The 114,374-nt window shown below is 74.0% G+C and carries 110 protein-coding genes, 1 tRNA gene and 1 pseudogene (2 of these 112 only partly in view); 70 read left to right on the top strand and 42 right to left on the bottom strand.

Annotation, left to right across the window (positions count from 1 at the left end; all coding sequences use genetic code 11):
* Positions 1–1,264: the 3' portion of an ABC-ATPase domain-containing protein gene (locus OG774_RS12310; protein ID WP_328309783.1), read on the top strand. It extends 389 nt beyond the left edge of the window; only the last 1,264 of its 1,653 coding nucleotides appear in the window; its start codon lies off the left edge, out of view; the stop codon is at positions 1,262–1,264.
* 50 nt (positions 1,265–1,314) lie between these two features.
* Here OG774_RS12310 and OG774_RS12305 read toward each other — a convergent pair whose 3' ends face one another.
* Complete coding sequence (locus OG774_RS12305) at positions 1,315–1,833, bottom strand: L,D-transpeptidase (RefSeq protein WP_328309781.1); 519 nt, start codon at positions 1,831–1,833, stop codon at positions 1,315–1,317.
* Between the two features lie 231 nt (positions 1,834–2,064).
* On the opposite strand from OG774_RS12305, the gene ligD reads away from it, so the two are divergent.
* The gene (gene ligD, locus OG774_RS12300) at positions 2,065–3,054 is read left to right on the top strand and encodes a non-homologous end-joining DNA ligase (protein ID WP_328309779.1); all 990 of its coding nucleotides are present in this window, start codon (positions 2,065–2,067) and stop codon (positions 3,052–3,054) included.
* A 105-nt stretch (positions 3,055–3,159) separates the two neighbouring features.
* Here ligD and OG774_RS12295 read toward each other — a convergent pair whose 3' ends face one another.
* Both OG774_RS12295 and OG774_RS12290 read right to left on the bottom strand, forming a co-directional pair.
* Positions 3,160–3,906, bottom strand: a complete 747-nt coding sequence (locus OG774_RS12295; RefSeq protein WP_328309778.1) for a putative protein N(5)-glutamine methyltransferase — start codon at positions 3,904–3,906, stop codon at positions 3,160–3,162.
* Positions 3,903–4,775, bottom strand: a complete 873-nt coding sequence (locus OG774_RS12290) for a 3-keto-5-aminohexanoate cleavage protein (protein ID WP_328309776.1) — start codon at positions 4,773–4,775, stop codon at positions 3,903–3,905. The genes OG774_RS12295 and OG774_RS12290 overlap by 4 nt, the downstream gene beginning before the upstream one ends.
* Before the next feature lie 52 nt (positions 4,776–4,827).
* Between OG774_RS12290 and OG774_RS12285 the strand changes: the two genes are divergently transcribed.
* The 4 genes from OG774_RS12285 (at position 4,828) to OG774_RS12270 (ending at position 7,616) form a co-directional block, all read left to right on the top strand.
* Positions 4,828–5,514 (top strand): RraA family protein, encoded by a 687-nt coding sequence (locus OG774_RS12285; RefSeq protein ID WP_328309774.1) that lies wholly within the window; start codon positions 4,828–4,830, stop codon positions 5,512–5,514.
* A gap of 14 nt (positions 5,515–5,528) precedes the next feature.
* Positions 5,529–6,272: an SDR family oxidoreductase gene (locus OG774_RS12280; RefSeq protein ID WP_328310932.1), complete on the top strand. Its 744-nt coding sequence runs from the start codon at positions 5,529–5,531 to the stop codon at positions 6,270–6,272.
* A gap of 61 nt (positions 6,273–6,333) precedes the next feature.
* Complete coding sequence (locus OG774_RS12275) at positions 6,334–7,146, top strand: SGNH/GDSL hydrolase family protein (protein ID WP_328309772.1); 813 nt, start codon at positions 6,334–6,336, stop codon at positions 7,144–7,146.
* Between the two features lie 11 nt (positions 7,147–7,157).
* On the top strand, positions 7,158–7,616 hold the full coding sequence (locus OG774_RS12270; protein ID WP_328309770.1) for a GNAT family N-acetyltransferase: 459 nt from the start codon (positions 7,158–7,160) through the stop codon (positions 7,614–7,616).
* 11 nt (positions 7,617–7,627) lie between these two features.
* Here OG774_RS12270 and OG774_RS12265 read toward each other — a convergent pair whose 3' ends face one another.
* The 4 genes from OG774_RS12265 to OG774_RS12250 form a co-directional block, all read right to left on the bottom strand.
* Positions 7,628–8,050, bottom strand: a complete 423-nt coding sequence (locus OG774_RS12265) for an SRPBCC family protein (RefSeq protein WP_328309768.1) — start codon at positions 8,048–8,050, stop codon at positions 7,628–7,630.
* Positions 8,051–8,149: 99 nt separating this feature from the next.
* Positions 8,150–9,787, bottom strand: a complete 1,638-nt coding sequence (locus OG774_RS12260; RefSeq protein ID WP_328309766.1) for a metallophosphoesterase family protein — start codon at positions 9,785–9,787, stop codon at positions 8,150–8,152.
* A gap of 42 nt (positions 9,788–9,829) precedes the next feature.
* A complete protein-coding gene (gene bla / locus OG774_RS12255; protein ID WP_328309764.1) occupies positions 9,830–10,735 on the bottom strand; it encodes a class A beta-lactamase in 906 nt (301 codons plus the stop codon).
* On the bottom strand, positions 10,732–11,202 hold the full coding sequence (locus tag OG774_RS12250) for a pyridoxamine 5'-phosphate oxidase family protein (protein ID WP_328309763.1): 471 nt from the start codon (positions 11,200–11,202) through the stop codon (positions 10,732–10,734). The genes bla and OG774_RS12250 overlap by 4 nt, the downstream gene beginning before the upstream one ends.
* Positions 11,203–11,305: 103 nt before the next feature.
* Here OG774_RS12250 and OG774_RS12245 point away from each other — a divergent pair, with 103 nt between their 5' ends.
* Positions 11,306–11,857, top strand: a complete 552-nt coding sequence (locus OG774_RS12245) for an HdeD family acid-resistance protein (RefSeq protein ID WP_328309761.1) — start codon at positions 11,306–11,308, stop codon at positions 11,855–11,857.
* A gap of 10 nt (positions 11,858–11,867) precedes the next feature.
* On the opposite strand, the gene OG774_RS12240 is transcribed toward OG774_RS12245, so the two are convergent.
* Genes OG774_RS12240 through OG774_RS12210 form a run of 7 tightly spaced genes read right to left on the bottom strand, consistent with a single transcriptional unit; the run spans position 11,868 to position 17,285 of the window.
* The gene (locus OG774_RS12240; RefSeq protein WP_328309759.1) at positions 11,868–12,110 is read right to left on the bottom strand and encodes an MbtH family protein; all 243 of its coding nucleotides are present in this window, start codon (positions 12,108–12,110) and stop codon (positions 11,868–11,870) included.
* 4 nt (positions 12,111–12,114) lie between these two features.
* Positions 12,115–12,381, bottom strand: a complete 267-nt coding sequence (locus OG774_RS12235) for a phosphopantetheine-binding protein (protein ID WP_328309757.1) — start codon at positions 12,379–12,381, stop codon at positions 12,115–12,117.
* A gap of 41 nt (positions 12,382–12,422) precedes the next feature.
* Positions 12,423–13,244, bottom strand: coding sequence for an ABC transporter ATP-binding protein (locus OG774_RS12230; protein WP_328309755.1), 822 nt, complete (start codon positions 13,242–13,244; stop codon positions 12,423–12,425).
* Positions 13,245–13,248: 4 nt separating this feature from the next.
* Entirely contained in the window at positions 13,249–14,310 is a 1,062-nt protein-coding gene (locus OG774_RS12225) for a FecCD family ABC transporter permease (protein WP_328309754.1), read from the bottom strand.
* A complete protein-coding gene (locus OG774_RS12220) occupies positions 14,307–15,374 on the bottom strand; it encodes a FecCD family ABC transporter permease (protein WP_328309752.1) in 1,068 nt (355 codons plus the stop codon). The genes OG774_RS12225 and OG774_RS12220 overlap by 4 nt, the downstream gene beginning before the upstream one ends.
* Positions 15,371–16,309: a methionyl-tRNA formyltransferase gene (locus OG774_RS12215; RefSeq protein ID WP_328309750.1), complete on the bottom strand. Its 939-nt coding sequence runs from the start codon at positions 16,307–16,309 to the stop codon at positions 15,371–15,373. Before OG774_RS12215 ends, OG774_RS12220 begins: the two co-directional genes overlap by 4 nt.
* A 46-nt stretch (positions 16,310–16,355) precedes the next feature.
* Positions 16,356–17,285: an ABC transporter substrate-binding protein gene (locus OG774_RS12210; protein WP_328309748.1), complete on the bottom strand. Its 930-nt coding sequence runs from the start codon at positions 17,283–17,285 to the stop codon at positions 16,356–16,358.
* 425 nt (positions 17,286–17,710) lie between these two features.
* On the opposite strand from OG774_RS12210, the gene OG774_RS12205 reads away from it, so the two are divergent.
* Positions 17,711–24,910 (top strand): non-ribosomal peptide synthetase, encoded by a 7,200-nt coding sequence (locus OG774_RS12205; protein WP_328309746.1) that lies wholly within the window; start codon positions 17,711–17,713, stop codon positions 24,908–24,910.
* Here the strand turns inward: OG774_RS12205 and OG774_RS12200 are convergent.
* A complete protein-coding gene (locus OG774_RS12200; protein ID WP_328309744.1) occupies positions 24,907–25,818 on the bottom strand; it encodes a siderophore-interacting protein in 912 nt (303 codons plus the stop codon). The genes OG774_RS12205 and OG774_RS12200 overlap by 4 nt on opposite strands.
* A gap of 122 nt (positions 25,819–25,940) precedes the next feature.
* On the opposite strand from OG774_RS12200, the gene OG774_RS12195 reads away from it, so the two are divergent.
* A complete protein-coding gene (locus OG774_RS12195) occupies positions 25,941–27,386 on the top strand; it encodes an MDR family MFS transporter (protein WP_442873980.1) in 1,446 nt (481 codons plus the stop codon).
* 1 nt (position 27,387) lies between these two features.
* Here the strand turns inward: OG774_RS12195 and OG774_RS12190 are convergent, their stop codons facing one another.
* The 6 genes from OG774_RS12190 to OG774_RS12165 form a co-directional block, all read right to left on the bottom strand.
* Positions 27,388–27,540, bottom strand: a complete 153-nt coding sequence (locus OG774_RS12190; RefSeq protein WP_328309742.1) for a hypothetical protein — start codon at positions 27,538–27,540, stop codon at positions 27,388–27,390.
* Positions 27,541–27,654: 114 nt separating this feature from the next.
* The gene (locus OG774_RS12185) at positions 27,655–28,164 is read right to left on the bottom strand and encodes a GNAT family N-acetyltransferase (protein WP_328309740.1); all 510 of its coding nucleotides are present in this window, start codon (positions 28,162–28,164) and stop codon (positions 27,655–27,657) included.
* Between the two features lie 33 nt (positions 28,165–28,197).
* Positions 28,198–30,594: an excinuclease ABC subunit UvrA gene (locus OG774_RS12180; protein WP_328309738.1), complete on the bottom strand. Its 2,397-nt coding sequence runs from the start codon at positions 30,592–30,594 to the stop codon at positions 28,198–28,200.
* Between the two features lie 28 nt (positions 30,595–30,622).
* Positions 30,623–31,045 (bottom strand): VOC family protein, encoded by a 423-nt coding sequence (locus OG774_RS12175; RefSeq protein WP_328309736.1) that lies wholly within the window; start codon positions 31,043–31,045, stop codon positions 30,623–30,625.
* Positions 31,046–31,050: 5 nt separating this feature from the next.
* A complete protein-coding gene (locus tag OG774_RS12170; RefSeq protein WP_328309734.1) occupies positions 31,051–31,494 on the bottom strand; it encodes a helix-turn-helix transcriptional regulator in 444 nt (147 codons plus the stop codon).
* A 43-nt stretch (positions 31,495–31,537) separates the two neighbouring features.
* Complete coding sequence (locus tag OG774_RS12165; protein WP_328309732.1) at positions 31,538–32,251, bottom strand: hypothetical protein; 714 nt, start codon at positions 32,249–32,251, stop codon at positions 31,538–31,540.
* Between the two features lie 143 nt (positions 32,252–32,394).
* Between OG774_RS12165 and OG774_RS12160 the strand changes: the two genes are divergently transcribed.
* Both OG774_RS12160 and OG774_RS12155 read left to right on the top strand, forming a co-directional pair.
* The gene (locus OG774_RS12160) at positions 32,395–32,661 is read left to right on the top strand and encodes an Ada metal-binding domain-containing protein (RefSeq protein WP_328309731.1); all 267 of its coding nucleotides are present in this window, start codon (positions 32,395–32,397) and stop codon (positions 32,659–32,661) included.
* Positions 32,658–33,383: a 2OG-Fe(II) oxygenase gene (locus OG774_RS12155; RefSeq protein ID WP_328309730.1), complete on the top strand. Its 726-nt coding sequence runs from the start codon at positions 32,658–32,660 to the stop codon at positions 33,381–33,383. The genes OG774_RS12160 and OG774_RS12155 overlap by 4 nt, the downstream gene beginning before the upstream one ends.
* A gap of 57 nt (positions 33,384–33,440) precedes the next feature.
* Here OG774_RS12155 and OG774_RS12150 read toward each other — a convergent pair whose 3' ends face one another.
* A complete protein-coding gene (locus OG774_RS12150) occupies positions 33,441–34,181 on the bottom strand; it encodes a MerR family transcriptional regulator (RefSeq protein ID WP_328309729.1) in 741 nt (246 codons plus the stop codon).
* A 168-nt stretch (positions 34,182–34,349) separates the two neighbouring features.
* Between OG774_RS12150 and OG774_RS12145 the strand changes: the two genes are divergently transcribed.
* Positions 34,350–35,660, top strand: a complete 1,311-nt coding sequence (locus OG774_RS12145) for an aspartate aminotransferase family protein (protein ID WP_328309728.1) — start codon at positions 34,350–34,352, stop codon at positions 35,658–35,660.
* Here the strand turns inward: OG774_RS12145 and OG774_RS12140 are convergent, their stop codons facing one another.
* From OG774_RS12140 to OG774_RS12130, 3 genes are read right to left on the bottom strand one after another with little or no spacing between them, the layout of a single operon-like run.
* On the bottom strand, positions 35,661–35,948 hold the full coding sequence (locus tag OG774_RS12140) for an amphi-Trp domain-containing protein (RefSeq protein WP_328309727.1): 288 nt from the start codon (positions 35,946–35,948) through the stop codon (positions 35,661–35,663).
* Positions 35,949–35,989: 41 nt separating this feature from the next.
* Complete coding sequence (locus OG774_RS12135) at positions 35,990–36,271, bottom strand: amphi-Trp domain-containing protein (RefSeq protein ID WP_328309725.1); 282 nt, start codon at positions 36,269–36,271, stop codon at positions 35,990–35,992.
* A gap of 1 nt (position 36,272) precedes the next feature.
* A complete protein-coding gene (locus OG774_RS12130; RefSeq protein WP_328309723.1) occupies positions 36,273–36,707 on the bottom strand; it encodes a DUF488 domain-containing protein in 435 nt (144 codons plus the stop codon).
* Between the two features lie 261 nt (positions 36,708–36,968).
* Here OG774_RS12130 and OG774_RS12125 point away from each other — a divergent pair, with 261 nt between their 5' ends.
* Positions 36,969–37,487 (top strand): L,D-transpeptidase, encoded by a 519-nt coding sequence (locus OG774_RS12125; protein WP_328309721.1) that lies wholly within the window; start codon positions 36,969–36,971, stop codon positions 37,485–37,487.
* Between the two features lie 44 nt (positions 37,488–37,531).
* Here OG774_RS12125 and OG774_RS12120 read toward each other — a convergent pair whose 3' ends face one another.
* A complete protein-coding gene (locus tag OG774_RS12120; protein ID WP_328309718.1) occupies positions 37,532–38,101 on the bottom strand; it encodes a hypothetical protein in 570 nt (189 codons plus the stop codon).
* 135 nt (positions 38,102–38,236) lie between these two features.
* Here OG774_RS12120 and OG774_RS12115 point away from each other — a divergent pair, with 135 nt between their 5' ends.
* Positions 38,237–38,926 carry a TetR/AcrR family transcriptional regulator gene (locus OG774_RS12115; protein WP_328309716.1) on the top strand — a complete coding sequence of 230 codons (690 nt, stop codon included), beginning with the start codon at positions 38,237–38,239 and terminating at the stop codon, positions 38,924–38,926.
* 119 nt (positions 38,927–39,045) lie between these two features.
* Here OG774_RS12115 and OG774_RS12110 read toward each other — a convergent pair whose 3' ends face one another.
* A complete protein-coding gene (locus OG774_RS12110) occupies positions 39,046–39,525 on the bottom strand; it encodes a DoxX family protein (protein WP_328309714.1) in 480 nt (159 codons plus the stop codon).
* Between the two features lie 814 nt (positions 39,526–40,339).
* Between OG774_RS12110 and OG774_RS12105 the strand changes: the two genes are divergently transcribed.
* The 8 genes from OG774_RS12105 (at position 40,340) to OG774_RS12070 (ending at position 44,704) form a co-directional block, all read left to right on the top strand.
* Complete coding sequence (locus OG774_RS12105) at positions 40,340–40,948, top strand: RNA polymerase sigma factor (protein WP_328309713.1); 609 nt, start codon at positions 40,340–40,342, stop codon at positions 40,946–40,948.
* Positions 40,945–41,595 carry an Asp23/Gls24 family envelope stress response protein gene (locus OG774_RS12100; RefSeq protein ID WP_328309712.1) on the top strand — a complete coding sequence of 217 codons (651 nt, stop codon included), beginning with the start codon at positions 40,945–40,947 and terminating at the stop codon, positions 41,593–41,595. Before OG774_RS12105 ends, OG774_RS12100 begins: the two co-directional genes overlap by 4 nt.
* A 179-nt stretch (positions 41,596–41,774) precedes the next feature.
* A complete protein-coding gene (locus tag OG774_RS12095) occupies positions 41,775–42,293 on the top strand; it encodes an Asp23/Gls24 family envelope stress response protein (RefSeq protein WP_442873979.1) in 519 nt (172 codons plus the stop codon).
* Between the two features lie 44 nt (positions 42,294–42,337).
* Entirely contained in the window at positions 42,338–42,727 is a 390-nt protein-coding gene (locus OG774_RS12090; protein WP_328309709.1) for a hypothetical protein, read from the top strand.
* Between the two features lie 77 nt (positions 42,728–42,804).
* Entirely contained in the window at positions 42,805–42,993 is a 189-nt protein-coding gene (locus OG774_RS12085) for a hypothetical protein (RefSeq protein ID WP_328309707.1), read from the top strand.
* 9 nt (positions 42,994–43,002) lie between these two features.
* Positions 43,003–43,530 (top strand): Asp23/Gls24 family envelope stress response protein, encoded by a 528-nt coding sequence (locus OG774_RS12080; RefSeq protein WP_328309705.1) that lies wholly within the window; start codon positions 43,003–43,005, stop codon positions 43,528–43,530.
* Positions 43,527–44,075 carry a DUF6286 domain-containing protein gene (locus tag OG774_RS12075; protein WP_328309703.1) on the top strand — a complete coding sequence of 183 codons (549 nt, stop codon included), beginning with the start codon at positions 43,527–43,529 and terminating at the stop codon, positions 44,073–44,075. The genes OG774_RS12080 and OG774_RS12075 overlap by 4 nt, the downstream gene beginning before the upstream one ends.
* 41 nt (positions 44,076–44,116) lie before the next feature.
* Positions 44,117–44,704, top strand: a complete 588-nt coding sequence (locus OG774_RS12070) for an alkaline shock response membrane anchor protein AmaP (protein WP_328309701.1) — start codon at positions 44,117–44,119, stop codon at positions 44,702–44,704.
* 25 nt (positions 44,705–44,729) lie between these two features.
* Here the strand turns inward: OG774_RS12070 and OG774_RS12065 are convergent, their stop codons facing one another.
* Positions 44,730–47,081: an MMPL family transporter gene (locus OG774_RS12065; RefSeq protein WP_328309699.1), complete on the bottom strand. Its 2,352-nt coding sequence runs from the start codon at positions 47,079–47,081 to the stop codon at positions 44,730–44,732.
* An 84-nt stretch (positions 47,082–47,165) separates the two neighbouring features.
* Between OG774_RS12065 and OG774_RS12060 the strand changes: the two genes are divergently transcribed.
* Positions 47,166–47,606 (top strand): hypothetical protein, encoded by a 441-nt coding sequence (locus tag OG774_RS12060; RefSeq protein WP_328309697.1) that lies wholly within the window; start codon positions 47,166–47,168, stop codon positions 47,604–47,606.
* A 34-nt stretch (positions 47,607–47,640) separates the two neighbouring features.
* Here OG774_RS12060 and OG774_RS12055 read toward each other — a convergent pair whose 3' ends face one another.
* The 3 genes from OG774_RS12055 to OG774_RS12045 form a co-directional block, all read right to left on the bottom strand.
* The gene (locus OG774_RS12055; protein ID WP_328309695.1) at positions 47,641–47,919 is read right to left on the bottom strand and encodes a GlsB/YeaQ/YmgE family stress response membrane protein; all 279 of its coding nucleotides are present in this window, start codon (positions 47,917–47,919) and stop codon (positions 47,641–47,643) included.
* 200 nt (positions 47,920–48,119) lie between these two features.
* A complete protein-coding gene (locus OG774_RS12050; RefSeq protein ID WP_328309694.1) occupies positions 48,120–48,284 on the bottom strand; it encodes a hypothetical protein in 165 nt (54 codons plus the stop codon).
* A gap of 246 nt (positions 48,285–48,530) precedes the next feature.
* Positions 48,531–48,605, bottom strand: a tRNA-Arg gene (locus tag OG774_RS12045).
* Positions 48,606–48,656: 51 nt separating this feature from the next.
* On the opposite strand from OG774_RS12045, the gene OG774_RS12040 reads away from it, so the two are divergent.
* On the top strand, positions 48,657–49,655 hold the full coding sequence (locus tag OG774_RS12040; protein WP_328309693.1) for an NAD(P)-binding domain-containing protein: 999 nt from the start codon (positions 48,657–48,659) through the stop codon (positions 49,653–49,655).
* 26 nt (positions 49,656–49,681) lie between these two features.
* Here OG774_RS12040 and OG774_RS12035 read toward each other — a convergent pair whose 3' ends face one another.
* Together OG774_RS12035 and OG774_RS12030 are read right to left on the bottom strand one after the other, a co-directional pair.
* The gene (locus OG774_RS12035; RefSeq protein WP_328309692.1) at positions 49,682–50,464 is read right to left on the bottom strand and encodes a DUF305 domain-containing protein; all 783 of its coding nucleotides are present in this window, start codon (positions 50,462–50,464) and stop codon (positions 49,682–49,684) included.
* Positions 50,461–51,348, bottom strand: a complete 888-nt coding sequence (locus OG774_RS12030; protein WP_328309691.1) for a DUF3105 domain-containing protein — start codon at positions 51,346–51,348, stop codon at positions 50,461–50,463. Before OG774_RS12030 ends, OG774_RS12035 begins: the two co-directional genes overlap by 4 nt.
* 157 nt (positions 51,349–51,505) lie before the next feature.
* On the opposite strand from OG774_RS12030, the gene argS reads away from it, so the two are divergent.
* The 26 genes and pseudogenes from argS to OG774_RS11900 all read left to right on the top strand — a co-directional run bounded on the left by argS (position 51,506) and on the right by OG774_RS11900 (position 78,303).
* Positions 51,506–53,158, top strand: coding sequence for an arginine--tRNA ligase (gene argS, locus OG774_RS12025; protein ID WP_328309688.1), 1,653 nt, complete (start codon positions 51,506–51,508; stop codon positions 53,156–53,158).
* A 40-nt stretch (positions 53,159–53,198) separates the two neighbouring features.
* Positions 53,199–54,623 carry a diaminopimelate decarboxylase gene (gene lysA / locus OG774_RS12020; protein ID WP_328309686.1) on the top strand — a complete coding sequence of 475 codons (1,425 nt, stop codon included), beginning with the start codon at positions 53,199–53,201 and terminating at the stop codon, positions 54,621–54,623.
* Entirely contained in the window at positions 54,624–56,015 is a 1,392-nt protein-coding gene (locus OG774_RS12015) for a homoserine dehydrogenase (RefSeq protein ID WP_328309684.1), read from the top strand. It abuts the gene before it with no gap.
* A 95-nt stretch (positions 56,016–56,110) separates the two neighbouring features.
* Positions 56,111–57,127: a threonine synthase gene (thrC, locus tag OG774_RS12010; protein WP_328310930.1), complete on the top strand. Its 1,017-nt coding sequence runs from the start codon at positions 56,111–56,113 to the stop codon at positions 57,125–57,127.
* 32 nt (positions 57,128–57,159) lie between these two features.
* Entirely contained in the window at positions 57,160–58,053 is an 894-nt protein-coding gene (gene thrB / locus OG774_RS12005; protein ID WP_328309682.1) for a homoserine kinase, read from the top strand.
* 420 nt (positions 58,054–58,473) lie between these two features.
* A complete protein-coding gene (gene rho, locus OG774_RS12000) occupies positions 58,474–60,684 on the top strand; it encodes a transcription termination factor Rho (protein WP_328310928.1) in 2,211 nt (736 codons plus the stop codon).
* A gap of 102 nt (positions 60,685–60,786) precedes the next feature.
* Positions 60,787–61,227 carry an SRPBCC family protein gene (locus OG774_RS11995; protein WP_328309680.1) on the top strand — a complete coding sequence of 147 codons (441 nt, stop codon included), beginning with the start codon at positions 60,787–60,789 and terminating at the stop codon, positions 61,225–61,227.
* A 43-nt stretch (positions 61,228–61,270) separates the two neighbouring features.
* Positions 61,271–62,338, top strand: coding sequence for a hypothetical protein (locus OG774_RS11990; RefSeq protein WP_328309678.1), 1,068 nt, complete (start codon positions 61,271–61,273; stop codon positions 62,336–62,338).
* Entirely contained in the window at positions 62,338–63,879 is a 1,542-nt protein-coding gene (locus OG774_RS11985; protein WP_328309676.1) for a phenylacetate--CoA ligase family protein, read from the top strand. Before OG774_RS11990 ends, OG774_RS11985 begins: the two co-directional genes overlap by 1 nt.
* A 137-nt stretch (positions 63,880–64,016) precedes the next feature.
* Entirely contained in the window at positions 64,017–64,238 is a 222-nt protein-coding gene (gene rpmE / locus OG774_RS11980; RefSeq protein WP_328309674.1) for a 50S ribosomal protein L31, read from the top strand.
* Between the two features lie 120 nt (positions 64,239–64,358).
* Positions 64,359–65,468, top strand: a complete 1,110-nt coding sequence (prfA, locus tag OG774_RS11975; protein ID WP_328310926.1) for a peptide chain release factor 1 — start codon at positions 64,359–64,361, stop codon at positions 65,466–65,468.
* Positions 65,469–65,482: 14 nt separating this feature from the next.
* A complete protein-coding gene (gene prmC, locus OG774_RS11970; protein ID WP_328309672.1) occupies positions 65,483–66,322 on the top strand; it encodes a peptide chain release factor N(5)-glutamine methyltransferase in 840 nt (279 codons plus the stop codon).
* An 11-nt stretch (positions 66,323–66,333) separates the two neighbouring features.
* The gene (locus OG774_RS11965) at positions 66,334–66,978 is read left to right on the top strand and encodes an L-threonylcarbamoyladenylate synthase (RefSeq protein WP_328309670.1); all 645 of its coding nucleotides are present in this window, start codon (positions 66,334–66,336) and stop codon (positions 66,976–66,978) included.
* A gap of 103 nt (positions 66,979–67,081) precedes the next feature.
* Complete coding sequence (gene glyA / locus OG774_RS11960; protein ID WP_328309668.1) at positions 67,082–68,368, top strand: serine hydroxymethyltransferase; 1,287 nt, start codon at positions 67,082–67,084, stop codon at positions 68,366–68,368.
* Positions 68,369–68,422: 54 nt separating this feature from the next.
* Positions 68,423–69,556 (top strand): glycosyltransferase family 4 protein, encoded by a 1,134-nt coding sequence (locus tag OG774_RS11955; RefSeq protein WP_328310924.1) that lies wholly within the window; start codon positions 68,423–68,425, stop codon positions 69,554–69,556.
* 39 nt (positions 69,557–69,595) lie between these two features.
* Positions 69,596–70,111, top strand: coding sequence for a hypothetical protein (locus tag OG774_RS11950; RefSeq protein WP_328309666.1), 516 nt, complete (start codon positions 69,596–69,598; stop codon positions 70,109–70,111).
* 90 nt (positions 70,112–70,201) lie between these two features.
* Positions 70,202–70,507 (top strand): AtpZ/AtpI family protein, encoded by a 306-nt coding sequence (locus OG774_RS11945; RefSeq protein WP_274193181.1) that lies wholly within the window; start codon positions 70,202–70,204, stop codon positions 70,505–70,507.
* Between the two features lie 44 nt (positions 70,508–70,551).
* Positions 70,552–71,331: a F0F1 ATP synthase subunit A gene (gene atpB, locus OG774_RS11940; protein ID WP_328309664.1), complete on the top strand. Its 780-nt coding sequence runs from the start codon at positions 70,552–70,554 to the stop codon at positions 71,329–71,331.
* Between the two features lie 84 nt (positions 71,332–71,415).
* Complete coding sequence (gene atpE, locus OG774_RS11935) at positions 71,416–71,622, top strand: ATP synthase F0 subunit C (protein ID WP_328309662.1); 207 nt, start codon at positions 71,416–71,418, stop codon at positions 71,620–71,622.
* A gap of 42 nt (positions 71,623–71,664) precedes the next feature.
* Positions 71,665–72,279, top strand: coding sequence for a F0F1 ATP synthase subunit B (atpF, locus tag OG774_RS11930; RefSeq protein WP_328309660.1), 615 nt, complete (start codon positions 71,665–71,667; stop codon positions 72,277–72,279).
* Positions 72,276–73,124 carry a F0F1 ATP synthase subunit delta gene (locus OG774_RS11925; RefSeq protein WP_328309658.1) on the top strand — a complete coding sequence of 283 codons (849 nt, stop codon included), beginning with the start codon at positions 72,276–72,278 and terminating at the stop codon, positions 73,122–73,124. Before atpF ends, OG774_RS11925 begins: the two co-directional genes overlap by 4 nt.
* Positions 73,125–73,184: 60 nt before the next feature.
* A pseudogene (atpA, locus tag OG774_RS11920) lies at positions 73,185–74,733 on the top strand (F0F1 ATP synthase subunit alpha); the annotation flags it as partial.
* A 199-nt stretch (positions 74,734–74,932) separates the two neighbouring features.
* Positions 74,933–75,976, top strand: coding sequence for a F0F1 ATP synthase subunit gamma (locus OG774_RS11915; protein ID WP_328309656.1), 1,044 nt, complete (start codon positions 74,933–74,935; stop codon positions 75,974–75,976).
* An 11-nt stretch (positions 75,977–75,987) separates the two neighbouring features.
* Positions 75,988–77,442 carry a F0F1 ATP synthase subunit beta gene (gene atpD / locus OG774_RS11910; RefSeq protein WP_328309654.1) on the top strand — a complete coding sequence of 485 codons (1,455 nt, stop codon included), beginning with the start codon at positions 75,988–75,990 and terminating at the stop codon, positions 77,440–77,442.
* Positions 77,442–77,840 carry a F0F1 ATP synthase subunit epsilon gene (locus OG774_RS11905; RefSeq protein WP_274193187.1) on the top strand — a complete coding sequence of 133 codons (399 nt, stop codon included), beginning with the start codon at positions 77,442–77,444 and terminating at the stop codon, positions 77,838–77,840. The genes atpD and OG774_RS11905 overlap by 1 nt, the downstream gene beginning before the upstream one ends.
* 19 nt (positions 77,841–77,859) lie before the next feature.
* Positions 77,860–78,303, top strand: a complete 444-nt coding sequence (locus tag OG774_RS11900) for a DUF2550 domain-containing protein (RefSeq protein ID WP_328309651.1) — start codon at positions 77,860–77,862, stop codon at positions 78,301–78,303.
* A gap of 6 nt (positions 78,304–78,309) precedes the next feature.
* Here the strand turns inward: OG774_RS11900 and OG774_RS11895 are convergent, their stop codons facing one another.
* Complete coding sequence (locus tag OG774_RS11895; RefSeq protein ID WP_328309649.1) at positions 78,310–79,050, bottom strand: FadR/GntR family transcriptional regulator; 741 nt, start codon at positions 79,048–79,050, stop codon at positions 78,310–78,312.
* A 64-nt stretch (positions 79,051–79,114) separates the two neighbouring features.
* On the opposite strand from OG774_RS11895, the gene OG774_RS11890 reads away from it, so the two are divergent.
* The 8 genes from OG774_RS11890 to rutA are packed head-to-tail and all read left to right on the top strand — an operon-like array spanning position 79,115 to position 87,223.
* Entirely contained in the window at positions 79,115–79,648 is a 534-nt protein-coding gene (locus OG774_RS11890) for a MaoC family dehydratase (RefSeq protein WP_328309646.1), read from the top strand.
* Complete coding sequence (locus OG774_RS11885) at positions 79,645–80,874, top strand: CaiB/BaiF CoA transferase family protein (protein ID WP_328309644.1); 1,230 nt, start codon at positions 79,645–79,647, stop codon at positions 80,872–80,874. The genes OG774_RS11890 and OG774_RS11885 overlap by 4 nt, the downstream gene beginning before the upstream one ends.
* Entirely contained in the window at positions 80,874–82,037 is a 1,164-nt protein-coding gene (locus tag OG774_RS11880; RefSeq protein WP_328309642.1) for an acyl-CoA dehydrogenase family protein, read from the top strand. Before OG774_RS11885 ends, OG774_RS11880 begins: the two co-directional genes overlap by 1 nt.
* Before the next feature lie 11 nt (positions 82,038–82,048).
* Positions 82,049–82,243 carry a hypothetical protein gene (locus OG774_RS11875; protein WP_328309640.1) on the top strand — a complete coding sequence of 65 codons (195 nt, stop codon included), beginning with the start codon at positions 82,049–82,051 and terminating at the stop codon, positions 82,241–82,243.
* Entirely contained in the window at positions 82,240–83,628 is a 1,389-nt protein-coding gene (locus tag OG774_RS11870; protein WP_328309638.1) for an amidase, read from the top strand. Before OG774_RS11875 ends, OG774_RS11870 begins: the two co-directional genes overlap by 4 nt.
* A 54-nt stretch (positions 83,629–83,682) precedes the next feature.
* Positions 83,683–85,074, top strand: coding sequence for an MmgE/PrpD family protein (locus OG774_RS11865; RefSeq protein ID WP_328309636.1), 1,392 nt, complete (start codon positions 83,683–83,685; stop codon positions 85,072–85,074).
* Entirely contained in the window at positions 85,067–86,149 is a 1,083-nt protein-coding gene (locus tag OG774_RS11860) for an LLM class flavin-dependent oxidoreductase (protein WP_328309634.1), read from the top strand. The genes OG774_RS11865 and OG774_RS11860 overlap by 8 nt, the downstream gene beginning before the upstream one ends.
* Before the next feature lie 21 nt (positions 86,150–86,170).
* Positions 86,171–87,223, top strand: a complete 1,053-nt coding sequence (gene rutA / locus OG774_RS11855; protein ID WP_328309633.1) for a pyrimidine utilization protein A — start codon at positions 86,171–86,173, stop codon at positions 87,221–87,223.
* Positions 87,224–87,277: 54 nt separating this feature from the next.
* Here rutA and OG774_RS11850 read toward each other — a convergent pair whose 3' ends face one another.
* The gene (locus OG774_RS11850; protein ID WP_328309631.1) at positions 87,278–87,790 is read right to left on the bottom strand and encodes a hypothetical protein; all 513 of its coding nucleotides are present in this window, start codon (positions 87,788–87,790) and stop codon (positions 87,278–87,280) included.
* Positions 87,791–87,942: 152 nt separating this feature from the next.
* Between OG774_RS11850 and serA the strand changes: the two genes are divergently transcribed.
* Positions 87,943–89,142, top strand: a complete 1,200-nt coding sequence (serA, locus tag OG774_RS11845) for a phosphoglycerate dehydrogenase (RefSeq protein ID WP_328309629.1) — start codon at positions 87,943–87,945, stop codon at positions 89,140–89,142.
* A 76-nt stretch (positions 89,143–89,218) separates the two neighbouring features.
* On the opposite strand, the gene OG774_RS11840 is transcribed toward serA, so the two are convergent.
* On the bottom strand, positions 89,219–90,721 hold the full coding sequence (locus OG774_RS11840) for a heparan-alpha-glucosaminide N-acetyltransferase domain-containing protein (protein WP_328309627.1): 1,503 nt from the start codon (positions 90,719–90,721) through the stop codon (positions 89,219–89,221).
* 525 nt (positions 90,722–91,246) lie between these two features.
* Between OG774_RS11840 and OG774_RS11835 the strand changes: the two genes are divergently transcribed.
* Genes OG774_RS11835 through sbnB form a run of 3 tightly spaced genes read left to right on the top strand, consistent with a single transcriptional unit; the run spans position 91,247 to position 99,786 of the window.
* Positions 91,247–96,070: a Pls/PosA family non-ribosomal peptide synthetase gene (locus OG774_RS11835; RefSeq protein WP_328309625.1), complete on the top strand. Its 4,824-nt coding sequence runs from the start codon at positions 91,247–91,249 to the stop codon at positions 96,068–96,070.
* A 25-nt stretch (positions 96,071–96,095) separates the two neighbouring features.
* Positions 96,096–98,714 carry a non-ribosomal peptide synthetase gene (locus OG774_RS11830; protein WP_328309623.1) on the top strand — a complete coding sequence of 873 codons (2,619 nt, stop codon included), beginning with the start codon at positions 96,096–96,098 and terminating at the stop codon, positions 98,712–98,714.
* A gap of 43 nt (positions 98,715–98,757) precedes the next feature.
* Positions 98,758–99,786, top strand: coding sequence for a 2,3-diaminopropionate biosynthesis protein SbnB (gene sbnB, locus OG774_RS11825; RefSeq protein ID WP_328309621.1), 1,029 nt, complete (start codon positions 98,758–98,760; stop codon positions 99,784–99,786).
* A gap of 55 nt (positions 99,787–99,841) precedes the next feature.
* On the opposite strand, the gene OG774_RS11820 is transcribed toward sbnB, so the two are convergent.
* Positions 99,842–100,612 (bottom strand): SDR family NAD(P)-dependent oxidoreductase, encoded by a 771-nt coding sequence (locus tag OG774_RS11820; protein WP_328309619.1) that lies wholly within the window; start codon positions 100,610–100,612, stop codon positions 99,842–99,844.
* Positions 100,613–100,731: 119 nt separating this feature from the next.
* Here OG774_RS11820 and OG774_RS11815 point away from each other — a divergent pair, with 119 nt between their 5' ends.
* Positions 100,732–101,418: a TetR/AcrR family transcriptional regulator gene (locus tag OG774_RS11815; protein WP_328309617.1), complete on the top strand. Its 687-nt coding sequence runs from the start codon at positions 100,732–100,734 to the stop codon at positions 101,416–101,418.
* Between the two features lie 42 nt (positions 101,419–101,460).
* On the opposite strand, the gene OG774_RS11810 is transcribed toward OG774_RS11815, so the two are convergent.
* Positions 101,461–102,066, bottom strand: coding sequence for an FHA domain-containing protein (locus OG774_RS11810; RefSeq protein WP_328309615.1), 606 nt, complete (start codon positions 102,064–102,066; stop codon positions 101,461–101,463).
* 158 nt (positions 102,067–102,224) lie between these two features.
* Here OG774_RS11810 and OG774_RS11805 point away from each other — a divergent pair, with 158 nt between their 5' ends.
* The 3 genes from OG774_RS11805 to OG774_RS11795 all read left to right on the top strand — a co-directional run bounded on the left by OG774_RS11805 (position 102,225) and on the right by OG774_RS11795 (position 105,931).
* A complete protein-coding gene (locus OG774_RS11805; protein WP_328309613.1) occupies positions 102,225–103,706 on the top strand; it encodes a serine/threonine-protein kinase in 1,482 nt (493 codons plus the stop codon).
* Positions 103,707–103,881: 175 nt separating this feature from the next.
* Complete coding sequence (sbnA, locus tag OG774_RS11800) at positions 103,882–104,892, top strand: 2,3-diaminopropionate biosynthesis protein SbnA (protein WP_328309611.1); 1,011 nt, start codon at positions 103,882–103,884, stop codon at positions 104,890–104,892.
* 64 nt (positions 104,893–104,956) lie between these two features.
* Positions 104,957–105,931: a TauD/TfdA family dioxygenase gene (locus OG774_RS11795; RefSeq protein ID WP_328309609.1), complete on the top strand. Its 975-nt coding sequence runs from the start codon at positions 104,957–104,959 to the stop codon at positions 105,929–105,931.
* Between the two features lie 78 nt (positions 105,932–106,009).
* Here the strand turns inward: OG774_RS11795 and OG774_RS11790 are convergent, their stop codons facing one another.
* On the bottom strand, positions 106,010–107,314 hold the full coding sequence (locus OG774_RS11790; protein ID WP_328309607.1) for a D-arabinono-1,4-lactone oxidase: 1,305 nt from the start codon (positions 107,312–107,314) through the stop codon (positions 106,010–106,012).
* A gap of 23 nt (positions 107,315–107,337) precedes the next feature.
* Between OG774_RS11790 and OG774_RS11785 the strand changes: the two genes are divergently transcribed.
* A complete protein-coding gene (locus tag OG774_RS11785) occupies positions 107,338–108,507 on the top strand; it encodes an alanine racemase (RefSeq protein ID WP_328309605.1) in 1,170 nt (389 codons plus the stop codon).
* Here the strand turns inward: OG774_RS11785 and OG774_RS11780 are convergent.
* Genes OG774_RS11780 through OG774_RS11770 form a run of 3 tightly spaced genes read right to left on the bottom strand, consistent with a single transcriptional unit; the run spans position 108,504 to position 111,481 of the window.
* Positions 108,504–109,097 carry a cob(I)yrinic acid a,c-diamide adenosyltransferase gene (locus tag OG774_RS11780; protein WP_328309603.1) on the bottom strand — a complete coding sequence of 198 codons (594 nt, stop codon included), beginning with the start codon at positions 109,095–109,097 and terminating at the stop codon, positions 108,504–108,506. The two genes, OG774_RS11785 and OG774_RS11780, sit on opposite strands and share 4 nt — an antisense overlap.
* 4 nt (positions 109,098–109,101) lie before the next feature.
* On the bottom strand, positions 109,102–110,466 hold the full coding sequence (locus OG774_RS11775; RefSeq protein ID WP_328309601.1) for a M14 family zinc carboxypeptidase: 1,365 nt from the start codon (positions 110,464–110,466) through the stop codon (positions 109,102–109,104).
* 19 nt (positions 110,467–110,485) lie between these two features.
* A complete protein-coding gene (locus OG774_RS11770) occupies positions 110,486–111,481 on the bottom strand; it encodes an iron-siderophore ABC transporter substrate-binding protein (protein ID WP_328309599.1) in 996 nt (331 codons plus the stop codon).
* A 124-nt stretch (positions 111,482–111,605) separates the two neighbouring features.
* Between OG774_RS11770 and OG774_RS11765 the strand changes: the two genes are divergently transcribed.
* The 3 genes in view from OG774_RS11765 to OG774_RS11755 are tightly spaced (at most 19 nt apart) and all read left to right on the top strand, a layout consistent with a single transcriptional unit that may run on beyond the window.
* On the top strand, positions 111,606–112,652 hold the full coding sequence (locus OG774_RS11765; protein WP_328309597.1) for a FecCD family ABC transporter permease: 1,047 nt from the start codon (positions 111,606–111,608) through the stop codon (positions 112,650–112,652).
* A complete protein-coding gene (locus OG774_RS11760; protein ID WP_328309595.1) occupies positions 112,649–113,722 on the top strand; it encodes a FecCD family ABC transporter permease in 1,074 nt (357 codons plus the stop codon). The genes OG774_RS11765 and OG774_RS11760 overlap by 4 nt, the downstream gene beginning before the upstream one ends.
* A 19-nt stretch (positions 113,723–113,741) precedes the next feature.
* Positions 113,742–114,374, top strand: the 5' portion of a protein-coding gene (locus tag OG774_RS11755; RefSeq protein WP_328309593.1) for an ABC transporter ATP-binding protein. 219 nt of this gene lie beyond the right edge of the window; the window shows 633 of its 852 coding nt (coding positions 1–633); its start codon is at positions 113,742–113,744; its stop codon lies off the right edge, out of view.

The following is a 114,374-nucleotide window of genomic DNA, read 5'->3' as shown; positions in this document are numbered from 1 at the left end:
CCTCGGGCGCGAGGCGGCGACCCTGCTGGGGGAGACGCTCCCGACCGCGGTGCGCGAGGCGGTCCACTCGGCCGACCACGCGGCGGCGCGGGCGTTCGTCGAGACCGTCGAGGACGCCGTGGCGCTGCGGGCGGCGCTCGCCGGGCGCGGGCTCGTCGGGTTCGTGGCGGACGGGGCCGTGCTGCCGCGGCGCAGCGGCGTCGACGACCGGCCCCTCGACGGCGCGACGCCGTTCGGCGGGCCGTCCTCGTTGCGGGTGACGCTCACGGCACCGAACGCCGGGGAGGTGAGCGGCCTCGGGGTGCCCGAGGGCGTCACGCTGATCGTCGGCGGCGGCTACCACGGCAAGTCGACGCTGCTGCGCGCGCTGGAGGCCGGCGTCTACGACCACGTTCCGGGCGACGGCCGCGAGCAGGTGGTCACCCGGCCGGACGCGGTGAAGCTGCGCGCCGAGGACGGGCGCGCGGTGACCCACGACGACGTGTCCGCGTTCGTCGCGCACCTGCCCTCCGGCGAGCCGACCGACGACTTCTCCACCACGAACGCCTCCGGCTCGACGAGCCAGGCCGCGTCGACCGTCGAGGCGGTGGAGGCGGGCGCCGACGTGCTGCTGATCGACGAGGACACGTCGGCGACCAACATGATGATCCGCGACGCGCGGATGCAGCAGCTGATCGCGACCGAGCCGCTGGTGCCGTTCGTCGAGCGCGTCCGCCCCCTGCACGCCGAGCACGGGGTGTCGACGGTGCTGGTGATGGGCGGGTCCGGCGACTACCTCGGCGTCGCCGACACCGTGATCATGATGGACGCCTACCGCGCGTCGGACGTCACCGCGCAGGCCCACGAGATCGCCGCGTCCGGGCCGTCGCGCACCGTGGAGCACACCGGCTTCCCGGCGGTGACGCCGCGCGTCGTCGACCCGGCCTCGCTGGACCCGACGGCGAAGGGCAAGCGGCGGGTCACCGCGCGGGGGCGCGACCGGCTGAGCTTCGGCGAGGACGACATCGACCTCTCGGCGGTGGAGCAGATCGCCGACCGCTCGCAGGTCGCCGGCATCGGGCGCGCGCTCGCGCTGCTCGGCGACGGCGTGCTCGACGGGACGATCACGCTCGCCGAGGGCCTGGATCTGCTCGACGCCGAGCTCGACCGCCGCGGCACCGAGGCGCTGCTCGACGGCCGGTCCGAGGACGTCGCCCGCCCCCGCCGCCACGAGGTCGCGGCCGCCCTCAACCGCCTGCGTTCGATGCGCCTCCGGCGCACGTGAGTGATCTGGGTCGTCCCGACGACCCAGATCACTCACGTGGCCGCAGGCCCTCAGGGGACGATCTGGACCCGGTCGTAGACGTTCAGCCCGTTGAAGAAGGCCTGGGCGTCGGGGTCGGCCATGCGCACGCAGCCCGCGGACTGGCGGGCGGGGTCGCCGCCGTGGAACGCGCGGCCGTTGTTGTCGAAGAACACCGACCACGGCATGCGCGCGTTGTTGTACTCCTTGGAGAGGTGGACCTCCTCCTTGCGCTGCACGGCGAACATGCCGACCGGGGTCTCGCTGCCCGGGGCGCCGTGGTTCATCCGCACGGGGCCGCGCAGGATCGTCCCCTTGCCGTCGGAGAGCCACGCCTCGTTGGTGGACAGGCGCGCGCAGGCCTTGACGTTGTCCTCGCACGGCATGGCCGCGACCGGCACCGCCATCGCGACCGCCCCGACACCGCCGATGCCCGCGAGGGCGGTCAGTCCGAGTCCCAGGGCCGCGGCGCGTCTGCCGACCCGACGTCCGACCCGACGAGCGCCCTCACGCGCCTCGGTCCGGACGTCCATCCACGTGTGCCGACCCACCCTGCTCCTCTCGACGGGGCACCGCTGCGCGGCGCCTCCCTCTCAACGGCACCGGGGTCGACACGGACGAGTGGTCTGTCCGGGTGGTCCCTCGCGGTGACCGTCCGGTCGCTCTCCGTGCTGATCTCGGCTGCCGGGCGGAAACTCTCTCATCCGCGACGGCCTCCGCGGGGACCCCCCGCCCCGCGTGTGGCGCTTGCCCGGTGTGCCCCTGAGCAGGAAAGTGACGCCGTGGCCGCAACGGGATCCCGTGGGCGCGGGGCCGACAGCACGGGCGAGGAGCGCGACGGCGTCGCGCTCACGAACCTCGACCAGGAGCTGTTCGCCGGGGCGGGCGTGACCAAGCGCGAGCTCGTCGACTACCTCGACGTCATGGCGCCGCGGCTGCTGCCCGCGCTCGCAGGCCGGCCGCTGTCCGTGGTGCGGGCGCTGCGCGGGCAGAAGCCCTTCATGCAGAAGAACGTCCCCAAGTACGCGCCGGACTTCGTGCGCACGGTGTCGTTCTGGGCCGAGTCGTCGCACCGCGAGGTGGCCTACGCCCTGTGCGACGACCGTCCGACGCTGCTGTGGTTCGCCAACCAGCGGGCCATCGAGTACCACCCGACGCTCACCCGCGCCGACGCGATGGGCACGCCCGAGCACCTCGTCCTCGACCTCGACCCGCCCGAGGACGCCGGGTTCGACGCGGTCGTGGCCGCCGCGCACCTCGTGCGCCGTGCGCTCGACGACGTGGGGCTCGCCGGCGTCGTGAAGACCACCGGGTCGAAGGGCGTGCACATCCTCGTGCCGCTGGCGCCCGGGCCGACCCACGAGGACGTCGCGGGCGCCACCCGCGCGCTCGCGGTGCACACCGAGCGCCTCGACCCGACGGTCGCGACGACGGCCTTCATCCGCGCCGACCGCGACGGCAAGGTGTTCGTCGACCCCACCCGCGCCGGCGGCTCGACGATCGCCGCGGTCTACAGCCCGCGCGTGCGCCCGGGCCTGCCGGTGTCGTTCCCGGTGACCTGGGACGAGCTCGACACCGTGGTGCCCTCGGAGATCACCGTCCGCACGGCCCCGGACCGCCCCGATCCCTGGTCCGACGTCATGTCCCGCCCGGCGCCCCAGGCGCTGCCGGAGGAGCTCGTCGCCGAGGGCCGCACCATCCCCGTCGCCCGCGTCCAGGCCATGCACGAGGGCAAGCGCCGCAAGCGCGCCGCGGAGAAGAACCCCGAGTAGTCGGTTCCGCTCGAGATCCAGGTCAGCGGCGGACCGTCGCTGACATTGAACGTCCGTAACGCCACGCACTCGCCACGCACTCGGTCGCGCCTCGCTCACTCAGCGTCAGTCGAGCACGCCGGCGACGACCGTCGCGTCGCGGTCGTCGTCGCGCGTCACGGTCACCGTGATCCCCGCCACCGCGAGCGCCTCGCGGGCCGCGCCGGCCTGGTGCTCGGCGCACTCGACGAGCAGGTGACCGCCCGGCCGCAGCCACGCCGGCGCCCCGAGAGCGAGCCGGCGCACCACGTCGATCCCGTCACCGCCGCCGTCGAGGGCGGCGCGGGGCTCGTGGTCGCGGGCCTCGGGGGGCATGTCCGCGAGCGCGTCGGTGGGCACGTACGGGGTGCTCGCGACGATCACGTCGACCCGCCCGGCGAGCGAGGCCGGCAGGGCGTCCAGGAGGTCACCGACGTGCACGCCCGCGGCCCCGGGCAGGTTCTCCCGCGCGCAGGCCACGGCTGCCGGGTCGACGTCGGTGGCGTGCAGCACGAGCGACGGCCGCGCCGCCAGCAGCGCCGCCCCGATCGCCCCGCTGCCGCAGCAGGCGTCGACGACGACCTCTCCGGGCAGCGCCAGCGCCTGCGCCACCAGGAACTCGCTGCGCCGCCGGGGCACGAACACCCCGGGCGCGACCCGCACGCGCAGCCCCGCGAACTCCGCCCACCCGAGCACCTGCTCCAGCGGCTCGCCGGCGACCCGCCGGGCCACCAGCGCCTCGACGTCCCCGGCGGACGACTCCAGCAACGCCGCCTCCTCCTCGGCGAACACGCACCCGGCGGCCCGCAGGCGGGTCACCACGGAGTCGGTCACAGACCCAGGATCCCGCGCGTCTCGGCGATCGTCGCCGGCCGGTGCCCGAGGTCGGCGAGCAGGGCGACGGCGTCGTCGACGAGCTCGGTGTTCGTCGGGGTCGACGACCCCGCGAAGTCCTCCAGGCCCACCCGCACGTGCCCGCCCTGGCGCACCGCGGTCTCGGCGAGCCCGCACGCGACGACGTCGCCGCCCAGCACCGCCACCGACCACGGCAGCCCCGACGGCTCGAGCATCTCGAGGTAGGCCTCCAGCGCGGTGGTGGTCGGCGGCAGCCCGAACTCCAGCGCGCCCCCGAAGTACAGCTTCACGATCGCGCCGGGCGGGACGCGCCCGTGGCGGTGCAGCGTGAGCGCCACCCGCAGGAAGCTCGGGTCGAAGACCGAGATCGACGGGCCGGTCCCGTGCGCCGCGCAGCGGGCGAACATGTGCTCGGTGTCGGCCAGGCTGTTCTGGTACGGCCCCGGCGCGGCGGCCTCGGCGACGACGCCGTCGCTGGTCAGGCCCAGGTTCACCGACCCGGGGTCCACCAACGAGAGCCCGCCCATCCCGCGGCGGGCGAGCTCCTCGTGGTGCGCCCAGCGCCGCTCGATCGGGATGCCCCGTGCCCCGGCGGCCATCGTCGCGTAGAGCAGCAGGTCGGGGTGCTGCGCGAGCACCGGCGTCCACGCCTCGACGTAGGGCTCGACCGGGTGCACGCCGTCGGCGACGAACATCGCCTCGTGGTGGTCGTGGGCGATGCTCGCCCCGCGGGCCACGCACGCGAGCATCTCGTCGGCGACCTCGGCGGGGGTCAGCGGCACGTGCGGGTTCACCGAGCGGGGCGTCGCCCCGTTGACGGCGACCTCGAGGATCACGGGAGACGTCACGCCGCTGAAGGATCGTCGCCCCGCGGCGCCGCGTCGAGCATCATGGCCGCCCGTGGACCACCCCCAGATCCGGGACGAGCTCAGCGCCGAGGAGCTGGGCCGCGTGCGCGCGCTCGCGACCTCCTCGCTGTGCGACGCCGACAAGACCCTCGCCCTGCCCGACCCCGCGATCCGGGCGATGGTGCCCGGCGTGCGGATGGCCGGGCCCGCCGTCACCGTCGTGGCCCCCGACGACCACCTGCCGGTGCTCCTCGCGGCGGGTGAGGCGGCGCCGGGCTCTGTGCTGGTCGTCGCCAACCCCCGCGGCGCGCGGGCGATCGCGGGCGAGCTCGTCACCGCCGAGGCGCGCCGCCGCGGCCTGGCCGGGATCGTCATCGACGGTTTCTGCCGCGACGTCGCCGGCCTGCGGACCCTCGGGTTGCCGGTGTTCGCCCGCGGGTCGACGCCGGCGTCGGGCACCGCGCGCGACCCGCGCGGGTTCGACGAGGGCACCGTCGCCCTCGGCGGGGTCGCCGTGCGGCCGGGCGACGTCGTGCTGGGTGACGACGACGGGCTCGCCGTCGCGACCCCCGACCAGCTGCGCGCCGCCCTGGCGGGCGCCGAGGAGATCGAGCGCGCCGAGGCCGCGGTGCTCGCCGGGCTCGGGCAGGGCCGCTCGCTCGCGGACCAGACCACGATCGCCGAGCACCGCGCCGCCCGCGCCGCCGGACGGGAGTCGAGCCTCGGGTTCACGGTATGAGCGGTATGAGCCGCATGACCCCGGTCCTCCTCGTCACCGGCGGCAGCCGCGGCATCGGCGCCGCGGTGGTCGCGCGGGCCGCCGCCGCCGGGTGGGCGGTGTGCCTGACCTACCGCGGGGACGCCGAGGCGGCGCACGAGGTGGTCGCCGCAGCCCGCGAGCACGGCGTCGACGCGCAGGCGGTCCGGGCCGACGTCGCGGTCGAGGGCGACGTCGAGGCCGCGTTCGCCGCCGCGGACGCGATGGGCCCGCTCGCCGGCGTCGTGGTCAACGCCGGGGTGGTGGCCCCGAAGGCACGGGTCGACGCGATGTCCGCCGAGCGCGTCACCGCGATGCTCGCGGTCAACGTCGTCGGCGCGCTGGTCACCTGCCGCGAGGCCGTGCGCCGGCTCTCCACCGCGCACGGCGGCCCGGGTGGGTCGATCGTGCTCGTGTCCTCCGTCGCCGCCCGGTTGGGCGCGCCGGGGGAGTACGTCGACTACGCCGCGTCGAAGGCCGCCGTCGACACCGTGGGCACGGGGCTCGCCAAGGAGGTCGCGGGTGAGGGCGTGCGGGTCAACGTCGTGCGGCCCGGGATCATCGACACGGAGATCCACGCGTCGGGCGGGCAGCCCGACCGCGTGGCCCGCCTCGGACCCTCGGCGCCGGTCGGTCGCGCCGGCACGGCCGACGAGGTCGCCGCCGCCGTGACCTGGCTGCTCTCCGACGAGGCGTCCTACTGCACGGGCAGCGTCCTCGACGTCACGGGCGGCCGGTAGGAACCGGACATGATCGGGGCGGTGGCGCGCGTCGTCGGGCCCGCGGAGCAGAATCGCGCGGGTGACGAGGAACGAGGCGTCACTCGACGTGCCGGGCCGGCGGCCCGCGCGTGGGGCCTGGCGCAGCTACGTGGCACTCGGGGACAGCTTCACCGAGGGCGTCGGCGACCCCGATCCCGTGACGGGCGTCGAGCGCGGCTGGGCCGACCGCGTGGCCGCCGCCCTGGCCCGCGGGCGGCCGGACGTCGAGTACGCCAACCTCGCGATCCGGGGGCTCCTGCTCGACCGTGTGGTCGCCACCCAGGTCCCGCAGGCGGTGCGCCTGGCTCCCGACCTCGTGAGCATCTGCGCCGCCGGCAACGACCTGCTGCGCCCGTCGGCCGACCCGGACGCCCTGGCCGAGCGGCTCGAGGGCGCCGTCGCGACGCTGCGCGCGACGGGTGCGGACGTCCTGGTGTTCACGGGCTTCAACACCCGCGAGAGCCCGCTGCTCAACCTCATCGCCCGGCGGCTCGCCGCGATGAACCAGCACATCCGCGACATCGCCGCGCGGCAGGACGCCTACCTCGTCGACCTGTGGGCGATGGCGCCGCTGGCCGACGCCCGGGCCCGCACCGACGACCGGCTGCACCTCAACGCGGCCGGCCACGCGAAGGTCGCCGCCCGGGTCTGCGAGGTCCTCGGCCTCCCGCCGGAGCAGGACTGGCGCGAGCCCTGGCCACCCGAGGCGCCCACCACCTGGACCGCGCGCCGCAGCGAGGACGCCCGCTGGGCCCGCGAGCACCTGTGGCCGTGGGTCCAGCGGCGCGCCCAGGGTCGCAGCACGGGCGACCACCGCCCACCGAAGCGCCCGCAGCTCGCCCGCCTCCCGTGAGCGTGCGGATCGTGACCGACGACCTCACCGGCCCCGAGATCGCCGCCCTGCTCGACGAGCACCTCGAGGAGATGCGCGCGGTGTCGCCGCCGGAGAGCAAGCACGCCCTCGACCTGGAGGGCCTGCGCGCCCCGGACGTGACGTTCTGGACGGTCTGGGACGACACGGACGACGGCGCGCTCCTGGGCTGCGGCGCCCTGCGCGAGCTCGACCCGTCCCACGGCGAGATCAAGTCGATGCGCACGGCGTCGGCGCACCGGGGTCGCGGGACCGCGACGCGGCTCGTCGAGCACGTCGTCGCCGAGGCCCGCCGCCGCGGGTACGCGCGGCTGAGCCTGGAGACCGGCGCGGAGGAGTACTTCGCCCCGGCCCGTCGCCTCTACGCGCGCCACGGGTTCGTGCCCTGCGCCCCGTTCGCCGACTACCCCGAGGACCACCACAGCGTGCACCTCACGCTGGTCCTCACATAGGACGCCGGGCCTCACGTGGTACGCGTCGCCTCCGCCACGATCCCGGCGATCTCGGTGTCGACGTAGCGGCGGGTCAGCGGGCCCATCAGCGTCGCGACGACCCCGAGCGGCCCGGTCTGCCGGATGCCGAGCGTCACCCGGCTCCGTCCCGGACCGGTCGGCTCGACCGCGTGCCACGCGACGCTCTGCAGGCCGGGGGCGGGCGAGGCCCAGGTGTAGGACCGGCCGGGCTCCAGCTCGGTGACCTCCCACGTCGCGGTGGGCAGCCGCGGCTGCTCGACCCGGACGCGCGAGCCGACGCGCAGCTCCCCGCCGTCGAGGACGCGGACGCGCGTCATCGTCGACGTCCACGCGGGCATGCGCTCCACGTCGGCGATCACCGCCCACACCGTCCCGGAGTCGGCGTCCACATCCCGGCTGACCGTGTACTCCACGGGTGGAGTCCTACCGCGCGGTCGCCGCCGACGGGAGGCCCGTTCGCGCTCAGCCGATCCGGGGATGCCGATCCAGGGATGCCGACCTGGGATGACGGCTCAGGCGTTCAGCACGACCGGCTCGTCGACGAGGCGCACCGACACCGGCGTCGCGGGCTCCCACCGTGGCGCGTCGCCCGGGCGCCACCGCCACCGTCGCGGCACCCGGTCCACCCCGAGGGCGAACACCGTGAGCGCGCCGTCCGGGGCGATCCGCAGGCGCAGGAAGCCCTTGTGGTCCTCGATGCTCTGCGCGGCGAAGAGCTCGTTGCGGTTGGCCCCCCGCGCCGCGAGGAGCAGGAACACCGACATCACCAGGCTCGCGGCGAGCCCGGCGGCGAGGACGAGGAGCACGGTCGCGAGGGGGTCGTCCAGGTGGGCGGCCAGGGCGGTCGCGCCGATCGCGACCGCCAGCTCGGGGACGGCGAGCGCGAGACCGAGCAGGACCCGGCGCACGGGCCCGGCGCGCTGCGGGACCACGAACGCGAACGCCCCGGCCGCGACGGCCACCCCCGCGACCACCGACACGGCGGGCACGCGCAGCACCCACGGCACGATCACGAGGGCCTGCACGAGCACCAGCAGCGGCAGGAGCAGCCCGTTGCGCATCGGCAGCCGCCACAGCACCCGGCGGGCCTCGGCCCGCGACACCGCCTCGGTGGGGAACGTGTGCGGGCCGCGGACGTAGCGGTGGGTGCCGGTCGCGCGCACCTTCCCGGGCTCGGCGAGGTCGGTGGTGACGTCGAGCGTGGGCGGGAGGAAGTGCGTCGGCGAGGTGTACGCCCCGCCATGGCCGGCGGTGACGAGCACCTGCTCCTCGCCGTCGTCCGGACCGGGTCCGGGCGCGCCGGGGCGGCGCAGCGCATACCGGGCGTAGTGGTGGGTGTCGCCGGTGAGCACGAGGCGCACCGGCAGGTCGCGGTCGCCGAGGACGTCGCGCAGGAAGAAGGCGAGGCGGTCCATCGCCTCGTCGTCGCCGTCCTGCGCCGCGTACCAGGCCGGCGCCGCCGTGATCAGGATGATCCGGTCGCCCGCCGGGATGCCGGCGACGACCTCCCGGAACCACAGCAGCTGCGTCGCGTCGACGTAGGTGTCGAGCTGGATGTCGACGGCGAGCACCCACCACCCGCGGGGGAGGGCCAGCGCGAAGTACGACCGGCGCTGCGCGGTGCGCCAGCCGGCGAGGTCGCGGCCCTGGCAGAAGACGCGCAGGAACGCCGTCAGGCCGTCGTACCAGTCGTGGTTGCCGGGGATCGCGTACGCGGTCGGGGCGTCGCGGGTGGGGTCGGGGACGAACTGCGCGTCGAGCGGGCCCTCCAGGCGCTCTTCGTAGGCGCGGACGCCGGCCACCGGGTAGACCTCGTCGCCGCCCATCAGCAGCACGTCACCGCGGGGGAGCTCCTCGCCGTCGACCGTGAGCGCCGGCGCCCCGAGCAGGGTCGCGACCGTGGCCATGGCGCGGAAGCCGTCACCGGTGTCGTTGAGGACATCGATCCAGAAGTCGTCGTCGGGGTCCGCCTCGTGGGTCGCGACGCCCTGCGCGAACGTCGTCCCGGACATCACGTCGCGCTTGTCGGCGTACGCGGCCACGATGCTGCCCAGCGCCACGGTCACGCCGGTGCGCGCGAGCTCGGTGGGCGAGAGCCAGCGCACCGCCGGGTGCGTCGGCGGCTCGGCGTCGCTCGCTCCGGGCGCCATGCGGACAACGTAGTGGGGTACGTCGTGGGACGGCGTGCCCCACTACGTGTCCCAGAGCGCCCCGACCGCGATCCGCGTCGCCTCGCCGATGGTCTGTTTGCCGTTCGTGCTCGCCGGATCGGACGGGGTCGTGTAGACCGCGATCACCAGCGGCGCGCGTCCCGGTGGCCGGGCGACGGCGATGTCGTGGCTCTCGCCCTGCGCCCCGGAGCCGGTCTTGTCGCCGACGCGCCACTCGCCGGGCACGCCCGCGCGGATCTGCTGGGTGCCGGTGGTCGCGCCGTCCATCCAACCGGTGAGGAGATCGCGGCCAGGAGGGTCGAGGGCGTCTCCCAGTACGAGGGCCCGCAGGTCCGCGGCCATGGCGTCCGGGGTGCTGGTGTCGCGCTCGTCGCCGGGCCCGGTCTCGTTGAGCTCCGGCTCGAGGCGGTCCAGCCGCGTCACCGGATCACCGAGCGTCCGCACGAACGCCGTCGTCGCCGCGGGCCCGCCGAGCAGGCCGGTGAGCAGGTTCGCGGCGGTGTTGTCGCTGACGACGATCGCGGCCTCGCACAGCGCCGCCACGGTCATGCCGGTGCCGACGGAGCGCGTGGTCGTCGGCGCGTAGGAGAGCAGGTCGGCGCGGGTGTAGCGGACGGTGCGCTCGAGCAGGCCCGGGTCGTCGAGGCGCCGGCGCAGGATCGCCGCGACGATCAGCACCTTGGCCGTCGAGCACATCAGCACCCGGGTGTCCGCGCGGTGCCGCACCGCCCGCCCGGTGCCGGTGTCCAGCACGACGAGACCGATCCGCCGGCCGGACCGACGCTCCAGCTCGTCGAGGGCGGCCGGGTCGAGGACGGTGCGGCCCGAGGGAACCGCGGGGCCGGCCGGCGCGGCGCCCGCCGAGCACCCCGCGAGCACCGCCGCGACACCGCCGAGGAGCACCGCCCGGCGGGTCGGAGTGATCACCCGCGGGAGGGTAGCGACCGGTACTCGAGCCCGTTCGCCGTGCCGCGCCAGACCACGAGCCGGTCGAGGGTGACGACGATCGGCTGCGAGAACGTCATGAGCCAGGCGTCCAGGGGCTGGTCGCCGAGCATCGGGGCGTACTTGCGCCCGAAGGCGTCGAGGGCGTCCTCCACCCGCCCGAGCTCGGAGAGGACCGCGTCGCCACCGCCGGTCACGACGTCGCCGCCCTGGCCTGCGGTGTCGAGGGCGAGGCTGACGGCCCCGTGCGCCCGGAGGTGGCCGATCTTCGCGGTGTCCGGACGGCTGAAGATCGTCACGATCGGGTCGTCGAAGGCGAACCACACCGGCACCGTGTGCGGGCGCCCGCCCGGCGCCACCGTGCCCAGCCAGATCACGGGTTCCGAGGCCAGACGCTGCGCGGCGTGGGCGTCGACGGCGACGGCGGGGTCGAGCAAGGCTCCGCTCACATCGCTCATCGCAGCAGACCGGTCAAGCGCGCCCTCTCGACACGGAGTGTGAACAAGGCTTCGATGTGCCCCGAAGGATCTGTTCCCTGAGAGGAGAACGCTGATGACCAGCGCGGTGGGTGGACCGGGCGTGCGCCGGGCGTCGAGCGGATGGGGCTGGATCCTGGCGTCCGGGATCCTCGGCCTGGTGGTCGGAGTGATCGCGCTGATCAATCCCCTGGCGACGACCGTGGTCGCCGCCATCTTCCTCGGGATCGCTCTGATCGTGCAGGGCGCCCTGGAGATCGGGGTCGCCTGGCGCGCCGAGACCGGCTCGACGGGCCGCGGGTGGCTCGCCGCGTTCGGGGTGCTGGTCCTCGTGGCCGGCATCCTCGTGCTCTTCAACCCGGGCGGCGGGGTCGTCGCGCTGGTCTGGGGACTCATCCTGTGGTTCGTGATCGCCGGGGTCCACGATCTGCTCGTCGGGTTCTCCCAGGCCGAGCATCGCGGGTGGAACATCGTCCTCGGGGTGCTCAGCCTGATCGCCGCGTTCGTCCTGCTCGTGTCGCCGTTCACCGCCATCGTCTGGATCGGGATCCTGGTGGGGCTGGCCTTCATCTTCCGCGGCGCCGGCGACATCGGCCTCGCGCTGAGCATGCGGCGCGACGCCCGCTGACGCGGGCGCGTCAGCCCTCCGCCCGCTCCATCTGCTCGACGAGGCTGCGCGGGCGCATGTCGGTCCAGTGCTGCTCGACGTACTCGAGCGCGGCGGCCCGGTCGGCGCCCGGGGCGTCGCCGGGGGAGTCCTGACCGAACACGACCGTCCATCCCGCCGGGACGTCGGCGAAGACCGGCCAGAGGCTGTGCTGCCCCTCGTCGTTCACGAGGACGAGGAAGCGGCCGTCGGGGTCGTCGAAGGGGTTGGGCACGTCGTCACGCTCCGGTGAACAGGCGGCTCCAGGCCGCAACGGTGGGTTCCTCGGCGAGGTCGACGAAGCCGATCTCGGAGCCGGTCTCGCCCCGCCACTGCTCGACGAGGCTCATGAGCCGGATGGAGTCGAGGCCGAGGTCGAAGAGGTCGTCGTCGTCGCCGACGTCCTGGGGCTCCTCGCCGAGTGCGGCGGCGACGTCGGTCCGGATGCGGTCACGGTCGACGCTGCCCGTCGTCCCTGTCCCCGTTGTCGGAATCTGCTCTGCCATGGCGGTCCTCTCCCTGGTGCTGCCGTCGGGTGGCGGCAGCGTCACGTCACGGTGGGCTGCTGCTCGGGGGCGTCGAGGCGACGCCGTCGCCGCTTGGCCGGGACGCACATCGGGGTGTGCTCCTCGGGGTCCGGGACGACGCGGACGTCGAGGCCGAACACCGTGCGCACCATCTCCGCGTCGACGACCTCCGACGGCGGTCCCTGTGCGTGGATCCGGCCCTGGTGCATCGCGACGATGTGGTCGGCGTAGCGGCACGCCTGGTTGAGGTCGTGCAGGACCATGACGATCGTGCGGCCCTGCTCACGGTTGAGGTCGGCCAGCAGGTCGAGCACCTCCACCTGGTGGGCCATGTCGAGGAACGTCGTGGGCTCGTCGAGCAGCAGCGTCTCGGTGTCCTGCGCCAGGGCCATCGCGATCCAGGCCCGCTGGCGCTGACCCCCCGACAGCGCGTCGAGCGACCGGCGCCGCAGCGCAGCGGTGTCGGTGACCTCGAGGGCCCAGTCGATGTGGTGCTGGTCGTCGCGGGAGAACTGCTGCAGCCAGCTCTGGTGCGGGTAGCGGCCCCGGGCGACGAGGTCCTCGACGGTGAGCCCCTCGGGCGCGGACGGCGACTGCGGAAGGAGCCCGAGGCGCCGGGCGACCTCCCGGGTGCCGAGGCGGGCCAGCTCGGTGCCGTCGAGCAGCACCGCGCCGGAGCTCGGCGCCAGGAGCCGGATCAGGCCGCGCAGCAGGGTGGACTTGCCGCAGGCGTTGGCGCCGACGATCGCGGTGACGGCCCCGGGCGGCAGCTCGAGCGAGAGGTCGGCGACGACCGGGGTGCCGCCGTAGCCCAGGGTCAGTTCATGGGCGCGCAGGCTCATGGGGTCACCCTCCACGGACGGGTCGGTTGGCGCGGTAGAGGAGGTAGAGGAAGAAGGGCGCGCCCACGACGGCCGTGACGACCCCGACCGGCAGCTCGACCGGCGCGAGCACCAGGCGGGCGACGAGGTCGCAGACCATCACCAGCACCCCGCCGACCAGGGCGGTCGCGGGCAGTACCGTGGCGCCGGTGAGACCGGTCAGCCGGCGGGCGAGGTGCGGGGCGATGAAGGCGACGAACCCGATCGGTCCGGCGGCGGCCACCGCGAACGCGGCCAGCGCCGCGCCGACGACCACCAGACCGAGGCGCGAGCGCTGCACGCGCACCCCGAGCGCGGTGGCGGATTCCTCGCTGAGCGAGAGGGCGTCGAGGGCGCGCGCGAGGGCCGCGGTGGCCGGGAAGAGCAGCACCAGCCCCACGAGCAGGGGCCAGAACTCCGCCCACGTCACGCCGTTGAGGCTGCCGACGAGCCACACCGCGGCGCGCTGGACGTCGATGAGGTCGCCGATCACCAGCAGGTACTGCGTGCCCGCCACGGAGACCGCGGCGAGCGCGATGCCGATCAGCACCAGCCGGTACGGGGAGAGCCCGCCGCGCCAGGCCAGGGCGTAGACCAGCGTCGCCGACGCGACGGCGCCGGCGAACGCCCCGAGGGGCAGCAGGGCGGGCGGGGCGCCCAGGATGAGGATGGCGACGCCGGTCAGGCTCGCGCCCCCGGTGACGCCGATGATGTCCGGCGCGGCGAGGGGGTTGCGCACCAGCGTCTGGAAGATCAGCCCGGAGACGCCGAGCGCCATCCCGCAGCCGAGGCCGACGAGCGCCCGCGGCAGCCGCAGGCCGACGATGATGAACTCGTCGCTGAACGTCCCGGAGCCGACCAGGGTCGCGGCCACGTCGCCCAGCGGGATCGGGAACTCGCCGACGCTCACCGACAGGGCGATGGCGACGGCGCCGACGACGAGCGCGCCGGCGCACACCGCGAGCAGCCGCAGGTCGAGCAGCCGCGAGAACCCGCCGGCGCGGACCGGGACCCGGCGGGGGGCCGGTCGCGGGTCGGCGCGGGTCACAGCTGCACCAGCCGTCCGCGACGGATCAGCGCGATGAACACCGGGGCGCCGATCGCGGCCATGACGATGCCGACCTGCAGCTCGCCCGGCCGCACCAGCACCCGGCCGATGACGTCGGCGACGAGCAGCAGGATCGGGCCCATGAGCATCGAGTAGGGGAGCACCCAGCGGTAGTCCGGGCCGACCAGCGCGCGGGCCGCGTGGGGCACGGTGAGCCCGACGAACCCGATCGGCCCGGCGACCGACACCGCCCCGCCGGCGCAGCACACGATGCCGACCGCGGCGAGGCCCCGGGAGAGGGCCACCCGCTGGCCGAGCGCCCGCGCGACGTCCTCGCCGAGGGCCAGCGCGTTGAGCGCCCGGCCGGACAGGAGGGCGAGCACCACGCCGACCACCAGGAACGGCGCCGCCCCGGCCAGCATCTCCAGGTCGCGACCGGCGAGCGAGCCGACCACCCAGAACCGGAAGGCGTCGAGGGTGCCGGAGTCGAGCAGCGCCATCGCGGAGGTCAGCGCGGTGAGCAGCGCGGCCACCGCCGCCCCCGCGAGCGCCAGGGTCACCGGGCTCGCCGCCGCCCGGCCCGACGCCCCGAGGGTGTAGACGACCACCGCCGCCACCGCCGCCCCGAGCAGGGCGAACCACGCGTACCCGGACACGCTCGTGATGCCCAGGACGTAGATCGACGTGACCACGGCGAACGCCGCGCCGGCCTCGATGCCGAGGATGCCGGGATCGGCGAGCGGGTTGCGCGTCACACCCTGGATCACGGTGCCCGCGACGCCCAGCGCCGCGCCGACCGCGATGCCGACGAGCGTCCGCGGCAGCCGGAGCTCCCGCACGGCGACGTGGGCGTCGGTGCCCGCGAAGTCGGTGAACGCGGTGATCACCTGGGGCAGCGAGACGGGCAGCGCGCCCACCGCCAGCGACAGCAGGGTCGCGAGGACCAGCAGTCCCACCCCGACCAGCAGGCCCGCCGCGCGCGCCGCCCCGCCAGCGAGCGGGGGCGTCCCGCGCTCGTCGGCCCGCTCGTCGGTCCTGGGGGCGGTCGGCGGCGAGACGCTCATTCGAGGTAGTCCCCCATGCGCCGGAACCAGTCGCCGGCGACGTGCTCGACGCCCTCGTCGTCGCGGACCCGCTGCAGCACCAGCCCGTGCTGCCCGCCCCGCCACGCCTCCGGCCCGGCGACGACGATGACGCCGCGGCCCTCCCGGGCGAACACGCGCCCGAGGGTGCCGCCGGCCTTCTCCTTCGACACCGACGCCTCGAGCACCCGCAGCCGCCGGCCCTCGTGCAGGCACCAGGCGTTCGGGTACGGCCCGGTCTGGGCGCGCACGAGGTTGACGAGGTCGCGGGCCGGTCGCTCCCAGTGGATCTTGTTGTCCGGGTCGGCGCGCTTGTGGAAGAACGACGCGTGCTCGGGGTCCTGGCGCAGCCAGTCGTGCGGGCCGTGCTCGATCCGGTCGAAGGCGTCGAGCGAGAGCTCCCCGAACAGCCCGACGGTGCGGTGGAACAGGTCCTCGGTGGTGTCGGTGGGCGTCACCGGCACCGTGCGCTGGGTGATGATGTCGCCGCGGTCGAGGTCGGCGTCCATCCAGTGCGCGGTGATACCCACCTGGCTCTCACCGTTGATCAGTGCCCAGTTCAGCGGGGAGAAGCCCGCGTACTTCGGCAGCAGCGAGTCGTGGGTGTTGACCGTGCCGCGGGTGGGCGCGGAGAAGACCTCCGGGCTGATCCACGTGCGCCAGTTGCAGGCCAGCCCGATCTCCGCCCCGGACTCCTCGATCGCCGTCACGAGCTCGTCGTCGACCGCCTTCTCGCGATAGATCACGGGGATGTCGTGGGCGCGGGCGAGATCGCCCATCGACTCCTCGAAGATCGCGGGCGCCCACTCGCCCTCCTCGGGGTGGCTGACGGTGAGCACCACCTCGTGGCGGGACTCCAGCAGCGCGGCCAGCAGGCGCGCGCCCCACTTCTGGTAGCCGAACAGGACGACGCGCATCGATGGGCTCCTCGGGTTCTGGGCCGCTCGGGTTGTGGGCCGGCGGTCAGCGGAACTGGGCGGCGAAGGCGTCGAGCGTGCTCATCGCGCCCGCGTAGTCCGGGCGGAAGGCCGTGGAGGGCAGCTCGTAGGCCTGGCCGGTGCTGAACGCGGGCAGCCGCGCGTAGACCGGGTCCGCCTGGAGCTGGGAGAGGGGGCGCTGGCCGATCGGGAGCACGATCGCGGTCGGCGCGTCGGCAACCCGGGGGAGCAGCTCCGGGCTGGTCTCGAAGGAGTCGCCGGTGCCGAACAGCGGCGGGTTGTTCGCCTTGGTGAGGACGTCGTCGGGGACGAAGCCGAGGTCGCCCGCGATGCGCGGGAGCGCCGCGGTCGGGGTGATGACGTAGGGCTTGCCGTCGCGGGCCTGGTAGAGGAAGACCGTCGGCTGCGGGGGCAGGCGCAGGGCGCCCCGGACCTGGGCGGCCCGGTCCTGGTAGGCCTGCAGGAGCCCCGGCACGCGGTCCGAGCGCCCGACGACGTCGGCGATCCGCGTCAGCTGGTCCTGCCACTGCGTGAAGGCCGGCAGCAGCACCGTCGGCGCGATCTGCTGCAGCTGCGGGTAGGCGTTGGCGGCCTGCGCGGCGGTGAAGCCCTGGCCGCCACCGATGATCAGGTCGGGGCGGGCGGCGGCGATCTGCTCGATCGAGAGCCCGGCGCCCTCGCTCGCGAGCCGCTGCGTGCCCTGCGCCGTCGCCTGGGCCGACCAGCTGGGCGGGAAGCCGGTGGCGTCCGGCTGCACGCCGAGCACGCGGGGCTCCGCCACGGCGACCGGCGCCTCGAGGGTGAACAGGTCACCCGCGAGGCTTCCGGACAGCACGGCGATCCGTTGTGGCGTGGCCGGGACCTGCACCGGGCCGCGCTCGGAGTCGACGGTGCGCGTGGGCCCCGCCGGTGCCGCGCCGCCGCCGGACTCGCCGCCACCGCAGCCGGCCAGCACCAGGAGGGCCGCGAGCCCGGCGACCAGGAGGCGGACGCGCCCGCCTGAGGAGGACCGCCGAGTGCCCCTCGCGGGCTCCCGCCGGACCGCCGGGGCGTCCTTGCCTCTCGAGCCGCCGGTCGAGCCGCCTATCGAGCCCGCAGGGCCCACGGGTCACTCCTCTCGTCGTCCACCCACGGTCGTGCGCGACCCGGGTGTGCTCAGCGTGATGACGTCGACCGTGTCGGAGGCGAGGTTAGGACAGCCTTCCATCACCGCACCAGCCGGGTGATCGCCCGACGTGATGGGGCCGACACCGCCCGTGACCCGCACGACGGCCCGAGCCGCTTGCGCCGGAGGGACGCGAGATGGTGGGTTAGGCATGCCTAACCGACAGGGGTGTCCCGGGCTCGGAGCCTCGGCCGACCGGCGAGACGGAGGACGGGTTGAGTACTGCTGTCCGGACGCGGACCCCTGCGGACGCGCTGCTGGAGCTGACCGGCGCCCAGCTCGGGATCTGGAACGCGCAGTGGCTGGAGCCGGACTCCCCGCACTACCTCGTCGGCGACGTCGTGGAGATCGACGGGACGGAGCCGCTCGATCTCGCGTCCCTCGCGGAGGCGGTCCACGCCACGATCGACGAGGCCGAGACGCTGCACCTGCGCTTCCACGACACCCCGGACGGCCCGCGCCAGTCGCTGTCCGACGACCCCGCGCAGCCCCCCGAGATCGTCGATCTCCGCGCCGAGCCCGACCCCGTCGCGGCGGCCCACGCGGCCGTGGCGTCCATCCGGGCGCGGGCCGCCGAGGCGTGCCGCGGGCTGGTGGACCGCCGGCTGGACAGCCAGACGCTGCTGCGGCTCTCCGACCGCGCGGTGTGGTGGGTGCAGCTCTACCACCACGTGATCATCGACGGGTACTCCGCGGCGATGATGGCCCGGCGGGCGGCCGCGCACTACACGGCGCTGGTGCGGGGTACCGAGCGCCCGCCGCCCGAGTTCGGCGCGATCGCCGACCTCGTCGCGGCCGATCAGGAGTACCGGGCGGGCGAGCGCCACGAGAAGGACCGGGCCTACTGGCGCGACCGCCTCTCCCCGCTGCCCGACCCGACGAGTGCCGCGCGCACGGCGGCCGGGGCGCCGGAGCGCACCGTCGCGGCGTCGGTCGTGGTCGCGCCGGAGGTCCTCGCCCGGCTGCGCGCCGTCGGGGACGAGACCTCGACGACCTGGGCCGACGTCCTCATCGGCTGCTTCGCGGCGTTCCTGCACCGCGCCCACGGCGAGACCGACGTCGTCATCGGCATGCCGCTGATGTGCCGTGTCGGGAAGGCGGCGCTGCGCACCCCGTCGATGGCCGTCAACCTGCTGCCGCTGCGCGTCACCGTGCGCGGGGACGACCGCCTCGACGACCTCGCCCGCCGGGTCGCGGGCCTCATGAAGGAGATGCGCTCCCACCAGCGCTTCCGGGGTGCCGACCTCCCGCGGGAGCTCGGTGTGCCCGGGCTGGGCGCGATGCTGATCGGCGGCATCAACCTCAAGGCCTTCGACTACACGATCGACTTCGCCGGGTCGACCGGCGTCATGCGCAACGTCGCGGGCGGCCCGCCCCAGGATTTCGAGCTGACCGCCACCCCGACCGCGGACGGTGGTATCCGGCTCGGCTTCGAGGTGGACGACCGGCTCACCGACCAGGCCGGCGTCGAGTGGCGCGCGCACGCCCTGCTCCGGGTGATCGACGCGCTGACCTCGTCGGAGGCGCCGCCGGTCGGCCGCGTCGACCTCGTCCCGGCCGACGAGCAGGACCGGCTGGTGCGGGAGTGGACGGGGCCGGCGCCGGCCGACGCGCCCGACGACGTGCCGACGGCGCTCGACCGGCTGCGCGACGAGGCCGGCGATCGCACCGCCCTGGTCTGCGGCCCGGACCGGCTCACGGCCGTCGAGCTCGTCGACCGCGTGCACCGGACGGCGCGGGCCCTGCGGGCGCGCGGCATCGGCACCGACGACGTCGTCGCGCTCGCGCTCCCGCGCGGCGTGGACCTCGTCGTCACGCTCCTCGCCGTGATGGACGCGGGCGCCGCCTACCTGCCCCTGGACCTGGCCCACCCTCTGCGGCGCCGGCAGGAGCTGATCGAGGACGCCCGCCCGGCCCTGGTGCTGGGGAGCGACACGAACGTCGACGGGCTCGGCGCCCTGGACGTCGCCGACCTGCGTACGGAGGCCGACGCCCAGGAGGCGGGGCCGCTCGCTCGGGGGGACGAGTCCCCGGACCGGCTCGCCTACGTGATCTACACGTCCGGCTCGACCGGACGCCCCAAGGGCGTGCTCGGCCGCGCCGGGGGCCTCGCCGGCCTGCTGGCGCACCACCGGGCGACCGCCGCCGAGGTGGCCGACCGGGTGCCCGACGGCGTGCCCACGAACGTGCTCCGCGTGGCGCACACCTACTCGTTCGCGTTCGACGCCTCGATCGACCAGCTGCTCTGGCTGCTCGGCGGGCACGAGCTGCACCTCTACGACACCGAGCTGACCAAGGACGCCGAGGAGCTGCTCGCGGCGTACGCCCGCGACCGCATCGACGTCGTCGACACCACACCGTCGATGGCCGCGCAGCTCGTGGAGGCGGGTCTGCTCACCGGCGAGCACCCGCCGTCGTTGCTGATCCTCGGCGGCGAGGCCACCCCGCCCGCGCTGTGGCAGCGCGTCGCCGACTCCGGCGTGGCCGCCCGCAACATGTACGGCCCGACCGAGGCCGCGGTCGACGCCACCGTCGCTCCGGTCACGACGGGCGCTCCGACCATCGGCCACGCCCTGCCCGGCACGCGCGTCTACGTGCTCGACGTCGCTCTGCAGCCGGTGCCGCACGGTGCCGTCGGCGAGCTCTACCTGGCCGGGCCGCACCTGGCGCGGGGCTACCTGGGCCATCCCGGGACGACCGCCGAGCGGTTCGTCGCGGACCCCTTCGGCCCGGCCGGCGCGCGGATGTACCGCACCGGTGACCTCGCCCGCTGGGTCCCCGGGCGCGGGCTGGACTACCTCGGCCGCGGCGACGGCCAGGTGAAGATCCGGGGCTTCCGGGTGGAGATCGGCGAGGTCGAGGGGCAGCTGGGCGAGCTGCTCGGCGTGCGCGCGGCGGCCGCGGCGATCCGCACGGACACCGGCCGTCCCCAGCTGGTCGGCTACGTGGTGCCGGAGCCCGGCGGCGCGCCGTCGTCGGACGAGGTGCGACGCGCGCTCTCGACGCGCGTGCCCGAGCACATGGTCCCCTCGACCGTGGTGGTGCTCGACGCCCTGCCGACCACCACCAGCGGCAAGCTCGACCGACTCGCCCTCCCGGCGCCCCCGACGACCCGGACGGGACGGGCCCCGGGCACCGCGCAGGAGCGGGTCCTCTGCGAGGTCCTCGCCGACGTCCTCGGGCTCGACGGGGTCGGTGTCGACGACGACTTCGTCGGGATCGGCGGCGACAGCATCACCGCGATCTCCGTGTGCTCCCGTCTGCGGGCGCACGGCCTCGAGCTCCGTCCCCGCGAGCTGCTGGCGGCGCCGGACGTCGCGTCGCTGGCCGCGCTCGCGCGGCAGCCGAACGAGGGGGCGGACGACGAGGAGGAGGCGCCCGAGGTCCTCGTCGACCCGGCCGACGTCGACCCGCTGGAGGACGGGCTGCGCATCCGCGAGGCCCTCCCCGCCACCGACCTGCAGGCCGGGCTCGTCGTGCACAGCCTGGCCCGCGACGAGCGCGAGGCCGAGGTCTACCTCGTCCAGGGCGTGCACCACCTCGTCGGCGCCCTCGACCCGGGACGCCTGCGCGACGCCGCCGAGGAGCTGCTGGCCCGCAGCCCCGCGCTGCGCAGCGTCCTGACCACCGCGGCCACTGGGGCCGTCGTCCAGGTGGTGCCCGAGGACGTCGTCCTCGGCTGGCAGCACGTCGACGTGTCGTCCCGCCCGCGCGTCGAGCAGGAGCGGGAAGTGGCCGCGGCGGCCCGCGCCGAGCTGGACCGCCCCTGGCACCCCGCCCGGCCGCCCCTGATCCGGTTCGTGCTCGTCACGCTGGGCGCGACCGAGCACCGGCTGGTGGTCACCAACCACCACGCGCTGCTCGACGGCTGGTCCATGCCACTGGTCTGCCGCCAGCTCTTCGCGATCTACGACGAGATCGGCGGCGGCGCCCCCGCCCCGCGCACCGCGCCCGTCACCGACTTCCTGCGCTGGCTCGCCCGCCAGGACCGCAGCGCGTCGCTGGCGGCGTGGCGCGAGCTGCTCGCCGGGATCGACGAGGGCACCCGGCTGGCGCCCGCCGCGCGGGGTGCCGCCCTCGAGCGGCCCGAGCGGCTGCACACCGAGCTCGACGCCGAACTCAGCGAGGGCATCCGGGCCTTCGCGCGGGAGCACGGCCTCACGCTCGCGACGGTCGTGCAGACGGCGTGGGGCCTGCTCCTGGCGCGGCTCACCGGCCGGCACGACGTGGTGTTCGCGAGCCCGGTGTCGGGGCGCTCCGGCCAGGTCGACGGCATCGAGACGATGATCGGCCAGCTCGGCAACACCGTCGTCGTCCGGCTCGCCTACTCCGACCGGGACACCGCGCTGGAGGTCCTCGGCGCGATGCACGAGCAGTCGATGGTGATGACCGACCACCACCACGTCGGCCTGGCCGACGTGCAGCGCACGGTCGGCGTCGGCGACCTGTTCGACACGCTCATGGTCACCGAGAACCTGCCGATGTCGGCCCGCACGGGCGTGACGCTCGCGCCGGGGATCGAGCTGGCCGGGGTCGACACCGACGACGGCACCCAGTACCCGATGAACGTGGTGGTGCTTCCCGGAGACGGGGCGAGCGAAGCGACGGGGGACGAGGCCGGGCGGATCCTGATCCGCTTCGGCTACCAGCCGAGCGCCTTCGACGCCGCCACCGTCCGCGGGTACAGCGACCGCCTGCGCACGCTGCTGCGCGAGATGATCAGCCACCCGCACCGGGCGGTGTCGCGCCTGCGGCTGCTGGAGCCGGCCGAGGAGGCCCGGGTCCTCGCGGCGGGCACCGACCACGTCGCCGGGCACCGCGTCCGCGGGGGCTGCCTGGAGGAGTTCGCCGCCCAGGTGCGCCTGCGGCCCGACGAGACGGCCGTGGAGTGCCGGGACCGGGCGCTGACCTACGCGGAGCTCGACCGGCGGGCCAACCGCCTCGCCCACGCCCTGATCTCCCGCGGCGTCCGGCCCGAGCAGCCGGTGGCGGTGCTGCTCGAGCGCGACGTCGAGATGGTCGTGGCCGTCTTCGGCATCTTCAAGGCCGGCGCGGTCTACGTGCCGATGGACCCGAGCTACCCGCGGGACCGGCTCGAGTACATGGTCGGCGACGCCGCCGCCGTCGCGGCGGTGACCACCGGCGGGGTGCTGGACGACCTCGGGGGCCTGCCCTTCGCGGACGCGGTGAGCGTGCTGCGCCTCGACGACGCGTCGCTGGTCGGGGACGACCCGTCGGCGTGGGATGCGGACCCCGCCGACGCGCGCCGCGGCCTCACGCTCGACGCGCTCGCCTACGTCATCTACACCTCGGGCACGACGGGCCGTCCGAAGGGCGTCGCGGTGAGCCACACCGGGTTCGCCGGCCTGATCGCGCTGCAGGAGGACGTCGTCGGCGCCACCGACCGGGAGCGCTACCTGCACTTCGCCTCGACGAGCTTCGACGTCGCGGTCTGGCAGATGATGCTGCCGCTGCTCTCGGGCGGGACCTCGGTGATCGCGCCGGAGGAGGTCCGGCTGCCCGGTCACGAGCTGCTCGACTACGCCGCCGCGCACCGCGTCACCGGGATCAACCTGCTCCCGTCGTTCCTCGCGGCGATGCCCGACGACGCGCAGGTCGACCCGGACGTCTTCTTCGTCGTCGGCGCCGAGCGGCTGGACCCGGCGCTGGCGCGGCGGTGGGGCGACGGGCGGCGGGCGCTCTTCAACGCCTACGGCCCGACGGAGGTCACGATCAACGCGGTGACCTGGCGCTACGACCCCGCCGAGCTCCGGGGCACCGACGGGCCGGACGCCGAGGACGCCGCGCTGCCGATCGGTCGGCCCGATCCCGACGTCCGCGCGTACGTCCTCGACAGCGGGCTGCTGCCCGTCGGCGTCGGGATGGTGGGCGAGCTGTACCTCGCCGGGCCCGGCCTGGCGCGCGGCTACCTCGGGCTGCGCGGGCAGACCGCCCAGGCGTTCGTCGCCGACCCCTTCTGTGCGGACTCTTCCGGCCGGGCCGGCGAGCGGATGTACCGCACCGGCGACCGCGTGCGCTGGCGCGCCGACGGCCAGCTCATCTACCTCGGCCGCACCGACGACCAGGTGAAGGTCCGCGGGGTGCGCATCGAGCCGGCCGAGATCGAGGCCGCGCTCGCACGCCACCCCGACGTGCGGGCGGGCGTCGTCGAGGTCCGCGAGGACCGTCCTGGCGAACGGCGCCTCGTCGGCTACGTCGTCCCGGTCGACGGCGCGCGGATCGAGCCTGCCGCGCTCCGTGCGGACCTGGCGGCGGTCCTGCCGACCGCGATGGTGCCCACCGCGCTGGTGCCGCTCGACCGCCTGCCGCTGGGTCCGAGCGGGAAGCTCGACCGCGCCGCGCTGCCGGCTCCCGACCATGTGTCGACGCCGTCGCGCGCGCCGGCGACCCCGGCCGAGTCCGTGCTGCTCGGCGTGCTGCGCGAGGTCTTGGAGAACGACGCGATCGAGCTCGACGACGAGTTCATCGACGTCGGCGGGGACAGCATCGTCTCCCTCGCGCTCGTCTCGCGGGCCGGGCGCCAGGGAGTGGCCCTGTCCGTCCGCGACGTGCTCGAGGGCGGCACGATCGCCGGGATCGCGGCGCTCGCCACCGTCGGGCAGGACGTCGACGCCGGGGCGCCGGGGATCGACCTGCCGCGCGACCACGTCCTGACCCTGCGGGGTACCGACGGCGCCGGTCCGGCTCCGCTGTTCTGCGTCCACCCCGCCGGCGGCTTCGCGACCGTCTTCACCGGGCTGGTGCGCGAGCTCCCGTCCGACCGGCCGGTGATCGGGCTGCAGCTGCCGTTGCTGGAGGGATCCGCGGTGCCCGCGACGACCATCGACGAGCTCGCCACGAGCTACCTCGAGACGATCCGCGGGATCCAGCCGAAGGGCCCGTACCACCTGCTCGGGTACTCGTTCGGCGGCAACGTGGTGCACGCCCTCGCGGCCCTGCTCGCCGACGACGGCGAGGAGGTCGCCTTCACCGGGATGATCGACTCGGGGCCGCTGGCCGCCGAGCGGGCCGACGGGCGGGGGCCGTCCGCGGACGTCGTGGAGCGCGAGCTGCGCGCTGCGCTGCCCCCGGGCGCCGCCGAGGACGCGCCGGAGCTGCTCGCGGCGGTGCGGTCCGCGGTGGAACGGACCGTGGCCATCCGGACGAACTCCCACGCGCCGGTCTACGACGGCCGCCTGACGCTGTTCGCGGCAGCCGGCGCACCCGGCACGTCCGGCGCCGACGCCGAGCGTCTGGCCGACGCCTGGCGGGACCTCGTCGGCCCCGACCGCCTCGTCGCCCACCACGTCGAGGGCGACCACGCGGCGATGGTGGCGCCCCGCGGGTGGGCGGTGATCGGGCCGCTCGTCGCCGACGCCCTCGCCGACACCCCCTCCGATCCCGCCGTCCTCTAGACCGCGGCGGCCTCGTCGTGCTCGTGCTCATGACCGTGGCCGTGGCCGTGGTCCTCCCCGTCGCCCGGGTTGTGGTCCTCGTCGAACATCGCGAGGCCCACCTTCCAGTAGCCGGTGATGGAGCAGTCGGCGGCCGGGAGGCGGAGCTCGTCGCGCACCCAGCGCCGCAACGGCTTGATCGACCCCGCCTCGCCGGCGACCCACACGTACACCGACTCCCCGGCGGGGATCCCGACGCCGCGGACCGCGCCGGCCAGGACGTCGCTCCGCCCGGCCGCGACCCCGCCGCGGTGCAGCCAGGTGACGGTGACGCCCTCGGGTGCGGCGAGGTCGATCTCCTCGGTGGCGTCGGCGACCTCGACGAACACCCAGCCGCGGGCGGCCGAGGGCATGCCCTCGACCCAGCGCGCGATCGCGGGGAGCGCGGTGGTGTCGCCGGCGAGCAGGTAGCGGTCGTAGTGCTCCGGCACGGCCAGCCCGGCGGGCGGCCCGGCGACCCAGACCGGCTCGCCGGGGACCACGCGCGCCGCCCACTCCGAGGCGAGGCCGCCGGCGTGCAGCACGACGTCGAGGTCGAGCTCGCCGGCCGCGGGGTCGTAGCGGCGCACCGTGTAGTCGCGGGTCGGGGGCATCGGGTGGGGCCAGCGGACCATCGACCCGTTCGGCTCGGGGACGCGCAGCCCGCCGTCCGGGTCCGGGAAGACGATCTTGACGTGCTCGTCGACGACCGAGTGGCTCTCGAAGCCCACGAGGTCCCGGCCGCCGAGGGTCAGGCGCAGCATCGTCGGGCTGATCGTCCGCCGGCTGACGACCTCGAGACGGCGGATGCGGATGGGGTAGGGCACCTTCGCGCCCCCGGCGCCGAGTCGGGCCTCCGCGACGCGCTCGCGGGGTCGTTCGCGGTCCATGGGTCGGTCCCTCCTGGGTCGTCACGCCGGGCACCACTTGTTAGGGCACCCTATCCTTTGGCGGGCGCGGATCCGTGCCCGTCTCCCACTCCCGCTCCCACGCCCCGGAGGACCCCGACCCCGTGACCGCCGCCGGTTCCCCGCCCGAGGCCTCCGAGCCGCCCCCTGCGCCCACCGAGATCGACGGACGACTCGTGCGCACGGCGTTCGTCCTCGTCCTCGGCACCTTCATGGCGACGCTGGACGCGACGATCGTCAACGTCGGCATCGACACCCTGGCGCAGGAGTTCGAGGCGTCGGTGACCGAGATCCAGTGGGTCACGACGGCGTACCTGCTCGCGCTCCTGCTCGCCGTGCCCTCGTCCGGCTGGATCGTCGACCGGTTCGGGGGCCGCCGCACCTGGATCTCCGCGGTCGTCCTGTTCCTCGCGGGCTCGCTACTATGCGCGCTGGCGTGGTCGGTGGAGAGCCTGGTCGTGTTCCGGGTGATCCAGGGGCTCGGGGGCGGGCTCCTCCCGCCGGTCGGCCAGGCCCTGGTCGCCCGCGAGGCCGGACCGAAGCGCATCGGCCGCATCATCAGCATCGTCGGGGTCATCCCGCTGCTGTCCCCGGTGATCGGGCCGATCGTGGGGGGCACGATCCTCGGCGTCGCCGGCTGGCCGTGGCTGTTCTACGTCAACCTGCCGATCGGCCTCGTCGCCGTGCTGCTGGCCCTGCGCTTCGTCGCGCCCCACCCGCCCGCGGCCCAGGGCGCGCCGTTCGACGTCCTCGGTGCGGCCCTGCTCCCGCCGGGGGTGGCGGCGCTCGTGTTCGGGCTGACGGAGGTCGGCAACGGACGCGCCCTCGGCTCCCTGCCGGTGCTCCTCGGCCTGGTCGGCGGTGTCGTCCTGCTGACGGGTTACGTGGTGCACGCGTTGCGGATGCGCGGCGTCCCGCTCATCGACCTGAGGTTGTTCACGCGCCCGCCGTTCGGGGCCGCGGCGAGCGCGCTGATCATCCTGGGCGCCTCGGTCTACGGGGCCGTGTTCCTGCTGCCGCTGTACTTCCAGGTCGGGCGCGGCCTGACGCCGTTCGCGGCCGGTCTGCTCCTCGTTCCGCAGGGCCTCGGGGCGGCCGTCGGATCGGTGGTGGTGAACCGCACGATCGACAAGGTGGCCCCGCGCACCCTCGTGCTCACCGGGATCGGGCTGATCGCCGCCGGCACGGTGCTGTTCACCCAGCTCGGCAGCGTGCCATCCGACCCGCTCATCATCGCGTCCCTGCTCGTGCGCGGGATCGGCCTCGGCATGATCGGGGCGCCGGTGATGAACATCGTCTACTCGTCGATGCCGCACGCCCAGCTCCCGCGGGCCTCCGGCGCGCTCAACCTGCTCAACGTCCTCGGCGGCTCGATCGGCACGGCGGTCCTCGCCGTGGTCCTGCAGACCCGGCTCGAGGCGCGCGCACCCCTGGGGGAGCCGGGGGTGGCGCTGGCCTTCGCCGACACCTTCTGGTGGACGCTCGCCTTCTGCCTCGTCGCCGTCATCGGGGCGACGAGGCTGCCCCGCCGCTCCTCGGCGACGGAGTGAATCAGCGCTCGAGGGCCCGACGCGGTGCGGGCACGGTCCGCTCCTGCGCGCAGGCCCACCGGCACGCGAGGTGGTCCCAGTAGCAGGCGCGGGTGTGCTCGTGGCTGGGCCGGGACGGCGTGCGGACGGGCCGGGGCACGGTGCTCAGCGACACGAGGACCTCCTACGACGGTGCGATGTCACCCACGGTGACAGTGAGGCCGGGCAGTCGTCTGTACTTGTCACCCGATCGGCCCTGTACGTCGTCAAGGAGGACGAGTCGCCGTGGTCAGAGCTCGAGGTGGGCGATGGTCGTGTCACCGTCGCGTTCCATGTCGACCGGACCCGCGCGACGCATGAGCTCGAGCATCGCGCGGTTCTCGCTCAGCACGTCCGCGGTGAAGCAGGTGATGCCCTCCTCGCGCGCCCGTGCGGCGAGGGCGTCGAGGAGCCCGCGCCCGAGGCCGCGCCCCTGCCAGGCGTCGAGCACGGTCAGGGCCAGCTCGGCGTGCGTCGGGTCGTCGGTGTCACGGACGTACCGGGCGATCCCGAGGCCCTCACCCGTGTCCGGGAGGACGGCCCCGAGGGCCTCGTGGTCGTGGTGGTCGAGCTCGGTGAAGTACCGGAGCTGCGTCGGCGACAGCTCGGAGTACAGGGTGTGGAACCGGCTGTAGGCCGAGTGGGCGCTGAGCTGCTGGTAGCCGTCCGCGAGCGCCGCGGCGTCGTCGCTGCGGACAGGGCGCAGCTCGACCGTGGTCTCGTCGGCGAGGACCAGCGGCCAGGACCGTCCGACCGGCATGCGGCCCGAGGGTAGGGGCCGTGTCCGATTCCGTCAGCCCCCGTCTCGGCGCCCCACGTAGGCCGCCAGGTGCTCGCCGGTGAGGGTGGAACGGTCGGCGACGAGGTCGGCCGGCGTCCCCTCGAACACCACCCGGCCGCCGTCGTGCCCCGCCCCCGGTCCGAGGTCGATGATCCAGTCGGCGTGCGCCATGACCGCCTGGTGGTGCTCGATGACGATCACCGACTTGCCGGAGTCGACGAGGCGGTCCAGCAGGCCCAGCAGCTGCTCCACGTCGGCGAGGTGCAGGCCGGTGGTGGGCTCGTCGAGCACGTAGACGCCGCCCTGCTCGCCCATCTGCGTGGCCAGCTTGAGCCGCTGGCGCTCGCCGCCCGAGAGCGTCGTCAGCGGCTGGCCGAGCGTGAGGTAGCCGAGACCGACGTCGGAGAGCCGCACGAGGATCTTGTGGGCGGCGGGGGTCTTCGCGTCACCGGCCCCGAAGAACTCGACGGCCTCGGACACCGGCATCGCCAGCACCTCGGCGATGTCCCTCCCACCGAGGGTGTACTCGAGCACCGAGGCGTCGAAGCGCTTCCCCTCGCACACCTCGCACAGGGTGGAGATGCCCGCCATGATCCCGAGGTCGGTGTAGATGACACCGGCACCGTTGCAGTTCGGGCAGGCGCCCTCGGAGTTCGCGCTGAACAGGGCCGGCTTCACGCCGTTGGCCTTGGCGAACGCCTTGCGGATCGGCTCGAGCAGGCCGGTGTAGGTCGCCGGGTTGCTGCGTCGCGAGCCCTTGATCGCGGTCTGGTCGACGATCACCACACCGTCCCGCTTCGCCACCGAGCCGTGGATCAGCGAGGTCTTGCCCGAGCCGGCCACCCCGGTGACGGCCACGAGCACGCCCAGCGGGATGTCGACGTCGACCTTGCGCAGGTTGTGGGAGTCCGCGCCGCGCACCTCCATCGCGCCGTCCGGCGTGCGCACCGACGTCTTGAGCGTGGCGCGGTCGTCGAGGTGCCGGCCGGTCAGGGTGCCGCTGGCCCGCAGCCCGTCGAGGCTGCCCTGGTAGACGATCTCCCCGCCGGCGGTGCCGGCGCCCGGGCCGAGGTCGACGACCTGGTCGGCGATCGCGATCGTCTCCGGCTTGTGCTCGACGACGAGCACGGTGTTGCCCTTGTCGCGCAGGCGCAGCAGGAGCGTGTTCATCCGGTCGATGTCGTGCGGGTGCAGCCCGATGGTGGGCTCGTCGAAGACGTAGGTGACGTCGGTGAGCGCCGACCCGAGGTGGCGGATCATCTTGGTGCGCTGCGCCTCGCCGCCGGACAGCGTGCCCGCCGGGCGGTCGAGCGAGAGGTAGCCGAGCCCGATCTCGACGAACGAGTCCAGGGTCTCCGAGAGCGACGACAGGAGCGGCCCGACGGAGGGTTCGTCGAGGCCGTGGATCCAGTCGGCCACGTCGCTGATCTGCCACGCGCTGACCTCGCCGATGTGGACGCCCGCGATCTTCGACGAGCGCGCGGCCTCGGACAGGCGGGTGCCGCCGCACTCGGGGCACTCCGCGAAGACGACCGCCCGGTCCACGAAGGCGCGGACGTAGGGCTGCATCGCCTCCCGGTCCTTGGACAGGAACGACTTCTGGATCTGCGGGATCAGCCCGGTGTAGGTGAGGTTGATGCCCTCGATCTTGAGCTTCGTCGGCTCCTTGTAGAGCAGGTCGTCCAGCTCCCGCTTCGTGAACTGCGCGATCGGCTTGTCCGCCGGGAAGAAGCCGCAGCCGCGCAGGATCCGGCCGAACCAGCCGTCCATGCTCATGCCGGGGATCGTGATCGCGCCCTCGTCGATCGACTTGGAGTCGTCGTAGAGCGCGGTGAGGTCGAAGTCCGACGCCGTGCCCCGGCCCTCGCAGCGGGGGCACATGCCGCCGGTGATGCTGAACTCGCGGCGCTCCTTGATCTCCCGGCCGCCCTTCTCGAGGGTGACCGCCCCCGCCCCGCTGATCGACGCCACGTTGAACGAGAACGCCTGTGGCCCGCCGATGTGGGGCTGGCCGAGCCGGCTGAACAGGATGCGCAGCATCGCGCCGGTGTCGGTGGCGGTACCGACGGTGGAGCGGACGTCGCCGCCCATCCGCTCCTGGCCCACGACGATCGCGGTGGTCAGCCCGTCGAGGACGTCGACGTCCGGCCGGTTGAGGGTGGGCATCAGCCCCTGCAGGAACGCGCTGTACGTCTCGTTGATCATCCGCTGGGACTCGGCGGCGATCGTCGAGAACACCAGCGAGCTCTTGCCCGAGCCGGAGACGCCGGTGAAGACCGTGAGCCGGCGCTTGGGCAGCTCGACGCTCACATCGCGCAGGTTGTTCTCGCGCGCGCCGTGGACGCGGATCAGGTCGTGGCTGTCGGCCGCGGCCTGTGCCGGCGCGTCCGTGCTGGTGGCCGTGCTCATCGGGGGCTCCGTTCTACCGGCGGATGCGTCACTTCACCTCGAAGATCCGGATCATGCTGCCCGCAGGGTCGCGGAAGGCGGCGTCGCGGATGCCCCACGGCTGCTCGGTGGGCTCCTGCACGACCTCGGCGTCGCCGGACTGCAGGCGCTCGAAGGTGCCGTCGAGGTCGGTGGTGGCGAGGTTGATCGACGCGAAGGTGCCCTTGGCCATCATCTCGCTCACCGTGCGCCGCTCCTCCTCGGTCATCCCGGGCTGGGCCGCGGGCGGGAAGAGCACGATCGACGTCCCGGGCTGGCCGGCCGGTCCGACGGTGAGCCAGTGCAGCCCGTTCCACTCGACGTCGTTGCGCACCTCGAAGCCGAGGGTGTCGCGGTAGAAGGCGAGGGAGGCCTCGTTGTCGTGATGGGGGAGGAAGGTCTGGTGGATGGTGAGGTCGGTGGCGGTGCTCATGGCGGTCACGCTAGGGGCGCCCCGGAGACCCGTGCTTCTCGATTCCTGACCGGTCGTGTCACCTGCTTCGACACGCACGGCGGCATCCCCGGACCGGGGCCCGCCGCCTGCTTCCGGTAGGCGCTCGGCGACATCCCGACGAGCTCGGTGAAGCGGGTGCTGAAGGTGCCCAGCGACGAGCTGCCCACCGCGAAGCAGACCTCGGTGACGCTGAGGTCGCCCCGGCGCAGCAGGGCCATCGCGCGCTCGATGCGCCGCGTCATCAGGTAGCTGTAGGGCGATTCGCCGAAGACGCGCCGGAACTCGCGGCTCAGGTGCCCCGCCGACATGGCCGCGCCGCGCGCGAGCGCCTCGACGTCGAGCGGCTGCGCGTACTCCCGGTCGATCCGGTCGCGGACACGGCGCAGCCGCGCGAGGTCGCGCAGCCGGTGGGTGTCCGCAACGTCCACGGGGCCGATCCTTCCCCGCCCGGCTCCCCGTCGTCCATCACCATCACTGACGCTGGGTGAGCCCCGTCATGCACCACTCGCCGTCGGTCACGCCGAGCACCAGGTCGGCGGGCAGGGTCTGCGTCTGCCCCTGGGCGCTCAGCGTCAGGTCGATCGGCGCCCGGGCCTGGGTGTCGAGCATGAGCTGCGCCGGCCCGGCCGGGACCGCCGACTGGATCAGCGTGAGCGCGTCCGGCGTGAGCGGGTTCAGCGGCTGACCGTTCGGGGTGCGGCACGACGCCGCGTCGAGCGCCGCCCCGTCCTTCGTCGCGAGCGCGGTGGTGATCTGCGCGGCGCGGTCGTCGGGGGAGCCCGGGTTGACCAGGAAGCCGGGGTAGAGCAGCGCGGTCACCGCCAGCGCGACGACCGCGATCGCGGCGACGGCGCCGAGCGCGACGGCGAGGCCCAGCGGACGGTCCGCGGGCTCGTCGTCGTCCTCGTCGGTGAGGTCGCCCCCGTCATCGATGTCGTCGGTGTCGTCGGTGTCGTTCGCGGCAGCCGGCTCGGCGTCGGCCGTGGTGTCCGCCTCGGCCTCGGTCGTCGTGTCCGCCTCGGCCGCAGGGGTGTCGGCGTCCTCGTCGGGGGTGCTGCCGGTCGTGCTCTGGGCCGGGGTCGTGCTCTCCGTCGCGGTGGTGCTGTCGGTCCCGGTGCCGGCCTCGCCGTCGCCGGCCGGCGGATCGTCCGTCGCCACGGTCTCGTTGCGACTCGTGTCGGACATACGTCTGATTCCTCCCAGGACGCTTCGGCGGGCGCCGTTTCCGCAGCGGAATGCCTGTCCGCACGGTGCTTCATGAGCCACCGCGCTCCGACACCCGGGCCCGTGCGTGCCACGCCCGTGGCCCGATCGGGGTTCTCCCTGGTGTGACCCGGCGCTACCGACTCCTCGGGGCCGACGGCCGGTCCCGCGCGTCGGTGACGCCCGGCACCCTCGGCGGCCACCGCCGCCTGCGCATCTACGGCCGGCTCGACTGTCCGAGCGCCCTGCGGTGGCTCGCCCGCGGCCACTACGCGGTCCACCGGGTGTTCTTCGCCGACGAGACGGCCGCCCGCGCCGCGGGCTTCCGGCCCTGTGCGGTGTGTCTACCCCGCGAGTACGACCAGTGGACGACCCTCCAGGAGGACCGATGACGACGAGCCCCACCACGACCGACGACCTCCCCGCCCTCGACCGCGTCGACTGGGACGACGTCGCCGCCCGCCTCGACCGCGACGGGTTCGCGATGACCGCGCCGCTGCTGGACCCCGACCAGTGCCGGCAGATGATCGACGTCTTCGACGACCCGGACGCGTTCCGGTCCACCATCGACATGGCGCGCCTGTCGTTCGGCGAGGGCCGCTACCGCTACTTCGCCGACCCGCTCCCCTCGCTGGTGCAGACGTTGCGCACCCGGCTGTACCGGCCGCTCGCGCGGATCGCGAACCGCTGGGCCGGCCTGCTCGGTGAGGACACGTTCCCCGAGCACCACGACGGGCTCGTCGAGGCGTGCGCGGCGGCGGGCCAGCACAAGCCCACGCCGCTCGTGCTGCGCTACGGCCCCACCGGCTACAACTGCCTGCACCAGGACGTCTACGGCGACCTGACCTTCCCGCTGCAGGTGCTGGTCATGCTCAACACGCCCGACGTCGACTTCACCGGCGGGGAGAGCGTGTTCGTCGAGCAGCGGCCCCGGCAGCAGTCCCGCCCGATGGTGGCGCGCCCCGGCCTCGGACAGGCCGTGGTCTTCCCGGTGCGCCACCGGCCGAAGCAGGGCTCCCGCGGCCACCACCGCGTGCAGATGCGCCACGGCGTCCCGGCGGTGCACACCGGCGAGCGCCACGTGCTCGGCATCATCTTCCACAACGCCCGGTGAGGGCCGGCCGCCACCCGTTCCCCGTGGGACGGACGCTTCGGTTTCGAAGCGTCCGGATCAGGCCCCCTCGCCCGGCGCCTCGGCGTTGAGCCGGCCCACCCGCTTCAGGACGTCGAGCTGGGCCGGGGAGTAGAGCTCGATCATCGCCTGGCCCATGGTGCGGGCGGCGAACTTCGCGCCCTGCGGAGCGTCCTCGTCCGCAGTCCGCAGCTCGGGGTGCTCGGCCCGCAGGGCGCGGACGTGGGGGAGCATCCGTTCGGCCAGGTCCTGCCGGGTCTGCTCGTCGGCCTCGGGGGAGAGCTCGTCGAACTCGGTCATGAGGGGTTCGTGCTGGTAGTTCGTCATCATGTCCGCGTAGGCCTTGATGCCCTTCGGCCCGAGGACCCGGGAGAGGACGACCATGTAGGAGCGGTCGGCGTCCGAGAGATCCGCGCGGGCGGCGGCCGGGGCGATCTCGGGCGGCAGGTCGGTCGGCGCCGCCTGGCGCAGGATGAGGGCGAGCTCGGCGCGTACCCGCTGCAGCCGCTCGATGGTCGACGCGAGCTCCGCGTCCAGCTTCCGCAGCGCCGCCTCGGGGTGCTCGTCACCGTCGCCCATCTCGGCGATCTCGGAGAGCGAGAGCCCGAGATCGGTCAGGCGCTTGATCCGCAGCACGCGCACGAGGTGGGCGACGCCGTACTGCTTGTAGCCGTTGGCGCGCCGCTTCGGCTCCTCGAGCAGACCGACGTCGTGGTAGTGCCGGACCGTCCGCAGGGTGGTGCCGGTGAGCTCGGCGAGCTGCCGGGTGCTCCACGCCATGGGGCTGCTCCTCCTGTCGACGGGCCTCGGGACCGGTGTACCGACGACAGTCAAGACCGTGCCGCCGCGGCATGGTCAAGCGTCGCCGTCCCGTGACGGCCCTCTCCCGCGCCGGCACGGCGGCGAGGACCTGCCGGAGGCGACGTCCGGGCCGTAGCGTCGCCGACCATGCCGGAGTCCACGCCTCCCGACCGCGAGCGACACCTGATCCGGTACTCCGGCCGGGGCGGGTTCAGCCCCGGGATCGCGGACCGGGCCGGCGGCAGCACCGTGATCACCGAGGACGGGCGTGAGCTGCTGGACTTCACGTCCGGGCAGATGAGCGCGATCCTCGGGCACGGCCACCCGGAGATCGTGGCGACCGTCCGCGAGCAGGTCGGACGCCTCGACCACCTCTACAGCGGGATGCTGAGCCGCCCGGTCCTCGACCTCGCCCGGCGGCTGGCGGAGACCCTCCCGGCGCCGCTGGAGAAGGCGATGCTGCTGACCACCGGCGCCGAGTCCAACGAGGCGGCGCTGCGGATGGCCAAGCTCGTCACCGGCCGGTACGAGATCGTCTCGTTCGCCCGGTCCTGGCACGGCATGACCGGCGCGGCCGCGAACGCGACCTACGTCGCCGGACGCACCGGGTACGGCCCCACCGCGCCCGGCAACTTCGCCCTGCCGGTGCCCGACCGGTTCCGGCCCGACCTCGTCGACGCGGACGGCGACCTGGACTGGCGCCGCCAGCTCGACCTCGGGTTCGACCTGATCGACGCGCAGTCGGTCGGCAGTCTCGCGGCCTGCCTGGTGGAGCCGATCCTGAGCTCCGGCGGCGTCGTCGACCTCCCGCCCGGCTACCTCGCCGCGCTGCGGGACAAGTGCCACGAGCGCGGGATGCTGCTGATCGTCGACGAGGCGCAGACGGGCCTGTGCCGCACCGGGGACTGGTACGCGTTCGAGCGCGACCGAGTCGTCCCCGACATCCTGACGCTCTCGAAGACCCTCGGCGCCGGGCTGCCGCTGGCGGCGGTGCTGACCAGTGACGCGATCGAGCAGGAGGCCCACGACCGTGGGTTCCTGTTCTTCACCACCCACGTCAACGACCCGCTGCCCGCCGCCGTCGGCAACACCGTGCTGGACGTCCTGATCCGCGACCGCCTCGACGAGCGCGCCCGCGCCCTCGGCGACCGCCTGCAGGGCGGGCTGCTCGAGCTCGCCGAGCGGCACAAGGTGATCGGCGACGTCCGGGGACGCGGGCTGCTGGTGGGGCTCGAGCTGGTCGACGAGGGGCGGGGCGACGGGGGACCAGGAAACGCCGACGCGCTCGGCGGCGCCGTCACCCGGCGCTGCGCCGATCTCGGCCTGCACATGAACATCGTGCAGCTTCCGGGCATGGGCGGGATCTTCCGGATCGCCCCGCCGCTCACGGCCTCCGACGCCGAGATCGACCGCGGGGTCGCGATCCTCGACGAGGCGTTGACCGCCGAGACGAGCTGATCAGCGCAGGCCGTCGGCGGCCGCGACCCGCGAGCGCTTCTCCTCGGCCGCGGGCTCGGCGCCGGAGTTCGGCCACATGAGCTCGAACTCCAGCTCGATCTTGTCGCCGTAGGGCTCCAGCTCCAGCTCGACCTCGAACTCGTCGGGCAGGTTGAGCGCCACGCCCGGTCCGACCAGGGACACCTCCGTCGTGCCGCCGTTCTCGAGGGCGCTCGCGAGCGAGTGGAGCCACTTGGCGGCCTCCAGGCGCGACAGGATGACCCTCTGCTCGATCTTTCCACCCGCCATGGGGTGCTCCTCTCGTGGAACAGTCGATGGGGAACTCGATCTCAGTCCGGCCCGGCGAGAGTAGCGGCGACGGGGCCGTCCTGACGGGCTCGCGAGCGGGTCCTCGGCCACGTCAGCTCGATCTCCAGCTCCACCGTCTCGCCGTGCGGTTCGATCTCCAGCTCGCAGCGGAACTCCTCGGGCAGCTCCAGCGTCACGGGCGGGCCGGCCAGCGAGACCTGCATGGCGCCGCCGTCCTCGATCGCCTTCGCCAGATCCGCCAGCCACCGCGCGACCTCCTGGCGCGACAGGGTCGTCTTCTGCTCGATCTCGTCCTTCGACATCTCACGGCTCCTTCCTCGGAGGAACCGGCCATCCTCCTCCCCCGGGCCGCGCTCGACGAGGGTTCAGGGCCGTCGCGGCCCGGGCCGCGAGGATCTCGGCGAGGACGGTCGCGTGGCTCGTCGACACGCTCGTGGTGGCGGTGAGCAGCGTCAGGCCGCGTCCGTCCTGCCACGCGCGCAGGTCGTCGAGGGCCTGCGACCGCTCCGGCGCGGCGAGCTCGGCGCGGTAGCGGCGCGCGAACTCGTCGAAGCGATCGGGAGCGTGCCCGTACCAGGACCGCAGCTCGTTCGACGGCGCGACGTCCTTGGCCCACCGGTCGAGGTCGGCCGCGTCCTTGCGCAGGCCCCGGGGCCACAGCCGGTCCACCAGGACCCGGAGGCGGTCGGGCTGGCGCGGGTCGTAGACCCGGCCCACGTCGATGTCCGGTGACGGCACGCGCTCATCCTCGTCCCGAGCCCGACGCTCCTCTGACCGGCGGTGGCCGCCCGTCACCCGTTCGGAGGCTCGGGGGATGACCCGTCCGGGTCGATGGGGACGAGGAAGCGGCACGCGCAGGGCACCCGCCCCGCGATCTGGGGAGGTCCAGTCATCGGTATCGGAGCCACGTCGGGCAGCGGACGTCATCGGTGGGAGAGCACCCGGTCCCCGGGTCGCCGCCCACGCCGGGGCCTGACGATCGCGCTCGCGGGCGCCGCCGTGACCACGACCGTCGGTCTCCTCGCCGGCCCGGCGCTGGCCGACGCCGCGTCGGAGAGCCCCGAGACGAGCCAGGTGGCCCGCGAGACGCACGCCGAGGCGTTGGTGCCCGGCACCCCGTGCTCGGTCTCGGCGCGGGCGTGCGTCGATCTGGAGTCCCAGCGGGCATGGCTGATCCGCGACGGCAAGGTGACCCGGGGGCCGATGACGATCTCCTCCGGCGGCGAGGGACGGGCGACGCCGGTGGGCCACTCGTTCCGCGTCTACCGCAAGGACCGCGACCACGTCAGCGGGGAGTCGCGGACCGCTGAGGGCCGCCCCGCCCCGATGCCCTTCTCGACGTTCTTCGCCGACGGCGGGATCGCCTTCCACGGGGGCGACCCCTCGCGCTCGTCGGCCGGGTGCATCCGCATGAAGGCCGCCGACGCCGAGGCCGTGTTCGACGACCTGCAGAACGGCGACAAGGTGCAGGTCGTCAACGGCTCGCAGGAGCGCGCGGCGCGGGGCGAGGCGTCGTAGGACCGATCCACCGCGCTGCTCCGGGACGTCGAGCCCCGGTGGGGTCACCGGGGCGCGCGTCCGAGTCGTAGTGCCGAGACGAGGAAGAAGATGCCGCCCAGCAGGGCGTAGCCGGCGAGGCCTGCGAGCGACGCCCCGGCGGTGGAGGCCGTGAGGACGAAGGCGACCCCGGCCAGCACGGAGATCGACCCGCTCGCGATCATCGCTCCCCGTCCGCCCAGGGATCGACGACGGATCGCGACGACGAGCTGCACGATGCCGGCGACGACGGCCCACACACCCCAGACGCGCAGGACGGCCGGGACGCCCGAGGAGAGCGCGACGACCAGCCCGATCGCGGCGAAGGCACTGATGATCATGGTGGCCCGGAGGCCCACGGCGTTCCGGGTCTCCGGCGCCGCGGCTCGCGACGACCGCGCGTCGACGGCCGCTGCCGCCACGTCGACGAGCGGGTAGAGCACAAGCAGGACCGCGGTCAGCGGGCCGAGGTGCGACCCCACCACGAACAGCAGCAGGGCCCAGACGACGGCGAAGCCGAAGCGGGCGAGGTGGAGGCGACGCAGGGTGGACGGGTCGCCGGACGCGACGGGGACGGGCGTGGTGGCGGTGGTCATGACGGGGTTCCCCTCGTGCGGCGCGGGCGACCCACGACCGCTATGTAGAAAGACCGTTCTCTCTTGTGTTCCGCCAGCATGGACCCGTGTCGTCCGCGCACGCAAGACCGATCGTTCTTTCTGTTAGCGTGAGGCATGGCCGTCAGCCGCGAGACCGATCCGACGGGCCAGGTCAGCGCCCCGTCCGGCGGGGGAGACGCCGGGCGCTCGCCGGCTCGCGAGCGGTTGCTGTCCGTCGCCAGTGGGCTCTTCTACGGCGAAGGCATCCGCGCGGTCGGTGTCGAGCGGATCCTCGCCGAGGTCCCGACGACGCGGGCCACCTTCTACCGCCACTTCCCGTCCAAGGACGACCTCGTCGTGGCCTACCTGCGCGGCGTCGACGCCCAGACGCGCGCGGGGGTGCAGGCCGACATCGACGGCGCGGCCACACCGGCCGAGGCGCTACGGGCCATCGGCGACTCGGTCGCCGAGAGCCTGGCGGCGCCCGGCTTCCGTGGCTGTGCCTTCCTCAAGGCCGCCACCGAGTTCCCCGACCCCGACGACCCGATCCACCGGACCGTGCTCGAGCACCGGGCCTGGTACGCGGCCACGATCACGGAGCTGTTCGCCCGGATCTTCGACACCGACGTCGAGCGCCCCGACCCCCGCGAGGCCGCCCAGCACTTCATCGTCATGCGCGACGGCGCCATGGCGGGCGCCCAGATCGACGGTGCCGCCGACGTCGGGGTCGTCCTGCGCCGAGGCGTGGAAGGGCTGCTCCACGTCGTCCACCCGACGGAGTTCGACGGCCGGCCGATCGACCCCCGGCGCAGGGGTCGTCAGTAAGGGCATGCGGCGGGCGTGATCCTCGCGGGAGGTGGTCGGCGACTCACTGGACCCGTCGCGGCCGCTCGGAGTGGGACCGGGTGCTGCGGTCCGTGTGGTGGCCAGCGCTGCCTCATGCGCTACATGCGGCCGGAGGTCGGCGCGAACCGCGTCGCCAGTGCGCGGTCCAGCGCCGCTGCCCCGGACCCTGCCCAGAGCAGGTACACCATCGAGAACAGCAGCGCCGGTGCCACACCGAGGTGGAAGGGGCCACCCACCTGGACTCCGGCGGTCGCGATGGCGCCGGCCATGTTCAGGGCCAGCCCCAGCGCGGCCAACCGGGTGCCGATCCCGAGGATGAGCATCAGTCCGGCTCCGAGCTCGAGCGTGCCGACCAGGTAGACGATCACACTGGAGTCGGGGAGCCCGTAGCGGACGAACTCGGCGAGCTCGTACTCGTGAGCGAGGAACTTCGGCAGCGAGAACAGGACGAACACCAGGCCGGTCGCGATACGCAGCACCGCCGTGGCCACCGCGACCCCTCCGCGGACCCGGGTGCTGAAGAACCGCTGGGTCGGGCTGCGGTCAGAGTGGTGCTCGACATTCCCGCTACCGCCCATGGCCGTGCTCCTTCTGATCGAGCAGCCGCCCGCCGCGGTCAGCATCGTCCGAAGTCAACGGTGCCACTACCGAGGGTCGAGAACATTGCCGACGCGACGGTCGCCTGCTCGGTGGAGGACGCGGCAACGGTGCTTCTCCGGCGATGTGGGGCGACTGCCCCGCCCCTCAGAGGCACCAGCCCGGTCGAGCTTGCCCGCGGCCACGCCTCCGGGGGCGGCGGGGAGGTACTCCCGGCGCAGTCGCCGCAGGTGCCGCGGCTCCGGTTCCGGATGGTTCATGCCACGCATCGAGCGCGGGAACCTCGCTCCGGTTGCCGGTCGGTGCTACCGCGCGTGTCGATGCTGCTCGGCGAGAACCTGTACTCGGCAACCCCCGGTCCAGGACACGGGACGGCCGCGTGCAGTGAACCCACGACGCTTGCATCGATCATCGACCCCTCCTCGACCCGCGAGTGCTGTTCCCGCCGCCCGCTCCTCGAGCGGTGGTACGTCGGGGCCAGATCGGTAGGGCACGTCCGTTCGTTGGTCACTGTCGCTCGGTCCGCGCGCTTGGCACGAGAAGTTGGTCTGTCGGGGCTAGTGCTCAGGACCAACCGATGCGCTCCGTGCGAGGTTGCAGCGAGGTCAAGGCGCGTCTGGAGCCGCCCTCGCTCCAGTTCTGTGGTGGGCTACCGATCGTGTCTACACCGAGGCGCACCAGCGGTGGGACCCCGATGACGGGTCGATGGTCGGGGCTGCCGTGAGAGGGCGGTTCCCCGAGTCCAGCGAGGTACGCGGTCCCGTGTGCCCGACTCCGGAGGAGTCCGGTCCGTCGGTGGGTGCCTCTCGGCGAGTGGCTGGTGTCGGTCGGGTCGGCGGTGGTGCCGGTGCGGTCCGGGCGAACCGGGACGCCGAGGACGGATGGCTGGTCGGACGGGCCCGCGCGGGAGACGCCGAGGCGTTCGAGGTGCTGATCTCACGGCACCAGGATCGAATCTTCCGGATCGCGCTGCGGGTGCTCGGCAACCGTCAGGACGCCGAGGACGTCATGCAGGATGTACTGATCCAGCTGTGGACCGGATTGGCCGGGTTCGCGGGCACGAGTGCGTTCACGACCTGGTTGCACCGCGTTGTGGTCAACCGTTGTCTGAGCCGGGCCCGGAGCGCTCGACGCACCGACGTCGTTCCCGGACCGAGTGAGCCCGGCCATCCCCGGGCGCCGGCGGCCGCCGAGCAGGTGCAGTATCAGGTCCAGCTGGCGGCGGCAGGCGCGGCGGTCGTCGCGCTGCCGGAGGATCAGCGCAGCGTCTTCGTGCTGTGTCAGCTCGAGGGATTGAGCTATCGGGAGGTCGCGGTGATCCAGCGCCTGCCGGAGGCGACCGTGCGGGGCCGTCTGTCCCGGGCACGGGAGCGACTCGCACGGGCGATGGAGGCGTGGGCATGACCGACGATGCCCGGCGTCGAGCCGCCGATCCGAGACGGGCGGACCCGCTCCCGTGTGGAGTAGAGCCGACGAGCCTGTTGACGCAGGTGTGCGAGGGCCACGGCAGCGAGCTCACCGAACACCAGGTGGGCTGTCCGCACTGCCAGGCTGAGCTCGAGCGGAGCCGCGGGTTGTGGTCGCCGTTCGACGGGCTGGCCCGGGAGAAGGTCCGCGCACCGCAGGCAGTGGTGGCGCGCGCCCTGCAGTGGGTGCGGGAGATGGCCGGAGACCGACCGCAGGCGGCGAGGTTCCGGATGGAGAACCTCCCGGTCGGCCGCGCCGAGCCGGCAGGGGAGTCGTGGGTCTCGGCGCGGGTGGTGATCCGGTCGGTCCGTCTGGCGGCCGAGCAGGTCGACGGGGTCCGGGTGGCCCTGGGGCATCTCGTTGCCTCGACCTCGGAAGCGGCCACGCCCCGCCCGGGCCATGCGGCCGACGACATGTCGGTGGACGGGCGGACTGTGCTGGAGGTGGCGATCGCCGCAGACTACGGCCAGGACCTGCATGCGCTGGCCGAGCGCATCCGTGCCCGTGTCGCCGACGAAGTGCGCCGACTGACGGGCCGTCCACCGGCCGCGGTGGACGTGCTCGTCGACGACGTCCTCACATAGTCACCAGTCTCCCTCCCACTCCTCGATGTGACCTGAGACACGACTGTGAGCGTGTGACGAACCCCGATGGGCGGCGTCGAACGTTCTGAGACCCACCGAGCGCGCCCAGTCCTTGCGTGTTCGCAGCTCGATGCCGGGTCTTTGCTCGATCTTCCCTCTGCTTGTAGGAGACGTCTGTCATGACCACCCCCACTGCCGCTACCGCATCCACGGATTCCACCGGTTCCGCCACGGGCACCGGCTCGGCGATGTCTCCGACGTCGAGCCGGGGCGGTGGTCTGGACACCGAGTTCGGCAAGACCACCATTGCCGACGCGGTGGTGACCAAGGTCGCCGGCCTGGCCGCTCGCGAGATCTCCGGCGTCCATGGGTTCGGTGGCGGTGCCGCGCGCGCCTTCGGCGCGATCACCGAGCGCCTGCCCGGCGGGCGGACGTCCTCGACCCAGGGTGTGTCGGTCGAGGTCGGCGAGAAGCAGGCCGCGGTCGACCTGACCATCGTGGTGGAGTACGGCGTTCCGATCGCCGATCTGGCCCGCGCGATCCGCCGCAACGTGATCGGTGCGGTCGAGCAGATGACCGGTCTGCAGGTCGTCGAGGTCAACGTCAACGTCACCGACCTGCACCTGCCCAGCGACGATGACTCCGAGGACGACCAGCAGGACCAGGGCTCGGCGCGGCCGACCAACCGGGTCCAGTGACCGGTCCGCACGACCCGGGGCCGGCCTCCACCGGTCCCGGGCCGATGCCCGCCGGTCCGTCGGCTGTGCCGGGGACGGCGACCGCGGACAGCCCCCTTCGCTTCGATCCGGCCGGCTCGGTCGCGGCGCCGATCGCGCGGGACGTCGACGCGCTCGCCGAGCCCGTCGCGGCCGCGGTGCTGGCCTGTCCGAGCGTGGCGGGCCTGTCCGGTGGCCCGTTCGGGACCGTGGGCACCTACCTGCCCGGGCGACGGGTCACCGGCGTCCAGATCACCGACACCGAGGTCACGATCCGCATCGTGGCCCGGCTCGCGCCACTACGGCGCATCGAGGCCGAGGTTCGCGCCGCGGTCGCCCCCCTGGTGTCTGGTCTGCCGGTGCACCTGGGTGTCGACGACCTCGTCACCGGCGAGCCGGACCCCACCCCCGGCTGACCTCGTTCCCGGTGCTTGCCCCTGGCGCGGTGGGGCGGGCGCCACCCCTCTTGCTGAGCTCTTCATGGGAGTTTCTCGTGTCCAACACTGTTCTCGGCCTGCTGGTCGGCCTGACACTCGGCATCGCCGGCGCCTTCGGTGGCTTCGGCGCGTTCCTGCTCGTGCTGGTCCTGGGCCTGCTCGGGTTCCTGGTCGGGAGTTACCTCGACGGCGGGCTCGACGTCGACGGCCTGACCGGCCGCGGCCGGTCCTCGACCCGCGCGTAGGGGCCGGAGATGGGCACCCCAGACACCAGCGCGGGGCCTGAGCCGGGCGGGCACCCGCGGGCCGATGAGACCCCGACCGGCCAGATGCGCCTGGTCACCACGACCGTCGACCCCCGGTCGCCCTCCGCCGGACGCCACGCCGCCCCCGAGGGCCACGGCGACAGCACCACCGGCGATGCCGCCGAGCGCGGATCACTGACCATCGACGACGTCGTGGTGGAGAAGGTCGCCACCGCCGCAGCCGCACAGGTCGAGCACGTCGGGGGCGCCGCACGGCGTGTGCTGGGCGTCGCGACCGGCCGCGAGGACGGCGACGGTCGCCCGCGGGTCTCGGCGAAGGTCTCCGGCCAGGTCACCACGCTCGAGGTCCGCCTCGCCGTGGCCTACCCGGCCTCGGTCCGCGCCACGACCGAAGCCGTCCGGGCCCATGTCCGCGACCGGGTTCAGGCGCTGACCGCGCTCACCGTGACCCGGGTCGACATCACCGTCGCCGCCCTGACGGCCACGAGGACGAGCGGGAAGCGGGTGGTCGCGTGATCCGCCGCCCCCGCCGCAGCACCCCGGCCACGATCGTCGCGCTGGTCGTGCTCGCCGTCTGCGTGCTCGTGGTCCTCTGCTGCGTGCAGGCCCTGCTCGGGCAGACCCCGCTGATCAGCCTGTCTCAGCTGCTCGCGGTGAGCTCCGGACTCCGCTGGAACAGTGCCGCCACGATCGCCGTCGCGATCGTGCTCGCCGTGCTCGGGCTGGTGCTGCTGCTGGCCGCGATCCGTCCCGGCAAGCCCACGGTGGTGCCCCTGGTGCGGATGACCGACGCCGACGGCGCTCCGGGCGCCGACGCCGGCGTGCGCCGGAACAGCCTGGCGACCGACCTCACCAGCACCGCCGCAGCGGTCCCCGGCGTCGCGACGGCCGTCGTCAGTGCCCGCCGCGGCCGGGTCACCGTCACCATCACCGTTGCTGCCGCCGACCCCACCACCGTTCCGGACGCCGTCCGCGGACGCCTGCTGTACCGCCTGAGCGAGGTCGGTCCCGCCCCTCGCCCGAAGGTCCGTGTCAAGGCCCGTCGCGCGCGCACCGGCTGAGGAGCCGACCCCGTGAACCACATTCCAGACAGGACGTCGTGATGGCCAGTCCCAACCGGCCCGCCCGGCTCAACCGCACTCTGCTGCTGGTGGTGGCGATCGTGCTGCTCGCCGCGGCGGCGTTCACGCTGCTGCTCGGATTCGGGGTCCTCGCTGGCCTCGGGCTGACCAGCCCCGGCCGCGGCGCACCGCTCACGGCGGCCTCGCTGTCCCCGCCGACCTGGGTCGCCTACGTCGCGATCGTCGTCGCCGTCGTGATCGGGCTGCTCTGCGTGCGGTGGTTGATCGCCCAGATCATCCGCAAGCCCTCCTCGGGGACGTGGCGGCTCGAGAACGACCCCGCCACCGGCGCCACCCGGCTCGACGCGCAGGCCGCCGTCGATCCGCTCGTCGACGAGGTCGAGACCTACCAGGGTGTGCACCGCGCGTCGGCGCGTCTGTCCGGCACCGCGGCCCGCCCGGTGCTGCACCTGGTGATCGGCACCGAGGACGCCGCCGACATCACCGCACTGCGCCGCCGCATCGACACCCAGGCGATCCCACGCCTGCGCCAGGCCCTCGACCTGCCCACCCTGCCCGCCGACCTGCTCATCCGCCTCGACGACGCCCGCTCCGCCCGGGTGAGCTAGCGGGCGGCGAGATTTCGACGCTCCGTCACGTGGACGACGACGGCGCGCGGAGGCGCTGGCTCGGCCAGGCGCTGGCCGGGCCCACCCACCATATGAGCGCGGGCACCAGGAAGGCTCGTACCAGGAAGGTGTCCAGGAGCACCCCGACGGCCATCGCGAAGGCGAGCTCCTGGAAGGGGGCGAGCGGTACGAGGGCCACGAGGCCGAAGCTTGCCGCGAGGGTGACGCCGGCGGTGCCGATGGCCCGCGTGGAGCGGGGGACCGCGACGGCGAGCGCCTGGCCGAGCGGGCGGGTGCGGGCGGCCTGCCAGACGTCGCCCACCCCGAAGACGTTGTAGTCCGAGCCCAAGGAGGCGAGTAGGGCACCGACGGCGAAGGGGACGAAGAAGATCAGTCCCTCCTGGCCCAGCTCCCCGAAGACCAGCGATGTCAGTCCGAGCGCGGAGGCGACGACGAGCAGGCTGCAGCCGAGCAGGTAGAGCGGGGCGACGAGGCTGCGCAGGAACAGCACGAGGAGCAGCAGCTCGACGGCGGCGACGACCACGGCCACCCGGATGAGGTCGGCGCGGGCGCTGTCGACCAGCCCGAGGCCGAGGGCCGTGTCGCCGGCGTAGGCCGTGGACACTCCGTCCAGGCCCGCCACGGCAAGCAGCGCCGGGATGTCGCGCTGCAGTGTCCGCAGGGTCTCGACCGCCCGAGCGCCCAGCGGGTCGGCGTCGAGCACGAGGAGGAAGCGTGCGGCGTCGCCCTCGGGCCCGAGGAACAGCGCATAACGGTCGGGGACGGAACTCGGGAGCCGGCCCTGGGTGGGGCCGAGCACCCCGGCCACGCCGGGTCGGTCCTCCAGCTCCTGTTGAAGGCGGGCGAGGGAGTCTCGGCGGGCGGTGATCCCGGGCCCGGTCAGGAGGATCTCGGTGGGGGAGAGCACGCCGGGGGCGAAACCCGTCGCCGCGCTCTCCCACGCCACGCGGACCGGGTTGCCCGCGGGCAGCGAGTCCGTGGGTGACACCGACTCGCGCATCGAGGCCAGTGGCAGGGCGCACACGGCAAGCACGGCCAGTCCGACCACCGCTGCCGCCGGGGCCGCACCCTTCCGCGTGGTGATGAGCCGGATGAATCGGCTCCGACCCGGGTCGGGCTCGAACTGCTCGGCGTGCTCTCCGGCCGGTAGGCCGGGTCGCCGCGGCCACAGCACCGCCCGCCCGCACATCGTCATGAGCGGCGGAACGACCAGGACCGACACCACGAGCGAGGCCAGCACCGTCAGGGCCAGGCCCGGGCCGAAGGCCTGGAAGAGCTCCGTGCGGGCGACGCTGAGTGCGGCCACCCCGGCAGCGACGGTGAGTCCGGCGACGACCACGATCGTGAGGTAGTCCTCGACGGCTCCCCGGGCGGCGGCGCGGCCGTCCTGCCCGGCACGCAGGCGGCGTGCCATCCCAGAGAGGAAGAGGACCGCGTAGTCGGTGCTGAGGCCGAGTGCGAGGGCCACCAGCACCGGTTCGAGCTGACCGGGGGCACTGATGCCGGCGATCTCGGCGACCGCTCCGATGAGACGGTCGGCGACCAGGTAGGACGTCCCGGCGGCGATCAACGTGATCACGGGGGCGAGGGCCGAGCGGAAGGCGAGGGCGACGACGAGAGCGACCGCGATCACCGAGCTGACCTCGACGGCGGTCAGGTGCTCGGCCACGAGTCGGCCCTGCTCGGCCTGGAGCGGGATCGTGCCGCCCACCCCGGCGAGGTGATCGCCGGGCCGGTCGATGCGGGAGGCGTAGTCGTCGGCGACGCGCTCCTGCAGCCAGGTGGGGGCGCGGGGGTCGGTGAACAGGTAGGTCACGATCGTGGTCGTCGGACCGGCCGACGTCAGCGCATCGGAGGTCAGGGCATCTCGGGTCAGGGCGCCGGTAGCCGACCCCGGCGCGAGTCCCTCGGGCAGTCCACGCGGCACGCCGTCGAAGACCGGCACGGCGAGGAGAAGCGGTGGTGTCGGACGGCCGCGGTAGGCCGCCTCGTCGACCTCCGCCGCACGCAACGTCGCCCGGGCCTGCGCATAGGGGTCGAGACCCCTCGGGTCGTGCTGCACCACCGCCGTCCGGGTCAGCAGCGGCAGGCCGAAGATCTCGAACGCCCGGACCTGTGCCTGCACGGCGGGCGTGTCCTCGCCGAGGATCTCCGACAGTCCACCGCCCGCGGTGGCGAGCGGCGGGAGCAGGGTCATCGCCGCCCAGACACCGATGCCGGCGACGATGAGCACGGCCCACCAGGCACGGGTGAGGAGCGCGGCCGCGGCACGCACCGGGAGGGCGCGCTGCGGAGGCTTCGGCGGCGCCGCCCCGTCCGGCATCCCGGGCGTGGCCGTGTCGGATGCGGCGCCCACGGTGCTCGACGCTGCCACCTCGGCCTCATCGGGTCCAGCGGCGACGGTTCCTTCCCGGGTCGCGGCCTGCCACCCTCGGTCGACGTGGCCGAGGACCAGGCGAGCGTGGACCCGGGCGACCATCCGCGTCGCGTCGGGGACGGTGCCCGCGACGAGGATCCGGTGTCAGGCACGGGCGAGAGCGCGCCGGGCCGTGCGCGGCGACGGTCGCGGATCCTGCCGGTGCTGCTCGCGCTGGTGATCGGAGCCGGCGCCGGGTGGTCGGCGCGAGCCGTCGTGCTCCCGACCGCTGTCCCTGTTCCCGCGCCGCCGCCGCCGCTGACACCGATGCCCGCGCCGGGTGTCCCCTGTCCCGCCGCGGCGGACGCGGGAGCCGCGATCAGTGCCCAGCTCGACCGGGCCGTGGTCGCGCTGCGGGACTTCGACCCGCGCACGCTGCAGGGCGTGCTCGACGAGGTGCAGCGCCAGCAGGCCCGACTCGAGGCCGCGGTGGCCGCCTGCCGCACTGGTTCCGCACCGTCCTGAGGGTCCCGCGCCGACGATCACGGCGGCTGCGCGGTCACCGCCGGACCCCGCGTCGTCCCGCGACCCCGGCGACCGCAGCGACGACCACGAGAGCCACCACGAGCTGCACCAGCAACTCGAGCCAGTCGATTCCTCCCGTCACGGTAGCGATTCCGAGGGCACGAGCGAGGAAGGTGCCGATCAGGGCGGCGACGATTCCGGCGACGATGGTCATCCAGATGGGGATTCGTTGCTTGCCTGGGAGAATGGCCCGTGCGAGCACGCCGATCACCAGACCGATGACAATCGCGCTGATGATGCCGGTGATGGTCACGAATCGCCGCCTTCCCATTGGCAGGGTGAGGCTCCACGTTCGACGGTGTACACCTGGCTCGATGCTTCGCCGGGGTCCTGGGCGACGTGGGGCCAGCGCCTGGCGCCCTCGCGAGGGCGCCGGACCATGCGCTCAGGGTAGGCGCGGGAGGGCCCGTGCGAAAGGACGCTTCTCGCGCCATCGACGCCGAACGCGGCGCATCAAAGGCCGCGCCACTGACGCTCGAATTCCTCATCGATCTCGAGGGCGGCGTACCCGCGCGGACGGCCGGTCAGGGCGTCGGTACCGGCGTAGACGCGGACGTGGTACGCGCCGCGCGGCAGCTGCCCGATGTGGCCCCGCTGCCTCCGCTTCCGAGGTGGCATGCCACGGACGGTAGGAGCCACTTGCCACATCGGTGTCGGTCGCACGCACGCCGGAACCCACGTCCTGCTGCTCGCCCACGACCACCACGAGCGCGTCGTCCACGCCGCCACCGGCGAACTCCTGCGCGAACTCGACATCAACCTTGACCGCGACTACCAGCCACGACACCCACCGAGCCCGAAAGAACAAACGCCCGAACCCACACAACGTGGGTCCGGGCGTCCGGGATGTCCTGAGACACCACATGGTGCCCCCGGCAGGATTCGAACCTGCGCCACCGCCTCCGGAGGGCGGTGCTCTATCCCCTGAGCTACGGGGGCGGACCGATCGCGAGCCTAGCGCACGGGCCGCCGAGGACCGACGCTCGGGTGATGGCACACGCAGAGATCCATCGGGACCGTCGCATCGATGCGGGAGACCTCGCCGCCCTGTCCGGACGCACGATCGCGGTGATCGGTTTCGGCAACCAGGGCGCGGCGCAGGCGGCGAACCTGCGCGACTCGGGGTTCGCCCCGCTCGTCGGCAACCGGGACGACGAGTACGCGACGTCGGCCGCGGAGGAGGGCTTCGACCTTCGCCCCATCGCCGACGCGGCGGCCGCCGCCGACATCGCGCTGCTGCTGGTCCCCGACGAGGAGCAGCCCGAGCTCGTGCGCACCGAGGTCGCGCCCGGCCTGCGCGCGGGCGACACCCTCGTCCTCGCCAGCGGCTACAACTGGCACTTCGGCCTGCTCGAGGTGCCCGACGGCGTCGACGTCGTCATGGTCGCGCCGCGCATGATCGGCGCGGCGGTGCGCGACCGCTACGTCGACCGGCACGGGTTCCCCTGCTTCGTCTCCGTCGAGCGCGACGCGAGCGGCCGCGCGTGGGAGACGACGATGGCGATCGCCCGCGCCATCGGGGGCACGCTCGGCGGCGCGATCGTCTCGAGCGCCCGCGAGGAGGCGGCGCTGGACCTGTTCAGCGAGCAGGCGATCTGGCCCGCGATCCTCGATGTGGTGCGCACCGCCCACCGGGTCGCCGTGGAGGCGGGCTTCACCGAGGAGGCCGTGCTCAACGAGCTCTACCTGTCCGCCGAGCCGGCCGAGGTGTTCGCGCACATGGCCCGCGAGGGGCTGTTCGGCCAGCTCGGGCTGCACTCGCGGACGTCGCAGTACGGGCAGCTGCGGTCGCTGTCGGGGCTCGACGAGGGCGGCGAGCTGGCCGACCGCTTCCGGCGCGTGATGCACGACGACATCCTGTCCGGGGCCTTCGCGCGGGAGTGGAGCCGTCCCGAGGCGGGGGAGCGGCTGGACGTGATGCGCGACGAGGTCGGGGCCACGCGGCTCGCGACCGCCGAGGCCGAGGTCCGCGCCCGCCTGGACCCGTAGAAGCACTGGGACGGTGCTCAGCTAGGTCAGTTGGGCATCGTGTGCATGCCGGCGTGCATGTCCGCCGGGGCAGGCAGGGGAGCGGCGCCGCGCTCGGCGAGCATCTGCGTCATCACCGCCGCCTCGGAGGTCTGGGACGTCGCCATGCTCTGCGCGAGCGCCCGGACCGCCGGCACCGAGGCCTCGTCGGCGGCCGCCTGCATCATCGGCAGCCCGCCCTGGTGGTGGCGCAGCATGAGCTGGAGGAACACGACGTCGAGCGCGGGCCCGGTGGAGGCGCGCAACCGCGCGAGGTCCTCGGGCGACGCCATGCCCGGCATCGTCGCCGTCGGCATGCCCATCCAGCCCATGAACTGCCCGGACGGCGGGGTCAGCGGCTCACCCCACAGGGTCAGCCAGCCCTCCATGCGCCCGACCTGGGAGGTCTGGGTCGACTCGATGTCGAAGGCGATCTGGCGCACCGCGGGGTCGGCGGTGTTGTTCCGCGCCCACACGGCCATCTCCACCGCCTGGCTGTGGTGCACGAGCATGTCCTGCAGGAAGCCGACGTCGACCGAGCCCTCGGCCGGCCCGTAGGTCGTCGCGGTGGAGCGCCCCAGGGCGATGCCGCCGATGACGCCGGCGAGCACCAGCACCAGCGCGAGGCCGCCGGCGACGAACGCCTTGGCCCAGGTCGGGCTCGCCGACCACCAGCCGCCGCCGGAGCCGCCGTCGTCCGCACCGTCGCCGTCGACCGGGGGCGGCGGCGGGTCGGTGCGGTCGGTGTCGCTCACCGGGGTGTCGGTCATGTCGGTGGGGGTGGCGCTCATCCGCCGTTGCCCGCGGCCGCGCCGCGACCGTCCATCGTCACCGCGTCCGGTGGCGGGGGCGAGGGGGCGAACGGGGGCGGGTTGTCCGGGTCGAAGTAGCCCGGACCGAGGGCGTCGCAGCTCGCCCCGACCTCGGGGTACTGGTACTGGTTCTGGCGCAGCGACTGGATGAACTGGTCGATCCGCGGGTCGTTGGGGTCGTCGACCTTGAGCTCGTGACCCCACGACTGCAGCGCGATCGGCCGGTCGAGGCCGGGGTACGGCGACATCATCGTGTAGTCCTGGCCCTGCACCCGGCCGGCCAGCGCCTGCACCCCCGGCCCCTGCACGCGTTCCGGGTCGTAGGCGATCCACACCGCGCCGTGCTCGAGGGAGTGGACCATGTTCTCGGTGCGCACCGGGGTCGGGTAGACCACGCCGGTGCAGGCCGCCCAGTAGGCGTCGTGCGGGCCGCCGAACGGGGGCGAGCGGTCGTAGGCCACGCGCTGCTGGGCGGTGACGTGCTGCTGGCCCGCGTACTGGCCGGTGACGATGCCCGGGATCGCGAGCGACGGGTCGCGGTTGTCGTCGCCCGGGCGCCAGGCGCTGACCTCGCCCTCGCGCATCAGCGCGAAGCCGATGACGCCGACGGCGAGCAGCACGACGACCGTGATCGCGCCGATCAGCAGCCACGGCACCTGGCGGCGGGTCCCGGCGGCGGGGCGCTTGCCGCGGGTGACGGGGTTGGGTCCCCGCTTCGCGCCCGGGCGCTGGCCGTTCTTCGCGCCGCCCCTGGCGCCGCCCTGGCCGTTCTGTCTGCGCTGCCCGCCCGAGGACGACCGCCCCGAGGACGGCGTTCCCGACCCGGCCGACCCGGATCGACGACCGGATCCACCACTCGCCATGGCACCGAGTCTACGGAGCACGCGGTGACGCTCGAGGGACGGGTGCGCACCCGCGGTGATCACCGCTCGCGCTTCACGCGGCCATCACCGCAGCGTGTGACGCGTGCCCGGCCCGGGCCCGGAGGTCAGCCGCGCCCCGGTCCCTAGAATCAGCGGGGTGACCCCCGCTGCCCTGGCCGACCTGCTGCACGCCGTCGCCGTGGACGTGCTCACCGAGCGCGGCCTCGACACGGCGGTGCTGCCGGACACGGTCACGGTCGAGCGCCCGCGCAACCCCGAGCACGGCGACTACGCCACCAACCTCGCGCTGCGCTCGGCGAAGAAGGCCGGGGTGGCGCCCGCCGAGCTGGCGGGCTGGCTGGCGACGCGCCTCGAGGACACCGACGCGATCGCCACCGCCGAGGTCGCGGGCCCGGGCTTCCTCAACCTGCGCCTCGCCGCCGACGCCCAGGCCGGGATCGTCGACGCGGTGCTCACCGCGGGCGAGGCCTACGGCCACACCGACGCGCTGACCGGGCAGGCGATCAACCTCGAGTTCGTCTCGGCGAACCCCACCGGCCCCATCCACCTCGGGGGCACGCGCTGGGCCGCGGTCGGCGACGCGCTGGGCCGGGTCCTCGCGTCGCAGGGCGCTGCGGTCACCCGCGAGTACTACGTCAACGACGCGGGTGCGCAGATCGACCGGTTCGCCGAGTCGCTGCTCGCGGCGGCCGAGGGACGCCCGGTGCCGGAGAACGGCTACGGCGGGGCCTACGTCGCCGAGGTCGCGCAGAAGGTGCTGAAGGCCTCCGACGGCCTGCTCGACCAGCCCGAGGACGAGAAGCTCGCCGCGTTCAAGCGTCTCGGCGTCGAGGCGATGCTCGAGGAGATGCGGGCGAGCCTGGAGTCGTTCGGCACGCACTTCGACGTCTGGTCCTCCGAGCAGGCGCTGCACAGCTCGGGTGCGGTCGAGCGGTCGGTGCAGCAGCTCAAGGACGACGACGCCCTGTACTTCGCCGACGGCGCGTGGTGGCTGCGCTCCTCGGACCACGGCGACGACAAGGACCGCGTCGTCATCAAGAGCGACGGGCGTCCGGCCTACATCGCGGGCGACATCGCCTACTACCGCGACAAGCGCGCCCGCGGTGCCGACCTCGCGATCTACATGCTGGGCGCCGACCACCACGGCTACATCCACCGCCTCAAGGCCGTGGCCGCGGCGTTCGGCGACGACCCGGCGCGCGTCGAGGTGCTGATCGGGCAGCTCGTCAGCCTCGTGCGCGACGGCCAGCCGGTGAAGATGTCCAAGCGCGCCGGCACGATCATCACGCTGGAGGACCTCGTCGACGCCGTCGGCGTGGACGCGGCGCGCTACACGCTGGCGCGCTCGTCGGTCGACCAGGTGCTCGAGATCGACCTCGACCTGATCTCGAGCCGCACGAACGAGAACCCCGTGTTCTACGTGCAGTACGCCCACGCCCGGCTCGCGTCGCTGGCCCGCAACGCCGCCGACCTGGGCGTCTCCGCGCAGAGCCCGGACCTCGCGCTGCTGACCCACCCCCGCGAGGGCGACCTCATCCGCACGCTGGGGGAGTTCCCGCGCGTGCTGTCGTCGGCCGCGGCCCTGCGGGAGCCGCACCGCGTCGCGCGCTACCTCGAGGAGCTGGCCGGCGCCTACCACCGGTTCTACGACACCTGCCGCGTCCTGCCGCAGGGCGACGAGGAGCCGTACGCGATCCACACCGCCCGCCTCGCGCTCTGCTCCGCCGCGCGCCAGGTGCTCGCCAACGGCCTCGGCCTGCTCGGTGTGAGCGCGCCCGAGCGCATGTGACCCACCACCCGTCCACCCACCAGGTCTGGTTGAACCCACGATGACCCGCGCCCACCCTGCCGGGCCCCGCCACGCCGACGTGATCCCGCAGCACGAGGACGCCGGTGGCCCGCCGCCCGAGGCCGCCCTCGACGCCCTGCCGGCCGCCGTGTGGCCCCGCAACGCCGCCCGCGACGCCGACGGCGCCGTCCGCCTCGCCGGCGTCGACGTCACCACCCTCGCCCGCGAGCACGGCACCCCGCTGTTCGTCGTCGACGAGGCCGACTTCCGGTCCCGGTGCGCCGAGCACGCCGACGCCTACGGCGACCCCGCGCTCGTGCACTACGCGAGCAAGGCGTTCCTCACCACCGAGATCGCGCGCTGGGTGGCCGACGAGGGCCTCGGGCTCGACGTCTGCACCGAGGGCGAGCTGCTCACCGCGCTGCGCGCGGGCTTCCCGCCCGAGCGGATCACGGTGCACGGCAACAACAAGAGCCGTCATGAGCTCACCGTCGCGCTGGACGCCGGGGTCGGCGCGATCGTGCTCGACTCCTACGTCGAGATCGGCCGCCTCGACGAGATCGCCCGCGACCGCGACGTCCGCGCCCAGGTCATGGTGCGGGTGACGGTCGGCGTCGAGGCGCACACCCACGAGTTCATCGCCACCGCGCACGAGGACCAGAAGTTCGGGTTCTCGCTGGCCGCGGGCGACGCCGCCGAGGCCGTGCGCCGGGTGCTGAAGTCGCCGGGGCTGCACCTCGTCGGGCTCCACAGCCACATCGGCTCGCAGATCTTCGACGCCGACGGCTTCGAGCTCGCCGCCCGCCGGGTGATCGGGCTGCTCGCCGAGATGCGCGACGAGCACGGCGAGGCCGTCGCCGACGCGCTGACCACCGTCGACCTCGGCGGCGGCATGGGCATCGCGTACACGGTCGGCGACAAACCCCGCTCGCCCGCGTGGCTGGCCGGGGAGCTGCGGGCGATCGTCGAGCGCGAGTCCGCCCGGGTGGACCTCGTGCCCCCGCGGATCGCGGTCGAGCCCGGCCGCGCGATCGCCGGGCCGGGCACCGTGACGCTCTACGAGGTCGGCACCGTCAAGGACGTCGAGCTCGGCGGGGGAGCGCGGCGCCGCTACGTCAGCGTCGACGGCGGGATGAGCGACAACATCCGCACCGCGCTCTACGACGCCCACTACGACTGCCGGCTGGTCTCCCGGCACGCGACCGGGGCGCCGCCGGTGCGCTCGCGGGTGGTCGGCAAGCACTGCGAGTCCGGCGACGTCGTGGTGCGCGACTGCTGGCTGCCTGCGGACGTCGCGCCCGGCGACCTCGTGGCGGTCGCCGCGACCGGCGCCTACTGCTACGCGATGTCGAGCGCGTACAACAAGGTGCCGCGGCCGGCCGTCGTCGCGGTGGCGGACGGCACGTCGCGCACGCTGCTGCGGCGCGAGACCCTCGACGACCTGGCGCGACTGGAGGTGGGATGAATGGTCGGCAACGAGGGGCGAGCGATCAACGTCGCACTCCTGGGCTGTGGCGTCGTCGGGTCACAGGTGGTCCGCCTGCTCACCGAGCAGGCCGACGAGCTGGCCGCCCGTGTCGGGGCGCCGGTGCACCTCGTGGGCATCGCGGTCCGGCGACCCCAGCGGCACGCCGACGTGCCCGCGGACCTGCTGACCACCGACGCGGCCGGGCTGGTCGCCCGCGACGACGTCGACATCGTGGTCGAGCTGGTCGGCGGCATCGAGCCCGTGCGGGGGCTGCTGCTCACGGCGCTGAAGAACGGCAAGTCGGTGGTGTCGGCGAACAAGGCGCTGCTGGCCGAGGACGGCGCGGCGCTCGCGGCGGCCGCGGACGAGTCCGGCGCCGACCTCTACTACGAGGCCTCCGTCGCGGGCGCGATCCCGCTGCTGCGTCCCATCCAGCAGTCGCTGGCCGGCGACCGCATCCGGCGGATCGCCGGCATCGTCAACGGCACCACCAACTTCATCCTCTCGGCGATGGCGACCTCCGGCGCGAACTACACCGAGGCGCTCGAGGAGGCCGGCCGGCTGGGCTACGCCGAGGCCGACCCGACCGCCGACGTCGACGGCTACGACGCGGCGTCCAAGGCCGCGATCCTCGCCAGCCTCGCCTTCCACACCCGGGTGACCGCCGACGACGTCTACCGCGAGGGCATCCGCGACGTCTCCGCCGCCGACATCGCCGCGGCGAAGGCGCTGGGCTGCACGGTGAAGCTCCTCGCGATCTGCGAGCAGGTCGACGGTGGCCGGGGCGAGCGCAGCGACGGGAAGTCCTACGTGACGGCCCGCGTGCACCCGGCGATGATCCCGAGGTCGCACCCGCTGGCCTCGGTGTCCGGGGCCTACAACGCGGTGTTCATCGAGGCCGCCGCCGCGGGGCAGCTGATGTTCTACGGACAGGGCGCCGGCGGTCCGGAGACCGCGAGCGCCGTCCTGGGCGACCTCGTCGCGGCGGCGCGCAACCGCGTCATCGGCGGGCGGGGGCCGCGCGACTCCGCCCACGCCCACCTGCCCGTGCTGACCATGGGCGAGACCCGCACCCGCTACCACGTCGCGCTCGACGTCACCGACCGCGCGGGCGTCCTGGCCCAGGTCGCGGGCGTGTTCGCCGACCACGACGTGAGCATCGCGACCGTGCGCCAGGAGGGCCGGGGCCAGAACGGGGGTGACGCGGATGATGGCGTCCCGAACACCCGGGACGCCACACTGGTGATCGTGACCCACTCGGCGACGGACGCGGCCCTCGCGAGCACCGTCGAGGCGCTCACCGGCCTCGACGCCGTGCGCGGCGTCGCCGGCGTCCTGCGCGTCGAGGGATTGGGTCGTCCCGTGACCGAGCTGGGAGGTGCGTCGTGACCGGAGTGGTCGGTGGGGCCTTCGCGGGGGGGCCGGCGGTGGCGCTCGGCGCCCGTGTCGAGTGGCCCGGGATCATCCCCGCCTACCGCGACCGCATGCCCCGGGTCCAGGACGGCTGGGAGGTCGTGACGCTGCGCGAGGGCGGGACACCGCTGCTGCCCGCGCCGCACCTCTCCGAGCTGACCGGGTGCGAGGTGCACCTCAAGATCGAGGGCGCGAACCCCACGGGCTCGTTCAAGGACCGCGGCATGACCGTGGCCATGACCGAGGCCCTCGCGGGCGGCGCGAAGGCCGTGATCTGCGCGTCGACGGGCAACACCTCGGCGTCGGCGGCCGCCTACGCGACGCGCGCCGGCCTGACCTGCGCCGTCCTCGTGCCCCAGGGCAAGATCGCGCTCGGCAAGCTCGCCCAGGCGACGGTGCACGGTGCTCGGATCCTGCAGCTCGAGGGCAACTTCGACGCCTGCCTGGAGCTCGCCCGCCGGGCCGCCGAGCAGTACCCGATCGCGCTGGTCAACTCGGTGAACCCGGCGCGCATCGAGGGGCAGAAGACCGCGGCGTTCGAGATCTGCGACCAGATGGGCCGCGCGCCGGACATCCACGCGCTGCCCGTCGGCAACGCCGGCAACATCACGGCCTACTGGCGCGGCTACACCGAGTACGCCGGCGACGGCGTCGTGGCCGGCACCCCGCGCATGTTCGGCGTGCAGGCCGCGGGCGCCGCCCCGCTCGTGCACGGCGCGCCCGTGACCGACCCGGAGACCCTGGCCACCGCCATCCGCATCGGCTCGCCCGCGTCCTGGGACGGGGCGATCGCGGCGCGCGACGAGTCGGCGGGCGAGATCACCGCGGTGGACGACGACGCCATCCTCGAGGCCTACCGCCTGCTGGCGGCCCGCGAGGGCGTGTTCGTCGAGCCGGCCTCGGCCGCGTCGGTGGCGGGGCTGCTCGCGAAGTCGCGGGCCGGGCGCCTCGACACGGGCCAGCTGATCGTCGCGACGGTGACCGGGCACGGGCTCAAGGACCCCGCCACCGCGCTCGCGGACGCCGTCGAGCCCGTCGTGCTCCCCCCGCACGTGGACGCGGTGGCCGACGCCCTGGGCCTGCGCTGAGCGCCGGGGCGCAGGTCGCGCAGGAGCCGGCGGTGCCGGCCCGCGCCACCGCGCGCGTCCGGGTGCCGGCCACGTCGGCCAACCTCGGTCCCGGCTTCGACACGCTCGGGCTGGCCCTGGGCCTGTGGGACGAGGTCGAGCTGGGCGTCGTCGACGCCCCGTCCTGCCGCGTCGACGTCGAGGGCGAGGGCGCGGGCCGGGTGCCCCGCGACGGCCGGCACCTCGTGCTGCGGGCCGCGCACGCCACCTTCGACCGGGCCGGCGCGCCGCGCGCCTCGCTGCACCTGCGATGTCGCAACGCGATCCCGCACAGCCGGGGCCTCGGTTCGTCGGCTGCCGCGGCCGTCGCGGGGATCGTGGCGGCGCGCGCACTGCTCGCCGAGACCCACCCGCTGGACGACGCGGAGGTGCTCGACCTCGCCGCCGGGTTCGACGGCCACGCCGACAACGTCGCGGCCTGCCTCTACGGCGGGCTCGTCGTGAGCTGGGGCCACGAGGGCTCGTGGCACGCCGCCCACCTGACGCCGCACCCGGCGCTGCGACCGGTGGCGCTGGTCGCGGACCGCTCGAGCTCCACCGAGGCCACGCGCGGGCTGTTGCCCGACCGTGTCCCGCACGCGGACGCGGCGTTCACGGCGGCCCGGTCGGCCCTGATCGTCCACGCCCTGACCAGCGAGCCCGAGCTGCTGCTCGCGGCCACCGAGGACCGGCTGCACCAGCCCTACCGGCGTCCGGCGTACCCCGAGACCGCGGCGGCGGTCGACCACCTGCGGGCGGCCGGCATCCCCGCGGTCGTCTCCGGGGCGGGGCCGACCGTGCTCGCGCTGACCCTCGACGGACGGCTGCCCGAGGACCTCGACACCACCGGCTTCGCCGTCCGCACGCTCGCGGTGGACACCGAGGGCGCGCGGGTCGAGACGGGCTGACCGGGCGTCGCCGCCCGACACCGCCACGCAGGGGGTGGTTGTTGCCGGTGCCCACGACGGGGTCTACCCTCAGGGTCACAGCGACCACGCGTGTGGCGCGTCGGTGCCCTGGTTCCGTCATCGTTCGGGGCCAATCTCTCCTTCAGTCGCCGGGATGCCTGGCGGCCGGACACTCATGATCGCTGTACGACAACTCCGCGGGTCCTCCCGCCCGGGGCCGAGGATCCTCATCGGACCGCCGGACCGGCCCGGACCCGCGAGACGTCCCGCCCCGTGCGGGACGGACACATCCGCTGGTCAGGGTGGTCCCCGGGCCGGTCAGGAAGGACCTGCGTGACCGAAACCGACGTCATCTCCACCGACGCCGAGGGATCCTCGGCCTCCGCGCCCGAGCGGCGCCGTCGAGGAGGTGTCTCCGGCATGGTGCTGGCCGAACTGCGCGAGCTCGCGACCTCGCTCGGCGTCTCCGACACCACCGGGATGCGACGAAACGACCTCATCTCCGAGATCAAGCGGCGGCAGTCCGGCAGCGGGGACCAGCTCCCCCTCGCCGAGGACGCCTCCGAGGGATCGAACGGCTCGAGCGCTCCCGCCGAGACCCCCGCCGAGAGCCCGGCCCCGGCCGACGAGCCGGCGGCCGAGAGCGCTCCCACGCGCCGCCGCGGCACCCGCCGCCGCGCCACCGCCGCCTCCGGCCCCCCGCCGGCCGGCGACGAGGCGCCGGCGAGCAGCGGCGACGCGCCCGCGGCCTCCGCGCCTGCTGCGACCGAAGCCTCTGAGGCATCCGACGCCTCCGCGGTGACCGCCGCCTCCGACGCGGTGCCCGGCGCCGAGGCCGCCGCGGCCGCGGCCGCCGAGGCGCCGTCCTCGACCGGCACGTCCGGCTCCTCGGAGAGCTCCGGCTCCTCCCGGCGCGGCCGTCGCGGCGCACGCCGCGAGGCGGGCCCGGGCGTCGGCGACGCCGACTCGGGCAGCGCTCCCGCCGCGGCTGCCGAGGCCCCCAAGGAGACCCCCACCGAGTCCTCGGACGTCGAGGCCGCGGCAGCGACCTCCACCGAGCAGACCACCCCCGACACCGACGGCGACGGGCAGGGCGGACAGCAGGGCGGCGAGCAGGGCGGCGGCCAGTCCCGTCGTCAGCGCGAGCGCGACCGCCAGCAGGGCGGCCGGCCCGACCAGAACGGCCAGCAGGGCGGCGGCCGCGGCCAGCAGCAGGGCGGCGGCAACCAGCAGGGCGGCCAGCAGGGCGGCGGCAACCAGCAGGGCGGCCAGCAGGGCGGCGGCAACCAGCAGGGCGGCGGCCAGCAGGGCGGCGGCCAGCAGCAGACGAACCAGCGTGACGACGACGACGATGACGAGGACGGCGGTGGCCGTCGCCGCGGCCGTCGCTTCCGCGACCGTCGCCGCAACCGCAACGACCGCGGGGAGCGCCCGGAGCGCAACGACCGCGGCCAGGGCGGCGGCGGGGGCGAGCCCGAGGTCCGCGACGACGACGTCCTCATCCCGGTCGCCGGCATCCTCGACGTGCTCGACAACTACGCGTTCGTCCGCACCTCGGGCTACGCCTCGGGGCCGAACGACGTCTACGTCTCGATGTCGCTGGTGCGCAAGCACGGCCTGCGCCGCGGTGACGCCGTCACCGGCCAGGTCCGCCAGCAGCGCGAGGGCGAGCAGAACCGGCAGAAGTTCAACCCGCTGGTCCGCATCGACTCGATCAACGGGCTCGACCCGGAGGCGGCGCGCAAGCGCCCCGAGTTCACCAAGCTCACCCCGCTCTACCCCAACGAGCGGCTGCGCCTCGAGACCGAGTCGCACCTGCTGACCACGCGCGTGATCGACCTGGTCATGCCCGTCGGCAAGGGCCAGCGCGCGCTGATCGTCTCGCCGCCGAAGGCCGGCAAGACGATGGTGCTGCAGGCGATCGCCAACGCGATCACCACGAACAACCCCGAGGTCCACCTCATGGTCGTGCTCGTCGACGAGCGGCCGGAGGAGGTCACCGACATGCAGCGCTCGGTGAAGGGCGAGGTCATCGCCTCGACCTTCGACCGGCCGCCGTCGGACCACACCTCGCTCTCGGAGCTGGCCATCGAGCGGGCGAAGCGCCTGGTCGAGATGGGTCACGACGTCGTGGTCCTGCTGGACTCCATCACCCGCCTCGGCCGCGCCTACAACCTGGCGGCCCCGGCGTCCGGGCGCATCCTGTCCGGTGGCGTCGACTCGACGGCGCTCTACCCGCCCAAGCGGTTCCTGGGCGCGGCGCGCAACATCGAGGACGGCGGATCGCTGACCATCTTCGCGACGGCCCTGGTCGAGACCGGGTCGACGATGGACACGGTGATCTTCGAGGAGTTCAAGGGCACCGGCAATGCCGAGCTCAAGCTCGACCGCAAGCTCGCCGACAAGCGCATCTTCCCCGCGATCGACCCCGACCCGTCGGGCACGCGCAAGGAGGAGCTGCTGCTCTCGCCGGACGAGATGGCGGTGACGCACCGGCTGCGGCGCGTCCTGGCCGCGCTGGACTCGCAGCAGGCCATCGAGCTGGTCCTCGACCGCCTGCGCAAGTCGCGGACGAACATCGAGTTCCTCATGCAGGTCGCCAAGACGACGCCCGGCAAGGACGACGAGTAGCCGGTCGACCCCGCTCGTGGAGCGAACGGCACGTCCACGTCGTCGCATGAAGCGACGGTGCCGTTCGCTCCGTCCGGGCCCCGTCGCGCGATGATGGCCACCATGGACGAGGACCAGGTGGTGAGCGCCCGCCGCGAGATCGACGCGGGGGCCGAGGTGATCTTCGAGTTCATCGCCGACCCGGCGCGCCAGCCGGAGTGGGACGGCAACGAGAACCTCGCCGAGGCCCAGCCGGGGCAGCGCGTGCGGGCCGTCGGCGACGTCTTCACCATGCGGCTGACCAACGGCGGCCTCCGCGACAACCACGTGGTGGAGTTCGAGGAGGGCCGGGTCCTGGCGTGGCAGCCGTCGGACCAGGGCTCGCCGCCGGCCGGCCACCGGTGGCGGTGGAAGCTCGAGCCCCTCGGCCCGGGCCGCACCGCGGTCACCCACACCTACGACTGGACGCAGCTCACCGACGAGGGCCGCTTCGCCCGGGCGCGCGCGACGACGTCCGACCGGTTGGCGGCGTCGCTCGAACGGCTCGCGGCGAGGGTTGAGTAGTTCCACCGGAGACCCGGGGCGGGTCGGCGGCGAGGCTCCACGCATGACAGAGCAGCCCGGCGCCGGCCTCCCCGCCCTCCCCGGTCCCTGGACGGCGATCCTCGACGAGGCGCGCCGCTACCCCTCGCCGCACAACTCCCAGCCGATCACCGTGCGGGTGCACGACGACCGCCGGGCGGAGTTCTTCTACGACCTCGACCGCGGCCTGCCCGCCGAGAACTTCGGCATCCCGTTCGCGCACGTCTGCGCCGGGGTGTTCCTCGAGTCCCTCGCGACGGTGGCGGCGGCGCACGGCTGGGCGGTCCGCGAGACCCTGCGCCTCGCCGAGATGGACTTCTCGTCCCCGCAGCGCCAGCACCTGCTCGGCGGCCTGGAGCTCTCGCCCGTCCCCGTCACCGACGCCGCCCGCGAACAGATGGCGGCGTTCCGCAGGCGCCGGACCTCGCGCCGCCCGTACGACCGCCGTCTCGTCGACCGGGCCGTCCTGGAGGAGGTCGCGGCGATCGCCGGCGGGATGGGCCAGCGGTTCGGGTGCACCGACGAGCAGGCCCTCGTCGACGACCTCATCCGGATCAACCAGGAGACGCTGTTCGACGACCTGCGCGACGACGCGGTCCACGAGGAGATCCTCACCTGGATCCGCACGTCGAAGCGGCAGGCGGCCGCCACCCGTGACGGGCTCTCCGCCGAGACCATGCTGATGCCCGGCCCCCTGCTCCGGATGGCGATGCGCCACCGGTGGCTGTGGGACCTGCCCCTGGTCGGCGGCCTCTTCCGCCGGGTCTACCTGTCGACGATGCGCGGGGTCCGCGAGCTGGGCTGGCTGACCGGCCCCTTCGAGGCCCCGGGCGACCACGTCGAGGCCGGCCGGTGCTTCCTGCGCCTCTGGCTCGCCTTCACCCGCCACGGCGTCGATCTGCACCCCTTCGGCACCGTCATCACCAACCCGCGCTCGCACGCCGCGTTCGTCGAGCGGACCGGGATCGACGAGTCCGGCGGCCGGATGGCCTGGATGCTCTTCCGCTACGGCACCGGGAAGCCGCCGCCGCGGGCCTGGCGACGCACGCTCGGCGCGATGCTGCTGGGCCGCGAGACGACGGCGGTGGCGTGATGAGGCTGTTCTGGTGGTGCCAGGAGATGCTCGTCGACCTCCTCGGGCGGTTCCCGGCGACCCACGCCCTGCTGCTCGCGCCCGGGTTCGAGCGGCTGCGCTGGTGGCTCGGCCGCCGCCGCGCCCAGCGCACCGTCGCCCGCACCGTCCGCCGGGTGCCGGCCTACCGGGCCTTCCTGGCCGAGCGGGGCGTCTCGTCCCGCGCCCTCCCGCGTTCCCTCTCGGCCCTGCCCGAGACGGACAAGAGCAGCTACATCACCCGGTACCCCATCCCCGAGCGGTGCGTGGGCGGGCGGCTCCCGCGCCGCGGGGTCGTCGTCGACGAGTCCTCGGGCTCGACCGGCACCCCGACCAGCTGGGTGCGGGGCCCGGTGGAGCGGCGGGCGTCGCGCGAGGTCCTGCGCGTCGGCTTCCTGCGCCACACCACTCCGGGCCGCCCGGTGTTCGTCATCAACGCCTTCTCCCTCGGGGCGTGGGCCACGGGGATGAACGTGACCGCGGCGCTGACCCGGGTCTCGACGATCAAGTCCTGCGGGCCCGACCGCGACAAGATCATCAACACCATGCGGGAGTTCGGGACCGGCTACACGTACGTGATCACGAGCTACCCGCCGTTCCTCAAGGGCCTGCTCGAGGACGACCGTCTCGACTGGTCGGCCTACGACGTGGTCTGCGCCTTCGGCGGCGAGGGGATCAGCGAGGGCATGCGCGACCACATCCTGCGCCGCGCGCGGAAGGTCGTCGGCGCCTACGGGGCCAGCGACCTCGAGATCAGCATCGCCGTCGAGACCGAGTTCACGATCGCACTGCGCCGGGCCATCGCCGCCGACCCGGCCCTCGCCACGGCCCTGACCAGGCAGGACGAGTACGGCGTGCTGCCGAACATCTTCCAGTTCAACCCGTACGCCTACCTGGTCGAGGAGAACGACGAGGGCGAGCTGGTCGTCACGATCACCCGTCCGCAGAACGTCGACCCCCGCATCCGCTACAACATCCACGACCGCGGGCACGTGCTGCGGATGCGCGACGTGCTGCCGGTGCTGCGCCGCTCCGGGCTCACCGGGGTGCTCGACGAGCGGGTGCTCGACCTGCCGCTGCTGCTGCAGTACGGGCGCAGCGACCACTCGGTGGACTACAACGGCGCGGTCGTGCCGCCCGACGGGGTCCGCGACGCCGTGGCCGGCGACGCCGAGCTGGTGGAGGCCGTCGAGAACCACCGGGTCGTCTCGTTCGAGGACCGCGCCGGCGACCGGCGCCTGCACCTGGCCCTCCAGCTCGCCGACGGCCGCGCGCTGGCCGATCCCGAGGCGGCCGCCCACCGGCTGCTCGCGGCGATGCGGCGCGCCAACCGCGACCTGGACAACGCGATCCGCACGAGCTCGCCGGGCACCGAGCCCACGGTGGGCGTCTACCCCTTCCGGACCGGCGTCTTCGCCGGCGACGGGGGCCGGCTCAAGAACGAGTACGTGTGGATCCTCGACGCCGCGGGCGCGGAGGCGGCGGGCCTCGACGAGCAGGTGGTGGCCGCCCGGACGGCGTGACGGGCCGGGAACAACGCGACCCCCCAGGTGGTTGTGCAGCTCAGCGGGCGGTCCTGCGAGAATGGCCCGCACATCAGGTACCGGTTCACCCCAGCACGAACGGGGACCCGGCGACCACGACGCGAGAGGACCAGACCGTGAAGAGCGGCATCCACCCCGATTACCACGAGACCTCGGTGCTCTGCAGCTGCGGGAACTCGTTCACCACCCGCAGCACGAAGCCCGGTGGCAACATCACCGTCGAGATCTGCGCCGCCTGCCACCCGTTCTACACGGGCAAGCAGCGGATCATGGACACCGGCGGTCGTGTGGCCCGCTTCGAGGCGCGCTACGGCAAGCGCACCCCGGCCAAGAAGTAGCTCCCGCGACGCCCGTCGCCCCTGCGCCACGCGCGCGGGGCGGCGGGCGTTCTGCGTGTACGGGGCAGGTTCACTCACGAGAGGAGGCGCGCGATGGCATCGCAGGCACCGGCGGACTCGATGACCCAGGGAATGACACGGTCGCCCGGCGTCACGGCCCTGCTCGAGGAGCACGCAGGGCTCGAGGCGCGCCTCGCCGACCCCGACGTGCACGCCGACCAGGCCCTCGCGCGCTCCCTGGGCCGGCGCTACGCCGCGCTCGCCCCGGTGGTCGCCACGGTGGAGGAGCTGCGCGGGGCCGAGGCCGACCTCGCCGACGCCCGCGAGCTCGCCCGCGAGGACCCCGCGTTCGCCGCCGAGGCCACCGAGCTCGAGGCGCAGGTCGGGACGCTGCGCGACCGGCTGTCCGAGCAGCTCGTGCCCCGCGACGCGGCGGACGCGAACGACGTGGTGGTCGAGGTGAAGTCGGGGGAGGGCGGCGAGGAGTCGGCGCTGTTCGCCGGCGACCTGCTGCGCATGTACTCCCGCTACGCCGAGCGCCGTGGCTGGAAGGTCGAGGTGCTGTCGGCGACGGAGTCCGACCTCGGCGGCTACAAGGACGTCACGGTCGCCGTCACCGCGCCCGGCAACGAGCCCGAGGGCGTCTGGGCCTGGTTCAAGTACGAGGGCGGGGTGCACCGGGTGCAGCGCGTCCCGGTCACCGAGTCCCAGGGACGCATCCACACCTCGGCGGCGGGGGTGCTCGTCTACCCCGAGGTGGACGCCGCCGCGGACGTCGAGATCGACGAGAAGGACCTGCGCGTCGACGTCTTCCGGTCGTCGGGCAAGGGCGGGCAGGGCGTCAACACCACCGACTCTGCGGTCCGGATCACCCACCTGCCCACCGGGGTGGTCGTGTCCTGCCAGAACGAGCGCTCGCAGCTGCAGAACAAGGCGCGCGCCATGGACGTGCTGCGCAGCCGTCTGCAGGCGATCGCCGACGAGGCGGAGGCGGCCCAGGCGTCGGCCGACCGCCGCAGCCAGGTCCGCACCGTCGACCGCTCCGAGCGCGTGCGCACCTACAACTACCCGGAGAACCGGATCTCCGACCACCGCGTCGGCTACAAGTCGCACGACCTCGACCGGGTGCTCGACGGCGACCTCGACGCGGTGCTCGACGCCCTGCGCGCCGCCGATCGCGCCGAGCGGATGGCCCAGTCCGGGCCGTCGGCGGACGAGCCGCGCTCCTGAACCCCGTGAGCTCCGTGAGCCCCGTGGACACCGTCGCCCGGGCGGCCGTCCGGCTCGCCGAGGCCGGCGTCGCCTCCCCGCGCGTGGACGCCGAGCTGCTCGTCGCCCACGTCCTGGGCGTCCCGCGGGGTCGCCTGCTGCTCGCGGACCCGCCGGACGAGGCGCAGCGCGCGGTGCTCGACGCGCTGGTCGCGCGCCGGGCCGCCCGGGAGCCCCTGCAGCACGTGCTCGGCACCGCGGTGCTCGGTCCGGTCGAGGTGGCCGTGGGCCCCGGCGTGTTCGTGCCCCGCCCCGAGACCGAGGTGCTGCTGGAGCGGGCGCTCGCGGTGCTCGATGCCGACCGCCCGGTGGTCGTCGACCTCTGCACGGGCACCGGCGCCCTCGCCCTCGCGCTGGCCCGCGCCCGCCCGGATGCCGTGGTGCACGCCGTCGAGACCGCGCCCGAGGCCTTGACCTGGGCGGGGAGCAACCTCGCCGGCTCGGGGGTCACGCTGCACGACGCCGACGTGACGCGGCCCGGGGTGCTCGCGGCGCTGGACGGCACCGTCGACCTCGTGACCTGCAACCCGCCCTACGTGCCCGAGGGGCTGGCCGTGCCGCCCGAGGTGCACGCCGACCCGCCCGGCGCGGTGTTCGCCGGCCCCGACGGCCTGGACGTGATCCGGCCCGTCGCCGCGCTGGCCCACCGGTTGCTGCGGTCCGGGGGAGCGGTGGCGCTCGAGCACGACGACTCCCACCCCGCCGCCGTGCGCGAGGTGCTCGCCGCGGCCGGGTTCGCCGACGTCACCACCCACGACGACCTCACCGGGCGTCCCCGCGTGGCCACGGCGCTGCGCCGGATTCACGGGTCCTAGGCTGGCGCGCCGTGAGCACGACGTACGACTGCGAGGACCCCGCGACCCGACCCACCGGCCTGGCTGCGGCGGCCGCGGCGGTGCGGGCGGGTCGGCTGGTCGTCGTCCCCACCGACACCCTCTACGGGATCGGGGCGGACGCCTTCTCCGCGCGCGCGGTGGCAGACCTGCTGGCCGCCAAGCAGCGCGGACCGGACATGCCCGTCCCGGTGCTGGTGGGCAGCTGGTCGACGATCGACGGGCTGGTCGGCGCCGTGCCGCGCGTCGCCCGCGACCTCGTCGAGGCCTTCTGGCCCGGCGGGCTCTCGATCGTCCTGCCGCACGCCCCGAGTCTGGCGTGGGACCTCGGGCGTACCCGCGGCACCGTCATGCTGCGGATGCCCCTGCACCCGGTGGCCCTCGAGCTGCTGCGCGAGGTCGGCCCCATGGCCGTGAGCAGCGCGAACGTGTCCGGTCGCGAGCCGGCGACCACGGTGACCGACGCCCGCGAGCAGCTGGGGGAGAGCGTCGAGGTCTACCTCGACGGCGGGGTGTGCGCGACGGGCGTCGCCTCGACGATCGTCGACCTCACCGGCGACGTCCTGCGCCTGCGCCGCGAGGGCGCCGTCACGGCGGACCAGGTCTCCGAGGTCATCGGCACCCCCGTCTCCTTGTGAGCGGAGTTCGTGCCCATGGCCACGAACTCCGCGCACGTGGGGATGTGACCCAGGTTCCAGGGGCGGGGCGCGTCGGCGTGAATGGCCGGTAACGTGAGGCGTCATGGCAGCCGACTCGCAGCACTTCTGGGGACCGGACTACGACGCCCTGCGGGCCGTCGACCCCGAGATCGCCCAGGTCGTCGACGACGAGCTCACCCGGCTGCGCGGCGGACTGCAGCTCATCGCCAGCGAGAACCTCACCAGCCCGGCCGTGCTCGCGGCGCTGGGCTCGACGCTGTCGAACAAGTACGCCGAGGGCTACCCCGGCCGCCGCTACTACGGCGGCTGCGAGGTCGTCGACCGCGCCGAGGAGATCGGCATCGAGCGCGCCAAGACGCTCTTCGGCGCCGAGCACGCCAACCTCCAGCCGCACTCCGGCGCCAACGCCAACCTCGCGGTGTACGCCGCGTTCTGCCAGCCCGGTGACAAGGTGCTGGCGATGTCCCTGCCGCACGGCGGGCACCTCACCCACGGCGCGAAGGTCAGCTTCTCGGGCAAGTGGTTCGAGCCCGTGCCCTACACCGTCCGCGAGGACGACGGGCGCATCGACTACGACCAGGTGCGCGACCTCGCCCTCGAGCACCGTCCGAAGATGATCGTCGCCGGCGCCACCGCCTACCCGCGCCTCATCGACTTCGCGAAGTTCCGCGAGATCGCCGACGAGGTCGGCGCGAAGCTCTGGGTCGACGCCGCCCACTTCATCGGCCTCGTCGCCGGCCAGGCCATCCCCAGCCCGGTGCCGTACGCCGACGTCGTCACCTTCACGACGCACAAGGTCCTGCGCGGCCCGCGCGGCGGCATGCTCGTCTCGAAGGCGGAGCACGCGAAGGCGCTGGACAAGGCCGTCTTCCCGTTCCTGCAGGGCGGGCCGCTCATGCACGCGGTGGCCGGCAAGGCCGTCGCCCTGGCCGAGGCGGCGACGCCGGACTACCAGCGCTACGCCCGCCAGGTCATCGCCAACGCCCAGGCCCTGACCTCGGGCCTCGAGTCCCAGGGCATGCGCGCGATCTCCGGCGGCACCGACACCCACCTCGCGCTGCTCGACCTGCAGCCGCTCGGGGTCACGGGCAAGGAGGCCGAGGTCCGCAGCGGGCTCGCCGGCATCACGCTGAACAAGAACGCGATCCCGTACGACCCGCAGCCGCCGATGACGGCCTCGGGCATCCGCGTCGGGTCGCCGTCGATCACCACGCAGGGCATGACGGAGTCCGAGATGGGCGACGTCGCGCGGCTGATCGCGTCCGCCGTGACGGCCGACGAGACCAGCGAGGTGGGCAAGAAGGCCCTCGCCGACGTGCGCGACGAGGTGACGGCCCTCGTGTCGCGCTTCCCCGCGTACCCCCGCTAGACGAGAGCGGGTCTACCCTCGGGCTCCGTGGGCCCGTCAGCGGATTTCGCCCCGATGGGGCTCCCGATCCGGGAGTACCTCCTGGTCGGGCTCTGCGCGGCGGTCGTCACCTACCTGCTCACGGGGCTGGTCCGTCGCCTCGCCATCCGGGCCGGCGCGATCGCGGTGCCCCGCGGGCGTGACGTGCACACGGTGCCCATCCCGCGCCTCGGCGGCATCGCGATCTACCTCGGCGTGGTGGCCGGGGTGTTCGTGGCCAGTCAGCTGCCGGTGCTGCGGCGCGCCTTCGACTACTCGAACGAGACGGTCGCGGTGCTCGTCGCCGGCGGGCTCATCGTCACCGTCGGGGCCCTCGACGACCGCTACGGCCTGGACGCGCTGACCAAGCTCGCCGGTCAGGCCACCGCCGCGGGCGTCCTCGTGCTCATGGGCGTGCAGTGGACGGCGGTGTACCTGCCCTGGGGCGGCACCGGCGGGAGCACCGGCTCGGTGCTGCTGCTCGGGCAGGACCAGGGCGTGCTCATCACCGTGTTCCTGTGCGTGCTGCTGGTCAACGCGATGAACTTCGTCGACGGCCTCGACGGCCTGGCCGCGGGCATCGGCACGATCGCGGCCACCGCCACCTGCGCGTTCGCGCTCGGGTTGCTCGGCCAGCAGAACGGCGACGTCAACGCCTACCCACCGGCCCTCATCGCCGCGGTGCTCGCCGGGGCCTGCGCCGGCTTCCTGCCGCACAACTTCCAGCCCGCGCGGCTGTTCATGGGCGACTCGGGCTCGATGTTCATCGGGCTGACGCTCGCCGCGGCCACCACCACCGCGTCGGGCCGCACCAACTACACGACCACCGGCGCCACCGGCGCGCTCGCGCTGGTCACGCCGCTGATCGTCGTCGCGGCCGTGGTCTTCGTGCCCCTGCTCGACCTGCTCATGGCCGTCGTGCGGCGCACCCGGGCGGGCACCAGCCCGTTCGCGCCGGACAAGATGCACCTGCACCACCGCCTGCTGGAGATCGGCCACTCCCAGCGCCGGGCCGTGCTCCTGATCTACCTGTGGGCCGGGGTGCTCTCGTTCGGGGCCGTCGCCCTGGCACTGATCGACAACGCGTTCGTGGTGGTCTGGATCGTCACCGTCGGCGTGCTCGTCGCCGTGCTGGCCTCCGCGGTCCCCCGCCTGCGCCCCCGCGCCTGACTCCCCGAGACCTCCCCCGAGGAACCGATGACAGACCCGATGACCAGCCCCGAGCCGGAACCCACACCTCCCGTGACCCCGGCGTCCGGCACGCCGGACGGCACCACGGCCAACCCCGCCAACCCGCTCAACCCTTCCGCGACGCCCGCGAACACCGCCCAGGTCCTCGAGGCCAGCCGGGCGATGCTGTTCGGCGGCCTGTGGCCGGCGATCGCCGTCGCGGTGCTCGCCGCCGTGGTGGCCGGGCTGCTCGCGGGCACCACCGGCGTGGTCGCGGCGATCGTCGGCGCCGTCGTCGTCATCGCGGTCTGCTCGCTCGGCCCGCTGGTGATGCGCTGGACCGCCGCCGCCGACCCGATGGTCGTCATGGCCGCCGCGCTCGTCTCGATGATGGGCAAGCTCGGCCTGCTGCTGGTCGTCTTCCTCGTGCTCCAGGCCCTCGGCGTCGTCGACACGCGCATCGCCGCGCTCGCGCTCGGCCCGACGGCGCTGGCGTTCATCGTCGGCGAGGTGATCGCCTTCGCGCGGCTGAAGACGCCCACGATCGCGGTGTGACCGTCGCCCGGACGGTCGTCCCCTACTCGGCGGTGTGGCCTCCGACGGCCCGTAGTGGACGGGGACGAACCTGCTGATATGGTGCGCCCGATGGCGCAGGACAGCCTCCGCGGTGACGCGGGACGCACCCCTCCGAAGGGGTCTGCGGACCAGTCACCGTCGGAGGCCTGGACGGTCCTCTCCCATCTGATCACCGGCATCCTGGTGTTCGGACTGGCCGGATGGGGAATCGACACCCTGCTCTCGACGCGCTGGTTCCTGCTGGTCGGGCTCCTGCTCGGTGGGGCCGCGTCCTTCAGCTTGATCTACATCCGTTACCTTTACATCCCCCCTGAGCCCCTCCCTCGACCCGGTGAACCCGCCGGCCCGGAGGACCGGAAGGAGCAGCACGGGTGATCTCGTCGTTGACGCAGGTACCGGCGCCACCGGTCCCGCCTCCGATGCCTGCCGAGGGCTTCAAGGCCCCCGGGGTCGAGGACTTCAACATCCCCCCGATCTTCGAGGGCGTCCCCGTCCTCGAGTGGTTCGACAAACCCGCGCTCCAGCTGATCCTGGGTGCGCTGATCGTCTACGGGTTCTTCGCGATCGCGACGAAGGCGCCGGCCATCGTCCCGGGCCGCATGCAGTTCCTGGCCGAGAAGTTCCAGGGCCTCGTCCGCGACCAGATCGCCCGCGACAACATCGGGCCCGAGTTCCGCAAGTACGTGCCCTACCTCGTGGCGCTGTTCGCCTTCCTCCTGGTGAACAACGTCTTCGGCATCTTCCCGTTCATCCAGTTCCCGACGTTCTCCCATCCGGGAATGGCGTACGCGCTCGCCGCTGTGACGTGGGTGATCTTTAACTACGTCGGTCTGCGCAAGCAGGGCTTCGTCGGCTACATCAAGCTGCAGACCTGGCCGCCCGGTGTGCCCTGGGCGGTCCGCATCATCCTGACGCCCATCGAGTTCATCTCGAACTTCATCCTGCGTCCGGTGACGCTCTCGCTGCGGTTGTTCGGCAACATGCTCGCCGGCCACCTCCTTCTGCTGGTCTTCATCTTCGGCGGCGAGTACATGCTCACCGTCGCGGACGACCTCGTCCTCAACGTCCTCTCGCCCTTCGCGTTCCTCTTCGCGATCGTCATGACATTCTTCGAGGCCTTCATCCAGGTGGTGCAGGCCTACATCTTCACCATCCTCACGGCGTCGTACATCGGTGCGTCGCTGGCCGACGAGCACTGAGTCGGCACTGATCCACCGGGTCGCCGAACCCACCGGCGCCGTCCCTCCCCGAATCCCAGAACGAACACCGGAAAGGAACCCCTCATGGTTCAGGGCAGCCTCAACATGGTCGGCTACGGCCTCTCCGCCATCGGCCCCGGTATCGGCGTCGGCATCGTCTTCGCCGCGTTCATCAACGGCGTGGCACGCCAGCCCGAGGCCCGCGGCCAGCTGCAGACCATCGCGTTCATCGGCTTCGCCCTCTCCGAGGCGCTCGCCATCATCGGTCTGGTCCTCGCGTTCGCCATCTGATCCCCCTGACCGGTCGACACCGCAGGGACGGGAGGTGAACCGATGAGCGTGACCGAGGTGCTGGCATCACAGCCGGCGGGGCATCCCTACGCCACGTTGCCGCACGTCGCGGAGATCATCGTCGGGCTCGTGGCGTTCGCGCTGCTCGTCTACGTCCTCTACAAGTACGCGTGGCCGAACGTCGTGACCTCGCACGAGGACACGAAGAAGCAGATCGAGGGCGGCATGGCCCGGGCCGAGGCCATGGAGGCCGACGCCAAGGCAGAGCTCGCACGCAGCCGTGAGCGGCTCGCCGGTGTCGACGACGAGACCGCGCGCATCCGTGACGACGCACGGGCCGATGCCGAGCGCATCGGTCAGGACATGGACGCGAAGGCGGCCGACGAGGCCGAGCGCATCAAGGCCCAGGGTCAGCAGTCCCTGGACGCGTCGCGCTCGCGCACGATCTCGGACCTGCGCGCCGAGACCGGGCACCGGTCGGTGGAGCTGGCCCGGCGCATCGTCGAGTCCTCGCTGTCCGACGACCGGAGCCGCGCGGAGAGTGTCGACCGCTTCCTCGCCGAGCTCGAGGCCATGGGCGGCTCCGCAGGTGGACCAGCGGGTGGACCAGCAGGCGGGGCCGGCAACGGCGCCCGCGGGAACGGGGGCCAGGCATGAGTGCCTCCACCGCCGGCGTCCTCGCCGACTTCCACGCCGCGAGCCGTGACGCGCTCGAGGCCACGCGCCGTCGCCTCTCGGAGGCCACGGCGCAGGCGTCCGCGGGCGACCTCGACACCGTCGCCGAGCAGCTCGACTCCGTGGCCGACCTGCTCGGCCGGGAGGGCGAGCTGCGGCGCACGCTCGCCGACGCGTCGCGCACCGCCGAGGACCGCGAGGGCCTCGCCGACCGGCTGATCGGTCGTCAGGTCACCTCGACCACCGGGGACATCGTGAAGACCGTGGTGTCGTCGTCGTGGTCGCGGCCCGAGGACCTCGTCACGGGTCTGCGCACGGTCGCCCGTGAGGCCCTCCTCGTGTCGGCGGAGCGCGACGACCGGCTCGATGCCGTCGAGGACGAGCTGTTCCGGCTCGGCCGCATCGTCGGCGGGTCGCCCGACCTCGAGCGTCTGCTGGCCGACCCGGCCGCCGACGCCGAGGGCAAGCAGCGGGTCCTCGACCAGCTGCTCGCGGACCGGGCCGAGCCCGTCACCCGCAAGCTCGCCGCCCAGCTCGTGGCCCACCCGGTGGGTCGCGGCGTCGCCCAGGGCCTCGAGCGCCTGGCCGAGCTCGCGGCCGAGCGCCGCGAGCGGTCGGTGGCCACGGTGCGCTCGCCCATCGCCCTCTCGGACCAGCAGCAGCAGCGACTGGCCGAGGCCCTGACGCGCATCTACCGTCGGGACATCACCCTGCACCTCGAGGTCGACCCCGGCATCGTCGGCGGTCTCGTGATCCAGGTGGGGGACGAGGTCATCGACGGCAGCGTGGCCGGACGGCTCGACGAGCTGGGCCGGAGACTGGGCTGAACCGTCGGCTCGACCGACGTCGACCGACGAACCCCCTAACGACTAGCGAGAGCGGAAGCCATGGCCGAGTTGACCATCTCCTCCGACGAGGTCCGTAGCGCGATCGAGGACTACGTGTCCTCGTACTCCGCGGACTCGACCCGTCAGGAGGTCGGCATCGTCGCCTCGACGGGCGACGGCATCGCATACGTCGAGGGCCTTCCCTCGACCATGACCAACGAGCTCCTCGAGTTCCCCGGAGGCGTGCTGGGCCTGGCCCAGAACCTCGAGGAGCGCGAGATCGGCGTCGTCATCCTCGGTGAGTACGAGACCATCGAGGAGGGCCAGCAGGTCACCCGCACCGGCCGCGTGCTGTCGGTGCCGGTCGGCGACAACTTCCTCGGCCGGGTGGTCAACCCCCTCGGCCAGCCCCTGGACGGGCTCGGCGACATCGAGTCCGAGGGCGAGCGGGAGATGGAGCTGCAGGCGGCCACGGTCGTCCAGCGCCAGGGCGTCACCGAGCCCCTGCAGACCGGCATCAAGGCGATCGACGCCATGACCCCGGTCGGCCGCGGCCAGCGCCAGCTGATCATCGGCGACCGCAAGACCGGCAAGACCGCGGTCTGCACCGACACGATCATCAACCAGCGCGAGGCCTGGGAGACCGGCGACCCGGAGCAGCAGGTCCGCTGCGTCTACGTCGCCGTCGGCCAGAAGGGCACCACGATCGCCGGTGTCCGCCAGGCCCTCGAGGACGCCGGCGCGATGGAGTACACGACCATCGTCGCCGCCCCGGCCTCCGACCCGGCCGGCTTCAAGTACATCGCCCCGTACGCCGGCTCGGCCATCGCCCAGCACTGGATGTTCCAGGGCAAGCACTGCCTGATCGTCTTCGACGACCTGTCAAAGCAGGCCGAGGCCTACCGCGCGATCTCGCTGCTGCTGCGCCGCCCGCCGGGCCGCGAGGCCTACCCGGGCGACGTCTTCTACCTGCACTCCCGGCTGCTCGAGCGTTGCGCGAAGCTCAACGACGAGCTGGGCGCGGGCTCGCTGACCGGCCTGCCGATCGTCGAGACCAAGGGCGGCGACATCGCGGCCTACATCCCGACGAACGTCATCTCGATCACCGACGGCCAGTGCTTCCTCGAGGCCGACCTGTTCAACCAGGGCCAGCGGCCCGCGCTGAACGTCGGGAACTCGGTGTCGCGCGTCGGTGGTGACGCCCAGATCAAGGCGATGAAGTCCGTCGCCGGCCGTCTGCGCGTGGAGCTGGCGCAGTACCGCGAGCTGGAGTCCTTCGCAGCCTTCGGCTCCGACCTCGACGCCACCTCGCAGGCGCAGCTCGACCGCGGTGCCCGCCTCATGGAGCTGCTCAAGCAGGGCCAGGGCGAGCCGTACCCGGTCGAGGAGGAGGTCGTGGGCATCTTCCTCGGCACCCGTGGTCACCTCGACTCGGTGCCGGTCGAGGACGTGGCCCGCTTCGAGTCGGAGTTCCTCGAGCACGTGCGTCGCGACGGCGGCATCCTCGCCGAGATCCGCGACTCCGGGAAGCTCTCGGACGAGAACGAGGAGCGGCTGAACAAGACCGTCTCCGAGTTCAAGCAGCAGTTCGCCACGGAGGCCGGTGAGGGCGTCGAGGACGACGGCGGCACCGGCGAGCTCGCCACCGGCGACGACTCGTCCGACGAGTCGTCGGAGGGCTCCTCCGAGGGGTCGTCGGAGTCGTCGCAGAGCTCGGACGGCACCTCGGACGCCGACGCGAGCGAGAGCTCGGACGGGTCCGAGGGCTCGGACGAGAACGCCGACTCGGGCGCGAGGAGCTAGACGGCATGGCCGCATCCCTCCGCGTCCTGCGACGGCGCATCCGGTCGACCAAGAACATCGCCCAGATCACCAAGGCGATGGAGATGGTCGCGGCTTCGCGCATCGTGAAGGCGCAGGCCCGCGTCCACGCCGCGCGGCCGTACTCCGACGAGTTCACCCACGTCCTCACGACGGCCGCGAAGGCCGGCGCCAGCGACCACCCGCTGCTGGTGGCGCGCGAGGAGCCGGGCCGCACCGGCGTCCTGGTCGTCACGAGCGACCGCGGCCTGTGCGGCGGCTACAACGCCAACGTGCTGCGCGAGGCCGAGCGGCTCATGCGCGAGCTGAACAGCGCGGGCAAGGAGCCCCAGCTGTTCGTCATCGGCGGCAAGGGCACCGCCTACTTCCGCTTCCGCAAGCGGGACATGGCCGGGCAGTGGACGGGCTTCTCCGAGGTCCCCGACTACCCGAACGCCACCCGGGCCGCGGACACCATGACCGCCTGCTTCCTCGCCGGGAGCGCCGAGACGGTGCAGGGCGAGTCCGAGGACGACCAGCAGGGCTCCGGCGAGGGCTCCGGCGAGGGTGGCGAGGGCGGTTCCTCGCGGTCCTCCTCGTTCGTCCCGCCGACGGAGGCCGAGGGCCTCGACGGGGTCGACGAGCTGCACGTGGTCTACACCGCGTTCAACTCACTCTCGAGCCAGCGGGTCACCTCCTCGCAGATCGCCCCGCTGGAGCTGGAGGAGGACGACGAGTCCTCCGACGGCGAGTCCGACGGGTCCGGTTCGGGGGACTCGCAGGAGCGGCAGGCCGAGTACGAGTTCGAGCCGGAGCCCGAGGTGCTCTTCGACCGGCTCATGCCCAAGTACCTCCGCGCGCGCGTGTTCGCGGCCCTGCTCGACGCCGCGGCGTCCGAGTCGGCGGCCCGGCAGCGCGCCATGAAGGCGGCGACGGACAACGCCAACGACCTGGTCGACAACCTGACCCGGGAGGCGAACCAGGCCCGCCAGGCCCAGATCACGCAGGAGATCAGCGAGATCGTTGGCGGCGCCAACGCCCTCGCCGAGTAGGGGAGCTGACGATGACCCAGTCCACCGCCCCGGCCGAGGGCACCGAGCAGAACGGCTCGCAGGGTGCCGTCGGCCGCATCACCCGCATCCTCGGCCCCGTCGTCGACGTGGAGTTCCCGCGCGGCGAGGTGCCCGAGCTCTTCAACGCCCTGACCACCGAGGTCACGCTCGGCGAGAACACCAAGACGCTGACGCTCGAGGTCGCCCAGCACCTCGGCGACAACCAGGTCCGCACGATCTCCATGCAGCCGACCGACGGTGTCGTGCGTGGCCACGACGTGCAGGACCTCGGCCGCCCCATCACGGTGCCCGTCGGCGACGTCGTCAAGGGCCACCTGTTCAACACCCTGGGCGACTGCCTCGACGAGCCGGGCTACGGCTCGGACGCCGAGCGCTGGAGCATCCACCGCGACCCGCCGGCGTTCGACCAGCTCGAGGGCAAGACCTCGGTGCTCTGGACCGGCCTCAAGGTCGTCGACCTGCTCACCCCGTACGTCGAGGGTGGCAAGATCGGCCTCTTCGGCGGTGCGGGCGTCGGCAAGACGGTGCTCATCCAGGAGATGATCCAGCGCATCGCCCGCAACTTCGGTGGCACCTCGGTGTTCGCCGGCGTGGGCGAGCGGACCCGTGAGGGCAACGACCTGTGGGTCGAGCTCGGCGAGGCCGACGTCCTCAAGGACACCGCGCTGGTCTTCGGTCAGATGGACGAGCCGCCGGGCACCCGCATGCGCGTCGCCCTCTCGGCCCTGACCATGGCCGAGTACTTTCGCGACGTGCAGGAGCAGGACGTCCTCCTGTTCATCGACAACATCTTCCGGTTCACCCAGGCCGGCCAGGAGGTCTCGACCCTCCTCGGCCGCATGCCCTCGGCCGTCGGTTACCAGCCGACGCTGGCCGACGAGATGGGCGAGCTGCAGGAGCGGATCACCTCGACCCGCGGCCGCTCGATCACCTCGATGCAGGCGATCTACGTGCCCGCCGACGACTACACCGACCCGGCGCCGGCCACGACGTTCGCCCACCTGGACGCGACCACGGAGCTCTCCCGTGGCGTGTTCGCCAAGGGCATCTTCCCGGCGGTGGACCCGCTGACCTCGACCTCGACGATCCTCGACGCGCAGTACGTCGGCGAGGACCACTACCGGGTCGCCCGTGAGGTCATCCGGATCCTGCAGCGCTACAACGACCTGCAGGACATCATCGCCATCCTCGGCATCGACGAGCTCTCCGAGGAGGACCGCCTCACCGTCGCCCGCGCGCGGCGCATCGAGCGCTTCCTCGGTCAGAACATGTACGCCGCCGAGCAGTTCACCGGCGAGCCGGGCTCGTTCGTCGACGTCAAGGACACGGTCGAGGCGTTCGACAAGATCGCCAAGGGCGAGTACGACAACTACCCGGAGCAGGCCTTCGCGATGTCCGGCGGTCTCGACGACGTCGAGGCCAACGCGAAGAAGTACTCCTCCTGATGGCGACCATGGAGGTCGCCATCGTCGGCGTCGAGAAGCGGTTGTGGTCGGGGGAGGCGAGCTTCGTCTCCGCCCGCACGGTCGACGGCGACATCGGTCTGCTGCCCGGGCACCAGCCGATGATCGCCGCGCTCGACGAGGCCGGTGTGGTGCGGATCGACCCCAGCGAGGGCGAGTCGTTCCACGCCGCGGTGTTCGGCGGGTTCCTCTCGGTCACCGCGGAGTCGGTGACCATCCTCGCCGAGCTGGCCGAGATGGCCGAGGAGATCGACGTCGCGTCGGCGCGGGACGAGCTCCAGCGCGCCGAGGGCGGCGGGGACGACTTCGACGACGCGGCAGCCGCCGCGGCCAGGGCGCGAGCGCGTCTCCGGGCCGCCGGCGAGTCCCCGGACCGCTGAGGGACGGCGAGCAGCACCCGTGGGCGTGACGGTGATCGCCGAGTTGGCGGCCATCGTCGTGCTCGCGGTGCTGCTCGTCGTCGCCCTGCTGGTGCTGCGCCGCATCCGGCTCCTGCGCCGGGGCGGTGTCGACGTCGCCCTGCGCCCGGCGCGGGCCACCGAGGACCTCCGCGGGTGGCACTCGGGGCTCGGGCGCTACCGGGGCAACGAATTCCGCTGGTACCGCATCAGCGGCCTGAGCTCCGGGGCGAACGTGGTCCTCGACCGCACCCGCATCGAGATCACCGATCGGCGCGAGCCCATCGACGGCGAGATGCACCCCGCCGACTCCACGGTGCTGACCTGCCGCGACGGTGCCGACGTGTGGGAGCTGGCGATCAACGCCGACGCCCTCACCGGCTTCTCGTCGTGGCTCGAGTCCACGCCGCCGGGACGGTCCACGGGGTACCGCCAGGCGAGCTGAGGCCCCTCAGGTCCAGAAGCCGTCGCGCTCGTAGAGCCGCCGGAGCTCGACGATGTGGTCGCGCATCGCCTCCTCGGCGTCGCCCGCCCGCCCCTGCGCGATGTGCTCGGCGATCTCGCGGTGGCAGGCGTCGACCTTGTCCCACTCGCCCGGCTCGACGCCGGAGCGGCGCAGGCGCGTGCGCAGCACGTCGTTCACCGGCTGACCCATGAGCGTCAGCATCAGGTTGCCGGTGGCCATGAGCAGCGTCGTGTGGAAGTCGAGGTGCCCGACGAAGCCGCTGGGGTCCCGGTCGTCGCGCCGGGCCGCGGCCGCGGTGCGCACGGCCTCGACCGTGTCGGCGTCGGCCCGCTGGGCGGCCAGGCGCGCGGCCGCGGGCTCCAGGAGCAGGCGGGCCTCGAGCAGGTCGCTGACGTGCAGCTGTGGGGTCATCACGAGCACACCGAGGGCGCTGCCGACGTCCTCGACGACGCGCGCGGGATCGGGCTCGCTGACGAACGTGCCGCCCTGGACGCCGCGGTGGGTCTCGACGAGGTGCTGGCTGGACAGCACCCGCAGCGCCTCGCGCGCGGTGCTGCGGCTGACCCCGAACGCCCGCCCGAGCTCGGCCTCGTTCGGCAGCCGGGTGCCCGACGGCAGGGTGCCGGCGAGGATCTGGGTGCGCAGCTCGTCGGCGACCTGGCGGTAGGCGGGGCGCACGCGCTGCACGCGCAGGTGTGCGACCGTCGCGGGCGGCTGCGGGGGCACGAGAGGAGCGTAGACCGTCGCCGACGCTTGTGGCAGATACGTCAGACGTTTAGCGTCCCCGGGCATGGCCGTCGTGGCGGGGTGGCAGGGCCGGTTCTTCGAGGACTTCGTGGTGGGTGACGTCTACCAGCACCCGTTGGGGCGCACGATCACCGAGGCCGACAACACCTGGTTCACGTTGCTGACGATGAACACGAACCAGGCGCACTTCAACGCCCAGGTCGGCGCGGAGTCGGAGTTCGGGCGGATGCTCGTCGCGTCGCCCCTGACGATCTCGATCGTGATGGGGCAGTCGGTGTCGGACACCAGCCAGAACGCGTTCGCGAACCTCGGGATCGACGAGCTGCGCCTGACCGCGCCGGTGTTCGCGGGCGACACGCTCTACGCCGAGTCGCTCGTGCTCTCCGCGCGCGCCTCGGGCAGCCGCCCGGACGCCGGCATCGTCGGCGTGCGCACCCGCGGGCTCAACCAGGACGGCGTCGAGGTCCTGACGTTCAAGCGCGCCTTCTACGTGCACCGGCGCGACGCCCCGCGCGCGGCGGCGCCGTTCCCGCAGGCGGCGACGCCGCTGTCGCTGGAGAACGAGGCGCACCGGTGAAGCCGCTCGAGGACATCCGGATCGTCTCGCTCGAGCAGTACGGCGCCGGGCCGTTCGGGTCGATGCACCTCGCCGAGCTCGGCGCCGAGGTCATCAAGATCGAGGACCCGTCGTCGGGCGGCGACGTCGGTCGCTACGTCCCGCCGTACGCCCAGGAGGGCGACTCGCTGTTCTTCGAGTCGTTCAACAAGAACAAGTCGTCGGTGCTGCTCGACATCCGCTCCGACGCCGGGCGGGAGGTGTTCCACGACCTCGTCCGGAGTGCGGACGCCGTCTACTCCAACCTGCGCGGCGACGTCCCGGCGAAGCTCGGCATCCGGTACGCCGACCTGGCCGAGGTCAACCCGCGGATCGTCTGCTGCTCGTTGACCGGCTTCGGCATGACCGGTCCGCGCTCCGGCGAGCCCGGCTACGACTACGTGCTGCAGGCGCTCGGCGGGTGGATGTCGCTCACCGGGGAGCCCGGCGGCGCGCCGCAGAAGGCGGGCCTGTCGCTCGTGGACTACAGCGGCGGGTTCGTCGCCGCGATCGCCCTGCTCGCGGGCATCCACGCCGCCCGCCGCGACGGCGTCGGCACCGACTGCGACCTGTCCCTCTACGACACCGCGGTGAGCCTGCTGACCTACCCCGCGACGTGGCACCTCACCGAGGGCTACACGCCGGCGCGCACGCACCACTCGGCCCACCCGTCGCTCGTGCCGTTCCAGGCGTTCGAGGCGGCCGACGGCTGGCTCGTCGTGGGGTGCGCCAAGGAGAAGTTCTGGCAGCGGCTCACGGTCGTGCTCGAGCGCCCCGACCTCGCCGAGGACCCCCGCTTCGCGACGTTCCGCGACCGCGACGTGCACCGGGACGTCCTCGTCCCGCTGCTCGAGGAGCTGTTCACGGCGCGCGCCGTGGACGTCTGGATCGCGGCGATGGGCGCGGCGGGCATCCCGTGCGCACCGATCCACGACGTCGGCGAGGCCCTCACCGACCCCCACACCGCCGCGCGCGGGCTCGTGGCCGAGACCGCGCACGCCCACTGGGGCACCGTGCGGTCGCTGCGCTCGCCGGTGCGCGTCGGCCCGCCCGGGGACGACACGCGACCCGCCCGCGGCGGGCCCGCGATGGGCGAGCACACCCGGTCGGTGCTGCGCGGGATCGGCTACGACGACGAGCGCCTGGCGGCGCTGCGCGACGCGGGCGCCTTCGGCACCCACGACATCGGGTTCGGGGAGGACCGCTGATGGACTTCCGGCTGAGCGACGAACAGCGGCTCTTCCGCGACACCCTGCGCTCGTTCGTGGACCGCGAGATCGTGCCGGTCGCGCGCGACTGGGAGCACGAGGGCCGCTACCCGACCGAGATCGTCGAGGGCATGCGCGGGCTCGGGCTCTTCGGGCTCGCCGTGCCCGAGGCCTACGGCGGGCTCGAGGCGGACACCGTGTCGTTCGCGCTGACCTTCGAGGAGATCTCGCGCGGCTGGATGGGCATCGCGGGCATCCTCGGCAGCCACTCCGTGTCCTGCTGGATGATCGCCCGCCACGGCACCGAGGAGCAGAAGCAGCGCTACCTGCCGGAGCTCGCGACGGGGGAGCGGCGCACCGCGATCGCGCTGACCGAGCCCGGCGCGGGCACCGACCTGCAGAGCATCACCACCACGGCGCGCCGGGACGGTGACGACTACGTCGTCCGCGGCACCAAGATGTGGATCACGAACGCCCGCCACGCCGACCCGCTGCCGGTGCTCGTGAAGACCGATCCGGGGGCCGAGCCGGCCCACCGGGGCATGAGCATGCTGCTCGTCGACGCGGGCGCGCCCGGGCTCGAGATCACCAAGGACATGGGCAAGCTCGGCTACAAGGGCACCGAGTCCTGCGAGGTGGTGCTCGACGACGTGCGGGTGCCGGCGAGCCGCCTGCTGGGCGGGGTCGAGGGTCGCGGGCTCCAGCAGGCGCTCTCGTCGCTGGAGACGGGGCGCATCAACATCGCCGCCCGCTCGGTGGGCATCGCCCAGCGCGCCTACGACGAGTCGCTGTCCTACGCCCGCGAGCGCCAGGCGTTCGGGCAGGCGATCGGCGATTTCCAGGCCGTGCAGCTGCGTCTCTCGGCCATCGCGGTGCGCCTGCAGGCCGCCCGTCTGATGACCTACTGGGCGGCGTCGCGCATGGACGAGGGCGTGCGGATGGACACCGAGTCGGGCATGGCGAAGATCTTCGCGTCCGACGCGGCGCTGGAGTGCGCCACCGACGCGATGCGCATCCACGGCGGCTACGGCTACTCGACGGAGTTCGAGGTCGAGCGGCTCTACCGCGACGCTCCGCTGATGTCGATCGGCGAGGGCACGAACGACATGCTGGGCACCGTCGTCGCGAGGTCCCTGCTGGCGGGGAAGGCCTCGATCAGATGACTGGGGATCCGGTGAGCGTGCCCGAGCTGGCGGAGCTGGCCGCCCTCGCGGCCCGCCTCGGCTACCGGGTCGACGACGAGGTCGTGCTCGCGCTGCGGACCGCGGTGATCGGCGCCGAGGACGCCGTCGCGAGGCTGCGGGCCCGCCCGCTGCCGGCCGACGGGGCCGCGGACCCGGCGCACGGTGACGCCTGGTTGCGTCCGTGAGCGACCTCGACGTCACCGGATTGCTCGAGGAGTACACCGCGGGCAATCTCGACCCGGTCGACGCCGTCGACGACGCACTCGCCCGGCTCGCGGTGGCGCACCAGGCGCTGAACTGCACGATCCGCTCTCTCGACGACCGCGCCCGCGCTGCGGCGGAGGAGTCGGCGCGCCGCTGGGCGTCCGGCAGCCCGCGGCCCCTGGAGGGGGTGCCGTTCGGGGTCAAGGACGTCATCGACGTGGCCGGCGTGCCGACCACGGCCGGCTCGTGGTGCCACGGCGACGAGCCCGCGACGGCGTCGGCGACCGTCGTCCGGCGCCTCGAGGACGCCGGGGCCATCGCGGTCAGCAAGGACGCGACCACCGAGTTCGCCGTCGGCGGCCCGCACCCGCCGCGCTTCGGCGCCGTGCGCAACCCGTGGGACCGCGAGCGCTGGGCGGGCGGGTCGTCGACCGGGTCGGCGGCCGCCGTCGCCGCCCGCGCCGTCCCGTGCGCGCTCGGCACGGACGTCGGTGGATCGGTGCGCCTGCCCTCGGCGTGGTGCGGGCTCACCGGGCTCAAGCCCACCGCGGGCGCGATCCCGCGCACCGGGGTCTTCCCGCTGTCGTGGACCACCGAGACGGTCGGCCCGATCGCCCGCAGCGCCCGCGACGCGGAGCGGCTGTTCGCGGTGCTGCGCGGGCCCGACGGCGCCGACCCGCGCAGCGGGCCGCTGCCCACGTGGGAGGTCCCCGACGGCGGCGACCTCACCGGCCTGCGGATCGCCGTGCCCGGGGGCGCGTTCACCGAGCTCTGCGACGCCGCCGTGCGGGCCGGGGTCGCGCACCTCGTCGACGTGCTCGTCGCGGCCGGCGCCGAGGTCGTGCCGGGCGAGGTGCCGTCGGCGGCCGAGGCCCTGCCGATCGGCTACCAGGTCGTGTTCACCGAGGCGGCGACGCTGCACCGCGTCGACGCCGACCGCTGGGACCGCTACGACCCGGTGGTGGTGCGGCGGATCAGCCAGGGGATCGTCACCCCGGCGATCGACTACCTGCGGGCCCTGCAGTTCCGCGTCGAGCTGCAGCGTGAGCTCGACGCGGTGTTCGCCGACGTCGACCTCCTCGTGGTGCCGACCTGCCCGTCCACCGCGCCCCGGCTGCCCGAGGGCACCGTCCTCGTCGACGGCGAGGAGTTCCCGCTCTACGCCGCCCAGTCGCGCTCGACGATGCTCGGCAACCTCACCGGCGCCCCCGGGCTCGCCGTGCCGACCGGGCTCGCACCCGACGGCTGCCCGGTCTCCGCCCAGCTCGTGGCCGCCCCGCACCGGGAGGCCACGGCGCTGTGGGCAGGACGCGTGTTCCAGGAGCGCACGAGCCACCACCTCATGGCTCCCCCTTCCGTCCCCTAAACGTCTGACGTATGTTGCTGTGGCCCCGGTCACCGCACCCACCTGGAGCGGCTCGTGTCGTTGGAGAGCCCCACCCGGACCGCCCTCGCCGGTCGGGTCGCGGAGTTCGCCGCCGCGCTCGACCCGGCCGACGTCCCGGACGAGGTCCTCGAGCGCGCCCGCCACCTGGTGCTCGACGCGGTCGGCCTGGCGTACGCCTCCACCGCCTACCGCTTCTCCGGCGTGGCCCGCGACGCGCTGGCGACGTTCGGCGGCGGCGACCACCCGGTGCTCGGCATGCCCGACCGGCTCTCCCCGCGCGACGCCGCCGTGCTCAACGGCGTGCTCGTGCACGGGATGGACTTCGACGACACCCACATCCCCGCCGTCACCCACGTCTCCGCCGCCGCGCTCCCGGCGGCGCTCTCCGCGGCGACGGTCGCCGGGTCGAGCACGCGCGAGCTGCTGCTGGCCTACGTCCTGGGCGTCGAGGTCTCGGCGCGGGTCGGGCTCGGCGGCGCCGGCGGCTTCCACGACGTCGGCTTCCACCCGACGGCCGTCGCCGGGGCGTTCGGCGCCGCGGTCGCGGCGGGCCGGCTGACCGGGCTGGACGCCCACGGCCTCGTCGCCGCGCAGGGCGTCGTCGGGTCGATGTCGGCGGGCCTGCTGGAGTTCCTCGAGGACGGGTCGTGGACCAAGCGCCTGCACCCGGGGTGGGCGGCGATGTGCGGGCTGACCGCCGCGGCGTTCGCCCGCGCGGGCTGGACCGGCCCGGGCGCCGTGTACGAGGGCCGCTTCGGGCTCTACGCCACCCACCTCGCCGGGCGGACGAGCCGCCCGGAGGCGGTGGGGGAGGATCTCGGCACCCGCTGGGAGCTGATGCGCACCGCGGTGAAGCCGTACCCGATCTGCCACTTCAACCACGCGTTCGCCGACGCGGCGCTGCTGCTGCGCGACGAGCACGGCATCGCCGCCGTCGACGTCCGCGCGATCCGCTGCGCGATCCACCCCGTGCCCGGCAAGGTCGTCTGCCAGCCCCCGGAGAACAAGTGGGTGCCGCGCGACGAGTACGACGCCAAGTTCAGCCTGCCGTTCGCCGTGTCGGCGGCGCTCGCGCGCGGGCGGTTCACGCTCGCGGAGCTGGAGGACGAGGCCCTCGCCGACCCCGAGATCCTCGCGCTGGCGCGGAAGGTCGAGGTCGTCGACGACCACGAGGGCCTGTTCCCCGACGCCTACTCCGGGCGCGTCGAGATCGAGCTCGCCGACGGCCGCGTGGTCGCGCACCGCGAGCAGGTCAACCGCGGGCACGACCAGCGCCCGCTGACCAACGCCGAGATCGTCGAGAAGTTCGAGGGGACGATCGGGCGGGTCGCCGACGCCGCGACGGCCGAGCGCGTGCGCGGCGCGGTGCTGTCGCTCGGCGACGACCGTCCCGCCGCCGAGTTCGCCGAGGCGTGCCGTGGCTGACCCGGCGGACCCCGCCGGCCCCGCGGGTGAACGACGGGTGCGGGCGGGGGTCTTCCTCACCCACCAGCAGCCGCCGGGACGCGATCCCCTCGTCGCCCTCGACGAGCAGCTCAGCCTCGTGCGTACCGCCCGCGACGCGGGGATGGACTCCGTCTTCGCCGGCCAGCACCACCTCGCCGAGTCGATGGCGCACATCCAGCCGCTGCCGTGGCTCGCGCGGCTCGCGGCCGAGGCGGGCGACATGACCGTCGGCACCGGGATCCACCTGCTCGCCCTGCACAACCCCGTCGATACCGCCGAGGCCTACGCGGGCCTCGACGTCGTGTGCGGCGGCCGGTCGGTGCTCGGGGTGGGGCTGGGCTACCGGCAGGTCGAGTACGACGCCTTCGGGATCCCGCCCGAGCAGAAGGTCCGGCGGTTCACCGAGAACCTGCGGATCGTCGAGGCGCTCTGGCGCGGCGAGGCGGTGTCGGCCGACCTGCCCTGGACGCGCCTCGACGGCGTGCGCACGACGTTCCGTCCCGTGGCCCGGCCGTCTCCACCGATGAGGCCGCCGATCTGGATGGCGGCGAACTCCGACGGCGCGGTGCGGCGGGCGGCCCGTCTGGCCGACACGTGGATGATCAATCCGCACGCCACCCGGGCCACCGTCGCCCGGCAGCTGGAGCTGTTCCGGGCCGAGCGGGAGGCCGCCGGGCGTAACCCGGTCGGCGAGCTCCCGCTGATCCGGGAGGTGTTCTGCGCCCCCACGCGCGAGCAGGCCCTCGAGCAGGCCATGCCGTACCTGGCGCGGAAGTACGAGGTCTACGCCGACTGGGGCCAGGACCGTGTCATGCCCGGGACGGAGTCGTTCCGGGTCGGTTACGACGACCTCTCCCGCGATCGTTTCGTGGTGGGGTCTCCGGAGGACTGCACCGCCGCTCTCCTCCCGTGGCGCGACGAGCTCGGCGTCGACCACTTCGTGTTCCGCACCGACTGGGCCGGCATGCCGGTCGAGGCGGCCCGGACCTCCCTCGGCCTCCTCGCCCGCGAGGTCGTCCCGGCGCTGCGCGCGCTCCCCCTCCCGATTCCCTGACCCCGCAGGAAAGAGGCCCTCGTGGACTTCGGCGTCTTCATCCCGATCGGCAACAACGGCTGGCTCATCTCGGAGAACTCCCCGCAGTACATGCCGACCTGGGAGCTCAACAAGAACGTGGTGCAGGAGGCCGAGCGCCAGGGCTTCGCGTTCGCGCTCTCGATGATCAAACTGCGCGGGTTCGGCGGGAAGACCGAGTTCTGGGACCACAACCTCGAGTCGTTCACGCTGATGGCGGGCCTGGCGGCGGTCACCGACCGGATCAAGCTCTACGCCTCGACCGCGGTGCTGACGCTCCCGCCCGCCCTCGTCGCGCGCATGGCGTCGACGATCGACCAGATCGCGCCCGGCCGCTTCGGGGTCAACATCGTCTCGGGCTGGGCCAAGGGCGAGTACGAGCAGATGGGCCTGTGGCCCGGGGACGACTACTTCGGCTACCGCTACGACTACTCCACCGAGTACGTGAAGGTCCTGCGCGACCTGTGGGAGACCGGGCGCTGCGACCTCGACGGCCAGTACTTCACGATGGAGGACTGCGTGCTCTCGCCGCAGCCCGCGGGGAAGGTCGACATCGTCTGTGCCGGGCAGTCGGAGCGCGGGATGAGGTTCTGCGCCGAGTACGGCGACTACAACTTCATCCTCTCGCCCGGGGTGAACAACCCGGAGGTCTACCGGGAGCCCACCGAGCGCCTGGCCTCCTTCGCCAAGGAGAGCGGCCGCGACGTCCGATCGCTGCCGCTGTTCATGGCGATCATGGCCGAGACGGACGAGGAGGCCCACGCGAAGTGGCGCTCCTACAACGAGGGCGCCGACGCCGGCGCGCTCGGCTACATGGCCGACGAGGGCAACGCCGACACGACCGCCGACGGGTCGGGCACCGCGCGGACGATCAACCTCCCCGAGGGCGCGGTCAACTTCAACATGGCCACCCTCGTCGGCTCGTACGAGTCGGTCGCGCGGCAGGTCGACGAGGTCGCCAAGATGCCCGGCGTCCAGGGAATGATGTTCACCTTCGACGACTTCGAGCAGGGCGTGCACGACTTCGGCACACGTGTGAAGCCCCTGCTCGGATAGGACTCCGGTGGCGGACCCCGGGCCCCCCGCGGGGTCCGTCACCGGGGGTACGGCTCAGGCGCGTTCCTGGGCCGCCAGCACCGCCTCGCGGAACCGCGTGACGTCGGGGCCGCTGCCGGTCGGGACGTGGCGGGTCGTGCGCCGGGTCGCGCCGAGCGGAGTGCTCGTCACCGTCAGGGCGTCCTTCGGCGGCGCAGGCGGGCTGCCGTGCGTCCGCCGCTGCATCCCGGCCGGGGGTGTGGAGACCTCGAGCTCGGCGAGCCGGTGGAAGCTGACGCGCGCCGTGGGCCCGATCCTCTCGCCGCCGTCGTCGCCGCCCTCGCGGTAGGAGATGATCAGCAGCTCGGGGGTCAGGAGCATCTCCACCGTGTGGCGCTCGGTCTGCAGGCCCCGGCCGCCGGGGCGCGGGCCCAGCGTCTCCTCGTCGGTGCGCAGCCCGTGCGTCGTCTCGGGGAGCGGGTCGCGGTCCAGCCCCCGGAGCTCGGCCTGGGTGCGGATGAACGCCGCCATCGCGGGCGGGAGCTCCTCGACCGCGAGGGGCCGGGGCGTCAGGTTGCGGGCGGCCACGGCGTCACGGTGCTGGAGCCGGGGGCGGGGGTCAACGCCGGAGCGTCCGCGAGCACTCTCGGGACCAGGTCGGCGCCGTTCACCGGTCTGCCGGACGCGATGAACCGGGCTGCAGTATGTGACAGGCTTCACCGCTGTCCTACTCTCGGAGTGTGAAAGCGCTGCTCCTGGAGAACATCCACCCTGTGGCCGCGGATGCGTTCCGTGCCCAGGGTGTCGACGTCGACGCGCGTTCGGGCGCGATGAGCGGGCCCGAGCTGGCCGATGCCCTGTCCGGGGTGTCGGTGCTGGGGATCCGGTCGAACACCACGATCACTCCCGACGTGCTCGAGGCCGGCAAGGACCTGCTGGCTGTGGGGTGTTTCTGCATCGGCACCAACCAGGTCGACCTGGGTACGGCGGCCGAGCGGGGGGTGGCGGTGTTCAACGCCCCGTTCTCCAACACCCGCAGCGTGGTCGAGCTGGTCCTCGGGGAGATCATCGCGCTGGTCCGGCGGCTGCCGGAGAAGAACGCGCGGATGCACGAGGGTGTGTGGGACAAGTCGGCGCGCGGCAGCCACGAGTTCCGCGGTCGGACCCTGGGGATCGTGGGGTACGGCAACATCGGCACCCAGCTGTCGAACATCGCCGAGGCGGTGGGGCTGCGGGTGATCTTCTTCGACACCGCCGACCGGCTCGCGCACGGCAATGCCCGCAAGGTCGAGTCGCTGGAGGCGTTGCTGGCCGAGGCCGACATCGTGAGCCTGCACGTCGACGGGCGCCCGGGGAACGCGGGTCTGTTCGGCGCGGAGCAGTTCGCGTTGATGAAGCCGCGGTCGATCTTCATCAACGCCTCGCGCGGCATGGTGATCGACGACGAGTCGTTGCGGGAGCACCTGCTCTCGGGGCACATCGCCGGGGCGGCGATCGACGTGTTCCCCATCGAGCCCAAGGCCCAGGGCGACGTCTTCGCGTCGCCGTTGCGGGGTCTGGACAACGTGATCCTGACCCCGCACGTGGGCGGCTCCACCCAGGAGGCGCAGGAGGAGATCGGCGGCTTCGTCTCCACCAAGCTCCTGCAGTTCATCGGCACGGGCCGGACGGCGCTGTCGGTGAACATGCCCGAGGTCGCCCTGCCGGCGGCGCCGACGGCGTCGCGCATGGGCTACCTGCACACCAACACGCCGGGCGTGCTGGCCGGGATCAACCAGGTCCTGCTCGACAGCGGGGTGAACGTGGTCAGCCAGGCGCTCTCGACCCGCGGCGAGCGCGGCTACGTGCTCACCGACACCGACAGCCCCGTCCCCGAGGACACGCTCGCCGAGCTGCGCCGCTCCCCGCACACCGTGTGGCTGCGCACCTGGACGCCCTGACGCCGGCCGTCGGGCCGACGTCAGGGCTCCCGTCGGGGGTGAGGCTCCGCCCCGGTGAGCCTCGTCGAGATGAGTGTCAGTCGTCCTCGTCCGCGGGGCCGGACGATCCCTCGTCCTGCGGGATGGTCGCGTCCTGCTCGTCGGACGGGACCGGCTGGTCGGCCGCGGGGGCGTCCCCGGCGACGTCGGACTCCTGGCCGTCGTCGTCGACCCCTGAACCGTCGACATCCGCACCGTCGGCCTGCTCGCTCGTGGCCGACGACGAGGACGTCTCGGCCGTCGGGTCCCCGGCGACCGCGAACGCACCGGCGACGACGGCCGCGAGCACGAGCGCGGCGACGAGGCCCGCCCGCCACGGGCGGGTCGGCGCGGGTCGACCGGCCGCACGGCTCGAGGGCGAGGGGGCGACGACGTCGGTGAGCGTGCTGACCCCGGCCTCGAGGGGACCGCGCCCGACGAAGCGCTGCCAGAGCAGGCCGACGACCAGGGCGAACACGACCTGGACGAGGTAGAGCGTCCAGGGCGCGGCCGCCTCTGCCGCGAGGCCCGCGACGACGACGTGGAGGGCGTAGAAGGTCAGCGTCATCGAGCCGGCCGCGGCCAGCGGGGACCGCGCCGCGTCGACGATCCGGCCCCACGAGGACGAGCCTCCCCGGGCGAGGGCCCGGTCGAGGAGCAGCATGGCGCCGAGCACCGCCAGCGACGTCCCCACGGTGCGGGCCAGGTCGAGCGGGGTCGACGAGTGCGCGGTGTCGACCGCGAGCCACCACCAGGTGGTGGCCGGGGTGACGCCGTTGGGGCCCTCGACGAGCGCGGCCTGCAGCTCCGCGGCGGGCAGGCCCCGGTCGGCGAGGATCCGGCCCAGGCCGCCGGCGGTCACCAGCGCCAGGTGGGACACGGCGGCCGCCGCGGCGACGAGCGCGACACCGGAGGCCGCGAGCACCGCGGCGGTGCGCGTGGTGGCGAGCGAACAGCGTCCCACCGCCATGCCGACGCAGAGGTAGGTCAGCCAGGGCCAGACCGGGTACGCGCCGGTGAGGAACAGGGTGGTGAGGAGGCCGGCGGGGTCGGTGACCAGCGCGGTGAGCGACGGGTCGATCAGTTCGGCCGGGGGCATGCCGGTGCGGACGAGGTGGCTCGTGATCGGCGCGACCACGGCGAGCACCGCGCCGAGCGCGAACAGGGCGCGCGTCGGCAGCAGGATCAGCGGGACGGCCAGCAGGAACAGCACGCCGTAGTAGGTCAGGATGATGTCGACGTCGCCGAGCGCCGCCTCGCCGAGCGCCAGGCCGAGCACGCCGACCGCCAGCCCCCGCACCGCGAGGCGCAGGGCGTGGGTCCCGAACGTCCCGGCCCCGACGGTGACCTGTCGACGACCGGTCAGCAGGGCGACCGACACCCCGACGAGGAGACCGAAGAGCGCCGCCGAGGTCCCGCCGGCGAGGAGGCCGACGGTGGTGAGCCCGCCGTTCTCGGACGTGGGCAGGGTGTGGACCGCGATCATCCCCAGGAGGGCCAGCCCGCGGGCCGCGTCGATCCCCCGGACCCGGGACCCGGACGCGCCGGCGTCCCGGACCACGGGCAGACGGACGGTCGGGGCGTCGGGCGGCCCCGCGGCGGGGTGCCGCTGCTCCGGGAGGAACGTGGTCCCGCGGTCGCCGTGACCCGTCCGCGGATCCGCGACGGGACGGCGGAGATGGACCGTGCCCGGTGCCGCCTCTGGTGTCGCCCCTCGTGCCGCCCCTCGTGTCGCCGTTGACGGCGCCGGGCCCTCGACACGGGGCAGTGTGGCGGTCCTGGCCATCGGGTGACTCCTCGGAGCTCGGCGAGCTTTCTGTGAGCATCAGCGTCCGCCGGTCGGACGGCAGGGACCATCGCCGTGCGGTCAGCCTTCCCGCTGCCCGGGGCCACAGCTTCGTCACCCTCGGGTAAGGCTCACCGAGCGTGTCCGACCCACCGCTCGTTGCGGTCGGTCCATCAAGAGCGGGCACCAGCATTACTTCATTCGAGTGATGACGGTGTGCGACGAGACTCCTGTACGTGACGATGCCGGGGTCCGGTGCGCGCCTGCGCAGAGGGTCTCGGGACGAACGTGGGGGTCGCGATGGTCGCCGGCACAACGCACGGCGTCGCCACGGCGCACCCCGTGCCGCCGGCGACGCGGCGGCGGTGGACCGGGTCGCGCCGTCGTCCCGCTCCCGGGCTGGGCCCCGGCAGCGGCCCGCCGCCTGCGCCCACCGAGGAGCGGATCGATCGGCTCGTCGAGCGGACCTGCGACGAGCTCCGCCGCCACGGTCGGGCGACCAGCAACGCCGTGGAGACCGCCGACGGCCCGATGTCCTACGTGGCGCTCGAGACCGCCGCCGTGCGGCTGGCGCGCTACCTGCGACGGCGCCGGATCGCCGCGGGCGACCGGGTGGCGCTCCTGCTCGATCGTCCCGAGGACGCCCTCGCCGCACAGCTCGCGGTCGCGCGGATCGGGGCCGTCTGGGTCCCGCTCGACGCGCGGCTCCCCGACGTGGCGCTCGCGGCCGTGCTCGAGGCGGCCGGCGCCGGCGTCGTGCTCACCACGACCGACGCGGCGGGACGGCTCGACCGGTCCGATGTGGACGCCATCTATCTCGACCGCGTCCGCGCCCGGGTCGACACGGAGGACGCGCAGCGCCTGACCTCGGCCGAGCGCGGCTCGGTGGCCGACAAGCCCGCCTACGTCGTGGTCCACGCCGCCGACCGCTCGGGTGGTGCCCAGGGCGGGCTGCGGGCCACGGCCGTCGGGCACGAGGCGGCCGCCGCCTTCCTGCGCGGCGCGGCCGGGCTCCTCCAGATCGGGGCCCAGGACCGCGTCCACCACGACCCCCGCGCGGGCTCCGACCTCGCGGTCCTCGAGACGTGGCTCGCCTGGTCGTGCGGGGCCACCGTCGTCACCCCGCCGGCGGGGCCGCGGCTGCGCGGCGCCGAGCTCGGACGCCACCTGCGCGACCAGCGCGTCACGGTCCTGCGCGCGAGCGCCGAGGACCTCGACGGCGTGGAGGAGACGCTGCCCGACCTGCGCCTGCTCCTGCTCTCCGGCACCGACCGCCCGCAGGCGCTCCTCGCCCGGTGGCACCGGACCGGCCGCCGGATCGTCGGCCTGCACGGCGCCCCCGAGACCACGGTCGCCTCCCTGGGCACCGAGCTCCGTCCCGACCGTCCGGCGACCCTCGGGCGCCCGCTGCCCGGGTACGGCGTCGTCATCGCCGACCCCGCCGACCCGCGTCGCGTGCTGCCCGCCGGGGGGATCGGCGAGATCGCCATCACCGGCCCCGGCGTGGCGCGCGGCTACGTCGGGCGCCGGGACCTGACCGCGGAGGCGTTCGTCCCCGCACCCGGCCCCTCCACTCCCGGCCGGGGTCCGGGCCTGATGTTCCGCACCGGCGACCTCGGCCGGATCACGCCCGCGGGCGACGTCGAGCGCATCGCCCGGATGGACGGCGCCGGCGGGCGGGGGGAACGGATCCCGCCGTCCGGGGTGCGACCGCCGCCACGACCGGCGCCCCGGAGGTCGAACCGCACGACCGTGATGACCCTGCCGGCCCCGTCCGTCGACGAGGCCGAGCCGGCGGAGGCTGCCGCGGCTGTCGACGCCCCGGCTGTCGACGCTCCGGCTGTCGACTCCCCGGTTGTCGACCCCCCGGAGGCGGTCGACGACGTCGCCCCCGAGGGGACGGCGCCGCATCCCGCACCTGCTGCACCGGACGCGGGCGACGACGCCGGCCAGGGGACCAGGCCGCACCGGCGCCCCGATGCCGGTCCCGCCCCCACATCCGCACCCACATCCGCACCCACATCCGCACCCACACCCGCACCGCCGAACGCGGTCGACGCACCGACGACCGCGGTCCGTGCGACGCCGCCCCCGGCTGCCCCCCAGGCGTTCCGGCCCCAGGCCCCGCCCGGCCCCCGGCCCACGACTCCTGGCCCCACGACCCCCAGACCCACGACCCCCGGACCGGGGTTTCCGGGCACCGGCGGGCGGTCCGCGCCGCCGCGCTGGGGCCCGCCCGTGCGCCAGGGGCCCGTCCCGCCGGGCGCGCCCGCCCGCCCCGGGGCGCCCGGCCGACCGAACGGGCCGGGTCCCGCCGGACCGGCCGTCCGGGCCCCGGCGACGGGCCGTCCCGGCGGCTCGCCGGCCCCGGGTCCGCTCGCCGCGCTCGCGCCGTCCGCTCCGGCCGAGGCTCCGACCGGGGCTCCGAGTGGGGCCCCCGGCGCCACCGAGGCGCTCCTCCGGGAGATCCTCGTCGAGATCCTGGGTCGCCCCGACGTGCCGAAGGACGGCAACTTCTTCGACGACCTGGGCGCCGACTCCCTGCTCATGGCGCGCTTCTGCGCGCGGATCCGCAAGCACCCCGACCTGCCGTCCGCAGCGATGCAGGACATCTACCAGCACCCGACGCTGGCGAAGCTCTCCTTGGCCCTCGCGCCCACCCCGAAGAAGTCCGACGCCTCCGGCGCGGCGCGCACGACCTCCGCACTCGGCGCGGTGCTCGCCGAGGTCCTCGAGCGCCCCGACGTGCCGCCCCACGCGAACTTCTTCGAGGAGCTCGGCGCGGACTCGCTGCTGATGGCCCGCTTCTGCGCCCGCACGCGCAAGCGCGACGACCTCCCGTCGGTGGGGATGCCCGACGTCTACCGGAACCCGACCATCGCGAGCCTGAGCGCCGCGCTCGACGGGGGCGCGGATCCCGACCGGGTCCGCTCCGGGCCCGCGGGCCCCCCGGCGACCGAGAGCGAGGAGCCCAGCGGTCCGCGCGCGACCACGGCCGCGTTCGTCCTGTGCGGCGCGGCGCAGCTGGCCTGCGTGCTGGCCTACAGCTACATCGCCGCGCTCATCCTCACGTGGGGCTTCCAGGCGGTGACGGCGGCGACCGGGCTCGTGGCGGGGTACGTCGCCGCCCTCCTCGCCGGGGTCATCGGGTTCGTGGCGCTCAGCGTGGTGCCGATCGCCGCGAAGTGGGCGCTGATCGGGCGCTGGCAGCCCGGTTCGATCCGCGTGTGGACTCCCGCCTACCTGCGGTTCTGGGTGGTCAAGACGCTGGTCCGCGCCAGCCCGATGGTGCTGTTCGCCGGGACGCCCGCGTTCACGCTCTACCTCCGCGCGCTGGGGGCGAAGGTCGGCCGCGACGTCGTCTACCTCAGCGGCCAGGTGCCGGTGTGCACCGACCTGTTCAGCATCGGCGACGGCAGCCTCGTCCGGAAGGAGAGCGTCGTCGCGTGCTACCGCGCGCACGACGGCCGGATCGAGATCGGCGGGGTCAGCATCGGGGCGGGCGCCTTCGTCGGCGAGGCGACGGTGCTCGACGTGCGGACCGCCGTCGGCGACGGGGCGTCGCTCGCCCACAGCTCGTCGTTGCACGCCGGGCAGGCGATCCCCGCGGGCGAGGTCTGGCACGGCTCGCCGGGACGCCGCGCCGAGGGCCCGCTACCCGCGGTGCCGCCCGCCCCCGGCAGCCGCTCCCGACGGGCCCTCTACTCGACGGTGCTGGGCGTGTTCGTCCTCGCCGTGGCCTCGCCCGCCACCCTCGTGATCGCCGGCGCGCTGTACTCGCTCGTGCCGCAGTTCGCCGCCCTGCTCGCCCCCGCTGCCGGCGCGCTCGCCACCGTGGGGTTCCACCTCGACCTGCTCGCGCTGAGCGCCCTGCTCTACTTCGGTGCGCTGGTGCTCGGTCTGGTGGTGAGCACGACGGTGCCGCGGCTGTTCGCGCTCGGGGTCCGCCCCGACGTCGTCTACCCCCTTTACGGGGTCCGGTACTGGCTGCACCGCTCGATCGGGGCCCTGACCAACGTCAAGCCCTTCGTCGAGCTGTTCGGGGACAGCTCCGCGATCGCCCACTACCTCGTGCTCATCGGCTACCGGCTCCGTCCGATCGAGCAGACCGGCTCGAACTTCGGCATGGCGGTCGCGCACGAGAACCCCTACCTCACCAGCGTGGGACGGGGCACCGTCGTCGCCGACGGCCTGTCGGTGATGAACGCCGAGTACTCCGCGACGTCCTTCCGCGTCTCGCAGACGGCGATCGGGGCGAACAACTTCCTCGGCAACAAGATCGCCTACCCGCCCCAGGGCCGCACCGGCGACGACTGCCTGCTCGCGACGAAGGTGCAGATCCCGCTGCACGGACCGGTTCGGCAGGGGGTCGGCCTGCTCGGCTCCCCGAGCTTCGAGATCCCGCGGACGGTCGCGCGCGACAGCGCCCTCGAGGTCGCCGACCCGCACGAGCTGGCCGCGTCGCTGCGCCGCAAGAACCGGCACAACGGCGTCTCGATGGTGCTGCACCTGCTCGTGCGGTGGCTCTTCCTCTACCTGGCGCTCGTGGGCGTCGCGGTGGTCGCCTCGCTGCCGATCCAGGCGGGGCCCGGCGAGGTCGTCCTCGCCGAGCTGGTCGGTCTCGTCCTGCTGGTCGGTTGGTTCGCGCTGGTGGAGCGCGTCTTCTCCCCGCTGCAGTCGCTCGCGCCGCAGGGCTGCTCGATCTACGACCCCGCGTTCCTGCGCCACGAGCGCTACTGGAAGGTGCCCGCGCCCGAGTGGGTGCAGCTGTTCAACGGCACGCCGTTCAAGCCCCTGGTCTGGCGCCTGCTCGGTGTCCACATCGGCGCGCGGGTGTTCGACGACGGCGTCAGCCTCACCGAGAAGGGGTTCACGACGATCGGCGACGACGTCACCCTCGGCGAGGGCTGCATCGTCCAGTGCCACTCCCAGGAGGACGGCGGGTTCAAGTCCGACCACGTGGTGATCGGGAACCGCGTGACGCTCGGCGTCGCCTCCTTCGTGCACTACGGCACGACCATCGGCGACGACGCGATCCTCGCGCCCGACACCTTCCTGATGAAGGGCGAGGAGGTGCCGCCCGCGGAGTCCTGGGGCGGCAACCCCGCCCGCGGCAGCGACTGACCGAACCCCGAGGACGGACGGACCCATGACCCAGGCCACGACCACGTGCGCAGTCACCGACGACACCCGCTGGCGTGCGGTCCTGGCGAGTGGTGCCACCGCGGTGCCGCGGTGGAGCCGCACCCCCGGGACGTCCGACGGCGGACCCGTCGCGACCACCGTCGCCGTCCCGGGCGAGCTGGCCGCCGCGGTGTCCGCGCTGGCCGAGGCCCTCGGCGTCGGCCCGGAGGCCCTGCTGCTCGCGGCGCACGCCCGGGTCCTCGCGGCGCTCACCGCCGAGCCCGAGGTGCTCGCCGGGGTCGCGGTCACCGACCGGACGCTGCCGTGCCGCCTCGAGACGGGCGTCGCGTCGTGGCGGGCCCTGGTCGCGGACGCGGCGGCGGCGGTGACCTCGCTGACGGCCGCCGACCACGCCGACGAGGCGGCCGCCCTGGCCCGGGCGCGACGCGACCTCGCGGGGCTCTGGCCCGAGACCGTCCTGGGGCTCGGGGCCGATCTCGGGGGCTCCGGGGACGGTGCCGCACTCGCGGAGGACACCGTGTTCCGCGTCGACCGTCCCGCGGGCGACCTGCTGCGCGTCGTCCACCGCCCGGGCGACCTGGACGTCGCGGCCGCCGAGCGGCTCGCGGGCTACCACCTCACCGCCCTCGGGCAGCTGTGCGCCGACCCGGACGCGGCGCCGGGGGCGGCGGGACTCGTCGGTCCCGAGGAGCTGGCGTTCCAGGTCGACGGCCTCGCGGGCCCGGAGCGCGAGCGTCCCGCCCTCCCCGCCCACGAGATCATCCGCGCGCGGGCCGCCGCCGACCCCGACCGCGTCGCCGTGGTGCACGGCGACCGCTCGTGGACCTACCGCGAGCTCGACGAGGTCACCGACCGGATCGCGCGCGCCCTGCTGGCCCGCGGCCTGCCCCCCGAGGGGATCGTCGCGGTGGTCGCCGAGCGGACGCTCGACTGGGCGGCGAGCGTGCTCGGCATCCTCAAGGCGGGCGCCGCGTACCTGCCCCTGGAGCCCCACTTCCCGCCTGACCGCATCGCCACCGTGCTGACGCGGGCCCAGGCCCGGCTGGTGCTCGGTGAGCGGGGCAGCATGACGACGCTCGACGAGGCCCTGGCGAGCCTCGGCGCGGCGGCCCCCGAGCGCCTGCTCGTCGACGACGCCGTCGCGGAGGAGCACGGTGACGCCGTCCCGCGGGTGGAGATCGCCGGCGACCGGCTCGCCTACCTGTACTTCACCTCCGGCTCCACCGGCGAGCCGAAGGGCGCCATGTGCGAGCACGCGGGGATGGTCAACCACCTCTACGCGAAGATCGAGGACCTCGGGATCACCGAGGGCACGGTGGTCACCGAGACCGCCCCGCAGTGCTTCGACATCTCGCTCTGGCAGCTGGTGGCGCCGTGGCTGGTGGGCGGCACCACGGTCCTCGTCGAGCAGGAGACGATCCTCGACGTCCCGTCCTTCGTCGACCTCCTGGCCCGCCGCCGGGTCGAGGTCGCCCAGCTCGTGCCGTCCTACCTCGACGTCGTCGTCTCCTATCTCGAGCAGCAGGACGTCCCGGCGGCCGAGGTGCTGCCCGCGCTGAGGCGCATCGCGGTCACCGGCGAGGCCGTCAAGAAGGAGCTGGTGGCGCGCTGGTTCTCCGTGCGGCCCGACGTCGCGGTGGTCAACGCCTACGGGTTGACCGAGACCTGCGACGACACCAACCACGAGATCCTCACCGAGGTGCCCGCCGGCGAGCGCGTACCGCTCGGGCCCGCGGTCCCCAACGTCCGCGTCTACGTCGTCGACGAGGCGCTGAACCCGGTCCCGGTGGGCGCGCCGGGAGAGATCGTGTTCTCCGGGGTGTGCGTCGGCCGCGGCTACGTCAACGACCCCGACCGCACCGCGAAGGCGTTCGTGTCCGACCCGCTGCGCCCCGGCGAGCGGCTCTACCGCAGCGGCGACCACGGGCGCTGGCTCCCCGACGGCAAGCTCGACTTCCTCGGGCGCCGCGACCACCAGGTGAAGATCTCCGGCTTCCGCATCGAGATCGGCGAGGTGGAGAACACCCTGTTGCGCGCGCCCGGGGTGCGCGACGCCTCGGTGGTCGTCGCCGAGCGGCCGGGGCGCGGCAAGCAGCTGGTCGGCTTCTACGGCGCGGCTGCCCCGGTGGAGACCGAGGTGCTGCGTGCGACCCTCGGCGCGGCGCTGCCCGCCTACATGGTCCCGCCGGTGCTGCACCACCAGGAGACCCTGCCGCTCACCCCGAACGGCAAGATCGACCGCAAGGCGCTGACAACCCTCGCGCTCGCCCTCGACGAGCCGGAGGCCCCCGCCGCCGACGCCGACGTGACGCCCCTGACTACGACCGAGGCGCGGGTGGCCGCGGTCTGGGCGCCGCTGCTGGGCGTCGACGCGTCGGCGCTCGGCCGCGACACCCACTTCTTCGACCGCGGCGGCTCCTCGCTGCTCGCGGTGAAGATGGCCGTCGGGCTGAAGAAGGCCGTGAGCCTGCCGGACATCGTGCGGAACCCGGTGCTCGCCGACCTCGCCGCGCTCATCGACAGCACGACCGCGGACGTCCCCGCGCCCGCACCCGCCCCCGTGGTCGAGGACGAGGCGCCGACCGTCCGCCTGCAGCCCTCCGGCCTCACCCCCTCGTCGTGACCGCCGAGAGAAACCCCAGAAGACGACTGCGAAGGAGCCACTCATGTCGGTGACGGTGCCGCCGTTCGCGGTGATCCCAGGTGCACAGGTGGGGGAGGCGCTGCAGGGACGGGAGCCCGAGGTCGTCGCCCTCATGGAGCAGACCTACCTGCTCCACGACGCCGGCCGGACCCACAACCCGCCGTCGTACTTCCTGACCTTCGAGGACCGCCCGACCTCGCGGATCATCGCGCTCCCCGCGTCCGTGGGGGGCGACGTGAACGTCGACGGGATCAAGTGGGTCTCGAGCTTCCCGGAGAACGTGGCGGCAGGGGTGCCCCGCGCCTCGGCCGTGCTCATCCTCAACGACCACGACACGGGCTATCCCTTCGCCTGCCTCGAGGCGTCGATCATCAACGCGAGCCGCACCTCGGCCTCGGCGGCGCTGGCCGCGGACCAGCTGACCCGCGGCCGGGAGCGGCCCCGTCGCGTCGGCTTCTTCGGGGTGGGCCTCATCGCCCGCTACCTGCACAAGTACCTGGCGGCGACCGGGTGGACGTTCGACGAGACCGGCGTGTTCGACCTGAAGACCGAGAGCGCCGAGGGCTTCCGCGGCTACCTCGAGACGCAGGAGGGCACGGGCACGATCACCGTCCACGACGACGCCGAGTCGCTGATCCGGGGCAGCGACCTGGTCGTCTTCGCCACGGTCGCCGGGACGCCCCACGTGCACGACCCGGCGTGGTTCGACCACCACCCGCTGGTGCTCCACGTCTCGCTGCGCGACCTCGGGCCCGAGGTGGTGCAGGCGTCGACGAACATCGTCGACGACGTCGACCACTGCCTGCGCGCCAACACCTCGGTGCACCTGGTGGAGCAGGAGACCGGGAACCGCGACCACGTCGACGGCACGTTGGGCGACGTCCTCGAGGGGCGCATCACGCTGCCGACCGACCGAACCGTGGTGTTCTCGCCGTTCGGCCTCGGCATCCTCGACCTCGCGCTGGGCAAGGACGTCTACGACCACGTCCGGACGACCGGCGGCCTGCACGTGGTCGACGACTTCTTCCACGAGCTCAAGCGGTACGGCTGAGGCGCGGTCCCGGGACCTCGAGAACGGGGCGGGCCGTCGTACCGGCTGGGGATGTTCAGGCGCTCAGCGCCGGGCCGAGCAGGAGCCCGCCGTCGATGACGAGCTCGGAACCGGTGATGAAGTCAGCGTCGGGGGAGGCGAGGAACAAGAGTGCACGGCTGATCTCGTCCGGAGCGCCCATCCGTGGGACGGCGAACGGCTCGGGGTCGAAGACCTCGGCGATGGCCGGCACCCCGTCGGCGAGCGGCTCGGTGATCAGCGGTGTGGACACCACTCCTGGGGTCAGCGACACGACGCGGATGTGGTCGCGTCCCAGCTCCAGCGCGGCTGTCCGGGTCAGTCCGCGCACGGCCCACTTCGCGGCGACGTACGGTCCGAAAGCAGCCGTGCCACCGTGCGCCATCGTCGAGGCGACGGTGACGATCACACCGCCGCCGCCGCGGCGCATCGAGGGTGCGACTGCTCGGATACCGAGCGCGGTGCCCGTGACGTTCACGGCGGTGACGGTGTCCCACAGGCTGCGGTCGGCGTCCTCGAGCAGCGTCGGCGGGTGCTGCACTCCGGCGTTGGCGATCAGGACCGAGACGGGCCCGAATCGCTGCTCGGCCGCCGCGACTGCGGCCGTCCATTGCTGCTCGTCGGTGACGTCGAGCCGGACTGCGAGCGCTCTCTCCCCGAGCTGCTCGGCCAGCGCGACCCCGGCCGCCTCATCACGCGCAGCGATCACGACGGCAGCACCCTCGCGGTGGAACGCCTGCACGTGGCTGCGCCCCATCCCGCCGGTCGCTCCGGTCACGAGCACCGTCTGTCCCTCGAAGCGTCCCACCGTGCCTCCTCGATCCACGAGGTGAGTCGATCCGCTCACCTCACGATGAGGCAACCACCCGCGGCGAGGTGAGTCAAGCGGCTCGCCTCTCGGGCTGGTCTCCGGCAGGATGGTCCGCCATGGAGGGGAACGAGTCGGCGCCCGCAGGATCGTCGGGAGCGGCGCGCTACCACCGTGACCTGGCCCAGAGGAACCGGGCGGCGCTGCTGGGTGCTGCTCGGCGGCTCTTCCTCGATCTCGGCTACGACGGCACCTCGCTGGCGAAGGTCGCCGCAGAGGCCGGGGTCTCGCGGGCCACGCTGTTCAAGCAGTTCCCGACCAAGGCCGAACTGTTCAGCGCCATGGTGACCACGTCGTGGGCGACCGCGGACGAGCAGGCCCCTCCCGTGCCCGGTGATCCCCTGGCCGCCCTGTCGACGCTCGGCACCCGGTATGCGGACCTGTTGACCCGCCCCGGGATGGCCGACCTGTTCCGCATCGTCATCGCCGAGCTCCCGCGCTTCCCCGAACTCGGGCGCACGCACTTCGACCTGGGCAAGATGCCGTTCTTCGACTCGGTGCGCGACCACCTGCTCGCCGAGCAGCACGCCGGCACCCTGCAGTTCGAGGACGCCGACCTCGTGACCACCCAGTTCCTCGGCATGATCGCCAACTACGTCCTCTGGCCCCGGATGCTGCTGCTCGACTGGGACCCGGACGCGGCGAGCGTGGCGCGTGCGGTCGACGAGGCCGCACTGACCGTGCACGCACGGCACTCGGTGCCTCCTCGCAGGGCTCAGAGCGGGCGACGGGACGGCGGAGGTTGACCCACCGCTGCTGCTTCGACGTCGCCACGACCGGACAGGAGTTCAGGTGAGCTCGCCGGGGGTGACCGCTCCCCGCTGCAGTGCTGCGTTGGCGAGCTCGACGCGGCGCCGGGTGCTCGACGGGTCCAGGTCGAACTTGTCGTAGAGGCGCAGCAGGTGCTGCTTGACCGCGGCCTCGGAGACGACGAGCTCGGTGGCGACGGCGCGGGCCGTCGCGGGCTCGGTGAACACCGCGCCGGAGAACAGCGGCCGGCACAGCGCGACGAGGACGTCGCGCTCGCGGCGGGTGAGCTCCGGGGGCCGGTGCGGTGCGGTCGTGGGCGCCGAGCGGCCCGCCGGGCCACGGAACACCAGCCGCGTCGACCCGACCTGGATCGCGTCGCCGTGGCGCAGGGCGCGCTCGGCGATGAGCCGCTCGCCCGCGACGACGGTCCCGTTGGTGCTGCCGAGGTCGCGGATCGCCCAGCCCGCCCCGTAGGCCTGCAGCACGGCGTGCAGGGAGGACACCTGGCCGTCGTGGTCGAGCACGACCCCGTTGCCCTCGTCCCGACCGATGGTCATCGTCGGCCCGTCGAGGAGGACCACCTCGACGCCGCCGGGCCGCCACACCTCGAGGAAGCTCGGCGCGCGCGCCCCGTCGCTGGTCACCCTCGCCTCCTCCGCACGCGCCCGTCACGCCGCCGCGATCCCCGACGACAGTCACCGACCGTCACATTCGAGTGAGAGTACGCCAGACGGTCTATCACGTTCGAGGGCGTGTGCGACATAGTGTCATCAGGGTCGATCGAGGGGAGGGGGTGACCCGTGTGACCGAGAAGTTCGGGCCGTACGAGCTACTCCGCGTGGTCGGCCGGGGCGGAATGGGTGAGGTGTTCGAGGCCCACGACACCGAGCACGACCGGGTCGTCGCCCTCAAGCGCCTCGCGGCCGAGGCCGCAGGCGACGACGAGTACCAGCGGCGCTTCCGCCGCGAGGCCCGGCTGGTCGCCCGCCTGCGCAGCCCGCACGTCATCCCGATCCACTCCTACGGCGAGATCGACGGGCAGCTGTTCCTCGACATGCGACTCGTCGGGGGTGCCGATCTCGAACAGGTCCTCCAGACCGAGGGCCGGCTCCCGCCCGCGCGGGCGGTGGCGATCGTGGAGCAGGTCGCGTCCGCCCTGGACGCCGCCCACCACGCGGGCCTCATCCACCGCGACGTGAAGCCGTCGAACGTCCTCATCGACGACGGGGTCGGCGCCCACGACTTCGTCTACCTCGTCGACTTCGGGATCACCCGGTCGGTGGGCGGCGACGAGAGCGCGCCGCTCACCGGCACCCGCGTCCTCATCGGGAGCCTCGACTACATGGCCCCCGAGCGGTTCTCGGGCGAGGGCGGGCACGGGATCGACGTCTACGCGCTGGCGTGTCTCCTGTTCGAGTGCCTCACCGGCACCAGGCCCTTCCCGATCGACGAGCCCGTCGAGCTGATGACCGCGCACCTCACCTGGACCCCGCCCACGCCGTCGCGCTCGGTGCCCGGCCTGGACCCGGCCTTCGACGCCCTGATCGCCACCGGCCTGGCCAAGGACCCCGCGAAGCGGCCCGCCAGCGCGGGCGAGCTCGCCGCCGCGGCCCGGGCGGCGCTCGACGCCGGGGCCGGACGGGCGGTGCCGTCGACCCCCACCACGGCGCAGTGGCGCCGGAGCGAGGCGGAGCCCGGGCCGCCCGCCGTGGCCCGCCGGGGCGGCACCCAGCAGTCGGCCGCCTCCGCGCCGATCGAGGTGCCCACCACGGTCGTGCCCGCCACGAGCGCGGGCCACGCGGTCCCCGCCGACGCCACGGCGGTCCTGCGCCCGGCCCCGCGGGCGACGGGCGGCGCCCACGCGCCCGCCCCCGCCCCCGCCCCCGCCCCCGCTCCTCCGCGGGGTCCCGGCGGCCCGCCCCGCACCGCGATGCGCCCGGGCTGGGCCCCGGGGCAGCAGCCGCCGGCAGGGAGCGGGGCCCGTCGCCCGACGGGCGGGGCGCCGGGAGCCGGCCGGCCGGCCGGGGCCCACGCGCCGCCGACGCGGACGCCCGCCCCCGCGGATCCCACGGCAGACCTGCGGGTCCACCAGCCCCGGGCCGTGTCGCTGGCGGGTCCGGCCCCCGATCCGGTGACGCCCACCGACCCGGCCCCGGCGGGGTCGCCGGACCGGCGACGCCTCCTGCGCAAGGCGCTGTGGATCGTCCTGTCCGTCCTCCTCGTGGCGCTCGTCGTCGCGGCCGCCGTGTACGTCGCGGTGCTCCTCACGCCCGCCGCCGGCTGAACGGAGGTCTCGCGATGGACGACGTCCCGACACCACGCCCACCCTTGCTCCGCGGTGACAGAACCCTGACCCCGAGCAGCGGGAAGGGTGTCCGCGCGGCGATGTCGACGGGGGGCGGCCCGGCCCATCCTTGGTGTCACACCGGAACGACGACAGCGAAACCGAGGAGGTCGCCATGACCATCATCTCCGCGCCCCAGCAGTACAACACCGACGACCTCTTCGTGGACCTCAACGCGATCGTCGAGCGCCGCCTCTTCCTCAAGGTCGAGGGCATGAACTTCGCGGGCTCCGTGAAGCTGAAGGCCGCGGCCTCGATGATCGGGGCGGCCCAGGCCGAGGGCAGGCTCAACCCCTGGTCGATCGTCGTCGAATCGTCGTCGGGCAACCTCGGCGTCGCCCTCGCGATGGTCTGCGCGAACTACGGCTACCGCTTCATCTGCGTCACCGACGACCGCTGCAACATGCAGACGCGCAAGCTCATCGAGGCCTTCGGCGGCGAGGTCCACGTCGTCGACGTGCCCCACCCCGAGACCGGCCTGCTCGGGGCCCGCCTCGAGCACCTGGACTCGATCTGCGCGGAGAACCCCGACGCCGTCTGGCTCAACCAGTACGAGAACCCGGCCAACGCGGGCGCCCACTACGCCCAGACCGGGCCCGCGATCGCCCGGACGTTCCCCCACGTCAACGTCGTGTTCGTCGGCGCGGGCACCTGCGGGACGCTGATGGGCACCGCTCGCTGGTTCAAGCAGCACCGTCCCGACGTCAAGATCGTCGCGATCGACGTCGAGGGCTCGGTGAGCTTCGGCGGCCCGGCCGCGTCCCGCCGCATCCCGGGCCTGGGCATGGGGATGACCCCGCCGGCGCTCGACCGCTCGATGATCGACGACGTCGTCATCGTCCCCGAGACCGAGACCCTGCGGATGTGCCAGCGCCTGGCGATGCGCGGGTTCCTGTTCGGCGGCTCCACCGGCACCGTCGTCGCGGGTGCCGCCGACTGGATGGGTCGGAACGGGTGGCCCGGCATGACCGCCGTGACCCTCGCGCCCGACTCCGGCGAGCGCTACCTCGAGACCGTCTACGCCCCGCTCTGGCGCGAGGAGCACTACGGCGCCCGCGCCCGTCTGACGGGCCGTCACGTCCTGCCCGACAACCTGCCCACCGCCCCGCCGGCGTCCACCGCCTGATCCCGCCCATCAGCACGCCAGCCCGCCCAGCCCCAACCACAGCTCGATCCCGACCGGAGTCACCATGTCGTCCACGATGCAGCAGCCCGCCGCCGGCAACCTCGACCTCCGCCCCGGCCGTCCCCCGATCCTGTGGACGAACCCCGGTCCCGATCCCGTCGGCTGGGCGGCGCACTTCCGCAACGACGTGCGCCAGATCGTGGCTCGCCACGGCGCGGTCATGATCCGTGGCCTCGGGGTCCGCGACCACGCGCAGACGGCCGCCGTGTTCGGTCGCCTCGCGGCGGTCGGCCTGCTGGCCGAGCGTGAGGCCTTCGCCCCCCGCACCGCGCTCGGGAACGGGCTGTACTCGTCCACCCAGTGGCCGGCGACCCAGCAGATGTGCCTGCACAACGAGCTGAGCTACCTGCCCGACCCGCCCGCCTTCATGTTCTTCGCCTGCCTGGCCCCGCCCGCCGCCGGCGGGGCCACCCCGGTGGGCGACGCCTCGGCCGTGCTCCAGGCGCTGCCCCAGCCCCTGGTGGCGCGACTCGACCACGAGGGCTGGTTGCTGGTCCGCAACTACAACGAGGAGATCGGCGCGTCGTGGGCCGAGGCCTTCGGCACCAGCGACCGCGGCGCCGTCGAGCACTACTGCCGCAGCCAGGGCATCGAGTTCACCTGGAACGGCGACGGCCTGAGCACCCGTCAGCGCCGCCGCGCGGTGGTGCGCCACCCCGTCGACGGGCGTCCCTGCTGGTTCAACCAGGTCGCGTTCCTCAACGAGTGGACGCTCGACCCCGACATCCGCGAGTACCTCGTCGAGTCCTACGGACCCGACGGCCTGCCGTTCACCACGCGCTTCGGCAACGGCGAGCCGATCGGCGAGGACGTGGTGAACCTGATCAACAACGCGTACACCGCCCACACCGTGAGCGAGCCGTGGCAGGCGGGCGACGTCATGGTCGTCGACAACATCCGCACCGCCCACGGCCGCGAGCCCTACCAGGGCGACCGCGAGGTGGTCGTCGGGATGGCGGACGCGATCCGCCTGGGGTGAGTCAGCCGCTCGGGGGCGACATCGTCCCGCCGGAATGCTTCGGAGACCGAAGCATGCCCATGAGCCGGGACGAGGTGCTCAGACCGGGCCCAGGATCCGGTCGAGGTGGTCGTTGCCGAACAGGCCGGCGGGGTCGACGTCGCACCGCACGCGGCGGAAGTCGTCGAAGCGCGGGTAGCGCTGTGCCAGGTCCGTGGCGTCGAGGTGGTGCTCCTTGCCCCAGTGTGGGCGCCCGCCCACCGCCGCGGCGACGTCGCCGAACGCCGCGAAGTACGCCCGGTACGGCGCGCCGACGTACTGGTGGATCGCGACGTAGGCGGTGTCGCGGCCGTGGGCGGTCGAGAGCCAGACGTCGTCGGCGGCGGCGACGCGCACCTCGACGGGGAAGAGCACGGGATGCTCCAGGCGGGACACGAGGGTGCGGAGCTCGGCGAGCACCTCACCGAGGCGCGCCCGCGGCAGCGCCCACTCCGACTCCACGAACCGGACGCGGCGCGTCGTCGTGAACACCCGGTCGGAGCGGTCGCCGTACTCGCGGGCCGAGAGCACCGCGCCGGCGACGCGGCCGAGCGGGACGGCGGTGCGGGGCAGCGCGCGACCGACCCGGCACAGGGCCCCGAAGGCGGCGTTCTCGACGAGGTCGTACTCCACGAAGCGCCGCACCGGGTGCAGCGGCGGCGGTGCGTCGGCGGCCGGCACGCGGTGGTTGCGCTTGACCAGGGCGTGGTCGCCGTACGGGAACCAGTAGAACTCGACGTGGTCGGCGCCGGTGAGCAGGCCGTCGAGGTCGCCGAGCACCTCGTCCAGCGGCTCCGGGCGCTCGCTCGCCCGCAGGGTGAAGGCGGGCACGGCCTGCAGGGTCACGTGGGTGACGACGCCCAGCGCGCCGAGCCCGACGCGGGCGGCGGCGAACAGCTCGGGGCGCTCGGCGGCGTCGGCGTGCACGGGTGTGCCGTCGGCGAGCACGAGGTCGAGCGCCGTGATCTGCGTGGCCAGCCCGCCGAGCCGGGCGCCGGTGCCGTGCGTGCCGGTGGCGACGGCCCCGGCGACGGTCTGGGCGTCGATGTCCCCGAGGTTCGCCAGCGCCAGGCCGTGCGCGTCGAGGGCGGCGTTGAGGGCGCGCAGCGTGGTGCCCGCGCGGACCCGGACGCGCCGGGTCGCCGTGTCCAGCGACTCGATGCCGGCCCAGTGCCGCAGGTCGATCGCGTGGTCGTCGGTGGCGGCGAGCGCGGTGAACGAGTGGCCGCTGCCGCGGGGCCGCAGGTGCGAGCCCCGGGCGGCGTGCACCGCCGCCACGACGTCGTCGACGGACCGGGGGAGGTGCACGTGGGACGGGGTGGCGGCCACCGTCCCCGCCCAGTTCCGCCACGTACCGCGAGTCACCTCGGCACCGTAGCGTCGCCGGTGTGATCGACCGCTGGGATCGCGCGACCGCCGACCTCGACCCGCCGTTCGCGATCGTCGATCTCGACGCCTTCGACGCCAACCTCGACGACCTCGTCGCGCGGGCGGCGGGGCTCCCGATCCGGCTCGCCACCAAGTCCCTGCGGTGCCGCGCCCTCATCGAGCGCGCGGTCGACCGACCGGGCGTCACGGGGCTGATGTGCTACTCGCTGCGCGAGGCGCTCTGGCACGTCGGGAACGGCACCGGCGACGACGTGCTCGTCGGCTACCCGACGGTGGACCGCGCCGCGCTGTGCGACCTCACGGGCGACGAGGACGCCCGGGTCGAGGTGACGCTCATGGTCGACTCCGTCGAGCACCTCGACCTGGTCGACGCCGCCGTGGGAGCCCGGTACCGGGAGCTGCGGGTGTGCCTCGACCTCGACGCCGCGTGGCGCCCCGTGCGCGGCGTGCACGTCGGCGCCCGCCGGTCACCGGTGCGCACGGCCGACGAGGCCGCCCGGCTCGCCCGGACGATCGCGGCGCGTCCGGGCTTCCGGCTCGTCGGGCTCATGGCCTACGAGGGCCAGATCGCCGGGGTGCCGGACGCCACCGGCTCGCAGGTCCGCGACGCGGCGGTGCAGTGGATGCAGCGACGGTCCGCCGCCGAGCTCGCGGAGCGGCGGGGTGCGGTGGTGCGGGCGGTGCGCGAGGTCGCCGACCTGGAGTTCGTCAACGGCGGCGGCAGCGGCAGCGTGGAGTCCACGCGCGCGGACCCGTCGATCACGGAGATCGCCGCGGGCTCGGCGCTGATCGGCTCGACGCTCTTCGACGGCTACACGCGCATGCACCCGCGACCCGCGCTCGCCTACGCGCTGTCCGTGGTGCGCCGCCCCGACGACCGGACGGCCACGCTGGCCGGCGGTGGCTGGGTGGCCTCGGGGCCGGCGGCCGCGTCGCGGCTCCCGTCCCCGGTCCGCACCGACCTCGCGCTGACCGGCACCGAGGGCGCCGGGGAGGTGCAGACGCCGGTGCGGGGCCGGGCCGTCCCCGCCCTCGGTGACCGCGTGTGGATGCGCCCCGCCAAGGCCGGCGAGCTCGCCGAGCACCTCACCGCGTACCACCTCGTCGTGGGCGACCGCGTCGTGCGCACCGTGCCGACCTACCGCGGCGAGGGGAAGGCCTTCGGTTAGGGGGCCGGCCGGCGCTGCTCCTCCGGGCCGCCCGGGACCCACAGCACGTCGCCGCCGGGGTTGGCCACGCGTCCGAGGATGAACAGCAGGTCCGAGAGCCGATTGAGGTAGTGCGCGGGCAGCGTGCTCGTGCGGTCGGGATCGGCCGCGATCACGGCCCAGGTGCTGCGCTCGGCGCGGCGGGTGACCACGCGCGCGATGTTCAGGTAGGCGGCCGCGGGGGTGCCGCCGGGCAGGATGAACGAGTTGAGCTTCGGCAGGTCCTCGTTGAACTCGTCGCACCAGCCCTCGAGCCGCTCGACCTGGCGCTCGGTGACGCGCAGCGGCGGGTACTCCGGGTTCTCGATCACCGGGGTCGCGAGGTCGGCGCCGACGTCGAAGAGGTCGTTCTGGATCTGGCGCAGCGGGGCGACGATCGCCTCGGGCGGCGACCCGACGGAGAGCGCGACGCCGATCGCGGCGTTCGCCTCCTCGGAGTCGGCGTAGGCCGAGAGCCTCGGGTCGGTCTTGGGCACGCGCGAGAAGTCCGACAGGCCCGTCGTCCCGTCGTCGCCGGTGCGCGTGTAGATCCGGGTCAGGTGTACGGCCACACCGTCAGTCTAGGGACGCGGCGAGGTGCGCGGCGGCGCCGAGCACGGACGCGGCCTGGACGGCGACGAGGTCGCGCAGCGGGACGCGGGTGGCCGGCGCGCGCCCGGCGGCCTCCGCCGACCAGACGGCGAACCGCCCGGCGAGGTCGGCGCGGGCCGCGCGCACCGCGGGCCGGACGTTGCCGAGCGCGTGCTCGGCGTCGAGCGCGCGCAGGAGCATGCCGCCGTAGCGCAGCCGGGCCATGTCGACGACCTCGTCGAGCGAGGCGTGCTCGGCGACGGTCGCCGGCCGGTCGGGTTCCTGGATGGCCCGGCGCGCCAGGTCGGTCGCGCTGCCCGCGAGGAACGGGGCGAAGAAGCGGGTGGCGCGCACGAACGGCGACTCGTGCACGAGGCCGTTGAGCGCGGTGAGGGCGCCGGAGAGGGTGGTCGCGAGGTCGTCGACGGCCTCGGCGGCCCCGCGCAGCAGCGTCGCCCGGTCGTAGCCGCTCGCCGCGTCGTCGCCGAGGCGGTCGTCGCGCCAGTAGGGCACCTCGGTGACCAGCGTCAACGTGCCGTGGCGGGCGGCGTAGGCGCCGGTGGAGTTCCCGCCCGCGAGGTTCTCGTGCTCCCCGGTGACCTCGAGGTGGTCGTAGGCGTCGCGGATGTCGAGCGAGCGGTAGATGCCCTCGGCGAGCAGCGGGATCCACGGGGCCTCGGGCTCGCCGCGGTGCAGGCGGAGGCCGACCTCGGCGGGGACGGCCTGGAGCACCGGGTGCAGGTCGGGCTCGGGGCGGCTCAGGTAGTGGTAGACGCCGCCGACCTCGGCGTTGTGCAGCGAAGCCATGAGCACCGGGCGGTGCTCGTCGACGAGCCGCATCAGCGCGAGCGTCTCGGGCAGCACCGCGTCGAACCACGCGTCCTTGTGCGCGAGCGGGAAGCTCCACTCGATCTGCTCGGTACCCGCCTGCCGGTACAGGTGGCGGGCGTAGTGCTCCCGGGTGAAGGGCCCGGCGAGCCAGCCCTCGTTGAGCCGCAGGCCGTCCGGGTCGATGCACGGGACGACGTGCCACGTGAGCCCGAGTCGGGCCCGCAGGCCGTCGTCCTGCGCGAGACGCCGCGCCAGGTGCAGCGCGGTGAGCCCGCCCACCGGCTCGTTCGGGTGCGGCAGGCCGATGACCAGCGCGGACGGCCCCGGCCCGTCGACGGTCAGCGCCGTGAGCGGCTCGCCCTGGCCCGAGGTGCCGATCCGGCGGCGGGTGACGACGCCGGGGTGCTCGGCGGCCAGCCGCGCCGACTCCGCCGCCAGCTCGTCGGCCCCGGCCAGCGCGTCGCGGGGCGGGACGGCGGCCATCTCCGCGACGAGCCAGCCGGGCAGGGGAGCGGTCACGGCCCGGAGGGTGCCAGCGTCAGCGGCTCAGCGCCCCCGCGAACTGCGGCACGGCACGGTCGAGGGCCGCCGCGGTGCCGGGCACCGAGCCCGAGGAGAACGCGTCGCTCGTGGTCTTGTCGTCCAGGACGACGAGGTGCCCGGCCTGCGCGGCCGGGGTCCGCGAGAGCACCGGGTCGGTGCGGATCGCGTCGGCGCTCGCGTTGATCGGGAAGACGACGGTGAGGTCGGAGGAGAGCAGGCCGACCTGCTCGCCGGAGAGCGGCACGTAGAACGACCCGTTCGCGCTGCCCGCGAGCGCCTCGATCTGCGGCGGGGTGGTGAACCCGAGCTCGTTCATGACGTCGACGCGCGCGTCGCCGGGGACGTAGGCGCCCCACTGGCCGCCGAAGAAGGCGCCGACGCCGGCAGGCCGGCCCGCGAACTGGGGGTTCGCGGCGGTGGTGGCCCGGAACTTCTCCTCGAGGCCGGCGATCTGCCGGGCGCCCTCGTCGGGCTTGCCGAGCGCCGCCGACACCATCGTCATCTGCTGGCGCCAGGTGGTCCCGTAGGAGGCGGCGAGCCCCGGGGGCGGGGAGACGGTGGGCGCGATCTGGTTGAGCGTGTCGAAGCGCTGCCGGTCGCCCGAGGAACGCGTGTCGAGGATGAGGTCGGGCCGCAGGGCGGCGACGGCCTCGTAGTCGAGCTGCGTGGTGCCGAGGATCGTCGGCGGCGTCGTGTACGGCGGCGACCAGGGCCCGACGCCGGTGCCGCCGAAGGCGAGCCAGTCCGACGCGCCGACGGGCTGGACCCCGAGGGTCAGCGCGGTCTCGGCGTCCGACCAGCCCAGCGCCACGATCCGCTGCGGCGCCTCCTCGACGGTGACCGGCCCGAACACGGTGTCGATCGTGGCGGGGTAGGCGCTGCCGACCGCCGAGCCGGCGGGGGCGCCCCCGGCACCGGAGCCGCCGCCACCGCACGCGGCGACGGCGAGCAGGGCGAGGGCGCAGGCCGCGAGGGCGAGGCGGCGGACCACGGGGACTCCTGACGTCGGATGGGACACTTCGGACAACCGAGGCTAGGCAACCCTAACGGGTAGGGTGCGCGCGTCGGCGGGGGTTCGCGATCGGTCGGAGGCGTGCAGCGAGGTGGTCGCGGAGGTGACGCCGCCCGGGGAGACCCGCGCCGGCGCGCGCCCGGGGTCCACGGCGCGCGTCCTCGGGCTCGTGGGGCTCGTCGCCCTGGCCGTCGTGGTGCTGCTGATCAGCATCGGTATCGGCTCACGCGACATCGGCCTCGCCCAGTCCTGGTCGCTGCTCTGGGGTGGCAACGGGGGTGACGGCACCGGCACCGAGGCCGCGATCGTCCGCGACCTGCGCCTGCCCCGCGGCCTGCTCGCCCTCGCCGTCGGCGCGGCGCTGGGCCTCTCGGGCGCCGTGATGCAGGGCCTGTCGCGCAACCCGCTCGCCGACCCCGGCCTGCTCGGGGTCAACGCAGGCGCCGCGACGGCGGTGGTCATCGCCATCGGCGCGTTCGGGATCGGCACGGTGACCGGCTACGTGTGGTTCGCCCTGGTCGGCGCCGCGCTGGCGATGGTGGCGGTGCACGTGCTCGGGGCCACCGGGCGCTCGTCGGGCACCCCCGACCGGCTCGTGCTCGCCGGCGCGGCCGTCACCGCGGTGCTCATCGCCCTCGTCAACGCCGCGCTCGTGCTCTCCCCGCGCACGTTCGACTCGTTCCGCTTCTGGAACCTCGGCTCGCTGTCCGGTCGAGGTGTCGACGTGCTGCTCGCCGTGGCCCCGTTCATCGCCGTCGGCGTGGTCGCGTCGTTCGCGATGGCCCGCGCCCTCGACACCCTCGTGCTCGGCGACCGGGCCGGCACCGCCCTCGGGCTCGACGTCGGGCGCACCCGCGTGTACGCGGGCGTCGCGGCGACGGTGCTCGCCGGCGCGGCCACCGCGGCCGTCGGGCCGATCGCCTTCCTCGGGCTGGCCGTGCCGCACGCCGTGCGGTTCCTGGTCGGGCCCGCGCACCGCTGGGTGCTGCCCTACACCGCCGTGCTCGGGGCCGTCGTGCTGCTCGTCGCCGACGTCGTGGGCCGGGTGCTCGCGCCGCCCGGGGAAATCCAGGTCGGGGTCACGACGGCCGTGCTCGGCGTGCCCGTCTTCGTGGCCCTGTGCCGCCGGCGGCGGCTGGTGAGCGTGTGAGCGCGCCGCCCCGCCCGCGTCCGGCCCCGCCCGTCACCGGCCGCCTCGTCCGCCTCGCCGGCGGGCGTGTCTGCCTGCGGGTGGGCCCGCGGTCGGTCGCCGTCGGCGCCGTGTCGCTGCTCGTCGTCGTCGTGGGCGCCGTGGCCTCGCTGACCACCGGCGAGGCCCCGCTGACGGTGTTCGAGGTGGGCGAGACGCTGGTGGGCCAGGGCAGCCGGTCCACCGAGTTCGTCGTGCTGACGCTGCGCCTGCCGCGCCTGCTGCTGGCGATCGGGGTGGGCGCGGCGCTGGCGGCCAGCGGCGCGGTGCTGCAGAGCCTCTCGCGCAACGTGCTCGGGAGCCCGGACGTCATCGGGTTCACCACCGGGGCCGCGACGGGCGCGCTCGTCGCCATCGTCGTGCTCGGGGCGAGCACGCTCGGGACGTCGGTGGGCGCCCTGGTCGGCGGCGTGGTCACCGCGCTCGTCGTCGTCGGGCTCGCCGCAGGCCGGGGGACGCAGGGCCTGCGCCTGGTGCTCATCGGCATCGGCGTCGGGGCGATGCTGCTCGCGGTGAACAGCTGGCTGATCACCCGCGCCGCCCTGCAGACCGCCGTGGACGCGCAGGCCTGGCTGCTCGGGGACCTGTCGAACCGCGGCTGGACGCAGGTGGTGGCGCTCGCCGTCGCGCTGGTGCTCCTGCTGCCGATCGTGCTCGCCGGCGCGCGCCGCCTGGCCCTGCTCGAGCTCGGCGACCGCCCGGCGGGCGGCCTCGGCGTCGACGTCACCCGCACCCGCAACGTCGCGCTGCTCGCCGCGGTCGGGCTCGCCGCCGCCGCGACCGCCGCGGCCGGGCCGATCCCGTTCCTCGCGCTCGCCGCACCCCAGATCGCCCGGCAGCTCAGCCGGTCGGCGACGCCGGTCCTCGTACCGTCGGCGCTGCTCGGGGCGGCGATGCTCGTGGTCGGCGACCTCGCCGTGACCCGCCTCTTCGCGCCCGTCCCGCTGCCCGTGGGCGTCGCCACCGGCCTGCTCGGGGGCCTCTACCTCATCGCCCTGCTGGTCCGCATGTGGCGGGGGAGCACCACGTGACCGCACGCCAGGGAGCCTCATGACCCGCCTTCTCGCCCAGGACGTGACGCTGGGCTACGAGGGACGCACCGTCGCCACCGACCTCTCGGTGGCGATCCCGGACGGCTCGTTCACCGTGATCGTCGGGCCGAACGCGTGCGGCAAGTCGACGCTGCTCGCGGCCCTGGCGCGCGTCCTCGCACCGCAGAAGGGCACGGTGGTTCTCGACGGGCACGCGATCTCGAGCTACCGGTCCAAGGAGGTCGCGCGCCGCCTCGGCCTGCTCCCGCAGACGGCCAGCGCGCCCGGCGGCATCACCGTCGGCGACCTCGTCGCCCGCGGGCGCTATCCGCACCAGCAGCTGCTCAAGCAGTGGTCGGACGACGACGAGAAGGCCGTCGTCGAGGCGATGACGCTCACGAACGTCGCCGACCTCGCCGACCGCGCCGTCGACGAGCTCTCCGGCGGCCAGCGCCAGCGCGTCTGGCTCGCGATGGCGCTCGCCCAGGAGACGCCGATCCTGCTGCTCGACGAGCCGACGACCTACCTCGACATCTCCCACCAGGTCGACGTGCTGGAGCTCTGCGCCCGCCTGCACGACGAGTCCGGGCGCACCCTCGTCGCGGTGCTCCACGACCTCAACCAGGCCGCGCGCTACGCCACCCACCTGATC

Origin of the sequence: Actinomycetospora sp. NBC_00405 (genome assembly GCF_036044095.1) — a bacterium.
Lineage (GTDB): Bacteria > Actinomycetota > Actinomycetes > Mycobacteriales > Pseudonocardiaceae > Actinomycetospora > Actinomycetospora callitridis.
The sequence above is the reverse complement of the archived record's forward strand: the minus strand, read 5'-3'. Positions and strand labels throughout refer to the sequence as shown.

Bases quoted from the DNA above. Each gene is read 5' to 3' on its own strand.
- OG774_RS12280 (WP_328310932.1), top strand. From the start codon at position 5,529: ATGACCCCGGTCCTCCTCGTCACCGGCGGCAGCCGCGGCATCGGCGCC.
- OG774_RS12260 (WP_328309766.1), bottom strand. From the start codon at position 9,787: ATGGCGCCCGGAGCGAGCGACGCCGAGCCGCCGACGCACCCGGCGGTG.
- OG774_RS12245 (WP_328309761.1), top strand. From the start codon at position 11,306: ATGACCAGCGCGGTGGGTGGACCGGGCGTGCGCCGGGCGTCGAGCGGA.
- OG774_RS12235 (WP_328309757.1), bottom strand. From the start codon at position 12,381: ATGGCAGAGCAGATTCCGACAACGGGGACAGGGACGACGGGCAGCGTC.
- OG774_RS12230 (WP_328309755.1), bottom strand. From the start codon at position 13,244: ATGAGCCTGCGCGCCCATGAACTGACCCTGGGCTACGGCGGCACCCCG.
- OG774_RS12220 (WP_328309752.1), bottom strand. From the start codon at position 15,374: ATGAGCGTCTCGCCGCCGACCGCCCCCAGGACCGACGAGCGGGCCGAC.
- OG774_RS12215 (WP_328309750.1), bottom strand. From the start codon at position 16,309: ATGCGCGTCGTCCTGTTCGGCTACCAGAAGTGGGGCGCGCGCCTGCTG.
- OG774_RS12200 (WP_328309744.1), bottom strand. From the start codon at position 25,818: ATGGACCGCGAACGACCCCGCGAGCGCGTCGCGGAGGCCCGACTCGGC.
- OG774_RS12185 (WP_328309740.1), bottom strand. From the start codon at position 28,164: ATGCCGGTCGGACGGTCCTGGCCGCTGGTCCTCGCCGACGAGACCACG.
- OG774_RS12180 (WP_328309738.1), bottom strand. From the start codon at position 30,594: ATGAGCACGGCCACCAGCACGGACGCGCCGGCACAGGCCGCGGCCGAC.
- OG774_RS12175 (WP_328309736.1), bottom strand. From the start codon at position 31,045: ATGAGCACCGCCACCGACCTCACCATCCACCAGACCTTCCTCCCCCAT.
- OG774_RS12165 (WP_328309732.1), bottom strand. From the start codon at position 32,251: ATGTCCGACACGAGTCGCAACGAGACCGTGGCGACGGACGATCCGCCG.
- OG774_RS12155 (WP_328309730.1), top strand. From the start codon at position 32,658: ATGACGACGAGCCCCACCACGACCGACGACCTCCCCGCCCTCGACCGC.
- OG774_RS12150 (WP_328309729.1), bottom strand. From the start codon at position 34,181: ATGGCGTGGAGCACCCGGCAGCTCGCCGAGCTCACCGGCACCACCCTG.
- OG774_RS12145 (WP_328309728.1), top strand. From the start codon at position 34,350: ATGCCGGAGTCCACGCCTCCCGACCGCGAGCGACACCTGATCCGGTAC.
- OG774_RS12140 (WP_328309727.1), bottom strand. From the start codon at position 35,948: ATGGCGGGTGGAAAGATCGAGCAGAGGGTCATCCTGTCGCGCCTGGAG.
- OG774_RS12135 (WP_328309725.1), bottom strand. From the start codon at position 36,271: ATGTCGAAGGACGAGATCGAGCAGAAGACGACCCTGTCGCGCCAGGAG.
- OG774_RS12120 (WP_328309718.1), bottom strand. From the start codon at position 38,101: ATGACCACCGCCACCACGCCCGTCCCCGTCGCGTCCGGCGACCCGTCC.
- OG774_RS12115 (WP_328309716.1), top strand. From the start codon at position 38,237: ATGGCCGTCAGCCGCGAGACCGATCCGACGGGCCAGGTCAGCGCCCCG.
- OG774_RS12110 (WP_328309714.1), bottom strand. From the start codon at position 39,525: ATGGGCGGTAGCGGGAATGTCGAGCACCACTCTGACCGCAGCCCGACC.
- OG774_RS12100 (WP_328309712.1), top strand. From the start codon at position 40,945: ATGACCGACGATGCCCGGCGTCGAGCCGCCGATCCGAGACGGGCGGAC.
- OG774_RS12095 (WP_442873979.1), top strand. From the start codon at position 41,775: ATGACCACCCCCACTGCCGCTACCGCATCCACGGATTCCACCGGTTCC.
- OG774_RS12090 (WP_328309709.1), top strand. From the start codon at position 42,338: ATGCCCGCCGGTCCGTCGGCTGTGCCGGGGACGGCGACCGCGGACAGC.
- OG774_RS12080 (WP_328309705.1), top strand. From the start codon at position 43,003: ATGGGCACCCCAGACACCAGCGCGGGGCCTGAGCCGGGCGGGCACCCG.
- OG774_RS12070 (WP_328309701.1), top strand. From the start codon at position 44,117: ATGGCCAGTCCCAACCGGCCCGCCCGGCTCAACCGCACTCTGCTGCTG.
- OG774_RS12050 (WP_328309694.1), bottom strand. From the start codon at position 48,284: ATGCCACCTCGGAAGCGGAGGCAGCGGGGCCACATCGGGCAGCTGCCG.
- OG774_RS12040 (WP_328309693.1), top strand. From the start codon at position 48,657: ATGGCACACGCAGAGATCCATCGGGACCGTCGCATCGATGCGGGAGAC.
- OG774_RS12035 (WP_328309692.1), bottom strand. From the start codon at position 50,464: ATGAGCGCCACCCCCACCGACATGACCGACACCCCGGTGAGCGACACC.
- OG774_RS12030 (WP_328309691.1), bottom strand. From the start codon at position 51,348: ATGGCGAGTGGTGGATCCGGTCGTCGATCCGGGTCGGCCGGGTCGGGA.
- lysA (WP_328309686.1), top strand. From the start codon at position 53,199: ATGACCCGCGCCCACCCTGCCGGGCCCCGCCACGCCGACGTGATCCCG.
- OG774_RS12015 (WP_328309684.1), top strand. From the start codon at position 54,624: ATGGTCGGCAACGAGGGGCGAGCGATCAACGTCGCACTCCTGGGCTGT.
- thrC (WP_328310930.1), top strand. From the start codon at position 56,111: ATGCCCCGGGTCCAGGACGGCTGGGAGGTCGTGACGCTGCGCGAGGGC.
- rho (WP_328310928.1), top strand. From the start codon at position 58,474: ATGGTGCTGGCCGAACTGCGCGAGCTCGCGACCTCGCTCGGCGTCTCC.
- OG774_RS11995 (WP_328309680.1), top strand. From the start codon at position 60,787: ATGGACGAGGACCAGGTGGTGAGCGCCCGCCGCGAGATCGACGCGGGG.
- OG774_RS11990 (WP_328309678.1), top strand. From the start codon at position 61,271: ATGACAGAGCAGCCCGGCGCCGGCCTCCCCGCCCTCCCCGGTCCCTGG.
- OG774_RS11985 (WP_328309676.1), top strand. From the start codon at position 62,338: ATGAGGCTGTTCTGGTGGTGCCAGGAGATGCTCGTCGACCTCCTCGGG.
- prfA (WP_328310926.1), top strand. From the start codon at position 64,359: ATGACCCAGGGAATGACACGGTCGCCCGGCGTCACGGCCCTGCTCGAG.
- glyA (WP_328309668.1), top strand. From the start codon at position 67,082: ATGGCAGCCGACTCGCAGCACTTCTGGGGACCGGACTACGACGCCCTG.
- OG774_RS11955 (WP_328310924.1), top strand. From the start codon at position 68,423: ATGGGGCTCCCGATCCGGGAGTACCTCCTGGTCGGGCTCTGCGCGGCG.
- OG774_RS11950 (WP_328309666.1), top strand. From the start codon at position 69,596: ATGACCAGCCCCGAGCCGGAACCCACACCTCCCGTGACCCCGGCGTCC.
- OG774_RS11945 (WP_274193181.1), top strand. From the start codon at position 70,202: ATGGCGCAGGACAGCCTCCGCGGTGACGCGGGACGCACCCCTCCGAAG.
- atpB (WP_328309664.1), top strand. From the start codon at position 70,552: ATGCCTGCCGAGGGCTTCAAGGCCCCCGGGGTCGAGGACTTCAACATC.
- atpE (WP_328309662.1), top strand. From the start codon at position 71,416: ATGGTTCAGGGCAGCCTCAACATGGTCGGCTACGGCCTCTCCGCCATC.
- atpF (WP_328309660.1), top strand. From the start codon at position 71,665: ATGAGCGTGACCGAGGTGCTGGCATCACAGCCGGCGGGGCATCCCTAC.
- OG774_RS11925 (WP_328309658.1), top strand. From the start codon at position 72,276: ATGAGTGCCTCCACCGCCGGCGTCCTCGCCGACTTCCACGCCGCGAGC.
- OG774_RS11915 (WP_328309656.1), top strand. From the start codon at position 74,933: ATGGCCGCATCCCTCCGCGTCCTGCGACGGCGCATCCGGTCGACCAAG.
- atpD (WP_328309654.1), top strand. From the start codon at position 75,988: ATGACCCAGTCCACCGCCCCGGCCGAGGGCACCGAGCAGAACGGCTCG.
- OG774_RS11905 (WP_274193187.1), top strand. From the start codon at position 77,442: ATGGCGACCATGGAGGTCGCCATCGTCGGCGTCGAGAAGCGGTTGTGG.
- OG774_RS11890 (WP_328309646.1), top strand. From the start codon at position 79,115: ATGGCCGTCGTGGCGGGGTGGCAGGGCCGGTTCTTCGAGGACTTCGTG.
- OG774_RS11880 (WP_328309642.1), top strand. From the start codon at position 80,874: ATGGACTTCCGGCTGAGCGACGAACAGCGGCTCTTCCGCGACACCCTG.
- OG774_RS11835 (WP_328309625.1), top strand. From the start codon at position 91,247: ATGGTCGCCGGCACAACGCACGGCGTCGCCACGGCGCACCCCGTGCCG.
- OG774_RS11830 (WP_328309623.1), top strand. From the start codon at position 96,096: ATGACCCAGGCCACGACCACGTGCGCAGTCACCGACGACACCCGCTGG.
- sbnB (WP_328309621.1), top strand. From the start codon at position 98,758: ATGTCGGTGACGGTGCCGCCGTTCGCGGTGATCCCAGGTGCACAGGTG.
- OG774_RS11815 (WP_328309617.1), top strand. From the start codon at position 100,732: ATGGAGGGGAACGAGTCGGCGCCCGCAGGATCGTCGGGAGCGGCGCGC.
- sbnA (WP_328309611.1), top strand. From the start codon at position 103,882: ATGACCATCATCTCCGCGCCCCAGCAGTACAACACCGACGACCTCTTC.
- OG774_RS11795 (WP_328309609.1), top strand. From the start codon at position 104,957: ATGTCGTCCACGATGCAGCAGCCCGCCGCCGGCAACCTCGACCTCCGC.